Here is a 112169-nt window from a genome sequence, read left to right as displayed (position 1 = left end):
AACGGGTCCGAGGAGCCCATGGCTGTCGACGTGTCGGCCATTGGCGCGCGCTTCCCGGGAAGCGAGCCGCAGGTGTGGAACGTCTCCGCGCGGAACGCCGCGTTCACCGGGCGCAGCGCCGTACTGGAGACCCTGCGCGACCAACTCGTCGGCGGCAACGCCGCCGTGGTGCTTCCCCAGGCCCTGTACGGCCTCGGCGGTGTGGGCAAGACCCAGGTCGCCCTGGAGTACGCGCACCGGTTCAAGGCGGACTACGACCTCGTCTGGTGGGTGTCGACCGAGCAGACCGACTCGATCAACTCCGCGTTCGAAGAGCTGGCCCGGCAGCTCGGCATCCCCGTGGGGGACAACGTCGCCGAGGTCGTGACCGCCGTCCGTGAGGCGCTGCGGCGCGGCACGCCGTACGCTCGCTGGCTGCTGATCTTCGACAACGCAGGTGATCCGGAGGAGATGACCGGCTACTTCCCGGGCGGGACCGGCCATGTCCTGGTCACATCACGCAACCAGTCCTGGTCGAGGGTCGCCGCGCCCCTCGAAGTGGATGTCTTCAGCCAGGACGAGAGCCTGGAGCACCTGAGCCGGCGGGTGCCGGGGCTGGCCGAGTCCGACGCGCTCGAGATCGCCGAGGAGCTGGGTTACCTGCCGCTCGCGGTCGAACAGGCGGCAGCCTGGCTGGCCGAGACGGGCATGCCGGCCGTGACGTTCCTCGAACAGCTCAAGACGGAGACCGCGCGGGTGCTGTCGCTCGGCCAGCCCGCCGACTATCCGCACCCGGTGGCGGCGACCTGGAACCTGTCGCTGAACAAGCTGCGCGAGACCTCGCCCGCGTCGGTCCGGCTGCTCCAGCTCTGCGCGTTCTTCGCCCCCGAGCCGATCTCGATGCAGCTGCTCTACAGCGACGAGATGATGCGCTCGCTCCTGCCGTACGACGAGGCGCTTCAGGAGAAACTCGTGCTCGGGCGGGTCATCCGGGAGATCGGCCGGTTCGCGCTGGCAAAGGTGGACCAAGCCAACAACACCATCCAGGTGCACCGGCTCGTCCAGGCCGTGATCCGCGGCCAGATGACCCAGGATGAGCAGGACGAAGCGTGCCATGTGGTCCACCGCGTCCTGGAGAGGGCGCGGCCGAACCAGGGCGACGTGGACGACCCGGAGAACTGGATCCGATTCGACCGCATCTGGCAGCACCTGCAGCCGTCGCGGGCCACCGAGTGCCAGGAGGAACCGGTCCGGCGGCTACTCACCGACCGGGTGCGCTACCTGTGGAAGCGCGGCGACCTGGAGGCCGCGCTGAGCCTCGGCGACTACCTGGCCAACTACTGGGAGGAGACGTTCGGCAGGGACGAGCGGCAGCGCCTGCACCTGCTGTTCAACATCGCCAACGTCCAGCGTTCCCAGGGGCTCTACCAGGAGGCCAGGGATCTGGACGAGTGGACGCTCGAACGCCAGCGGGAGGTGGTGGGCGAGGAACACCCGCACACCCTGATGACCGCGGGCGGGCTCGCAGCCGACCTGCGCGCGCTCGGCGAGTACGAACGCTCGCTGGAGATGGACCTGGCGACCTACGAGATGTGGAAGCAGCTGTACGGCGAGGAGTACTACAAGACCCTTTCCGCGGCCCACAATCTCGCGCTGTCCTACAGGCTCGTCGGCGACGGGGTCAACGCGCGTGCCCGCGACGAGAAGACCCTGCACCTGCGCAGGGAGGTGCTCGGCCCGACACATCCGTACACACTGTTCTCTGCCACCCACCTCGCCCGTGACCTGCGGGAGATCGGCCGCTACCGAGAGTCGGCCGAGCTGCTGCGCACCACGCTGCAGCAGTACCGCGAGTCGCTGGGGGAGGGCTTCATGGACACGCTGCGCGCGGCCAAGAGCCTCGCGGTGTCGCTACGCCGGTCCGGCGCGCAACAGGAAGCGTGGCAGATGGCCCAGGAGACGGAGGAACGGTACCGGGAGCGTTATCCGGGAACCCCTGACGCGCTGGCGGCGACCCTCGAACTCGCCTGCTGCCTGTCGGCGCTCGGCGACAAGGCCGGGGCGCTGGAGATGGCGGGCGGCATCATGAACATCTACCGGGAGGACCTCGGCGAGTCGCATCCTGGCACGCTGATCGCGCTCAACAACGTGGCGATCTACCGGCGCGGCACGGGCGACGTGGCTGGGGCGACCGAGGCGGCCCGGCGAGCGTACGAGGGGCTGCGGCGGCTCGGCGACAGCCACCCGTTCGCGCTCTCCGCGGCCATCAACCTGGCCAACTGCCTCGGGGAGGCCGGTCTCACCGAGGAGGCCGAGGCGCTGGAGCGGACCACCCTGCAGAGCCTGCGCGCGAAGCTGGGGGAGGAGCACCCGGACACGCTGGCCTGCGAGGCGAACCTGTCGATCACCCTGAGGTCGGAGGGGCGCCTTGAGGAGGCGAACCTCGCCCAGAGGCGGATACTGGCGACCATGGCCCGGGTCCTCGGAGAGAACCATCCCTCAGTGGCGGATGTCAGGCAGGGGCGACGGCTCAACCGGGATCTGGAACCGCAGCCGTTCTGACGCCTCCCTCCGGCAGCCGGGATGTGGCCAGCCAGGTCAGGATGTCCGGCAGGGCGGGCAACGCGGCGAAATGGGCGGCACCCGACTCGATGACCACGGTCGCGCCCGGGATGCGCTCGCCTAGCCAGCGCGCGTGCCCCGCAGGGGAGAAGATGTCCTCATCGCCATGCCACAGCATGGTGGGCACGGCGATGGTCGCCGGGTCGAAGCCCCACGGGGCGTTGAAGGCCAGGTCGTCGTCCACCCAGCCGGCCTCGGAGTGTCTCAGCGCCTCGGCGAAGTTGCCGGCCAGCATTCGCCGGATCCCGTAGTCGGCGACGACGTGGCGGTCTGGCTCGGGTAGGTCGGTGGTGACCTCGGGGACCAGGCGGGTGGGGTCCTCCCGTACCTGGGCGACGGCCGACGACAGGAGCTCGGCGACCGCCTGGTGTCCGCGGGCCGCCGCGGCGAACTCGGTGATGTTGGACTGTGACATGCCCTTGAACCAGTCGAGCCCTTCGGCCGCGCGCGGCGCCAGCGGGACCAGGGCGGCCACCCTGGTCGTGCGCTCGGGCAGGAGCGCGGCACAGGCCAGCGCGTGCGGAGCGCCGCCTGAGCGCCCGGCGACGGCGAACTGGTCGATGCCGAGGGCGTCGGCGATCGCGGACACGTCCTCGGTCGCGTCGGCCACGGTCCGGCCGAACTTCCGGTCGGATCCGCCGTATCCGGGCCGGTCGTAGCTGATCAGCCGGATCCCGAGGCGGTAGAGGACGGAGGGGCGGGGCAACGGCCCGACCCTGCTGCCGGGCGTCCCGTGCATCAGGAAGACCGGGCTGCCGCCCGGCCGGCCCTTCTCGTCGACCGCGAGTTTCCTTCCGTCCGGCGTTCGTACCGTAGCCGTCAACGCGTACCTCCCGGTTGAGCGTTCGCCTCGGAAAGTGATTCCCCGTCAGGTCACGTTCTTCTCATAACGGGATGTTGCGGAAGTATCGCGCTTGTCCGCATGGTGGCCCGCTGCCGGTAGGCTCCCCTGACGTGCGCCGATTCACTGAGGGCTTCTACGGCTACGCGTTCGCCCTGATCGTTTGCCTGGCCGCCGGCTCGTTGATCCTCTTTTTCATGCCGAACGGCAAGAACGAGCACATCCCACGCATCGATTTCTCGATCGACAAGGTCAACGCCGCGCGCGCCGCGTCGTACACCGTCGAGACGCCCAAGGACGTACTTCCCGACTGGGTGCCGACCAGCTCCCAGATCACCCAGAAGTCCGACGTCGTCACGTGGCGGCTGGGTTTCGCCACCAAGAAGCGGATGCACGCCATGGTGGCGCAGAGCAACGAGCAGCCGTTCGCCGAGTTCGCCAACCGGATGGCCAACTCCGACAAGGCCACCGGCACCCGGCAGATCAACGGCACGGCCTGGGAGGAGCGGTTCCGCCAGGACAAGAACCAGCGGTCGCTGATCCGGGTGCTCCCGGATCACACGGTCGTGGTTACCGGATCGGCCGACTGGGACGAGCTGACCGCGCTCGCCGCGTCCCTGGTGGTGCAGCCCAAGCCCGCGAACTGACCCGGGACGGCCGCACGCCGTAACCGGCCACCGCGGCCCCGCCCCGCAACCGGCCGTGCGTCGCCTTGGAAAAGCGCCCCAAAGGCGTCGGAAAGGGGCCTGAAGCGCGTCCAGAAGGGCGTCAGGGGTGCGTCAGAAGGGTGTCTCCTCCTGGGGCTCCTGGCGCTGCGCCATGGCCGCCGCCAGCTTGACCCGGGCGCCCTGGAGCCACTCCTCGCAGATCGCGGCCAGCCGTTCGCCCCGCTCCCACAGCTCGATGGACTGCTCCAGCGTGAGCCCGCCGGTCTCCAGCCGCCGAACCACGTCGGTCAGCTCCTCGCGGGCTTTCTCGTAGGAGAGAGTCTGCTCCGCGTCGGGCGCCTGGTCGGAGGTCGTCTGCTCGGGGGATGCCTTCTCGTCTGCCACGTCCCCCACCCTAGAGTCCGCGTACGACAGGTCGGGGTAATCGGCGGCCACGACCCGGCGTTCCGGCGCCGGGGACACGGCAGGGCGATCCTGGACGCGCTCATGGCGTGGCGCCGGAGAACGGCGTGGCCCGCGTGGACACCCGCACGTCACATCGGACGGCATGGGCCTCCACGCGGGCCACGGCTTCGTTGAGCGCTAGGTCGTGTCTGACAAATCAAGCCCTGCTGCGCGCGGCCCAGACGGCGCCTCGCTGCGTTGACGCCCCACCCGCGGAAAGTCCTCGCAGGCTCGGACTTTCCGCGGGGCCCGGGATTGTCGGCCGTAGGCTCCGCTACGGCCTCCTCCTCCGCCTTGCGATGCATCCGTCTGGATCCGCGCTCGCTACGGGCAGCATTTGTCAGACACTCCCTAACTGGGTCTCACGTGGACGTCGCCGTCACCCCGACCCGGTCGTCGGGGAAACGGATCGTCAGCTCGTCGCCGGGCTTGACCTCGCCCGCGAGCCGTACGACCTCTCCGGAGGGGCGCTGCACGATCGCGTAGCCCCGCTCCATCGTCGCCGCCGGGGACAGCGCGACGAGGCGGGCACGCAGGTGTTCGAGCGAGTCGGCCGAGCGGTCCAGGGAGGAACCCAGGCAGCGCCGGGCCCGCTCGCGCAGCGCGTCCACCTGCTCCGCCCGGCGGTCGAGCTCGCGTACGGGGTCCGCCAGGGAGGGCCGGGACTGGACCGAGCGCAACCAGGAGATCTCCCGGTCGAGCCAGCCGCCCAGCACGCGCCGGCCGCGATCTCTGAGCTGGCGTACCAGCGCGAGCTGCTCGCCGACGTCCGGCACCACCTTCTTGGCGGCGTCCGTGGGGGTGGAGGCGCGTACGTCCGCCACGAGGTCGATCAGCGGGCTGTCCTGCTCGTGCCCGATCGCGCTCACGACGGGCGTACGGCAGGCCGCGACGGCACGCACCAGGGACTCGTCCGAGAACGGCAGCAGGTCCTCCAGGGAGCCGCCGCCGCGCGTGACGATGATCACGTCGACCTCGCGGTCCGCGTCCAGCTTGCGCAGCGCTTCGGTGACCTCGCCCACGGCGTACTGCCCCTGCACCGCCACCGGCTCCACCTTGAACCGCACGGCGGGCCAGCGGCGGCGGGCGTTCTCGATGACGTCGCGCTCGGCGGCCGAGTCCCGGCCGCAGACGAGCCCGATCGTCGAGGGGAGAAAGGGCAGCCGCCGCTTGCGGTCGGCGTTCGTGAGCCCCTCGGCGACGATGAGCCGGCGCAGCCGTTCCAGCCGGGCCAGCAGCTCGCCGACGCCGACCGGCCGGATCTCCATCGCGGTGAAGGCGAAAGACCCCTTGTTCACCCAGAAGTCCGGCTTGACGTGCACGACGACCCGCGCCCCGTCCACGGGCCGGGGGAGGCTCGCCTCGTACACGGCTCGCGTGCAGGTCACCCGGGCCGAGACGTTGGCCACCGGGTCACGGAGGGTGAGGAAGACGGTTCCTCCTCGGGCGGTCAGCTCGGTGATCTGCCCTTCGACCCAGACGGTGCCCAGCCGGTTGATCCACTGCGCCACCATCTGGAGCACCGAGCGGATCGGAAGCGGCTCCTCGGGAGAGGTCTTCGCGCTCACTCAGGACTCGGCTTCGATCTTGGCCAGGCGCGTCTCGTACATGCGGACCACGTCGTCGCGGTTGGTCGTCCCCTTCTCGTACGCGATCAGCTCGCGCATCTGGTCGGCGGACTTGCCGCGCATCCGGGCGCGCAGCGACGCGAGGGACAGCCCGGCGTACCCGGGGTACGGCTCGGCGCCGCCCTCGTGCGCCACGCCCTCCGCGGCTGCAGTGGCGGCCGCCTTCTTCTTCGCGCGCGGCTTGGGCGCCGCGGGCTCGGCCTCCGCCGCGGCCTCGGCGGCCTTCTTCGGGCGCGGCTTCGCGGGCGCGCGCTTCGCGGCGGGCTTGGCGGCCTCGGGCTTCGGCTTCTCCACGGGCTTGGCGGGCGCGGCGGCCTTGGGAGCCGCGGCGGGCTTCTCAGGGGCGGGCTCGGCCGCGGGAGCAGCGGCCGGCTTCTCGGCGGCGGGGGCCTCCGGGGTACGGGCCTTCTCCGGCGCGGGCTTCTCGGCCACCTTCTCGACAGGCTTCTCAGCGGGCTTCTCAGCGGGCTTCTCGACCGCCGGGGCCTCCCACTCCGCCTTCTCGGCGGGGGCCGGGGAAACGCGCTCCTCCGCGGGCGCGGAGCCGTCGGGCTCGGGCGCCCCCTTCGCGGACGGGCGCGGAGCGAAGATGACCGGCTCACGGCGGGCGGGGCGCTCCTCCTCCGCGGCGGGCTCCTCCGCCGTGGTCGCCGGGGCCTCCTCACCCTCGGACGTGGTGATCCGCTTTATCGTGGAACGGACCTGGTCCCCGATCAGAAGGGCCTGTCCCACCCCGCTGATGGTGGTCTGCAACGCGGTCGCGGGCAGGTCCTTGGCCTTGTCCTTCAGCTCGTCCTTGAGCTCATCACCCCTTCTGAAGAGGCTACGGAGAGGCTTGGTGAGTGCTCTGAAGAGGGACATCGCAGCTCCAGCGGAGTCGTTTTCGGATGATGCGGGAGAGGTCAAGAGGCGGCTGACGCTCCACATAGCATAGGAACATGGAGCCATATACCCCCGCCCGTCGTGTCCTGGTTGCCAAGCCGCGCGGCTATTGTGCGGGAGTGGACCGCGCTGTCGAGGCGGTGGAGAAGGCGCTTGACCAGTACGGAGCGCCCATCTACGTACGCAAGCAGATCGTCCACAACACTCACGTGGTCCGGACTCTGGAGGCGCGCGGCGCGATCTTCGTCGAAGAGACGGAGGAGGTGCCGGAGGGCGCGATCGTGGTGTTCTCAGCCCACGGCGTGGCCCCCAGCGTCCACGACGAGGCCGCCGCGCGGCAGCTCCGCACCGTCGACGCGACCTGCCCGCTCGTCACGAAGGTGCACAACGAGGCCAAGCGTTTCGCCGCCAAGGACTACGACATCCTGCTCATCGGCCACGAGGGCCACGAGGAGGTCGAGGGCACGGCGGGTGAGGCTCCCGAGCACATCCAGCTCGTCGACGGCCTCGACGGGGTGGACCAGGTCTCCGTACGCGACCCGAACCGCGTCGTCTGGCTGTCGCAGACCACCTTGTCCGTCGACGAGACCACCGAGACGGTCTCCCGGCTGCGCGAGCGCTTCCCGAACCTGATCGACCCGCCGAGCGACGACATCTGCTACGCCACCTCGAACCGGCAGGCGGCGGTCAAGCAGATCGCGGCGGAGTCGCAGCTCGTCATCGTCGTGGGCTCGGGCAACTCGTCCAACTCCAAGCGGCTGGTCGAGGTGGCCAAGGACTACGGCGCCGCCGCGTCCTACCTGGTGGACGACGCCTCCTTCATCCAGGACGAGTGGCTCGACGGCGTCGGCACGGTCGGCGTCACCAGCGGCGCCTCGGTTCCCGAGGAGCTGGTCGATGGCGTGCTGCGCAGGCTCGCCGAGCACGGTTTCACCGATGTCGAAGAGGTTGAGACGGTGAAGGAGAGCATGCGGTTCGCCCTTCCGCACGAGCTCCGGCGGGATCTGCGCGCTTCCTCGGCGTCGTAACTCCCGGCCGGGTCTCCTCTGCCCCGCCCACATGGGCGGGGCTTTCCTTTTGCGGCGGTCGGGTCGGCCGCCCGCGCTCGGCCCTTCACTTCAGGGCCGAGAAGCTGACGGGGCGACCGCGAACTCGGTGAACCGGCCGCACGTCGCGAATCCGAGGCGGCGGTAGACGGGCTCACCGTCCGAGGACGCCTGCAGGACCGCGGTGCGGCAGCCCTCGTCGTACGCGGTGTGCAGGGTGGCCAGGGTGACGGCGCCGCCGTAGCCGCGCCGGCGGTCGGTCGCGAGCGTCGCGATGTTGTAGATCCCGGCGACCCCCGCGTGCAGGAAGACCTCGGCCGAGCAGACCGGGCGGCCGCTCACGTAGCCGACCAGGTACCGGGCGGGGCAGCCGGGCGCGAGGGCCCACTCGGCGGCGTCGGCGAAGAACCGGCGCACCGTGGCGGCCGGAGGGTCCCAGTTCGCGGCCAGGACCGTCGCGTAGTCGGCGAGTTGCTTCGGAGTCGTCACCGGGCGGATGTCCAGGCCGTCGGCGTGCGGCGTCGGCAGGTCGGCGTGTAGGTCCCTCCACATGCCCGTCTCGGTCTCGGACGCCTCCAGACCGGCGCTCCTCAGGAGCGAGCCGAGGTCCGATGGTGTGGACGCGGGGCCGACCCACCAGGAGAAGCGGCGACCCGTCGCGGTCAGCGCGCGTACGGTCGCCTCCACGCGTGCGGGAGCGGCGTCCGGGGTGAAACGCGCCGCCGCGACGATGTTGAAAGTGTCGTCGTCAAGCCCGCTGTCGGCGATGAGGAGGTCGTCCGTCTCCGTGACGGTCGAGCCCTTCATGTGACGGTGCAGGTGACAGGCATGCTCGGCCAGATTCTGCTCTATCTTGACCAGCAGATCGGGATTGCTGGGAACGTGGTGTTTCGAGCCGTTCATGCAGGTCATCACATCATGTGGCCTTCTGGCGTGGGAGCCATTTCGGGAGGCCAGGCGTCACGGCGTATGGCTCGGAGCGGACGCGGGCACCTGCGGAGGAGTTTCCCGCACGGGCGCGCCGCAGCGGCGTTCCACAGGCGTGCGCTGCTCCTGGCTGCTGATCGTGGGCCGGGCGGCGGGCCGCCCGTCCGAGCACGCGAAGATGTTCGGCGTGGCCGGGCCCAGGAGGCTGTAGACCTCAAGCACCGACACCAGCGCCCACAGCAGCATGGCGGCCGACCGGCGTGCCCCCCGGCCGGTCCCCCTGGCTCCCGGCCGGGTCAGCATCGCGATCTCCTCGCGGGAGGCCGTTCGGTGACGGGCGGGGCGACCCGCGATCTACTGGTCGTCATCGGCCCGCGACGGCCCGCCCTCAGCGCTTGTACGGCCCGGCCCGGCGGCGGCCGTCGCCGTCGCCGTCGCCGGAGCCGCTTCGCGTGCCGCGACGGCGGGCGCCGGGGCCGCGTGCGGAGTCACGGGAGATGCCGCCGGGGTCAGGGCGCTCGCCGCGTCCGTGATCGTGACCTCGGCCCCGAGGGTGACGGTCTCGTTCTTGAAGATGCGCAGCGACCTGCCCAGCGCGCGGGCGGTCTCCGGCAGCTTCTTGGAGCCGAACAGCAGAATCAACACGAGTCCCAGGGCCAGCAGGTGTCCGGGCTCCAGACCGTTGCGCAGGAACATCGCACCCTCATCTCCCTTCTCCGCGCAGCGACACGCGATCTGGCGATCTGATCTCGCGCGCCAAGTTTGCTAGATTGCGCAACTATACAAGTGGGCGATCGCTCTGTGGTCGTCCTCCCCAGCAGGAGCACATTCATGAGGGCATCCACCACGACCGACCCGCGACGGCCCACTGAGCGCCCGCGCGGCGCCGGAGGGATGCTGCGCGGGCGTCGCATCCTGCTGGTCGCCGTCATCACGGCGGTGTCGCTGGTCGGCGCCCTCGCCCTGGGGGCCGGCTGGGTGTACTCGCGACTCGAGGGGAGCATCACCACCTTCGACGCGAAGGGGATCGACCGCCGCCGGCCGGCGCGGACCTTCGCCGGGCAGAACATTCTCGTCATCGGTTCGGACTCGCGTTCGGGAAAGAACAGCAGGTACGGCGGGGGCAAGGGAGACGTCGGACGCTCCGACACGGCGTTCCTGCTGCACGTCTACGCCGACAGGAAGCACGCGATCGCCGTGTCGATCCCGCGCGACACCCTCCTGGACGTCCCCCGGTGCCGGTTGCCCGACGGGACGTGGAGCCGGCCGCAGCACAATGTCATGTTCAACTCGGCGTTCACCGTGGGGCTCACCGCCGCGGGCAACCCCGCCTGCACCCAGAACACCATGGAGAAGCTCAGCGGCCTGCACGTGGACCACACCGTCGTCGTCGACTTCCAGGGCTTCGCCGCGATGACGAAGGCGGTCGGCGGCGTCCCCGTCTGCCTGCCCAAGGACGTCTACGAGGGCGACCTGAACCCCAACCTGGGCATGCGCGGCAAGCTGCTGTTCACCAAGGGACGGCAGGTGGTGTCCGGCCAGCGGGCCCTCGACTACGTGCGCGTCCGCCACGGCATCGGCGACAGCTCCGACATCGGCCGCATCCGGCGGCAGCAGGCCTTCATGTCCAGTCTGCTGAAGAAAGTGCGGGCCCAGGGCCTCAACCCGACCACCCTGCTCCCGCTCGTGGAGGCGGCCGCGCGGTCGATGACCTTCGACCCCGGCCTCGGGTCGGCCGACAAGCTGCTGTCGTTCGGGCTGTCGCTGCGGGACATCGACCTGCGGAACACCAGGTTCGTCACCCTGCCCTGGCGCTACCAGGGGGCGCGGGTCGCGATCGTCCAGGACGAGGCGGACGCCCTGTGGGCGGCGCTCAAGGCGGACCGGACGATCGACGGCGTGGACGCCGGCGGCCGGGCCCGGCGGTCCGGCTCACCGTCCCCGCGTCCGGCGGCGACGGTCTCGGGCGAGGGGATCAGCGTCTCCGTCTACAACGGCACCACGGTCTCCGGCCTCGCCGCCCGCGCGGCCGACCGGTTGACGGCGGCCGGGTTCACCGTCACCCGCGTCGCGACCGCGGACGCACAGACGCGCACGACCACCCTGATCAGGTACGGTCCCGGCTTGGCGATCCAGGCCCGGACGGTCGGCCGCATGTTCCACGGCGCGCGGTTCCAGCGGAGCTCCGAGCCCGGGATCACGGTCATCCTGGGCACCGAGTACGCGAACGCGCCCGATCCGAGCGCCTCCCTGCCCGCGCCCCTGCCGACGAGCGTGGCAACGGCCAGGTCCGCCGCCGACGACATCTGCTCCGACCTCTCGTACGGCTGAGCCGCGCCCCACCGAAACGGGGCAGGTCACGTACGGTCGCCGTGGCGGCGGTCGAACCACGCCTTGGCCGCCAGCAGGGCGGCGCCGTAGACGACCACGACGCCGACGAGCATCAGGTAGCAGGAGGCCGGGAGCGCCGTCATGCCCAGTGGGGCCGCGAGCGGCGAGAGCGGCAGCAGCACGCCCACGGCGACGAGGAAGCACGCGGCCACCATGAGCGGGACGGGGACCCGCCTGCGCCCGCGCAGCACCAGCATCGCCACGGCCTGCGTGAGGAGGTTCTCGACGAACCACCCGGCGTGGAAGGCGGCCTGGCCGCTCGCCTGGCCGGACAACGGGACCGCCGACACCAGCACGGCGAAGGTCGTCAGGTCGGCGAGCGCGTTGAGCGGGCCGAAGACGGCGATGAAGCGCAGCAGGCCGCGCGGCCGGAGCCGGGACGGACGCCGCATCGCACCTCGGCCCGGCCGGTCGAACGCGTACGCGAGCTGGGCGGCGTCGAAGCACAGGTTCTGGGTCAGGACCTGGATCGGCAGCATCGGCAGGAACGGCAGGAGCAGCCCGGCCGCGAGCATCGCGATGACGTTGCCGACGTTGGAGGACAGCACGACGCGCAGGTAGGTGACGATGTTGCCCGTGCTGCGGCGCCCGGCGGCGATCGCGTGGTCGATGGCGGTGAGGTCCTTGGCCGTCAGCACCACGTCGGCGGTCTGCCGGGTCACGTCGGCGGCGTCGCTCGGGCACATCCCGACGTCGGCGGCGCGCAGCGCGGGCAGGTCGTTGACGCCGTCGCCGAGGAATCCGGTCGTGTGCCCCGCCGCGCGCAGCGCCGCGACGACGCGCGCCTTGTGCTCGGGAGCGCAGCGCGCGAAGACGGTGGCGCGCGCGGCGAGCTCGGCCACGGCGGCGTCGTCGAGGCCGTCGAGCTGGTCGGCGGTCACGACGGCGCCCGCGCCGAGGCCGAGATCCGGGCCGAGATCGAGGCCGAGGTCCCGGCAGACACGGGCGGCCGTACCCGGGTGGTCGCCGGTCAGGATCTTGACCTCGACGCCGCGCCCGGCGAGTTCGGCGAGCGCGTCCCCGGCCTGCGGCGCGAGCGCGTCGCGCAGCCCGACGAAGCCGACGAAGGTCAGGTCGTGCTCGTCGCGCGGGCCGTACGGACCGGGGCGGGCGGGCCGGTCGGCGAGGGCGACGGCGAGCACGCGCAGCCCGTCGGCCGCCATCGTCCCGGCGGAGCGCAGCAGCCGCTCCCGGGCGTCGGCGTCGAGTTCGCCGTCCATCTCCCCGTCGGGACCGGCGGCGCGTACGAGCGTGCAGCGGTCGAGCACGTCCTCGACGGCGCCCTTGACCACCAGGGTGTGCACCCCGAGACGGCCCGGACGCTGGACGACGGCGCAGGAGCTGCGCCGGGCGGGGTCGAAGGGGAGCGCCGCGATGCCGTCGGACGCGGGCGGCCCCGGGTCGAGCCGCTCCGCCGCGTCCATGATCGCCTCGTCCAGGGCGTCCGGGCAGGGGAGGTCGGCGAGCTGGATCGTCCACAGGCTGTTGACGGCCGCCCAGCGCAGCACTTCCGGATCGGGCCGTCCGCCCGGATCGAGCGAGCGGTCGAGCACCGGCAGATCCCGGGTGAGGGTGCCGGTCTTGTCGATGCACAGGACGTCCACCGCGCCGAGGTCGTGCAGCGCGGGGAACCGCCGCACCATCACCCCGTGGTCGCGCGCGAGCACGGCGGAGCCGCGGGCCAGCGCCGTGGTGACGATCACGGGCAGCATCTCGGGCGTCAGCCCGACCGCCACCGCCACGGCGAACGGCAGCGCCTCCAGCCCGCGTCCGCGCAGCGCCGCGTCCGCCAGCAGCGCGGCGGGCGGGATCAGCAGCATGAACCGGATGAGCAACCAGGAGATGCCGTTCACCGAGCGGTCGAACGAGGACGGCCGGCGCCTGCTCGCGCTCACCTGATGCGCCCCGGCGAACATGGTCCCGGCGCCGGTCGCCACGACGACGCCCGTGCCGGTGCCGGCCACCACGCCGGTGCCCTGGAAGCACAGCTGCGGCCGTTCGAACAGCTCTGAGCCCGACGCCGGGCCAGTGAACGGGCCGCCCGGCGCGTCCACGGGATGCTTGGCGACGGGGCCGGACTCGCCGGTGAGGGCCGCCTGGTGCACGGTGAGCCCGTTCGAGCGCAGCAGCAGCACGTCGGCGGGCACGAGGTCGCCCGGGCCGAGCCGGATCACGTCGCCCGGCACCAGTTCGCCGACCGGGATCTCCCGGTACAGCGGCGCCGAGGTCGCGCCTGTCCGGCGCCGCACCGTCGCGGTGGTGGCGATCAGGTCGCGCAGCGCGGCGATGGACCGGTCGGCGCGGTACTCCCCGCTCGAGCGCAGCAGGCTGCTCACCACCACCAGCAGCACGGTCACGCACGCGGTCCCCCAGGAGGCGATCGCGGCGGACACCAGCCCGAGACCCAGCAGCACCATGGTGAACGGGTCGCGCAGGCTCCGGGCGATACGCCGCGGCCAGGTGGTGGGGGCCGGCTCGGGCAGCACGTTCTCGCCGCACCGCAGCAGCCGCTCCTCAGCCTGGGACTCCAGCAGGCCGCGCGGTCCGCTCCGCATCAGCCGCAGCGCCTCCAGCGGGGTGAGCCCGGCTACATCGGCGATGGAGACGTGTTCGGCGGGCCCGGCGTCCGTCTCCCGGACGTCGCGCGGGCCGGCGCCCGATACGGCCTCAGGCGCCCAGACCATGGACGCGCTCCGTCGCCCCCTCCTGGCCCGTCAGCCGTCCGACCAGCCAACGGACCAAGGTCACCACATTCTCGTCGCTGATCAGGTAGACGACCCGGCGCCCCTCGCGCCGCGAGCGCACCAGCCCGGCCAGCTTCAGCTTGGTCAGGTGCTGGCTGACCGCGGGCAGCGCGCCGCCCACGCTCTCGGCCAGCGCGGTCACGTCGCGCTCGCCCTGCGCCAGGACCCAGACGATCTGCAGACGCGCGGGCGAGGCCAGCAGGCCGAAGGTCGCGGCGGCCTCGGCCAGCACCTCGGCCGACGGTTCCGCCACGTCGCCGATCGTCGCCACTGTCGCCCTCCCGCTCACCGCCTGAAACCTTCAACGGCCCTCCTGCCGGCGATGCCGGGAAAGGGCGCACGTCGTTCGCTCACCGTAGCCGCACATCCGACCTTTCACGACGGCCCGTCCCGGTCGCCGCGTACGGACCGGGTCGCTCAGTCGCGGGCCTCGCCGTACACGCGGGGCTCGAAGTAGCCCTCGGGCTCGGGGTCGAAGGCGGGCTCCTCGCCCTGGCGGGGACGCGGCACCTCGGCTCGGGTGGCCAGATCCTGCCGGAGTTCGCGCACGTTCTGGGGGAGGCCGCGCCACCAGGCGATCGCGAGCACGATCGCCGACCCGGCGAACATCCACGGCGCCGCGGACGACAGCGAGGTGAACAGCCCGAGCCCGAGCGCCTGGAGCATCGAGGCAGCGCGCAGCGACCGGAAGAACTCGACGAACGCGGCCGTCGCGAAGAAGACCAGCGGTGGCGTGACCACGAGGGGGAGCAGGTCGCGCGGCTGGACCAGCAGCGCGGCCGCGACGCAACCCACGACGAAAACCGGTCCGGGGCTGAAGATCTGGCCGAGCAGCGTGAGCACGAGGAGCATGGCGACGGCGCCCCTGGCCGTCAGCCGCAGCCTCACCCGACCGGTCTGATCGGTGCCTCTCATCGTGTCCCCCTTTACGACGAGTCTCGCGCCAACTTACCGTTCTGGACCGGGCCAGGAGAGGCGCTTACGCGCTCTTCGTCCCCCAGTTCCGGAACGGCGGGCAGGCGGGGCGGCTCCTCGACGAGGGCCGGGCCGTCCAGTGACTTGTCCGTGATGCCGAGATCGTTCATCTTCCTCGCACTCACCAGCACCCGGCTCTCCAGCGAGCCGACCGTCCTGTTGTACGCGGTGACCGTCTTGGACAGGGCGCGCCCGAGGCCGTCGACGTGCCGGCTGAGGCCGCCGAGCCGGTCGTACAGCTCCTTGCCCAGGTCGAAGACCGCCCGCGCGTTCTCGCTGAGCGCGGCCTGCTGCCAGGCATAGTGGGCGGTGCGCAGCATCGTGATCAGGGTGGTCGGGGTGGCGATGTGGACCCGCCTGTGCATCGCGTACTCCAGCAGCCCGGGGTCGCGTTCGAGCGCCGGGGCGAGGAACGCCTCCCCGGGGATGAACAGGACCATGAACTCCGGCGCGGGGCTGAACGCCTGCCAGTACGCCTTGGCGGCCAGCCGGTCCACGTGCTCACGCAGGTGGCGGGCGTGGGCGTCCAGCCGCGCCGAGGTCAGGTCCGGTTCGCCCGCCTCCGCCGCCTCCAGGTACGCCGCGAGCGAGACCTTGGAGTCCACGATGATGTTCTTGCCGCCGCTGAGCCGTACGACCATGTCGGGGCGGACCGGCCCGTCCGGGGTGTCCGCGCTGACCTGCTCGTCGAAGTCGCAGAAACGGGCCATCCCGGCGATCTCCGCGACCCGGCGGAGCTGCAGCTCGCCCCAGCGGCCACGGGCCTCCGGCCGCTGCAGCGCGCGGACCAGCGCCGACGTCTGGCTCCTGAGCTGCTCGGAGCTCTGCCGTACGAACTCCATCTGCTTGCCGAGCTCGGCGCGGGCGGCGCGGGCGCCGAGCTCGCTCTCCCTGAGCTGGTTCTGGACCTTCGCGAGTGTCTCGTTGAGCGGGCCGATCAGGTTCTCCACGGCCTGCCTGCGCTGGTCGAGGTCCCCGGTCGCCTCGGCCCTCGTCGTGTTCAGCCGGTGCTCGGCGAGTTCGAGGAAACGCAGGTTGTTGACGTCGAGCGCGCGGGCGCTGAGGGCCTGGAACCGCTCCGCGAGCTGGCCTTCGACGTAGGCGACCTTGTCCTCCGCGGCCCGCCTTCGCGCCTCGGCCTCGGAGATTCTGGCCCGGGCCAGCAGGAACCCGATCAGGAGCCCCACGGCTACACCAACGGCGAGCTGGAGGACGAGCGCCACGACATCCACGGTTCGGGATGATCCCAGGCAATCCGGTTCCGGAGGGGGAGGCGCGCGGGCGCCCTTCCCACGACGACACGCGGGGGAGCGGGGGTCAGGCGGCGCACCCCCCCGCCCGGGCGTCCCGTTCGGCTTGTGCGAACGGCGAACATCACCCAAAGTCGTCATGTGACTACGTACGGCTTGCGCTCCCAGATGGCCGGGATAACGGCCGGGGTGGTGATCGTGCTTGCCATCGGGCTGGGCGTGGTCGTCGTGACGGGCCGGGAGGCGTCCCTCGGGACCGCCGGCGCGCCGCTGACGTGGACCGAGGGCGCGTGCGTGCTGCGGACCGGCACGCGGGTCGGGCTGGTGCTCTGCGAGCGGGCCACCGGTCGCGTCGTCGCGATCAACGACAGCCCGCCCCGCTGTCCTGCCGACACCGACGAGTTCGTCTCCCTGGGCTCCGGCCGTACGGCCTGCGTACGGAACGTGGGCGGACGCCATCCCGGAGACCCGGGGAACGGCGGCGGCGTGCTGCGGACCGGCGACTGCGTGGCCGTGCGCGGCGGGGAGCGGCCGTGCGCCGGCGGCGACTGGTACGGCCAGGTGATCGGCGTCGTCGAGTCGGCCCGCAGGTGCCCGTTGGGGACGGTCGAGGCGCTTCCCCTCAAAGGGGGCGACGTCGCCTGTCTGGGCAAGGGCGGCCGGGTGGTCGCGGCGGGGGACTGCGTCGAGCGGCCCGAGCTGCCCACCTCATCCCGCCTGCTGGTGAAGGTCCCGTGCGCGTCCGATCGGGTCTGGGCGAAGATCACCGGCAGGGTGGAAGCGCCGGGCCGGTGCGCCGAGGGATCCGACCACTATCTCCGGTCCCTGCGCGGGACCGAGGTGATCTGCCTGTCTGGTGTCGGAGCAACCCGCGACGGCCCGTAAACTCGGCCTACGTGAGCCTGAGCATCGGGATCGTCGGCCTGCCCAACGTCGGCAAGTCCACCCTCTTCAACGCGCTGACCAAGAGCGGCAACGCCCTGGCGGCGAACTACCCGTTCGCCACCATCGAGCCCAACGTGGGCATCGTCGGCGTGCCCGACCCGCGGCTGGCCAAGCTGGCCGAGATCTACGGCTCGGCGCGCATCCTGCCGGCGAAGGTCGAGTTCGTCGACATCGCCGGTCTGGTCAAGGGGGCGTCCGAGGGGCAGGGGCGGGGCAACCAGTTCCTCGCCAACATCCGCGAGACCGACGCGATCTGCCAGGTGATCCGGGTGTTCTCCGACCCCGACGTCACTCACGTCGACGGCGACGTCGCGCCCGAGCGTGACATCGAGACGATCAACACCGAGCTGATCCTCGCCGACCTGCAGACCCTCGAGAAGGCGCTGCCCCGCCTCCAGAAGGAGGCCAGGACCAACAAGGACCGCAAGGCCCAGCTCGACGCCGTCGAGGCCGCCGCCAGGCTGCTCGACTCCGGCACGACCCTGTACGCGGGGGCCAAGGCGGCGGGCATCGACATCGCCGACCTGCGCGAACTGCACCTCCTCACCGCCAAGCCGTTCCTGTACGTCTTCAACCTCGACGCCGACGAGCTGGTGGACGAGGGGCTGCGGGCCCGGCTGTCGGCGATCGTCGCCCCGGCCGAGGCCGTCTTCCTGGACGCCAAGATCGAGTCCGAGCTGGTCGAGCTGCCGGACGAGGAGGCGCTGGAGCTGCTGCAGTCCGTCGGCCAGGAGGAGTCCGGGCTGGCCCAGCTCGCCCGCGTCGGCTTCGAGACGCTCGGGCTGCAGACCTACCTGACCGCCGGGCCGAAGGAGACCCGCGCCTGGACGATCCGTAAGGGCGCCACCGCGCCCGAGGCCGCCGGTGTCATCCACACCGACTTCCAGCGCGGCTTCATCAAGGCCGAGGTCATCTCGTTCGCCGACCTGGTCGAGGCCGGGTCGATGGCCGCGGCGCGTGCCGCCGGCAAGGCCAGGATCGAGGGCAAGGACTACGTCATGCGCGACGGCGACGTGGTCGAGTTCCGCTTCAACGTCTGATCGCCGCCCGATCGCCGACCCGCCACGTCTCTGAGCTGCGAGGACAGCAATACGTGGCGGTTAGGTAATCGATGAAGCCGCTGGCCAGGCGTAACGTGCTTTTCCGGCGCAACGGATGGGCATGGGGCGCGGGCCCGCGCAGAGACCCGGTTTGCTCGGTCGCGGCGATGCTTGCACCATGGGCGTGGCTTTCCTGGAAGAATTGGCCCGACCGCTAGGGTGAAAACTTCAATGCGGATAACCGGATCGAGAGTAAGACGATACCGCGCCAGCCGGGGGGATCGGCGCGAGCGGAGGCGTGATGACTCGCAGGTCAACCGTCCAGCCGGATCCTCGGATCGCTGGCGACCCCGAGTCGTACCCTCCGCAGGGCCCTGAACGGGTGGTGGACACGCACGGGAAGGCCCGTGGGCGCGGGGGTTGGAGTGGCGGTGGGGGCCGCTGGCTCGTCTGGACCGGCCGCGCCGTCCTGTGGGCACTGATCATCGTCATCGTCGTCAACGGTGTGCGCGCGCCGTTCGAGCGGTTCACCCAGGGGGACACGGTGGCCGGGGCGACTCCCGAGCCCAGCGATTCGGGATTCCCCATGACACAAGCCGCGGCTTTTGCCAATCAGTTCGCGGCGGTCTATCTGAATTTCGACGCGTCTAATCCGCAACAAAGAGTGGATCGGCTGAAGCCATTTCTGCCCCAGGGAGCGCAGGAGCAATTCGGCTGGAATGGGTACGGCCGGATGTCCGCCGGAGCCTTCCAATTTACCGGGATAAATGTGCGCGACGCCAACAATGCCGTCGTCACCGTGACATATCAGGCAGGCAGCAGGCGCGGGCTTCTCTCGGTGCCGATCTACTACGACGGGTCGAAGTTCGTCGTGTCCGAGCGGCCGGGGCTGCTGCCGGACTCCGGCCCGGCGGGGCTCCCGGCGGTGGCCGACCCCGACCGCGACTCCGCGACCGAGACCGAGCTGCGTCCCCAGCTTGAGGGGTTCTTCAAGGCGTACGCCGCGGGCGACCAGGTGGACCTGCAGCGTTACGTCGCCAACGGTGTGACCGTCGAGGGCTTCGACGGGGCGCTCACGCTCGCCCAGCTCAAGGATGTCGTGGTCCCCGTGGGCGAGGGGAGCACCCGGGAGGTCACCGCCGTCGTCGTGTGGGCCGTGTCGTCGGGTTCGGGCACCGCCACCCCGCGTACGGACGATCCGGCGACGCAGCCGGCCGGGCTGGAGCAGGCCTACCGGCTGACCGTGGAGAAGCAGGGCGGCAAATGGTTCGTCGAAGCAGTCCAGGGCGCGAGCCGCCCCGTGGGGTAGCGCATGACGGAACACGAGGCCGCTGATCCATACCCCGGGAGGGCGTGAATGTTTCTGAAGACCATCGTGGAGATCGCGTTCGATCCATCGGCTCCACCCGCCACCGGGATCGACACCGAAGGCCTGGCGGACTTCCTGCGCAAGTTCTTCGCGCCGCTCTTCCTGGTCGTCGTCTCCGTCGTGGCGATCTTCTTCCTCTTCACTCGAGAGATCACCAGATTCATGCAGTTCATCATTCTGGCGATCGCGATCGGCGTGATCTTCTACGTGCCCAACATCATCGAGGTGACAGCGAAGGCGATCGCGGGGGCGCTCGGCATCAAGTGATCAGGCAGAGAGGAGGATCGGGTGGATCTGCCCACGTATACCAATATTTGGCGAATTGAGAAGCGGCTCTACAAGCTGTACGACCTGAAGCTGCCGACACCGCTTCCCATCGTCTGGATCGGTGTGTTCGTGGGCGTCCTCGTCCCCTGGTGGACGTTCCTTCTCCTCGTCGGGCTTCCCTTCGACGCGCCGTGGCACGTGGTCTACCTGGTTCCTCCCGGGATAGTCACCTGGCTCTCGACCCGGCCCGTCATCGAGGGGAAGCGGCTCACCGAGCTGCTCCAGTCGCAGGTGCGCTACCTCGCCGAACCGCGTACCTGGTGCCGGATGGCACCGGCCAGCGAGCCGGACGAGATCACCCTCACGGTGCGGGTCTGGCGCTCCGCCCCCGCGAACAAGGGCCGGGGCGCCGGACGACAGCGCCGAGCCGCCGCCCCCACCGTGCGGCCCGCCGTCGCCGCCGCGGCCAAGGGGGCGGTCGCGGTGCCCGCCGTCGCCGAGCCGCTGCCCCTGCCGGGTGCCGCCTCCGCGACTGCGTCGGCGAGGGCGACCTCCGCCCCCGCCCCCGTCGGGAAGGGGACGGCGGACGCCGGCGCCGGCGCCGGGAGCACCCTTATCAGGAACGACGGCACACCGGCCAGGAGCGAGCGGGCGCCCTCCCGAACCGACGCCGGGTACGGCGCGCCCGCGGTGCCGCGCATCGGCCCCGATGCGCTGCGCAAGCTCCGCAGGCTGGCCGCCTCCGCGCAGGACGGCTCGGGGGAGCGCCGGGTCGCGGCACGGGCCGTGGGCCTGCCCGGCCTGGCGGAGCCCGGAACGCCCGCGCGCGACGAGCGCGGCGCCGCGCCGGGAGGCGAGGAGGCGCTCCGCCTGCCGCGGAAGGTCTGGTCCTCGGCCGAGGCCCCGGAGCCGGATCCCGCGACAGCGGCCCACCGCGCCGATCCGGTCGGCGTCGCCCGTCCGGAGGTGGAAGTCGCCGAGGCGGAGCGAGCCGCCGAGGCGGCGGCCCTCGCGGCCGACAAGGCCGCCGAGGTGGAAAAGGCCGCCGAACCGGAAAAGGCCGCCGAACCGGAAAAGGCCGCCGAACCGGAAAAGGCCGCCGAGGCGGCCGTGGCCGCTGGAGCGGATGGGGCCGCTCCGGCGGAGGTCCCGCCCGCCGAACAGCTCGCACAAGACCGGCCCCGGCACGCCCGGCCCGATTCCCCGCAGGAGGAGGCGCGGGAGGTCGTGCCCGAGCCGCCGAGACACGCGCGGCCGGATTCGGCCCCGGAGGAGGCAGGTGAGTCCGCGGCCGAGCCGCTGCGGCCCGCCAAGGCGGAAGCGGCCGAGGAGCCGGGACGGATCGCCCCTGGCCACCCGGACGTCGCCGTCGCCGAGTCGTCGCACGCTGAGCCGTCGCACGTCCAGCCATCGCTTGCGGAGCAGCTCGTCCGAGGCGCCCACCCGGCCGACGGGGAGACCGGCGGGACTCCGCCGGTCCGCCCGCTTCGCGAGGTCGCGAGCGCCGCTGCGACCTCGACGGAGGAGCCGGCCCGCGAGGTCGTACGGCCGCTGCCGCGGGTCCCCCCGGAGGAGACGCGGCCGGGACGGCCAGCACACGAGCCGGTGGCGGAGACCCCGAGAGGGGGCGGAGCCGCAGAGCACGCCGGGGAAGCCGTCCCGCCGGTACGCGAGCCGGTCCACGAACCCACTGGGCAGCCAGCCCACGAATCCACCGGGCGGCCGGTCCAGCCCGCCGACCCGCCCGCGGTGCCCGTCTCGATCCGCGCCGCCGCGCAGGGCGACGAGCCGAAGGTGCGCCGGGTCGAGTCGGTCGTCGGCCGGGACGCCTCCGGAGGGTGGCGCAGGATCGCGCAGGTCGTCGTGGGTGGCGGCGGAGGCCGTACCGACGGCATGGAGATCGACGTGGCGCGGGCCCGCACCGTGCTCACCGGGAGCAGGCGGATCCTGGTCCTCGGCTGCACCGGCGGCGCGGGACAGACGACGACGACCGTCATGCTCGGTCACACCTTCGCCAAACACCGCGACGACCGGATCGTCGCGCTCGACGCGAGCACCGGCGAGCACACCCTCACCACCCGCATCGCGGCGGAGTCACCCGAGACGCTCAGCTCCCTGCTCGCCGGATCGGGAGGGGTGAGCGGCTACCTCGGGATGCGCGCGTACACGACCCGGTGCGACTCGGGGCTGGAGGTCGTCGGCGCGGACGCCGACGCCGGTGCCGTCCAGCGGCTGGAGAGCGGGTGGCCGCGGATGCTCGCCGCGCTGGACCGCCACTACCGGCTGATCGTCGTGGACCCGGCCGCGGCGCTGGCCGCGCGGCTCCTGCCGTACGCGGACCAGCTGGTGCTGGTGGCGCCGGCCAGCGAGGACGCGCCCGACGCGGTGGCCATGACGTACGAGTGGCTGGACGGGCACGGCTGCTCGGACCTGCGGCGCCGGGCCGTCATGGTGGTCAACGGCGTGAGCAGGCGCAGCGCCTCCGACGTGGAGCAGGCCGAGGCGGTGGCCAGGGGACGCTGCCGGGCGATCGTCCGCATCCCCTGGGAGGACGAGCTCTCCCGGCAGGGGCCGGTCGATCCGGCCCGGCTCCGGCCGGGGGGCCGCAGGGCGTACGTGGCCCTCGCGGGAGTGATCGCGAGCGGCCTGGCGGCGAACCAGCACAAGCAGGAGGTGGCCAGGTGAGCGGTCCGCGGAGTGAGCGGGAAGGGGGGAGCGACCGGTGACCAGGACGCGCAGCCGGCTCGCGGTGCGGTACTTCGACGATCGAGTCCTGCTCACCGACACCGCGGCATGGGCGTATTTCCGGCTTCCGACGGTGAGCTACGAGTTCGTCACCCCGGAGGAGCGCGAGGCGCTGGCCACGAACATCACCATCGCGCTCGCGGCGATCAGAATGCCTGACGCGGAGGTGCACCTGCGGATCGCGCACCGGACCTATCCGGCGGCGGAGTGGGCGATGGCCCTGAACGCCACCTCGGACGAGGGGCCGGGCTGGCGCGACTACCTGGAGGAGATGTACCGGCACGTCTGGGCGAAGGATTTCTGGAGCAAGGAGATCTATCTCGGTGTGCGGCTTGGCCGGCGAGGGGCCCAGCTCGGCACCGGGGTGCTGGCCCAGTTGTTCGGCTTCTACCAGCGCAGCGAGAAGGCGCTCGGCATCGAGGACGACCACGTGCCCGAGCGCGAGATCGAGCGGTGGACCGAGCAGGCCGAGCGGCTCGGGCGCGCGCTCGCCTCCAGTTCCCTTTACGCCAGGCACGCCAACTCGACGGAGGTCGCCTGGTTGTTCCAGCACGCGGTGTCGGGCGCGCTCGGCGACCCGCCGCCGTCCGCGGCGCCGCGCCGCAGGTGGGGCAAGGGCGAGATCGAGTCCCTGGTCGAGGGCCAGATCCACAACGGCCGCTCGCTGCTGCGGATCGAGCAGCCGACGGGCGACTCGTTCACCGCACACCTGTCGTTCGCGCGGTTCCCCGACCTGATGCCGTTCCCGGACGGCGAGCCGTGGATACACTTCGCCGACCAGTTGCCGTTCCCGGTGGAGATCTCCAGCAGGATGCGGCTGATCTCTCCGGTGATGGCGAGCAAGGACGTGGCCAGGAAGCTGGCCCACGCCCGCGACATGGACATCCACATCCGTGAGGCGGGCGCAGAGGCCCCGCTCGCGCTGGCCGAGCAGATCGACGCCGCCCGGATGCTCGAACACGGCATCACCAAGGAGCGGCTGCCCTTCGTGTACGGCTGGCACCGGCTGAGCGTGAGCGCCCCCACGGAGGAGATCTGCGTCCAGCGGGTCGAGGCGATCGTCGAGCACTACCGCGACCTCGGCATCGACGTGGTGAACTCCACCGGCGACCAGTTCTCGCTCTTCTGCGAGGCGCTGCCCGGCGAGAAGGTGCGGGTCAACGCGTACGCGCAGCGCCAGCCGCTGCGGACGATCGCGGGCGGCATGGCGACCGCGACGGTCGATCTCGGCGACCGGGTGGACGAGTCGGGAGCGGGCTGGCACGGGCCGTACATCGGGGAGACGCTGGGGCGGGCGCGCAGCATCGTCCAGTTCGACCCGCTGGTCGCGGCGACCCGGAACCGCCCGACGGCCATCGCGATCACCGGCGAGCCGGGCGGCGGCAAGACGACGCTGGCGCTGCTGCTGATGTACCAGATGGCGCTGCGCGGCGTCACGGTCGCGGTCATCGACCCGAAGGGCGACGCCGAGTCGCTGGTGCGCCTGTTGGAGGACCGCGGCCGCCAGGCGCGGATCATCCCCCTCGGGGCGGCGGCGCCCGGCCTGCTCGACCCGTTCTCCTTCGGCGACGACATCGCGGCGAAGAAGACGATGGCGACGGAGACGCTCCGGCTGCTGCTGCCGCGCATGTCCGAGGAGCGCGAGTCGGCGATGATCCAGGCGGTCGCGGCGATCTCGAACCAGCCGGATCCGTCGCTGGGCAAGGTCGTCGACCATCTGGAGCGCTCGGAGGACCCGGCCTCGAAGAACCTCGGGGCCGTGCTGCGGTCGATGTCCGAGATGCACCTGGCGCAGCTCTGCTTCGACCCCTCGGGCGGCGACCAGATCGACACCGAGGGCTGGACGACGGTCTTCACCCTGGACGGGCTGACCCTCCCCGACGTGGCGACGCCCCGCGACGACTACTCGTACGAGCAGCGGCTCTCGGTGGCCCTGCTGTACCTGGTCTCGCAGTTCGCCCGGCGGCTGATGAACGGCCTGGACCGGCGCACGCCGAAGGCCATCTTCCTGGACGAGGCGTGGGCGATCACCTCCACGCCCGAGGGAGCCAAGCTGGTGCCCGAGGTGTCGCGAATGGGCCGATCCCGCAACACGGCGCTCGTCCTGGTCTCGCAGAACGCCGGTGACCTGCTGAACGAGCAGGTCACCAACTGTCTCTCGTCGGTGTTCGCGTTCCGCTCCACGGAGCGGGTGGAGGTCGGGCACGTGATGGAACTTCTCGGGGTCGAGCCGTCGGAGGAGCACAAGGCGGTGCTGCGGTCCCTGGGCAACGGAGAGTGCGTCTTCCGGGATCTGGACGGGCGGGCGGGGCGGATAGGGGTGGACCTTATCTCCGATGAGCTGCTCCGCTGGCTGGATACGAATCCGACCCACGACAAACCGCACGAGAAAAGGCATGATCTTCTTGGCGGGGGCGCCGACAAACAGGGGGTCGCGCAGGAGGTGCGGTCTTGAGAACGCGGGTGAACGGTCGCGCTCGCTCTGGTCGTAGACGCAGGGTCGCCCTGCTCCTTGTGGTCGTCGCGGCGTTCCTGACGCTGCCCCTGGTGCTGTCCGGCACCGCCAGCGCGGCGGGCGTGTGCGACCTCTCGCCCGCCCTCGCCCCCGAGATCGTCGACGGCGGCGTGGACGGCCTGGTCAAGCCGCCGCCGCCGGACAGCGCCGCCACCGCGGCCGGCGGCGCGGCGACCGGCACCGGCGCGGGCGCCGCCCCCGCCGAGCAGGCCGCCCTCACCAACTACGGCCGGTACGGCATGGCCGGCCAGTTCTGGCACACGTACGACCTGGGCTGCTCCGACGTGACGGCCGTGCTGGGCAACTCCTGGGCGAACGCGATTTTCTCCTGGGCCAAGGCGATCGACCGGCTGACGATCAGCACCTACCAGGCGGCGGCCTCCGAGGGCCCGATCCAGCCCATCAAGAACGTGGTCGACGACATCGTCACCAACCTCGCCAACGCCATGTACTGGCCGTACCTGCGGCCGATCGTCATCCTCGGCGCGATCTGGCTCGCGTGGTACGGACTCATCCGCAAGCGGGCGACGACCACCACCGAGGGCGTCATCTGGATGGTCATCGCGGTGGTCGCGGCGGTGTGGTTCTTCAGCCGCCCCGGCGACTTCACCGGGCTCGGCAAGGTGGTGACCGACAAGACCGGTGAGATCGTCAACTCGGCCTTCTCCGGGTTGCCGGGGGCGGGGGGCGCGTCCTGCCTGCCCGCCAAGGAGGGCGGCGACGCCGAGACCGCGGCCGGCGGGTACGCCCAGCCGGGCACGCCGGGAGTGGACCAGAATGCCGACGCGCTCTGGTCCACACTTGTTTGCAAGCCCTGGCTGATGGGCGAGTTCGGCACCGCGGACCCGGACGCCCCGGTGGTGAAGACGTTCGGCGCCAAGCTGCTCAATATCCAGGCGATCGACCGCGCGGAGCAGGTGGCCCGGCAGATGCCCGGCACCGACGCCCACCAGAAGCGCTTCGAGGAGGAGGTCGCCAAGCCGCTGCAGACCACCTCGATGTACTTCCTCTTCCAGGGGAAGGACTGGACCAGCCGGCTCGGCATCGCGATCGGCGCGTTCGTCGCGGCGATGGTCGCGGGCCTGCTGATCTTCCTGGTGGCCGTATCCCTGCTGGCCCTCAAGATCGGCTTCCTGCTGCTGCTGATCCTCGGGCCGGTGTTCCTGTTGATCGGCGTCCATCCCGGCACGGGGCGGATCATCGCCATGCGCTGGGTGGAGATGGTCGTCGGCACGCTGCTCCGCCAGGCCGTGCTGGCGCTGGTGCTCGGCGTGCTCGTTTACGGCTACGCGCTGATCATCTCGACCAGCCTGCCGTGGGGCATGCAGATCCTGTTCATGGCCTTGATGACGATCGCGGTGTTCTTCTACCGGCGGCCGTTCCAGCACCTGTTCTCCTCGATGGACGGGCACACGTTCACCACGCGGATGCTCGGCGAGGCGGCCAGCGCGCCGACCCTCTCCCGCGCCGCGAACGCGTTGCCGCCGGTGGCGGCGAGCCGCGTCGGACGGTGGGGCCTGCGCAAGGCCGAGCCGATCATCGGCGCCGCCGCGATGGCGACCGGCGCGGGCACGGCGGCGGCGGTGGCCACCTCCTCGGTCGCGCAGGGCAAGGTACGCGGCGAGGAGGGTGCGCCCGGGACGATCCCGGCCGGCGTCCGGGCCGGGGCGCAGCCGGCGCCGCTGGAGACCGACGCGTCCGGCCCCGGGCGGCGCAAGACCACCACGATCCCGCGCCAGGGGTCGGCCCCACCGCTCAACCTCTCCGGCGTACGGCCCGCCACGCCCACGCGCGCGCCGTCCGGTTCGGGCTCGTCGGCCGGGTCGGGTTCCGGGCCGGGCTCGGGCGGCGGTTCCGGCGGCGGCTGGTTCAGCGGCCGCTCGGGCGGCTGGGCGTCGCGCCCGTCCCGTAGCGGTTCGGGGGGCCGCAGGTCGCTGTGGTCCGGCTCGTCGGGCGGCTCGTCCTCGCGCGGCGGCTCCGGCGGGTCGAGCCGATCGGGTGGATCGGGTGGATCGAGCCGGTCGAGCGGCTCGGCGCCCCGGTCCGGCTCCGGCGGACGGTCGTCGGGAGGGAGCATCTTCGGCGGCGGTTCGGGCTCCGGCGGCTCGCGTTCCTCCGACGCGCCCCCGCTGTGGCTGTCGAGCCGCGGCGAGAGTGGACGCAACCCCGGTGACGCGCCCGGTCCCTTCTGGGCGAGGCCCTCCGGCTCCGACAAGGAGTGACCATGAAGGGAAGGGACGGCCGGCGGGGGCTGGCCTTCGCCGGGGTCGTGGTCATCCTCGCCGTCGTCGGCGTCTATCTCACGTCGTCCGGGTCGTCGGGCGACGAGGCGTCCGAGCGGCCGCCGGGCACGTCCGAGCCGACCAGAACGCCGTTGCCCGGGGCCGCCCCGACCACGGTGCCGAGCCAGGTCGCCACCACGCCCGCGACCTTCGACATCTACTCCTACCTGCCGCTGTCGAAGGCCGAGCTGGGCGCGGCGGCCGATCTCGCCCGCCGGTTCACCGAGTCGTACGGGACGTTCCGGCACGACGAGGACCCGGCGGCGTTCGCGAAGCGGCTCGCGGGGTTCGCGACGGTCGAGTTCGGTGCGGACCTGACCCGCACGATGACCGCGCCCGCGCTGGTGAACCACAACCGGTCCGACGAGGTGGTGTCGCGCGGCACGGCGACCGTGCGCTCCATCCGCGACATGACGGCCAACATGGTCACGCTCGTGGTCGGCTCGGTCCAGCACGTCACCGCGAAGAGCGGCGAGAAGGAGCAGCGGGACGAGTTCGCGGTGACGGTCGTCAAGGTCGGCGCCGACTGGAGGGTGTACGACCTGCAGCCCGCGGACGCCGGTCAGGACGGGGACACGTCGCAGTGATACCGTCCAAGGCCCTTGCGGGGAGGTTCTCCTGGCGCGGGCTGGCCGTCGCCCTCGCGGTCCTCGTCCCGTTCACGCTCTTCGGGTCGATCATGCTGATGACGCCCTCGCCGTCCCTGCTCATCGGTGGGGGACTGGGCGGGGCGGACTGCGCCGAGGCCGCGACCGCCACCGACCTGTCCGAGTCGGCGCGCGAGGACATCCCCGCCGATTACCTGGAGCTGTACAAGAAGTTCGGCGCGCAGATCGGCGTGCAGTGGAACGTGCTCGCGGCGGTGGGCAAGCGGGAGACCGACCACGGCAGGTCCTCGCTTCCCGGCGTGAAGGACGGCACCAACTACGCCGGAGCCGCCGGCCCCATGCAGTTCCTGATCAGCACGTGGGGCGGCAAGCCCAGGATCAAGATGGGCACCGACTACAACGGGTACGCCTCGGACGGCGACGGCGACGGGTACGGCGACGTCTACGACCCCGCCGACGCGATCCTGGCCGCGGCCAAGATGCTCAAGCGCAACGGCGCCCCCGACGATCTCAGGCGGGCCATCTTCGTCTACAACCGCGCCGACTGGTACGTCGACCAGGTCCTGGCCATCGCCAAGCGGTACGCCGCCACGGGCGGGATCGACACGCCGAACCCCGCCTGCGACCTCGCCGAGGACGCCCCCGACGGCGTGGTGCAGAAGATCCTCGAGTACGCCCTGGCGCAGCGCGGCAAGCCGTACCGGTGGGGTGGGACCGGTCCGGACGCGTTCGACTGCTCCGGGATCATCTACATGGCCTACCGCAACGCGGGCCTGACGATCCCGCGCACGACCTTCGGCCAGTGGCCCTTCGGCCTACGGATCGAGCCGGGCAGTGAGCAGCCGGGCGACCTGGTGTTCTTCGACGCGGGACCGGGCACCGGGCCGGACCGGCCGGGACACGTCGGCATGATCGTCTCGCCCGGGAAGATGATCGAGGCCCGTTGCACCAGATGCGGCCCCATCAAAGTCACGACATATGCGGATCGCGGGAATGTGGTCGGGTTCACCCGTCCCCTCCAGAACGCGGATGTGCTGGAGCAATTGAAAAGCGCAGCTCTAACGTAAGGGGCATGGAGACCATCGTCGTCGGGGCAGCGATCATCGAGAACGGCCGACTCCTGGCCGCCCAGCGGGCCGACCCGCCCGAGCTGAAGGGCGGCTGGGAGTTCCCCGGAGGGAAGGTCGATCCCGGCGAGAGCGACCACGACGCGCTGGTCCGCGAATGCGCCGAGGAGCTCGGCGTCAAAATCGCGGTCGGGCGCCGGGTCGGCGGCGAATGGCCCCTGTCCAGCGGCTCGGTGCTGCGGGTCTGGGTCGCCACCATCGTGTCCGGCGTGCCCGAGCCCCTGGAGCATCTCGCGCTGCGGTGGCTGGGCCGGGAGGAGCTTTACGACGTTCCATGGCTTCCGGGCGACCTGCCGATTGTCCGGGCGGTTCAGAGATTGCTCAATGGTTCTTCGTGAGTTGTCTTTACTGTTCCTTTTGTCTGCGTAGAATTCCGCTTTAAGAAAGCGCGGGATGGCGACGGAGGCGGCAGTGAGCGGAAGCGCACGACTGAGGGCCGCCTTCTCTGCCCTGATCATCACGATTTCGGTGCTGGTCGCGGTCCCGGTCATCGCCGCCGCGGCGGACGACGACCGGGTCGAGCCGTGCGATGCCGGCCAGGTGTGCCCGCCCGAGGTCACGGTGACGATCACCGAGACGCCCGGCGGCGCCTCCCCGAGCGAGACGGGCAGCCCGGTGGTGACGCAGACGGTCACCGTGACGCCGACCCCGAGCACGACGCCCACCCACACGCCCACTCCGTCGCCGACACCGAACACGGTCGAGAGCACGACGGCCGAGCCGATCCCCGACGTCGTGGAAACGACGCAGGAGCCGCAGCAGGAGGAGCAGAAGCCGGAGGAGAATCCGCAGATCTCCCTGCCGGAGGCGTCGGACAGCCCCACCGGAGTGGTGGCGTCGCCGACCGACTTCGGCGACCCGGCCCCACAGGACGCGGCGTACGAGCTGCGCAACGCGACGCCGGAGTTCGACCAGGTCACGCTGAGCCACAAGCTGGCCATCCCGGCGGCGCTGCTCGTGCTGATCGCCCTGTTCGGCTGGCTCATCTTCGAGGGCAGGCTGCGGCGGATGGCGCACGCGGCGGCGGCGCGCAAGGGCGGCCCGGCGGCCGGGGCGGCGCCCGTGCCGGGAGCGGCGTACGCGCCGATGGTCGGCCTCGTGCCCGTCCCGGTGGCGTACCCGCCGGCCTACGGCTACCCCTACGCCGCCGAGCACCCGTACGGATATCCGCAGCAGGGCTACCCGCAGGGATACGCGCCCCAGCAGGCGTACGGCGCCCACCCGGCGTACGGGATGCCCCACGGGTACGGCGTGGCCCCGGGGTACGGCGTACCCGGGCAGCAGGCGGACGCCTGGAGCCTCGCCGTGAACGAGGCGGACCCGGCGGCGGCGCCCCGCCCGGACGCTTCGGGGAGCCCCGCTCCCGGCGCGCCCGAAGCCGGCGGAACCCCGGGCGCCAACCCGTAGGCCGGCTGACCGTTCCGTTCCGCCCATGAGGGCCCTCGGGGGTATAGGGCTCTGGCACGAATGCGGTGCTGGCGGAATGTGAGAGCTGGCGGGGTGATCTTGGTGTGTGTCGGAGATCTTGAAGACGCTGTTCCCGCCGATCAGTCTCTCCGTGCCACTCCGGCGGCAGGTCCGTCAGCAGCTGGGCCACTGAGCCTCCTGCGGGCTGTGGTCGAAGTCGATGCTGGATACGAGCCAGCGCATGGCCCTCCTCCTATGCGGTCCTGCGGGCGAAGTCGGGGGCGTGCTCGGGACGCGGGCCGTAGGCGATCAGTTTGGATGGGAACTTCTTGAAGGCGGGGAGGTGCCGTGCCAGGAAGACCAGCGGTCTGGGAGGGCGGGCACCTTTGCCGGCGAAGGCGGGGACGAACATGGTGCGGTGCAGCATGCGCTGGACGGTTTGGACGATGACGGTGGGCCTCCATCTGCCCGGCGCGGGCCAGCAGCAGGCCGAGCATCATGCCGGCGGGCCCGCCGCCTGCCACCACCACATCTGTCGTCATGAGGGCTCCATTCGCTCGGTGATATTCGATAGAGAGGTGACTTAACTGGAGTCATCAGCAGGTGGCGTCGCCGGTCAGCGAGGAGTGTCTGCTGATGGCAGCCCGATGGAGGCGGGACGAGGGTGACCGCGACGGCCAGGGGTCTAGGCCTCGCGATTCCCGATGGCTGCTTTCCAGGTGGTGCTTGCGTTGCGGTGCGCCTTCGCCGGATATGGCGGGCCGCCGGGACGAGCGCCTCAGGTGGTCCTGCGGGCGAAGCCGGGAGCGTGTTCCGGCCGGGGGCCGAAGCCCACGAAGCGGGCGGGGATCATCCGGAGCCGGGGGAAGGCGCGGGTGAGGAAGAGCAGGGCCGGGGGTGGCCCGGAGCGCTTGCCGGCGAACTGCTTCTCGAACATGACGCGCTGGAGCATCCGCTGGCCTGTCTGGACGATCACGGTGGGGCGGCACCTGCGTCGTTGCACGGCCGCCAGGTCAGTGACGGTGACGGAGTGCCGCCGCAGCGGATCGGCCAGGATGGTGGCGGCGGCCACGGCGTCCTGGATGGCGAGGTTGATGCCCACCCCGCCCGCGGGTGACATGGCGTGCGCGGCATCGCCGATGAGCAGCAGCCCGTCGAGGTGCCACCGCTTAAGCCGGTTGAGCTTCACGTCGAGGACGAAGACCTCGTCCATGCCGGTCAGGTGCTTCACCGCGTCGGCGAAGTCCGGGCGCAGGCGGGCGATGCGCTCGCGGAAGCGCTGGATGCCCTCGGCCCGCAGCCGCGTGTCGGAGCCTTTGGCGGTGAAGTACGCCACCTGGTAGTAGTCGTCGCGAGCGAGGGAGATCATGGCCTCGGGGCCCCGCGCGACCGGTGTCACGCTCGCGGGCACGTTCGTGTCATGGGTCGATCGGGGCAGGCGGAACCACCAGACGTCGAACGGTACCCGGAACTCCTTGGGCACCAGCCCCGCCTCACGGCGCAGGGTGGAGTGCCTGCCGTCGCAGCCCACCGTCAGTTCGGCGTGGATCTCCCCTTCACGGCCGTCCGAGGTGCGATACCTGGCTCCGACGATCTTGTCGCCGTCTCTGATCAGCGCGGTCGCTTCGGTGTTCATGCGCAGGGAGAAGCCGGGGTCCTGGCTGGCCGCCTCGGCCAGGAAGGAGAGCAGGTCCCATTGGGGCACCATCGCGATGTAGTTGTACGGCGCGGGCAGCGCTTCGAAATCACCCAGTGTCACCATGGTGCCGTCGGGAGCGGGGAGCGACAGGTTGCCCAGGCGGCTCTGCGGCAGGGCGCGGAAGCCTTCGCCCAGGCCGAGTTCGTCCATCAGGCGGACGGTGGCGGGGTGCACGGTGTCTCCCCGGAAGTCGCGCAGGAAGTCGGCGTGCTTCTCCAGCACGGTGACCTCGATTCCCGCCCGGGCCAGCAGCAGGCCCAGCATCATGCCGGCCGGGCCGCCGCCACAGACCAGGACGCCGGTGCTCTCGATGGTCATGTCAGCCTCTTCCGACGTAGTCCGTAGTGGGTGAACAGAGCGATGACCGCCATCCGCAGCGCCACGTTCGCCCAGATCGCGGCGTGGAGGCCGCGGGTGAAGGCGTAGGCTTCGACGGCGGCGGTGCAGCCGTGGAACACGATCAGGGTCTGGGCGGCCAGGCGTGTCCCCTCGGGGTGTCGGAGAGTCCTGCCGGCGAACGACAGGAACGCCACGGCCAGCTCGGCGGCGCCCAGCAGATAGCACACCAGGTAGGCGTCCGCGGGGATGCGGATGCCGACGGCGCTGGGAACCAGGCCGGGCGCGACGACGAGCACCACCCCCGCTGCCAAGGTGACCAAGCCGTGGAGGGTGAGCAGGATGCGGAGGTTCACCGCTCCGCCGCCCCTCGTAGGCGGCTCTGGGCGGACTGCCGGTCGTTGAGGCGCGGGTAGGGCTCGTCCGGTACGGGCACGCCGAGGAAGTCGCACAACGGCTCCCAGCCCTGCCCGGTCTCGTAAATCAGGATTCGGTCGGCGGGCAGGGCGCCGGTGACCTCGGCCGTGCGGCGCCGGAACACCTCCACGGCGTGGCGCTCCTCGGGCATCGGCTCGTCCAGCGTCGTGCCGAACGTCTCGCGCCACAGGTGCTCCAGCAGCGGCCGCATGCCGATGGCCACGGGATGGAATTCGGCTGGCACCGCGCTGGGGGCGTGCAGCAGGGCGAAGACGGTGTCGCGGAGGCTGGCGTACCAGGCGTGCGGGTCACGCGCGGTGAGGATGACCTTGGCATCGGGGTAGCTCTGCGCGAGGGAGCGCCAGAAGTGGGCGCTCGGCCAGTCCACCGCCGCCCGGTAGCCGTCCAGCACGCCGTTCCAGTCGACCGGCCCGTCCAGGGTCTGCCGCCAGCGTTGCGCCTGCTCGGGATGGGCGGCTATCTCCTGCATGTGGTGGCACGGGCCGAAGCCGAGCCGCTCCAGTGCCGCTTTCAGCGACGTGGTGCCGGTACGCGGCAGTCCCGCGCCGATCACGTTGATCATCTGCGCCTCCTTAATTCATCGCTGGATGAACTCGCAGTGGAGACGATACACACATGAGGTTCACATAGGAAGCGGTACCATGGGGCGTTGTGGACCGGGACCTGGTGGATGCCGCACTGGCGGCCGCCGAGAAGCACGGCAAAGACGTGGCCGATGTGCCGCTGAGCGCGATCGCGACCGCCGCGGGAATTTCCCGCAGCACCCTGATCAGAAGGCTCGGCGGATCGCGGGCCACGCTGGAGGAGGCGGTCCGGCAGGTCGGAATCGACCCGGGTGGGCGCCCACCGGTCCGGGAACGGGCCATCGAGGCCGCGGCCACGCTGATCGCCCGCGACGGGCTCGGCGCGGTCACGATGGAGGCCGTCGCCGCCGCCGCACACTGCTCGCCGACCAGCCTGCACGCCGTCTTCGGCAGCCGCGACGGCGTGCTCGCCACCATGTTCGACCGGTACGTCCCCGTGCCCGACCTGGAAGCGCTGGCCGCCGATCCCCCCAAGCGGATCGAGGAGATGGTCCATGCCGTCTACGCTGCGCTGGCCGAGGCCTTCGCCCGGGAGCCACGGGTGCTGCCGGCCATCTTCGGCGACCTGCTCACCCGCCCCGACGGCACCGCCGCCCGGATGCTGAAAGCCAACCTGCCGAGGATGTTCGCCAGTCTCAGCATCCTGCTGAGCATGCAGATCCAAGCCGGTCGGCTGCGGCCACTTCCCCTGCCGCTGCTCATACAGCTGATGATCGGCCCCATGGCGGGGCACATGCTGTTGCGCCCCGTGCTACAGGACGCGCTGGGCAACGTCCTGCCCCCGGTCGAAGACGTCGCGCGGACATTCGCCGAGGCGTTCATCCGCGCCACCGCCCCGTGAGCTCGCGCCATAAGGTGCCGACCGGATACGTTGCAAACGGCCCTGCGGGAGACCTGTGAAAAGGGAACGGCCGCCCGCGCCCGAGGCGCGGACGGCCGCACATGGCTCCGGAGAGCCCGTCAGCCCCTTCTCAGCTGGACCGCCGGAAGATCTTGTTACCCAGCCAGACCAGCGGGTCGTACTTCCGGTCGACCACGCGCTCCTTCATCGGGATCAGCGCGTTGTCGGTGATCTTGATGTGCTCGGGGCAGACCTCGGTGCAGCACTTGGTGATGTTGCAGTAACCGAGGCCGTGGTCCTGCTGCGCGGACTCCTTGCGGTCGGCCGTGTCGTACGGGTGCATGTCCAGCTCGGCGATCCGCATGAGGAAGCGCGGGCCGGCGAAGGCCGGCTTGTTCTCCTCGTGGTCGCGGATGACGTGGCAGACGTTGTTGCACATGAAGCACTCGATGCACTTGCGGAACTCCTGGGACCGCTCGACATCGATCTGCTGCATCCGGTACTCGCCGGGCTCGACGTCCTTCGGCGGGGTGAACGACGGGATCTCGCGCGCCTTCTGGTAGTTGAACGAGACGTCGGTCACCAGATCCTTGATGACGGGGAACGTCCGCATCGGGGTGACCGTGATGGTCTCGGTCTCCTCGAAGGTGGACATCCGGGTCATACAGCCGAGCCGTGGCCTGCCGTTGATCTCCATCGAGCAGGAGCCGCACTTGCCCGCCTTGCAGTTCCAGCGGACCGCGAGATCGGGAGCCTGCGTCGCCTGCAGCCGGTGGATGACGTCGAGGACGACCTCGCCCTCGTTCACCTCGACGGTGAAGTCCTCCAGGCGGCCCTCGCCGCCCTCGCCGCGCCAGACGCGGAACTTGGCCTTGTAACCCATCACGACTCCTTGACCGCGTCGTACTTCGCCAGCTCGTCCCCGGTGAGGTACTTGCTGAGCTCCTCCCGGTCGAACAGGACCAGCAGGTCAGCGCGCATCGACGGCTGGATCCGCTCCTCGACGTCCACGGTGGCGCCGTCCGGCGTCGCCGAGCAGACCAGGAGCTTGCGCCGCCACTCGGGCGACATCTTCGGGTAGTCGTCCCTGGTGTGCCCGCCCCGGCTCTCCTCGCGCAGGAGCGCGGCCCGCGCCACGCACTCGCTGACGAGCAGCATGTTGCGCAGGTCGAGGGCGAGGTGCCAGCCGGGGTTGTAGATCCGGCCGCCCGGGGACGCGGTGTGGTTCGACCGCTCCTTGAGCTTCTCGACGGCGTCCAGCGCCTCGGAGACCTCCTCGGCCTTGCGGATGATGCCGACGAGTTCGTTCATCGTCCGCTGCAGCTCGTGGTGGACCTCGTAGGGGTTCTCGCCACCCGACCGCTCCAGCGGCGCGAGCGCCTCGGCCCGCGCGTCCTGGACCGCTGTCTCGGACACGGCGGGCCGCCGCGCCAGGCCGTTCACGTACTCGGCCGCTCCGGCGCCGGCCCGGCGGCCGAACACCAGCAGGTCGGACAGCGAGTTGCCGCCGAGGCGGTTGGAACCGTGCATGCCGCCGGAGACCTCGCCCGCCGCGAACAGCCCCGGCACGGAGGCGGCGCCGGTGTCGGCGTCCACCTCGACCCCGCCCATGATGTAGTGGCACGTCGGGCCGACCTGCATGGGCTCCTTGGTGATGTCGACGTCCGCCAGCTCCTTGAACTGGTGGTGCATCGACGGCAGCCGCTTGGTGATCTCGTCGGCCGGCAGCCGGGTGGAGACGTCGAGGAAGACGCCGCCCTGCGGCGAGCCGCGGCCCGCCTTCACCTCGGCGTTGATGGCCCTGGCGACCTCGTCACGCGGCAGCAGCTCCGGAGGGCGGCGGTTGTTCGCCTGGTCGGTGTACCAGCGGTCGCCCTCTTCCTCCGTCGTGGCGTACTTGTCCTTGAACACGTCCGGCACGTAGTCGAACATGAAGCGCCGGCCCTCGGAGTTGCGCAGCACGCCGCCGTCTCCGCGTACGGACTCGGTGACGAGGATGCCGCGCACCGACGGAGGCCAGACCATCCCGGTCGGGTGGAACTGGATGAACTCCATGTTGATCAGCTTCGCGCCCGCGAGCAGGGCGAGCGCGTGGCCGTCGCCGGTGTACTCCCAGGAGTTGGACGTGACGACGTAGGACTTGCCGATGCCGCCGGTGGCCAGCACCACGGCCGGGGCGTCGAAGACGATGAACTTGCCCGTCTCGCGCCAGTAGCCGAAGGCTCCGGAGACGGCCTCGCCGTCCTTGAGCAGGCGGGTGACCGTGCACTCGGCGAAGACCTTGATGTACGCCTCGGGGTCGCCGTGCAGCTTCTCGTCCTCCTGCTGGAGCGCGACGACGCGCTGCTGCAGGGTGCGGATGAGTTCGAGGCCGGTGCGGTCGCCGACGTGGGCGAGACGCGGGTACTCGTGGCCGCCGAAGTTCCGCTGGCTGATCTTGCCGTCCTTGGTGCGGTCGAACAGCGCGCCCCACGCCTCCAACTCCCAGACGCGGTCCGGGGCCTCCTTGGCGTGCAGCTCGGCCATCCGCCAGTTGTTCAGGAACTTGCCGCCGCGCATGGTGTCGCGGAAGTGAACCATCCAGTTGTCGTCGGGGTTGACGTTACCCATCGCGGCCGCCGCGCCGCCCTCGGCCATGACGGTGTGCGCCTTGCCGAAGAGCGACTTGCAGACGATGGCGGTGCGCTTGCCCTGCTGCCGCGCCTCGATCGCCGCGCGGAGCCCGGCGCCTCCCGCGCCGATGACGACGACGTCGTATTCGTGACGCTCGATTTCCACTGTGATCCCTCGTTATGCGAACGGGAAGTTGATGATGCCCTTGGCGACCAGCCGGACGTAGAGGTCGGCGATCATGACCGAGAACATCGACGCCCAGGCCAATTGCTGGTGCTTGGCGTTGAGTTTCGACACGAAGGTCCACGCCTTGTACCTGATCGGGTGCTTGGAGAAGTGGTTCAGCCGGCCTGCCGTGATGTGCCGGCAGGAATGGCAGCCGAAGGTGTAGGCGAGAATCAGGATCGCGTTGATGAGAAGAATGATCGTTCCCAGCCCCACGTGTCCCCAGTTGCCGTCTTTATCCCGGAACGAGAGAACCGCGTCATAAGTCAGGATTAGACCGATGATGACGGCGAAGTAGAAGAAGTAGCGGTGGATGTTCTGGATGATCAGCGGCAGGCGGGTCTCGCCGGTGTACTTGCCGTGCGGCTCGGCCACGGAGCAGGCGGGCGGCGACAGCCAGAACGAGCGGTAGTAGGACTTGCGGTAGTAGTAGCAGGTGAGACGGAAGCCCGCGGGCAGTCCGAGGATCAGCAATCCCGGCGGCCAGGTGTACCAGTCGCCGATGGGCGCCAAGCCGAACAGCCGCGCCCCTTCGGGGCAGGACGTCGGCAGGCAGGGAGAGGCGAAGGGCGCGATGTACGGCTCCGCCAGGTAGCTCTGGTCGAAGATCGCCCAGAACCCGTAAACAAGGAATGTCATCAGTCCGGTGAATGTCAGCGCCGGCGCCAGCCACCATCGGTCGGTGCGCAGAGTGCGTACCTTGATCTGGGCGCGTTGCTTTCTGGCCGAGTTTTCGGCCGTTGTCTGGGTCATCAGAGACCTCTCCACCTTCCGCGGTCCCTTTCCTGTACGCCGAGGGCTCCGCGTCCATTCGTGTCGCGCCGGCCGATGCGCCACGAGGTGTAACAACGCCGTGTAACAACGCCGACGCCTGTTGGTGGGGCATACGTTACGACGCCGACAGGGCAAAATGTGAGAAGGGTCACCCCCTATTTCGGCAAGAGAGTGTGATTGTCGTCACGTCCCACTGAAGCGCAGGCACTATTCCCCCTCATGTCCGGTTTTTTCTGGTGTTCTGGAAGACTTGCCCTGGCGAATGGGGAGGTCGAGGCCAGAGTGAACAGGGTGAGATCCTTCGTGGCCGGCACCGAGCCCGGCCCCCGGCTCGCGCGGCTGACCGTCGCCGTGGTCTTCGCGGGTTTCGCCTCCGTGTACGTGCTGGCAGCCGACGGCGTGGCGGAGGCGCTGCTGCCGCTGGGCGTCCTCGTGCTCCAGCTGGGGCAGGTCTTCCCCCGGTGGCGCCGCCTGCGCGGCCCGGCCGCGCTCGCCGCGCAGGCCGTTCTCGCGACGGTGGCGGTGCTCGTCTGCGGCGTGTCCGTCGGTCTCTTCGGCTTTCTCGCCGGTTCGCTGCTGCTCGTCTCCGCGTGGCCCGCGGCGGTCCTCGTGGTGGCCGGGGCGGCGCTCGTCCAGGCCACGCGTTCGGCGGACGCGCTCGCGGTGATCGATTCCACGATCGCCCCGGCGCTCGCCGCTCTCGTGATCTACGGTCTGACCCGGATGGCGGAGCGGGTGGACGAGGTGGCCGCGGCCCGGGTGAGGCTGGCGCTCGCGGCCGTGGCGGAGGAGCGGCTCCGGATCGCCACCGAGCTGAACGAGGGCATCGGGCGGGGGCTCGACGCGATCGAACGCGGCGCGCGCCGCGCCATGGAGTCGCCGGTGGACGCGGGGGCGACCGGGCCGACGATCGGGGACGTCGCCGCCACGGCGCGGCGCTGCCTGGCGGACGCCCGCTCGGCGGCGGCGGACTACCGGGCGCTGTCGCTCGCCCCGGAGGTCGCCGCGGCGCGGGCGCTGCTGTCGGCGGCGGGGGTCGAGACGGAGGTGCGGATCGGTCACACCGAGCCGCTCGGCTCGGCCGGGGCGCTGCTCGCGACGGTGCTCCGCGACGCCGTCACCGACGTCGTACGGCAGGGAACCGCCCGGCACTGCCTGATCGAGACCGTGCACCGTGACGGCATGGTTCGGCTGCGCGTCACCAACGACGGTGTGCGAACTGCGGGCGCGGGCGTCGAGGGGTTGGACGACGTCATCGACCGGATGGCGGCGGTGTCGGGGGCCCTGCGCATCGGGCTCGATCCCGACGGCAGGTTCGGCGTCGAGGCCGCCATTCCGGCCACGCCGCCCGCTCCGCCGCCACCGGACACCGCCTACGGCCTGTCGATCGCCCTGCTCGGCACGGTGGTCGCCGGATTCTGCGTCAAGGCGTTGCTCCTCGTCCCGGGAGATCTGGTTCTGCCGGCGGCGGCGTGCCTGGTCGTGATCGCGTACCTGCAGCTCCGGTCCGTGCGCGGGCGTCATCCGTACGCGTTGGCGGCCATGGCCCTGCTCGCCTACGCGCCGCTGTTCGTGTTCGGCCAGGACTGGCTGGGCGTGGGCGGCTTCCTGGCGGGCCCGCTGCTGCTCATGTTCCGCTGGGCGGTGTCGTTGCCGCTCGTGGCGGTCGTCATGGCGAGCGTGGCGACGGCCGCGGCGGCGTTCGGGCTCCCGGCGGGAGCCGTCGTCAACTACACCGCCAGCACGCTGGTCACCGGGTTGGTGATCCACGGCCTGGTCGGGTTGGCCCGGGTGGTCAAGGAGCTCCAGGACTCGCGGGAGGAGCCGGCCCGCGCCGCGATCGTCCAGGAGCGGCTGCGCGCCGCGCGCGACCTGCACGACCTCCTCGGGCACAACCTGGCGGCGATCCTGCTCAAGTGCGAGCTGGCCCGGCGCCTGGCGGACGCCGCCCCGGAGCGGGCCCGCGCGGAGATCGCCGACGTCATCGTGATGGCCGGGCGGGCCAGGGCCGATCTGCGGGCCGCGTCGGGCGACCACCGTGAGATGTCGCTGGAGGAGGAAGCGGAGTCGGCCCGTTCCGTGCTGGCCGCGGCCGGGATGGAGGTCCGGCTCTCGCTCGGCCACGGGCCGCTGCCCGCTCCGGCCGAGACCGTGCTCGCGACCGTTCTGCGGGAGGCCGTGACCAACGTGCTCAGGCACAGCTCGGCGCGGAGCTGCCACATCGCGTCCGAGGTCTCCCAGGGCGTCGTACGGCTCAGCGTGCGGAACGACGGGGTGCGCCCGGACGCGGGACGCGGCCGGCCGGGCTCGGGCATCGGCAACCTCACCGCTCGGCTGGCCGCGCTCGGCGGCGAGCTGACCGCGCGGGTGGAGGACGACGGCTGGTTCCGGGTGCGGGCCGTTCTAGCGCCGTGACCGGCAAGGTTTGCCCGGACGGGCATTAGATCCAGCCGGCCTCCCGGGCGATGCGGGCGGCGTCCGTCCGGTTGCGGGCGCCGAGTTTGGTCACGATCGTGGTGAGGTAGTTGCGCACGGTCCCGGCGCTGAGGAACAGGTCGGCGGCGATCTCGGTCGCCTCGGCGCCGCCGGCGGCCAGCCGTAGCACGTCGGCCTCGCGCGGCGTGAGGGGGTTGTCGGCGAGGTCCCAGGCGGCGACCGCCAGCGAGGGGTCGAGGACGCGGCCTCCGGCGGCGATCGTGCGGATCGCCGCGACCAGGTCGTCCGGCGGCGCGGTTTTCAGCATGAACCCGTTGACCTGCGCGCTCAGCGCCCGGCGCAGGTGGCCCGGCCTGCCGTTCCCGGTGAGCATCAGCGTGCGGCAGGCGGGCAGCTTCACACGCAGTTCGGCCGCGGCGCCGAGGCCGTCCAGGCCGGGCATGTCGATGTCGAGCACGGCGATGTCCGGCCGGTGCCGGAGCGCGGCGGGCAACACGGCGTCACCCGAGCCGACGGCGTCCACCACCGTCAGGTCGTCCTCCAACTCCAGCAACGCGACGAGTGCTCCGCGTACCACGTGCTGATCTTCTGCCAGCAGAACCTTGATCACGGCAATATGTCTATCAGTGTCCGACTCATGACGTCGTCATGTCCGACTCGTGATCGGCTCTCTGGTCCGCGTTTCCCCGGTTCAGCAGGCTTGATTCCATGAACGACGCGGTACGGCTGGACGCCGTGAGCAAGGTGTATGGCAAGGGGCAGGGCGCGGTGGCCGCCTTGCGCGAGGTGACGATCGGCATCCCGCGCGGGGGCTTCACCGCCGTGATGGGGCCGTCCGGTTCGGGCAAGAGCACGTTCCTCCACTGCGCGGCGGGGCTGGACCGGCCGACCTCAGGTTCGGTACGGCTCGGCGGCACCGAGCTGGCGGGGATGGACGAGACTCGGCTGACCGAACTGCGCCGGGAGCGGGTCGGCTTCGTGTTCCAGGCGTTCAACCTGGTCTCGTCCCTGACGGTGTCGGAGAACATCACGCTCCCGCTGCGGCTGGCCGGGTCCGCTGTGGACCGGCCCTGGCTGGACGAGGTCGTCCGGCGGGTCAAGCTCGACGGCCGTACCGGCCACCGCCCCGCGCAGCTCTCCGGCGGGCAGCAGCAGCGGGTGGCGATCGCCAGGGCGCTGGTCACCCGGCCCGAGGTCGTGTTCGGCGACGAGCCGACCGGCGCGCTCGACACGGTGACGGCACGCGATGTGCTCACCCTGCTCAGGGAGGTGGTCGACGGCCTCGGCCAGACGGTGGTGATGGTGACCCACGACCCGGTGGCCGCGTCGTACGCCGACACGGTGCTGTTCCTCGCCGACGGCCGCATCGTCGACACGATGAGCGCCCCGACGGCCGACAGGGTCGCCGACCGCATGACCCGGTTGGGAGCGTGGGTGTGATGTTCGGGTTCGCCCTGCAGACAATGCGGAGCCGCAAGGCCGGCTTCGCCGGAGCGTTCTTCGCGCTCCTGTGTGCCGCCGCGCTCGTCTGCGCCTGCGGCGCCCTGCTGGAGACCGGGCTGCGCGGCCAGATTCGGCCCGAGCGGTACATGGGCGCTCCCCTGCTGGTCGCCGGGGACCAGAACGTCCGCGAGACGATCAAGAAGGAGAAGGGGGACGGCGAGGTCAAGACGAAGGTCAAGGCCAAGCCGCTGTCCGAGCGGGCCTGGGTGCCCGCCTCTCTCGCCGACCGGCTGGCGGGCGTCCCCGGCGTGCGCTCGGTGGTCGCCGAGGTGACCTTCCCCGTCCATTCCGGCGGTGCCACGTTCACCGGCCACGGCTGGGAATCCGCCGCGTTGACCCCCTTCACCCTGCGTGCGGGACGCGCGCCGGGAGCGGCCCGAGAGGTGGTCGCCGACGCCGCGTCGGGGCTGGCCGTCGGAGCGCGGCTCACCGTCGAGGCCGCGGGCGAGTACCGCGTGGTCGGCGTGACGGCGGAGGCGCTGGACAGCCAGGCCACCCTGTTCTTCGGCACGGCGGAGGCCCGCAGGCTGGCCGGGCTGCTGGGCGGGCGCGCGGCCGACTCCGTCAGCGCGATCGGTGTCTTCCCCGAGGGGGATGTCACGGCCGTTTCGGCGGGCGTGAACGCGGTGCTGAAAGGCACGAACACACTCGCCTACACCGGGGACGACCGTGGCACGGTCGAGTTCCTCGCCGCCGAGAACGCCAGGATCAAGCTGATCAGCCTCGGTGGCGCGCTGGGCGGTACCTCGCTGCTGGTCGCGATCCTCGTGGTCGTGGGCACGTTCGCGCTGTCGATCCAGCAGCGCCAGCGAGAGATCGCGCTGCTCCGCGCGGTCGCCGCCACGCCCCGGCAGATCAGGAAGATGCTCGGCGGCGAGGCCCTGCTCATCGGCCTGGTCGCGGGCGTCCCGGGCTCCGCGCTGGGGGTCGGGCTGGCGTTCTGGCTGCGGTCGCGGTTCGTGGACCTCGGCGCGATGCCGTCGAACCTCGACCTGGTGCTGAGCCCGTTCCCCGTTTTCGCCGCGCTCGGGGCGACCCTGCTGGCGGCGTGGGCCGCGGCCAGGATCTCCGCCCGCCGCACCGTCAGAATCCGGCCGGTCGAGGCGCTGGGCGAGGCCGCGCTGCGCCGGGCCGGGCTGCCCAAGGGCCGGTTGGCCGCCGGGCTGCTCTGCCTCGCTGCCGCCGTCACGCTCACGCTGGTGCTGTCCACGCTGTCGATCGAGGCCGCGTCCAGCCCGGTGACCATGCTGACCGCGCTGGTGTGGACGACCGCGATCGCCCTGCTCGGCCCCGTCATCGCCAAGGTCGCCGCCACCGTGCTCGGGGCGCCGATGCGCGCCTTCCGGGTGGGCGGGCACCTCGCCGCGGCCAATCTGCGGACGTCCACCGGCCGCCTCGCCGCCGTCGTCACCCCACTCAGCCTGATGGTGGCGATGACCTGCACGATCCTGTTCGTCCAGACGACCATGGGGCATGCGGCCCAGGAGCAGGCCCGCGCCGGGACCCGCGCCGATTACGTCCTCGGACCGCGCGTCTCCGAGGCGGCGGCCGACTCCGTACGTAAGGTGCCGGGCGTGGTGGCGGTGACCGAGGTCCTGCGCACCTCGGTCCGGGTCGGCCTGACGAGGTACGGCGCGCAGGCCGTGACACCCGAAGGTCTCGCGTCCACCATGGACCTCGACGTGCGGAAGGGCTCCGTGGACCGCATGGGCGCGGGCACGCTCGCGGTCAGCGAGACCGCGGCGGAGGGCCTGGGCGTGTCCGTCGGCGACCCGGTGGCGCTGACGCTCGGCGACGGCACCCCCGCCACGCTCACGGTCGCCGCCGTCTACTCCCGAGGTCTGGGCTTCGCCGACCTCACGCTGCCGCACGATCTGGTTGCGGCGCACGTGGACGACCCGCTGGCTCGGACCGTGCTCGTGGCCGCCCCATCGGTGGACCGGGCCGCGCTGGCCGCCACCCTGCGCGACCGTCCGGGCATGGGCGTGCTCGACCGGGTCGAGGCGACCGCCGCACCCGCCAACGCCGAGGTCAACTACGTGGCGATGGGCCTGATCATCGCCTTCACCGCGATCGCGGTCGTCAACACGCTCGCGATGGCGACCTCCGACCGGGCCCGCGAGTTCGCGCTGCTCCGCCTCGTCGGCACCACCCGGCGGCAGATCATGCGCATGCTGCGCTGGGAGACCTTCGTCGCGGTGCTGGTCTCGGCGGCACTCGGCACGGGCGTCGCCCTGGTGACGCTCACCGCGTTCAGCACGGGGATGACCGGATCGGCCACGCCGTACATGCCGCCGGTGACCTATCTGGCGGTGGTCGCGGCGGCGGCGGCGCTGGCCCTGGTCGCCACCGTCGTCCCCGCCCGGTTGGTCCTGCGTGACAGGCCGGCCGACGTCATCGGGGCGAGGGAGTGAACGCCGCTCGGAAGCGGTCCGAGATGGAGCGCGGCCTCATCACCGGCGGGGACCCGTCAGTCCGCGCAGATGAGCTCGATCCCCTGCGGCAGGCTGCCGTGGTGCGCCGCCTCGACGAGATAGAAGAGCAGGGTCGCGCGGAACGCCTGGGCCGCGCGGGTCGGCTCGACGTCCTTGCGGTGCGCCAGCGCGACGGTGCGGCGCAGCCCCGGAGGGGCGAGCGGGGTGCCCGCGAGGCCCGGCCGGCCGTCCAGCACCATGGACGGCACCACCGCGACGCCGAGCCCCGCCTCGACGAAGCGCAGCACCGCGTCCATCTCGCCGCCCTCGACCGCGAAGCGCGGCTCGAACCCCGCCTGCCGGCACGCGGCGAGCGTCGCCTCGCGCAGGTCGTAGCCGCGCCGGAACATCACCAGCGGCCGCCCGCGCAGGTCCTCGATCCGCATGTACGGCTTGTTGCGTCCCGGGGGAGAGGCGACGACGAGGTTCTCGCGGAGGATCTCCTCGGTCACGAGGGAGGGGTCGCTGCTCTGCAGCGGCAGGATGATGAGCGCGAGATCGAGCTGCCCCCTGGCCAGGTCGCGTACCAGGTCGCGGGAGCCGCTCTCCTCCACGAGCAGTTCGACGCCCGGGTAGTCCCGGTGGAAGCGGGCGAGGGCGTCGGCCAGCAGACCCGCGCACAGGGACGGCGTCGCGCCGAGCCGGACCCGGCCGCGGCGCAGCCCGGCCAGCTCGGCGACCTCGCGGCGCGCGGTCTCGGCGTCGGCCAGCATCCGGCGGGCGAGCGGCAGTAGCGCCTCACCGGCCGGGGTGAGTGTCACGTTGCCGCGCGCCCGGCTGAACAGGGGCGCGCCGAGCTCGGTCTCCAGAGTCCTGATCTGCTTGCTCAGCGAGGGCTGGGCAACCCGCATCCGCTCGGCGGCATGAGTGAAGTGCCGGGTTTCGGCCACCGCCACGAAGTACGCGAGTTGCTGGAGCTGCACGCCTCCCAAGCGTACGGCTGTGAGATTTGTCGCATCAGGGCGAGGCCTCCGGAACGGATAAGCCCCGACGGCCAGAGGTCATAGCCTGCGGCTATCGGAACGACGCCTGCGATGACTTGGACTCGTTTCGGAACCCGAACCTAGCGTGAACAGCTGTGACAGCCACGATAGACCGGGGAGCGGCCACCACGTCGGTCGCACCCCACGCAGCGCAGAAAAATCCCCCCACACGCCGGCGCCCGGGCTTCTTCGCCTCGTCGAACGGCAAGAAGGCCGTCATGGCCGTCACGGGTGCGGTCCTGGTGCTCTTCCTCCTCGGCCACATGGTCGGCAACCTCAAGGCGTTCTTCGGAGCGGACGCCTTCAACCACTATGCCGAATGGCTGCGGACCATGGGCTCGCCCGCCGTGCCCTACCGCGTCCTGCTGACCGTCGTCGAGATCGCTCTCGTGGTCGCGGTGGTCCTGCACATGTGGTCCGCCGTGTCCCTCGCCCGCCGCGCGGCCCAGGCCCGGCCGGTGAAGTACGCCGCGAAGCGCAAGTCCCAGGCCAACGGCTACGCCACCCACACCATGCGGTACGGCGGGGTCATCATCCTGCTGTTCGTCATCTGGCACCTGCTGGACATGACCTTCGGCGCGGTGAACCCCAAGGGCTTCGACGCGGATCCGTACGACCGGCTGGTTGCGGGCTTCGACCCCTCGCGCTGGTGGGTCACCCTCTTCTACGTCGTGGCGATGATCATGGTCGGTCTGCACCTGCGGCACGGCCTGTGGAGCGCCTTCCAGACGCTGGGCCTGGCCGGCGGACGCAGCTACGGGAAGTTGAAGGCGGGCGCGGCGCTGGTGTCGCTGGTTCTCGTGGTCGGCTTCCTGGCCGTGCCCGTCGGGGTGATGATCGGAGTGATCAAGTGAGCGACCAGACGCATCACTACAAGGTCGGCGAGCCGATCCGGGACACGAAGGCGCCCGAGGGCCCGATCGAGGACCGCTGGGACAAGCGCCGTTTCTCGGCGAAGCTGGTCAACCCGGCCAACAAGCGCAAGATCAACGTCATCGTGGTCGGCACCGGCCTCGCGGGCGGGTCGGCCGCGGCCACCCTCGGCGAGCTCGGGTACCAGGTCAAGTCGTTCTGCTACCAGGACACGCCCCGGCGCGCGCACTCCATCGCCGCACAGGGCGGGATCAACGCCGCGAAGAACTACCGCGGTGACGGCGACAGCGTCTACCGGCTCTTCTACGACACGGTCAAGGGCGGCGACTTCCGCGCCCGCGAGTCCAACGTGTACCGGCTGGCCCAGGTCAGCGTGAACATCATCGACCAGGCCGTGGCCCAGGGCGTTCCGTTCGCCCGCGAGTACGGCGGCCTGCTCGACACCCGCTCCTTCGGTGGCGCGCAGGTGTCCCGCACCTTCTACGCCCGCGGCCAGACGGGCCAGCAGCTCCTGCTGGGCGCGTACTCGGCCCTGGAGCGGCAGATCGCGGCCGGGACCGTCGAGATGCACACCCGGCACGAGATGCTCGACCTGGTGATCAGCGACGGCCGGGCCCGCGGCGTCATCGTGCGCGACATGGTGACCGGCGAGATCGAGACCCACCTGGCCGACGCGGTCGTGCTCGCGACCGGCGGCTACGGCAACGTGTTCTTCCTGTCCACGAACGCCAAGGGCTGCAACACGACGGCGATCTGGCGCGCGCACCAGCGCGGCGCGATGTTCGCCAACCCGTGCTACACGCAGATCCACCCGACCTGCATCCCGGTCAGCGGCGACTACCAGTCGAAGCTGACGCTCATGTCGGAGTCGCTGCGCAACGACGGCCGCGTGTGGGTGCCGCTCGCCAAGAGCGACGCGCGCAAGCCGGCCGACATCCCCGAGGACGAGCGCGACTACTACCTTGAGCGGATTTATCCCGCTTTTGGAAACCTGGTGCCGCGTGACATCGCCTCCCGGGCGGCCAAGAACGTCTGCGACGAGGGTCGCGGTGTCGGCCCCGGCGGTCTCGGCGTCTACCTCGACTTCGCCGACGCGATCGCCCGGCTCGGCCGGGACGCCGTCGAGAAGAAGTACGGCAACCTCTTCGAGATGTACGAGCGCATCACCGGGGAGAACCCGTACGAGACGCCGATGCGCATCTACCCCGCCGTCCACTACACGATGGGCGGCCTCTGGGTGGACTACGACCTGCAGTCCACGATCCCCGGTCTGTTCGTGGTCGGCGAGGCGAACTTCTCCGACCACGGCGCCAACCGCCTCGGCGCGTCCGCGCTGATGCAGGGCCTGGCCGACGGGTACTTCGTGCTCCCGACCACGGTCGGCGACTACCTCGCGAACGTGAAGTCGTTCGGCGACGTGGACCCGGCGGAGGTGGAGCAGGCGCGCGAGGCCGTCCAGCAGAAGATCGACAAGCTGCTGAGCGTGAACGGCACCCGCACCGCCGACTCCTACCACCGGGAGCTCGGCAAGATCATGTGGGACTACTGCGGCATGGAGCGCACCGAGGAGTCGCTGCGCAAGGCCCTGGAGCGGATCCCCGAGCTCCGTGAGGAGTTCTGGAACAACGTGAAGGTGCCGGGTGACCCCGAGGGGCTCAACCAGGCGCTGGAGCGGGCCGGGCGGGTCGCCGACTTCTTCGACCTCGCCGAGCTCATGTGCATCGACGCGCTGCACCGCACGGAGTCCTGCGGCGGCCACTTCCGCGCCGAGTCCCAGGACGCGGACGGCGAGGCACTGCGCGACGACGAGAACTTCGCCTACGTCGCGGCCTGGGAGTGGGGCCCCGACGGCCCGACCCTGCACAAGGAAGCGCTCGAGTACGAGTACGTCAAGATGACCCAGCGGAGCTACAAGTGAGCGAGCCCGACGCAATGAGCGGAGTGAAAAGCGCCGCGCAGCAAGCTTTTCGCGTAGCGAATGAGGAGCGGTGAGCGAACGATGAGCATGAATCTGACCCTGAAGGTCTGGCGTCAGAACGGTCCGTCCGACGAAGGACGGATGGTGACCTACAAGGTCGAGGACGTCTCGCCGGACATGTCCTTCCTGGAGATGCTGGACGTACTCAACGAGCGGCTGATCCTCGCGGGCGACGACCCGGTCGCCTTCGACCACGACTGCCGCGAGGGCATCTGCGGCATGTGCGGCATGGTGATCAACGGCGTGGCGCACGGCGAGCAGCGCGCCACCACCACCTGCCAGCTCCACATGCGGCACTTCAAGGACGGCGACGAGATCACCATCGAGCCGTGGCGCGCCGCGCCCTTCCCGGTGGTGAAGGACCTGGTCGTGGACCGGGCGGCGTTCGACCGGATCATCCAGGCCGGCGGCTTCATCAGCGTGCCCGCGGGCTCGGCGCCGGACGCGCACAGCGTCCCGGTGAAGAAGGAGGACGCGGACGCGGCCTTCGACGCGGCCACCTGCATCGGCTGCGGCGCCTGCGTGGCGGCCTGCCCGAACGGCTCGGCCTCGCTGTTCACCGCCGCGAAGATCACCCACCTGGGCCTGCTGCCGCAGGGCCAGCCGGAGCGCGACTCGCGGGCCAAGGCCATGGTCGAGCAGATGGACCTGGAGGGCTTCGGCGGCTGCACCAACACGGGTGAGTGCACCGCGGTCTGCCCGAAGGGCATCCCCCTCGACGCGATCGCCCGCATGAACGCCGACTACCTGAAGGCGTCCAAGTAAGAACCTGCCGGTGCGGCGGCCCGCCGCCGCACCGATCGCTTTCCCGAAGGCGTGAGACGTACATGATGTACGTCTCACGCCTTGTCCATCTCCTGGGAGAACCTTCTGCCGCGCTCATGATTCATGCATGAGCATGAGTGATGAGAAGCAGCCCATCACGATTTCCCTCCTGCGCCGGGGGAAGATCAGTCCGTGGCCTTGGGGTGGCCTGTGCCCGCATAGGTGATCCAGGCGGTGCGCCTGGCGTCGTCGAGCAGGTACCAGATGCGCCCGCCGCCGGTGACCTCGTACTGCCAGCGTTCCAGCTCTTGGCCTTTGAAGGTGCCGGTGCCTAGTTTGCCCTTGAGGCGGTGCTGACGGTCGGGGTCGTCTGCGGCGCGGGGAGTGACGCGGATCTTCTCGAAGGCGCGGCGCAGGTTGCCCGCTGCGTGGCGGCTCAGGTGTTCCCAGCCATCAGCGGCCTCCGTGTTGGCAAACCGGAGGTCGTACTCATCGCCAATCGGTGGCGGCGCGGCTCGGTCTCCGCGCTTCGGGCTCACTCCACCGCCTCGGGCATGGCGGCCGGTCCGAGATCGCCGTCCGGCTCGCGGGTGAGGACGGAATACAGGGCGGGGTCCGCGTAGATCTCGGCGCTGTGCCGCCACTGGGTGAGCAGAAGGGCGATCGGAGTGAGGTTGTCCAAGGCCACCGCGCCGCGTGCCGTGTCCACCAGCTCGGAGAGGAGGGTGTCGATGTCCTCGGCGGGCAGGAAGGTGCTCCACGGGAGGGCCTCGGGCAGTGCCTGGCGCAGCGCGGCGATGTTCTCGGTCCGTACCAGCCCGGCCAACAAGCGGGAGGTGAAGTCCACGACCGTGGTGTCGCGCTCCAGCTGGTCGACGCGCATCAGTGCGAGGTCCCCCGCGTCGCGTCGCCGCAGCCGCAGCGCGCGGACGGCGTCCAGGCGGCGCGTGGTCGCGCCAGGATGATGGAGTAGCTCGCTGAAGGGCACATCCTCATAAGGCGCGGTCATGACATCCACAGTAGCTCGGATGTCGATCCAGTGGTAGGGAGTGTCGCGTCGCCTGCGGCAATTGGTCTACAGGATCGTGACCGCCCACGCGCGTCGAATCCGCCGCACTTCCCGCGATCGCCCAGGTGGCGGTCGATCGTGAAATGCCGCTGTCGCCTATGCATCGCGTACAGGAGCGTCCGAGGGCAGGATGCGTTCGACGACGTCCGCGATCAGGTCGTCCACCTGCGCCTCGGGGAAGAGGTCGGGCAGGGTGAGCCGTTCGAGGATCAGCCAGTTCAGCGCCATGTAGAGCACCTTCACCGTGGTGGCGTCTCCTGGCATCTTCGCCTCCAGATGGAAGCCGACGTTGGCGTCCAGGTCGGCTTGGATCCTGCGGGTGAGCACGGAGCGCAGCTCGGGGCGGCGGGTGGCCTCCAGGCGCAGCTCCACCAACGCCAGATAGCTCGCCGGGAAGGACGTCAGACGGCCCACGATCTCGCGCATCACCGCGGTCACCTGGGCGCGGTCGTGCGGCCCCTCCAGGATGTCCGTGAAGAGGGAGGGGTCGGGCTGCCAGTGCTCGTAGACGCGGGCGCTCACCTGGGTGAGCAGGTCGTCGCGGTTGGCGAAGTAGTTGGACGCGGTGCCGTTCGGCACCTTCGCCTCGACGTCCACCGCGCGGAAGGTCAGGCCGCGTGCTCCTTCGCGGGCCAGCACCTCAATGGCGGCGTCGACGAGCGTCGCTCGCCGGGCCGGATTCTGCCGCATCGCAATCTCCATGGATCTCGGATTGACACCACTCTAAATGTAGTACTACGGTCTAACCACTCCAGGCAGAGTACTACAGACGAGACGCTTTGAAGGGATTCCGTATGCGAATTGAATTCACCGCCCTCTCCACCGTCGCGGGCGCGAAGGCCGTACCGGGCGGGGGCGGCGCACCCGTGCCGGGCGTCCGTCCGGACCGCCGCCAGACTCCGCGGCCGCGTTCCGTGCCCCGCCCGCGGCCGCTGCCCAAGCCCGGCGCGGCCCGCTGACCGGCGCACCGTCATCCGGCACCGGTCGTTCAGCACCGTCGTTCAGCACCACGAAGAGGGTTCAGATGCGAAAGCTCACGTACTACGTCGCCACCACGATCGACGGCTTCATCGCCGACCCCGACGGGGGATTCGGCTTCTTCCCCGAGGCTGAGGACATGGTGCGGGTCCTCAACTCGGAGCGGCCCGAGACCGTCCCGACCGCGTTCCGCGGCCCGGCCGGGCTCGACGGCGTCGCCAACAAGCGGTTCGACACCGTCCTGATGGGCCGCGGCACCTACCGGCCCGTGATGGAGGGCGGGGTGACCAGTCCGTACCGGCACCTCCGCCAGTACGTCGTCTCCACCACCATGGGCGAGATCGCCGAACCCGAGGTGGAACTGGTGTCCGGCGACCCGGTCGAGCTGGTGCGCCGGCTCAAGCGGGAGGACGGCCTCGGGATCTGGCTGTGCGGTGGAGGGAAGCTGGCCGGCTCCCTGCTGTCCGAGATCGACGAGCTGGTCATCAAGCGATACCCGGTGGTCATCGGCGCGGGCATCCCGATCTTCAGTGCGCCGTTCCGGCCCCAGCTGTTCGACCTGGTCGACACCCGCACGTTCAGCAACGGCGCGGTCGTCCTCACCTACACCAAGAAATAGCCGCTGCCGGTTCCCCGGACCCCCACTCGACGAAAGAAGCGCATGCGAAAGCTCACGTACTACATCGGCATGACCATCGACGGCTTCATCGCCGCTCCGGACGGCGCCGCCGACTTCTTCCCGGTGACGCAGGATGTCATCGACTGCATCCGCGACGACTATCCGGACACGCCGCCGTCTCATATCCGCCCCCAGCTCGGCCTCGACGACGGCAACCGCGATTTCGACACCGTGGTGCAGGGGCGCGTCACCTACGAGCCGGCGTTGGAAATCGGCGTGACCAGCCCGTACGCGCACATGCGCCAGTACGTGGTGTCCGGGAGCATCGCCGGCAGCCCCGACCCGGCCGTCGAGATCGTCACCGGCGATGTGCTCGCCAAGATCCGTGAACTCAAGGCCGAGGACGGCAAGGGCATCTACCTGGCCGGCGGCGCCCGCCTCGCCGGTGCCCTGCTCCCCGAGATCGACGAGTTGGTGATCAAGATCTATCCCGTCGTGGCCGGGTCCGGCATCCCGCTGTTCACCGCCGACTTCTCCCCGGCGTACTTCGAGCTCACCGGGACCCGCGCCCTCGACAGCGGGATGGTCGTCCTCACCTACGTCCGAAAGTGATCGGCGACGCCCGGCGGGGCGCGCCGTACGACAACCGGGACGGCCGTCAGGGGCGGAAAGTCTTGGGCAGGGCGCTCACGTCGAAACGAGACGGAACGGTCCGTCTTGACAGTGGTGGAGTTCCGGTGCACACTGGGGCTGTCTGCGAGACGAGACGAACCGTCTCGCTTGTGAGGTCTCACTGTTGAGAAGGAGATGATGCCCTGTGACGACCGGGAAAGTATGGTTCATCACCGGCGCTTCACGCGGTCTGGGCAGGGCGTTCACCGAGGCCGCCCTCGGTTCCGGAGATCGTGTCGTGGCCGCCGCCCGCGATGTCGAGCCGCTCGCCGACCTGGCTGCGGAGCATCCGGGCGCTCTCGTACGGCTTCCGCTGGACGTCTCCGACCGCCAGGCCGTACGCGCGGGTGTGGACCGGGCCGCGGCGGCGTTCGGCCGGCTCGACGTGGTCGTGAACAACGCCGGCGGCCTGTTGTACGGCATGGTCGAGGAGGCCACGGAGGAGCAGATCCGCGCGCATCTCGACGTCAACTTCTTCGGTGCGGTCTGGGTGGCGCAGGCCGTGGTCCCGCACCTGCGGGCGCAGGGCGGCGGGCGCATCCTGCAGGTCACCTCGATGGCCTCCGGCGGCGGGATGGCCACCGTCGGGTTCTACGCCGCCGGCAAGACGGCGCTCGACTCGATCAGCGAGGCGCTGGCGATGGAGGTCGAGCAGTTCGGCATCAAGGTCACCATCGTGCAGATGGGCGGCTACGACACAGGGCTGTTCACCACCGGCACCACGGCGACCGCGCCCCATCCGGCCTATGAGTCCCTGAGGACGAAGATGGCGGAGATGTGGGGCGACGACGCCGGCCCGGACCCGCGCACGGCCGCCCCCGTCATCATGGAGCTGGCCAAACTGCCGGAACCGCCCCGGCGGCTGATCCTCGGCAGCCGGTCCTACGACATCGTCCAGGACGCGGACCGTGCCCGAACCGAGCTCTACCACGCCTGGGAGCACCTCAGCCGGATGGCTTCGGGCTGATCGGACGGTTCGGACTTCTCATGTAGGGTGCGGGCATGGGTAGCGCTTTTTGTGCCTGCGCGTGCGCATGTTACTGCAGGACCCGCCGCGCCTAGCGGCGGGCTGATCTCACCTTTCCCAGTTCCGCCGCACCTCGGAGTCATCGCCGGTGCGGCATCGCGTGCTGCCCGGCTCCGACCGTCCAGCGCGGAGCGAACCCATGCATCACCCTTCACAGGGCGGCCGACACGAGCTCGGCCAGAACTTCCTCGTCGACCCCTCGGTCATCGCCACCATCGAACGGCTCATCGCGCGTACGCGCGGACCGATCGTGGAGATCGGTCCGGGAGACGGGGCCATGACCCTGCCGCTGAGCAGGCACGGTCGGTCCATCACAGCGGTGGAGATCGATCCCAGGCGCGCCCGGCGCCTGGAACGGCGCACCCCGCAGAACGTCGTCGTCGTGAACACGGACGTCATGCGCTTCCGGTTCCCCCGGCATCCTCACGTGATCGTGGGCAACCTTCCCTTCCACCTGACCACCGCGATCATGCGGCGTCTCCTCGTCGAGGATCGGTGGCGCGCGGCGGTGCTGCTCGTGCAGTGGGAGGTCGCCCGGCGCAGAGCGGGCGTGGGAGGCGCCACCCTGCTGACCGCGAGCTGGTGGCCCTGGTACGAGTTCGAGGTGCATTCGCGCGTGCCGGCCCGGTCCTTCCGTCCCGTGCCCTCGGTCGACGGCGGCCTGCTCACCATGGTTCGCCGAGAGACCTCGCTCGTCGCCGACAGCGGGCGGTACCAGGACTTCGTCAAGCAGGTCTTCACCGGCAGGGGGCACGGGCTGCGCGAGATCCTCGACCGGACCGGACGGCTCGACCGCACGGCGGTGCGCGAGTGGATGCGCGCCGAGCGCGTCGCACCGAACGCGCTGCCGAAGGAGCTGACCGCCGAGCAGTGGGCCTCGTTGTGGCACCTCGTCGCCGACGGCGCCGCCGATCGCCGGCCCGTACGGCGCCGCTGACGAGCGGGAGTGGTCGGCTGTCGCGAGTGCCCGCAGACTCCCGCGTCCAAAGCGGATGCGGGAAGAACGCGGGCACTCGCGACCGCCGGTGACCGGTCAGGAGGCGCGGGGCCGGCGAGCGCTCGGCGCGAGCAGTCGTTCCAGTTCGGTACGGAGGGCGGCGATGTCGATGCCCGATGAGCTGATCACCCGCGCGCCGAGCCCCTCGGCCTCCCGCAGCAGGCCGAGGAGGATGTGGCCGTCGCGGATCTCCTTGCACTTCAGGGCGATCGCCTCGCGCAGGGACAGTTCGAGGGCCTTCTTCGCTCCGCTGTCGAAGGGGATGCGGCGACCGCTGACGAGCAGACCGCGATGGTCGCGGCTCGGAGCCCGGTCGAGGGCGCCCGGCCCGAACGCCGCCTCCACGCGTTCCCGTACGGCCGCGAGATCGATGCCGATCGCCTCCAGCGCGTCGGCGTCCAGGTCGCCACCCCGAGGATCCGGACGCGACGCCCGGAGCACCTCCGCCTCCGCCCGTTCGGAGGTGAGTCCGTGTTCGTGCAGGATGCGCGCCGACATGGTGTCCGGCTGCTCCAGGAGGCCGAGCAGCAGGTGCTCGGTGCCGATTTTGGGGTGATTCAGGCGCCGGGCGTGTGCCTGCGCCTGGGTGACCGTCTGCCGGGCTTCCCTGGTGAACCGCTCGAACATCCCTACTTCTCCCGTCTCAGTAGCCCGCGCCCGCCCGCGTACTTCTTGTGAACCGCCTGCCGGGTGACGCCCAGCAGGACGGCGATCTCCTGCCAGGACCAGCCCTGGGCCCGCGCGTTCTCCACCTGTAGTGCTTCAAGCCGCTCGACCAGCACCCGCAGGGCGCGTACCGCCCTCAGTCCGATGCCGGGATCGCGGCTGCCGGCATCGCTCGCCAGCTGCGCCGTATCGTTCATGCTGTCAACTTAGGTTTACATCCGCCCGGTGTCAACCAAGGTTTACACAACGGCCTGGCGACCTCGCCGTTCGAGCTTCCGCCTCGCGCTCAGCCGGCCTGGGTCGTTCCGTCGCGGAGGCGAGCGCGGGCGGGGCCGGAAGGATCGCGATAACAGCCGGCGCTGCGCTGGGTCCGATCCACACTCCGCGGGTCCATGGCCGTGGACTTCGTGGATGCCGGGGCGTACCGGCCGCTATCCGACCGCCGCCCCGACGAGATGGCCGATGCCGTAGGTCACAGCGGCCGACGCGAGTCCGAAAAGCAGCTGTCGCGCACCCGAGTACCACCAGGTTCGGGTGGTGTATCGAGCGACGACCGCTCCTGCGACGAACAGTGCGACCAATGTCAGCGCGGCGGCGACGCCGAGCGCGTCGATGCCCAGGAGATAGGGCAGCAGCGGAATCGCAGCTCCCGCGACGAAGGAGAGGAACGATGAAATCGCCGCCGTCCACGGATTGGGCAGGTCGTGGAGATCGACGCCGAGTTCCTCGCGGACATGGACTTCCAGGGCTTGATCGGGATCGCGTAGGAGCTGGTACGAGACTGCCTGCGCCAGTTCCGGATCCACGCCTCGCTTCACATACATCTCAGCGAGCTCCCGCTGCTCGGCCAGCGGGTTATGGCGCAGCTCATGTCGCTCGGCCTCGATTTCGGCGAGCATCGACTCGTTCTGACTGCGCACAGACGTATATTCGCCCGTGCCCATCGAAAAGGCGCCGCCCACCAGGCCGGCAAGCCCGGCGAGGGCGACCGCCTTCGTTGATCCCTGCGCACCGGCGACGCCGGCGACCAGCGCCAGGTTGGAGCACAGCCCATCCATCATGCCGAAGACGGTCGGGCGCAACCATCCCCCGGCAACATCCCTGTGCGCGTGATGAATCTCGAATTCAAATGATTCCGTAGTTTTCGTCATGTCGAGGGAGGTTACCCGGTTGCGAATTTCCACAATTTCTCAGGCTCGCCTAACGTTGCTTTGCCTTCCCTAATAAGGCGCATTCTCCATTCGCCTCAAGGGCTGGTGGTGTAAGGCAGGCTTTCCGGTAAACGCCGAATTAGGGCAGGCTTGCCAAAATTGCGGCCCGCGGAGTGCGGCTGGTCAGCCGGCAGGCAGGGCCGCGCCGCTCATCGCGGACATCCGTGGTGTTTCATCACCGCGCGGACCGCAGCGGCCCGCGCGGCACCGATGACGGCGGCCGCGTGCTCATTTCTTGATCGGCGCCTGCGGACTCCAGCCGCGGCCCCGGCGGAGTTCCGGCGGGAGTGGCCACCGGCACGTCGTCGGGCGAGGTCGGCGACACGCCGTCCGGAAAATCGTTTGCCGGGCCGGTGACCGGCCTGTGAGCCTGGAGGACGCCATGTTCTCCTTGCCCGTCGCCGATCCCGGCGTTCCCGATTCCCGAAGTCCCATCCGCTATCTGTGGTGGGTCGCCCGTGCCCAGTCCGTTCCGCTGCTGATCGGCATCGGATTCGCCATCCTGTGGTGGCTGGGCCAGGCCCTCGTGCCCGCCGCCATCGGCGCCGCCGTCGACGCGCTGTCGGCAAAAGACACGGACGGCCTGGTGCGCTGGTCGTCGGTGCTGCTCGGGCTCGGCGTGGTGCAGGCCGTCGCCGGCGTGCTGCGGCACCGGTTCGCGGTGTTCACCTGGCTGGCCGCCGCGTACCGCACGGTCCAGGTCACCGCCCGCCAGGCCACCCGGCTCGGGGCGACGCTCCCGAAGCGGCTCTCGACCGGCGAGGTGGTGAGCGTCGGCAACTCCGACATCGCCCATATCGGCAACGCGATGGACATCCTGCTTCGCGGTACGGGAGCGATCGTCGCCATCGTCACGGTGACCGTCATCCTGCTCACGTCGTCGCTGCCGCTCGGGCTCCTGGTGCTGATCGGCGTGCCGCTGATGGCCGCCGCCGTCGGCCCGCTGCTGCGGCCGCTGCATCGCCGCCAGCACCTGCAGCGCGACCTTCAGGGTGAGCTGGCCACGCGAGCCTCCGACATCGTGGCGGGCCTGCGGGTGCTCCGCGGCATCGGCGGCGAGCAGGTGTTCGCGGCCCGATACCGCGAGGAGTCGCAGCGGGTCCGGCAGGCCGGTGTCCGGGTCGCGTCGATCGACTCGATGCTCGAAGGCGCCCAGATCCTGCTGCCCGGCCTGCTCATCGCCTGCGTGACCTGGATCGGCGCGCGGTTCGCCCTGGCCGGCGAGATCAGCCCGGGCCGGCTGCTCGCCTTCTACGGCTACGCGGTCTTCCTGATCTCGCCGCTCCGGACGCTCACCGAGGCAGCCGACAAGATCACGAAGGGCCATGTCGCGGCGGGCCGGGTCTGCCGGATCCTGTCGCTGACCCCGGAACGGACCGGAGGCGACGCGCCCATGCCGGCCGGCGGCGACCTGCACGACGAGGAGTCCGGGCTCACCCTGCCGCGGGGCCGGCTCACCGCACTGGCGGCCACGACGCCCGAGGACGCGATCGCCGTGGCGGAGCGGCTCGGCGGATACGCGCCGGGAACCGTGACGCTGGACGGCGGCCCGCTCGACGAGCTGCCGGTGGACCAGGTCCGGCGGCGCATCCTCGTCGCGGACAACGCGGCCAAGCTCTTCACCGGCCGGTTGCGCGACGAACTGGACATCGTCGGAACCGCCTCCGACGAGTCGGTACGGCGCGCCCTGGCGGCCGCGTGCGCGGAGGACATCGTGGAGGCGCTCCCCGACGGCCTCGACGAGCACGTGGCCGAGTCCGGCCGGGAGTTCTCCGGCGGGCAGCAGCAGCGGCTCCGGCTGGCCCGGGCGCTGGTCGCCGACCCCGAGATCCTGATCCTGATCGAGCCGACCAGCGCGGTCGACGCGCACACCGAGGCGCGGGTGGCCGAGCGGCTGAGCCCGGCCCGAGCCGGTCGCACGACCCTGGTCTGCACCACCAGCCCGCTCGTCCTCGACCACGCCGACACCGTCCTCTTCCTGGAGGACGGCAAGGTCCGAGCCGAGGGCTCCCACCGGGAACTGCTCGCGACGGAACCCGGATACCGGTCCACCGTCACGCGAGGGGAGGAATAGCCGATGGCCCGCGAGATCCTGCCGGTCGCCGACGAGGCGCAGGTACGTGCCTACGCGCGGCGGCTCACGCTGAAGTACCCTCGCGAGCTCGCGCTCGCCCTGGGGCTGCACGCGCTGGCCGCCCTGTCGGGTCTGGCCGCTCCACGGCTGCTCGGTGAGCTGGTCCAGGCCGTCGCCGACCGCGACTCCGGCATCAACGTGGACACGCTGGCCCTGGCCATCGCCGGGTTCGTGGTCGTGCAGGCCGTCCTGGTCAGATTCGCCGTCTACGCCTCGTCCCGGCTGGGCGAGAAGGTGCTCGCCGAGCTGCGTGAGGACTTCGTCGACAAGATCCTCGCCCTGCCGCTGTCCACCGTCGAGCGAGCCGGATCCGGCGACCTTCTCACCCGTACCTCCCGGGACGTGGACGCGCTGTCCCGCAGCGTGCGGCACGCGGTGCCCGAGACGCTGATCGCGATCGTCACCGGCTTCTTCGTGGTGGGCGCGGTCCTCGTGCTCGACCCCATCCTGGCGGTGCCCTCGCTGCTCGCCGTTCCGGTGCTGTGGGTCGCCACCCGGTGGTACCTCAAGCGGGCCAGAGACGGCTACCTCCGGGAGAACGCCGCGTACGCGGAGATGACCGAAGGGCTCGCCGAGACCGTGGACGGCGCGCGGACCGTGGAGGCGCTGGGCCTGCGCGAGCGCCGCCACCGCAGGACCGACGACGACATCGCCCGCTCCTGGAAGGCCGAGCGCTACACCCTCGGCCTCCGCACAGTGTGGTTCCCGGCGGTCGAGTTCGGCTACGTCATCCCGGTCGTGGCCACCCTGCTCATCGGCGGGCTGTTCGCCACCAAGGGATGGGTCTCGCTGGCTCATGTGACCGCGGCGACCCTCTACGTCCAGCAGCTCATCGACCCGCTGGACCGGCTGCTGTCCTGGGTGGACGAGCTCCAGGTCGGCGGCGCGTCGCTGGCGCGGCTGCTCGGCGTGGCGGCCGTCAAGGAGGATCGCGTGGTCGGCTCGGCGCGTCCCGGGGGAGAGGAGCTCCGGGCGTCCGACGTGCGCTACTCCTACCGCGACGGCCGCGACGTGCTGCACGGCATCGACCTGGAAGTCCGGCCGGGCGAACGGCTCGCCATGGTCGGCCCCTCCGGCGCGGGCAAGTCCACCCTGGGCCGGCTGCTCGCGGGCATTCACGGCCCGCGTACCGGCTCCGTCGCCGTGGGCGGCGTGCCGCTGGTGGAGCTGCCGTTGGACGACCTGCGCGGTCACGTGGCCCTGGTCACCCAGGAGCACCACGTCTTCCGGGGGACGCTGCGGGACAACGTGCTGATCGCGCGTCCCGACGCCTCGGACGACGACGTCCGGCGCGCCCTCGCGGCGGTGGACGCCTGGGAGTGGGTCGAGCAGCTCGACCAGGGGCTGGACACCGACGTCGGCTCCGGTCGCACCACGATCTCCCCGGCGCAGGCGCAGCAGCTCGCGCTCGCCCGTCTCGTGCTGGCCGATCCGCACACGCTGGTGCTCGACGAGGCCACCTCGCTGATCGACCCGCGCGCCGCCCGTGACCTGGAGCGTTCGCTCGCGGCCGTCCTGGAGGGGCGGACCGTGATCGCGATCGCGCACCGGCTCTACACGGCGCACGACGCCGATCGGGTCGCCGTCGTCGAGGACGGCCGGATCAGTGAGCTGGGCTCGCATGACGAGCTGGTCACGGCGGGCGGCGCCTACGCCGCGCTGTGGCAGAGCTGGAACGGCGGTCCCGGGCACGCGGACGGGCGACGGCCGGGCGAAGGCGGTCTGACTGAGGAGGCGCCGACCATGGAGCTTCTCGACCCAGAGGATCCGGATCCGGAGAGTCCCGACGCACAAGGCGTCCCGCTTGGGGCGTAACCGTCAGGTTGTCGCCGGGCGCGACGGCGCGCTGCGCCCGCTCTGGTCGGACATCGAGTGATATATCCGGGGGTGCCTCCCTGGGAAATCGGGGAGGCACCCCCGGATACGTCTAGCCGAGAGCCCGCTTGAGGAAGTCGAGCTGGAGGAGCAGCAGGTTCTCCGCGACGACCTCCTGCGGCGTCATGTGCGTCACCCCGGACAGCGGCAGCACGGTGTGCGGGCGCCCGGCGGCGAGCAGCGCCGAGGACAGCCGCAGCGTGTGCGCGGCCACGACGTTGTCATCCGCGAGGCCGTGGACGAGCAGCAGCGGCCGATCCAGCTTCTCCGCGTCGGCGAGCAGCGACGACCCGTCGTAGTGCCCCTCGTCCGGGTGGCCGAGGTACCGCTCGGTGTAGCACGTGTCGTACAGCCGCCACTCCGTCACCGGAGCGCCCGCGACCGCCGCGTGGAACACGTCGGGACGCCGGAGCACGGCCAGCGCGGCGAGATAGCCGCCGAACGACCAGCCGCGGATGGCCACCCGCGACAGGTCGAGGTCGTACTGCTGCGCCGCGCCCTGCAGCGCCTCGACCTGGTCGTCGAGCGTGAGGGTGAAGTCGTGCAGCAGCTCGCGCTCGAAGGCCGGGCCGCGGCCGGGGGTGCCCCTGCCGTCGGCGACGATCACCGCGAAGCCCTGCTCGGCCCACCACTGGGACTCCAGGAACATCCGGCCGGAGGCGAGCACCCGCTGCGCGCCGGGCCCGCCGTACGGGTCCATGAGGACGGGCAGCTTGCCGCGGCCCGGCTCGTACCAGGAGGGGAGCAGCACGGCCGTGGCCAGGTTGCGCTTGCCGGTCGGGACGAACGTGACCCGCAGGTCGAGCCCGGGCCGCGCGGCGTGGGAGTCGATGTGGCCGCGCAGCTGCCCGTCGCGGAAGACCCGGGTGACGGAGGTCTGGCTCTCCATCGTGGAGCCGATGATCAGCGTCGTCCCGCCGGCCGAAGTGCCGCTGTAGACGCCCGGCTCCTCGGGGCTCACCCGCGCGAGGACGCCGTCGGCGCAGGTCCAGACCTGCACCTCGGTGGGGTCGGCGCTCGCCTGGAACAGGACGGTGTCGCCGTCCACGGTCAGCACCGAGCGCACCTGCAGGGTCGGGGGCGTGACCGGCCGGTCGCCGACGATCAGGCGCCGCCCGCCCTCGGAGTCGGCCACCCACACCAGGGTGCCGTCGGAGAGCCGGTCAGGGACGCCGGCGATGACCTCCACCCAGGCCGGGTCCAGGTCCTCGCGCACCAGCGTGGGCGCGGACGCCGGGTCCGCCGTCGTGAAGAGCCGCATGGCCTTCTGGTCGCGCGGCATCGTGACGATCGCCAGGCCGTGGTCGTCCCACACCGCCGTGACCAGGTACTCGTCCTCGTACGGCACCGGGGTGCGCGAGCCGTCCAGGCCGAACACGTACAGCTCGGTGCGGGCGTTGGGCGTGCCCGCCGCCGGATAGGCCACGGTCACCGGGTCGGACGCCGGGTTGGCCGGGTCGGCGATGTGCCAGCGCGTCACCGGGGACTCGTCCACCCGCTCGACCAGCAGCGCGTCGCCGGAGGGCGACCACCAGTAGCCGCGCATCCGGTCCATCTCCTCGGACGCGATGAACTCGGCCAGGCCGTACGTGACGCCCTCCTCGGCGGCGACCGCGACGTCCTCGTCCGTCTCCAGGTCGCGCACCCGCAGCGCGCCCCCGGTCACGTACGCGACGCGGGTGCCCTGCGGGTTCAGCCGCGGGTCGATCACCGGCCCCGGCGTCTCCAGGCGGCGTACGTCGCCGGAGGCGAGATCGACCAGGTGAAGCGCGCCGGAGAGGGCGAAGACGGCCTTCTCGGCCGCGGAGTCGGTGGCGTAGGCCACCACGCCGCCCGCCGCCTCCCGGGCCCGCTCGCGGCGGGCGCGCTCCTCCGGCGGCAGGTCCTCGTCGGCGGCGCCGAGGCCGAGCGGGTCCACGACGAGCCGCTCCGCGCCGGACGCGACGTCGAACTCCCACAGGCACGTCACCGGATCGGTGCCGGACCTCGACCGGAGGAAGATCACCCGACCGCCGTCGGGAGAGATCGTGAAGCCGCGCGGGACGCCCAAGGTGAAGCGCCTGGTCCGGGCAAACAGCCGGGGAAAGCTCTCAGTCATAGCTCCCCATCCTGCCAGCTAGGCTCGAAGCATGACTGATCGGCGATTGCTGCTCGTACACGCCCATCCCGACGACGAGTCGATCGGCACGGGGGCCACCATGGCCAAGTACGCGGCCGAGGGCGCCCACGTCACGCTGGTGACCTGCACGCTGGGCGAGGAGGGCGAGGTCATCCCGTCGGATCTCGCGCACCTGGCCGCCGATCGGTCCGACACCCTCGGACAGCACCGCATCGGCGAGCTGGAGTCGGCCTGCCGGGCGCTCGGCGTCACCGATCACCGCTTCCTCGGCGGCCCCGGCCGCTGGCGCGACTCGGGCATGATGGGCGCCCCCACCAACGAGCGCCCCGACTGCTTCTGGCAGGCCGATCTCGACGAGGCCGCGGGCGCGCTGGTCGCCGTGATCCGCGAGGTCAGGCCGCAGGTGCTCGTCACCTACGATGAGAATGGCTTCTACGGCCATCCCGACCACATCCAGGCGCACCGTGTGGCCATGCGTGCGGTCGAGCTCGCCGCGGATCCGGGGCATCCCGGCGGCGAGCCGTGGCGGGTCGCCAAGTTCTACTACACCGCCATGCCCAAGTCGGTCATGAAGCGCGTCGCCGACGCGATGCGCGAGGCCGACGTGGAGTTCTTCGGGGAGGATGTGGACGCCCTGCCCTTCGGCTGCACGGACGAGGAAGTGACCACGGAGATCGACGCCCGCGCCCACGTCACCGCCAAGCTCGACGCGATGCGCGCGCACGCGACGCAGATCGCGGTCGACGCCCCGTGGTTCGCGCTGTCCAACAACGTCGGCCAGGCGGCGCTCGGCGTCGAGCACTTCATCCTCCACTCCGGCACTCCCGGCCGGCCCGGCGTCGGCGCGCCGTACGAGTCCGGGGGCATCGGCGAGCCGTACAACCGCGAGGACGATCTCTTTGCAGGCATCGACTAGTCACCCGGAGACCGGCAGGGAGCCGGTCGAGTCCCCGGTCATCACGGGCGCGGCCTACGGCATGCTCTTCGTGCTCGGGGCCGTCCTCGGCGTGGTCGGCGGCTTCGCGCACGCCTGGTACGTCGGAGACGTGCCGGTCGCCGCGATCGCGTGGCTGGCCGTCCTGTTCGCCGTGCCGTTCGCGATGGGGCGGCTCCTCGGCGGCAAGCTGGGGGCGGTGCTGCCCGCCGCCGGCTGGATGCTCGTCTCCTTCTTCCTGGCGGACAAGCAGGCCGCGGGAGACCTGGTCATCGCCGGGAACTCCGCCGGATACTGGTACCTCTACGGCGGCATGGCGGCCTTCGTGGCCGCGATCGTGATCGCGCCGTCCCGGGGGTCGTGGCTCCTCAGGCACTGACCGGCTCCTACGGGCGGCGGCTGGGACGGCGGTGAGCGGGACGGCATGAGATGGCATCGGGTCCGGCAGGTCGTCAACGTCGTCAACCTCTCCACCCCGGCCGGCCTGCTGATCGCGCGGATCGGCGGCGCCACCCCGCGCAAGGGGGAGCACGGCCTGATCTTCGCGCACGGCTACCGCATCCCGTTCCCCGTCGCCGGCGCGTTCACGGTCGGCAACGTGATTCTCACCAAGAACGCGGACGGCTACCTCGTCGGCGAGCTGCTCGACCACGAGTCCCGGCACGCCACGCAGTACGTGCTCTGCGCCGGGCTGCCGATGCTGCCGCTCTATCTGCTCGCGGCCGCGATGTCGCTGCTGATCTGTGGCGACCCGGCCTCGTACAACGTGTTCGAACGGCTGGCCGGCCTGGAGGACGGCGGCTACGCCCGGCGGCGCCCCCGGTGGCGGCGAGCCCGTGACACCGTCAGGCCAGGGCACGCTCCAACACGTCGAAGGAGCGATTGAGCAGGACGATGTGGTCGTCGCGGATGTCCTCCGGGCGATCACCGTCGAGCAGCCGCCGGAAGCTGGTCGCGTACGTCGAGCGGACGGCGGCGACGACGAGCGCCGCGGACACCCGTGACCAGGGGCCCTTGGCCTCGATCTCCTCGAACAGCTTCGCGAGCAGGTCCTCGACCTCGTCAACGAACTCTCTGACCCGTGCCCGCAGCGCGGGAGAGTTCACCACGACCCGCACGAAATGCTCGTACCCCTCGCCGATCCCGCCCAAGGGGTGGCCTTCGCGTACGAGACGCACGGCGGCTTGGCGCAGCGCGGTCAGCGGCTCCATGTCCGCCGGGCGCTCCCGGACCGTCCGGGTGATCAGGTCGGTGGCCTCCGGGATCCGGTCGAGGAAGAGGTCCTCCTTCCGCGGGAAGTAGTTGAAGACCGTCTTCGTGGACACGCTGGCGGCCTCGGCGATCTCGGCGACGGTGACCGTGTCGAACCCGCGCTGCATGAAGAGCCAGGACGCCATGTCCGAGATCTGCTGCCGGGTCTCCTGCTTCTTTCGCTCCCGCAAGCCACTCATGCGAGGAGTATAGTTGATAAAAACTTTTAGTAAATGTATGTTTCGTGTCGAGGCAAGAACCCAGCGAGGAGGAACGGCATGTCGTACAACGCGGACGTCGTGGTGGCCGGGGGCGGTCCGGTGGGGCTGATGCTGGCCTGCGAGCTGCGGCTCGCCGGGGTGTCGGTCACCGTGCTCGACCGGCTGACCGCGATCGACCCCACCGTCAAGGCCGGATCGCTCACGGTCCCCACGGTGGCGGCGTTCCACCGGCGCGGGCTGCTGCCGCAGCTGGAGGAAGCACAGCGGCAGAACCTGCGGGGGTTCGCGCCGAAGGCGAAGGCGGCGGCCGGGCCGAAGTTCATCGGGCACTTCGGCGGGATCATGCTCACCTCCGAGCATCTCGACCCGTCGAGTCACGCCGGTGAGCATGGACCGGCGGCCGGCATCACCCTCATCGCCCAGCAGCAGGTGGAGGCCATCCTCGCCGAACGGGCCGCGGAACTCGGGGTGGACGTACGCCGCGGTGTCGAGGTGACCGGCATCGCCCCCGACGACGACGGCGTCACGGTGACCACCGACCAGGGGCCGGTCCGCGGCCGGTGGCTGGTCGGCTGCGACGGAGGCAGGAGCATCGTCAGGAAGCTTTCCGGGTTCGACTTCCCGGGCACGGATCCGGAGATCACGGCCTACCAGGCCATGGCCGAGATGGAGGGCACCGAGGCATTGCCGACGGGCTGGCACGCCACCCCGACCGGCGTCTACGTGTACGGACCGCACCCGCGCCGCATCCTCGTCGTGGAGTTCGGTGGCACGCCCGCCGACCGTGACGCACCCGTGACCGCCGCGGAAATGGAAGCGTCGATCAGGCGCGTCACCGGAGTGGACGTCGCGGTCACCGCGATCAACAGCGTGACCCGGTTCACCGACAACACGCGGCAGGCGAGCACGTACCGGCTCGGGCGGGTGCTGCTGGCCGGGGACGCCGCCCACGTCCACCCGCCCTTCGGCGGGCAGGGGCTCAACCTGGGCGTGGGGGACGCGGTCAACCTGGGGTGGAAGCTCGCCGCGGTGATCCGGGGCCAGGCCCCGGACGGGCTGCTGGACACCTACACCGCCGAGCGGCACCCCGTCGGCGCCTGGGTGCTCGACTGGACCCGCGCCCAGATCGCCATCATGCGGCCCGACCCGCACGCCAGGGCGCTCCGGCAGGTCATGACCGACCTGGCCAATACGACCGACGGCACGACCTACCTCGCCGGCCGGCTCTCCGGAGTCTGGCAGCGCCACGACCTCCCGGGCGACCATCCGCTGGTGGGCACGAACGCGCCCGACCTCGAACTGGCCGACGGCTCCCGGCTCGCCGACCACATGCACGACGGCCGGGCCCTGCTGCTCGACCCGTCCGGCGAGCTGAGCGGCGCCGCCCAGGGATACGACGACCGGCTGAAGGTGGCCGACGGGCCGCTCGGCCTGCTCGTCCGGCCCGACGGGATCGTCGCCTGGGCGAGCGACGACGGCACCGAGCTGGACGGGCTGGACAAGGCCCTGTCGACCTGGCTCGGCGCCCCAGGCTCACCGGCCACCGCGTAGGCCCGCCCGGAGCCGTGCGGCGGGGTCAGACCTTCCCGATGTCCGAGGACAGGTCGAGCCCCAGGACGTGGTCGAGATGCAGGAACGTCTCGAAGCACGTCCCCGGCGCCACCGAGTCGTCGGTCTCCAGCTCGCGCACCAGCCGCAGCGCCCGCGGCGTGTCGAGGTCGTCGTCGAGTGCCTCACGGACCGCGGCGGCCCGGCCGGCGGCGATCGGCGCGCTCGGCGACTCCGCCCAGCGGGCGACCCGGCCCCGCCAGCGCCGTACCGTCCGGTCCGCCGAGCGCAGCAGGTCCCAGGTCAGGTTCACCGGCTCGCGGTAGTGGTGCTCCAGGAACGCGAGCCGTGCGGCCAGCGGGTCGATCCCGGCCGCCGCCACCTCGGCGAGCAGCGACTCCGCCGCCTCACCTCCCTCGAACCGCAGCGGCCCGCCCACCACCCGGTGCCGGCCGCCCGGTCCGCCGTCGCCGAACACCAGATCCACCGGCTCCCCGGCGTACGGCAGCGGTGAGAACGGGTGCACGTTCAGCGCGAGCGGCGCGGCGAGTTCGCGGGCGTCGCCGCGGGCGAGCACCCGCAGGCCCTGCCGCTCGGCCACCCGCCGCACCAGGTCGGGCAGCAGGTACGCCAAGGGGTCCGGCGACGCGGGGATGTGCATCCGCAGCGCCCGCGCCCCGGCCGGGACGACCTGTTCGACGCTGTTCCGCAGGGTGTCGTGGAGCCGCAACATGCTCCGAGCCTAGGCCGTGTCCGGCACGTCATGCCCTGCCGCGCGGTCCGGATGGCGCTTCGTCACGTTTTCGCCCACATGCGAATCAGCGGGCGATATGATCAGCCGATTCGCCGCGATTGTGCTAGATGTTTCCGGTGAAATTGCACAATGCGCTAAATGTCGTGATCACTGTCACGATAGTGGCGGCGACCACGGTGACCCCTGCCACGGCGTCCGCGTCAAGCCCGCCGGATCCCGTCGCCGCCGTGGCGAAGCAGCTCCGAGCAGGCCGTGGTGTGAAGATCGCCGAGACCGCCAAGATCACGCTTGGCGGTGAGATCATCGGGTACCGGATCAAGGGCACTTTCGCGTTCGGAGAGTCCGGAATCGCCGCGGCCGACCTCATCCGCGTCCCGATCGTGGGCGGCAAGACCGGGGACACATTCCACTTCCGAGTCGTCGACGGTGTGACCTACGCGTACGGCGGAGCCTGGGGCGACGAGTGGACCCAGGTGAAAAAGAAGTTCGAGCCGCGCGAGTTCTCCGAGCAGAACATCGACATTTTCGAGCGGCAGACCCTCAGGAAGCTCCTCACCACCACCGCCAGGCGCGCTCCTGGAGGGACCGTGGGCGGCGTGCGGACCACCGCGCACTCCGGCACCGTCGACTTCGGCACCATGCACGCCGTCTCGCCGGCTTTCCGGGACGAGTTCGGCAAGCTCAGCGCGAAAGCGAAGAAGACCAGGATCACCTGGCGGCTGTGGGTGGACGGGAAGGGGCTGCCGCGCCGCCTGACCACGTCGTGGAAGCGTGGCGCCGACGATCTCCCGATGGGCACCAGCTCCAACGTCACCACGAACTACGACGCCTGGGGCTCGAAGGTGACGGTCACCTCCCCACTGGGATGACCCGGGAACCGGGCCATTCGGCTCTGACTGTGGCCCGCCGGAGTGATTCGGGAGCCGGGGAGACCGGAGCCGGACCGTAATGGGCCTCAGGAGTCGAGGAAGCCGAGGATGTCCCGGTCGCCTCGCTCCCGCAGCCGGGCCACGATCTCGTCGCGGGCCGCGCCTTCCGGTAGGCCGATGCGCGCCCCGATGAGCCGCAGGCCCTCGGCCTCGGAGGCCACCGGAGCGGTGTAGCCGATCAGGTGCAGCGCCCGGTTGAGCGGGGCCAGGCCGGGCGCGGCGGTAGGAAGGAAGCGGGTCAGCAGCTCACCGCCGTCGGAGACGGTCATGAAGACGTGGTCGCCCTCCGACGCGTTGTATCCCGCGAGCACCGGCCGGATGGACCCCATCGTCGGCTGGTTGTGCCAGCTGATCACCACGTCCCCGGACGGGGTGGAGGCGGTGAGCTGGCCGCCGGGAGCCATCCCGAGGTGCGCGGCGAACCCGGTCGGCAACGGCGATCCCGAGCCGCGCAGGTGCTCCGGATTGATGTCCACCCGGTGCCACCAGCGGCCGTCCCTGCTGCGGAAGCAGCGGCGGGTCATCGACACGTCCCGGCGCGGCTGGTACGGCTCGGCCTGCTCCTGGCCCGCCACCCGGATCCAGCCGCGCTGCGTGCGCTCGAACCCCGGCCCCCCGGCGTACGCGCGGACGGAGCTCTCGCTCACCTCGTACCGGGAGGTGAGGTTGTTGACGATCGTGCTGACCGACGCCTCGCCGCCCGCCCGCTCGATCTCGCGCGTGATCATCTCGCGGATGCCGAGGTACTCCTCGCCGCCCCAGCGGCGCAGGCCGTACTTGTTGCGGTCGAGGCGCAGGAACCGGTCGTCCGCGGTGAGCTGGTTGCGGATGCCGACCAGGCTGTAGTCCTCGCCGATCCGCGCCTGGATCTCCTCCGGCGACAGCGCGGTGCCGGCGACGGCCAGCACGGCCTCGGCCTTGTCGTTGACGCTGCGCGGCCACGGGACCACGTGCTCCTCCAGCACGCGCAGGTGCGGCACGGCGGCGAGCCAGCGCTCGGCGACGTCCTCACGTATGCCGAGCTGGGCGGTGAGGGACACCGCCTCGGCGAGCGGGCGCGGGCCGTCGGCGAAGAGCTGCCGCGTCTTCTCCCGCAGCTCGTCGGCGCCTCCGGCGATCAGCCAGCCGTCCACCTGGTCGTAGCCGCTGAGCAGCGTGCGCAGGAACCGCCAGGCGGGGATCTCCAGCGTGGCCAGGTCGGCGCGGTGCCACGGCACCGCCGCCGCCAGGTCGTCGGCCGGTACGGCGGAGCCGAGACGGCCGCGGAGCCAGTTCAGGTGCGCGGTCAGCGGGGCGGCGTCGGGCGAGGCGAGCCACGACTCGACGTGCTCGCGCAGGTCGCGCTCGATCTGCCGGATGCGCTCGCGGGTCACCGAGAACCGCTGGGCCAGCTCGTCCAGCGTCACCCGCTGCTCGGCGTAGAGCCGGTCCCTGGCGATCGCGCGCTGCCGGTCGTCGAGCTTGGCGAAGACCTCGTCGATGATCTCGGGGATGGGGCGCTCAGGAAGCGCGGGCGCGACCGGGGCGCCGGGCTCGTCCTCCATCGGCTCGGTCTCCAGGAGCTTGCCGATGACGCCGGCGAACAGGTTCTGTACGGCGTCGCGCGAGCCGGGTGTCTGCAGGCTCTCCTGCGGGTTGGTGAACCTCAGCAACGGCAGGATGTCCCCGAGCGCCAGGTGCCCCCAGCACGCCGTGGCGAGATCGGCCAGCCGGGAGACGACCCGCTCGATCCCCACCGCCGCACACGCCCGATCGAGCGGAATCGCCTGCCACCACGCGTCTGGAAGACCGGGGTCGCTCGCGATCGGCTCGACCTGACTGGGGGCGGTCCAGCGCAGGGGAGGCACGATGTCGCTCAAGCTAAGGTTCATGCAGGTCCAACCGGCAAGGGGAATATATCCGCAGTTCAGACTATGGGATCAGGCGGGAAGGAAGGGACTTGCCCGTCCGGTGTGGGACACGTAGAGCATCTCGCTGGCCCGTGTGCATGCCACGTAAAGGAGCCCCCGTTCGCGTTGCAGATCGTGAGCCCGAGCCGTCGGATCCTCGGCGGCAGGGGTCAGTGCCTCGGGTGCCGGAACGATTCCGTCAGCCACGCCTATCACGGCCACCCGACGGAATTCCAGCCCCTTCATGCCGTGCAGCATCGTCACCTTGACGCTGATCCCGGCCTGCTGTAGCGCCGCGCGCGCGGCCCGCACCAGGTCGGTGCTGCGGGCCGCCACGGCGATCTCGCTCTCGGGCACGCCGTCGGCCAGCCACGACGAAAGGTGGGACACCAGCCCGGCGAGCTCCGCCTCCTGGGAGACGTATCCGAGAACCGTCGGACGCGGCCCGTGCTGCAGCGCGCGATAGCCGTGCAGCTCCGCGATGCCCTCGACGAGGCCGTCCGCGGGGCCGCCGCCGCGCAGCCGGATGCCGAACGACAGGATCTCGTGCGGCAGCCGGTAGGAGATCTTGAGGTGGAACCTCCGGACCGGGATGCCGAGCCCGGCCAGCGCCACGCGGGTGTCGAACATCCGCTGGTGCGGGTCCCCGACGATGAACATGTCGTTCGGGGCGAGCGGCACCGCCGCGCGCAGCAGCCGCCACTGCGCCGGGTGCAGGTCCTGCGCCTCGTCCACCACGATGTGCCGGTACGGCTCCCGCCCCGGAGCCTCGTCGCCCAGCATGTCGCCGGTGGACCGGCCCAGCAGTTCCGCCGCCTCGGAGGCGAGCTGGAGCAGCGTGCGGCGGCCGGACGCCCGCAGCCGCTCCTCGACGTGCTGCACGGCCCGCCAGACGGTGGTGCGGATCTCCGGGGACAGCTCGACGGTGCGGCCGGAGCGCGGGGCGGCGAGGTACTCGTCGAGGGTGCGCAGGTTCTGCGAGAGGATCACCTGCTCCCACTCGCGCAGCAGGAACGCGGCGCCGAACCGGCTGCCCGCCGCCTCCTTCCACAGCGCGGCCAGGTCGCCGGTGCCGACGAGGGTCGGCGGGCGGCCCTCCGCCTCGGACACGATCCGGTGCGCGAGGCGGTCCACGTTGCGTACCTCGATGCGCTCGCGCACCGTCTCGTCATCGATGATCAGGTCGAGCCGCGCGGCCAGCTCCGACGCCAGCGCCTGGGAGAAGGTGACCAGCAGGACGGAGCCGGCCCCGGCCCTGGCGAGATAGGCGGCCCGGTGCAGGACGATGACGGTCTTTCCGGTGCCCGCGCCTCCGGTCACCAGCGTGGACTGGTCGTAACGCTCCCAGTTGGAGTAGGTGTGCTGCGGCGGATAGAGGAACGTGGCCCAGTGAGGGGCGTTTAGTATCCGGTCCAGCTCCTGCTGACTGGTGGCGAAGGCCGCCCGCCCCGGGCTGCGCCGCAGCGCCGCCACCAGGTCGTCGGGGTCGATCTCGCCGGGCTCCATGCAGCGGCAGCCGTCCAGCTCCGACCAGGCGGCGGCCAGCGAGCCGCCCTTGACCAGCGCCATCAGCGGCGCGAGCTGGCTCTCCGGCAGGAACGGCTCGATCCCGGTGAGGTGCGCCTCCGACGTCATCAACCGCAGCAGCGGGAGCAGGGTCGGGTCGATGCCGATGTCGAGCAGGTCGTTGTCGCAGAACGTCTCGAACAGGCGGTCCTGGCTGCGCTGCGACGCCCGATGCAGCGCGGCCTCCGACTCGTCGATCGCCACGGCGTCCCACACCTCGACGACGCCGATGGCCGAGTTGACGCCGACGCGGTGCCGCTGCGCGTACGACCACGCCTCGTCGTCCGGCAGCACGGTCAGCAGCCAGTAGGTGTCCTCATGCCGTACGACGACGCCGCGGTGGCCGGCGGACAGGCGCAGGGTGGCCACGCGGGGGTCCCGGCCGTTGCGCACCCGCTCCGGATGCGGCGCGGCGAGGGAGTTGTTCAGGAACCGGCGCAGCGCGACGGCGGCGTCCCGCCGGGTCTGGCTGTCCAGCGCGGCGAGCTTCCGGACGAAGTCCGGTGAAATGACGAGGTTCGGCATCTCCGGCTAACCCAACAGGGAGAGGATGTCGCGGTCCCCTCGCTCTCGAAGGCGGGTGAGGAGTTCGGTCTCGTCCACGGGACCGGCCAGGCCGATCCTGGTGGCGATGACCCGGAACGCCTGCTCGCGAGTGCCCCCCGGCGCGGTGTAGCCCACCAACCGGAGCGCCCGCGCGGTCGCGTCCCCGCCGCTCGCCGCCGGCAGGTGCCGTACCCGCAGCATCCCCTCGTCCGAGAGCGTCAGGAAGATGTGGCTTCCCTCCTTGGCCGCCATCTCCGTGAGGATCGGCTGGAGCGATCCGAGGGCCGGATGGGCCTGCCACGAGAGCGTGACGTCCCCGGCGGCGCTTCGCACGGTACGGCTGCCGCCCGGCGAGATCCCGAGATAGGCGGCGAACCCACTGGGCAAGGAGATCTCCGCTCCTTCCAGATGCTGCGCGGTCACGTCGACCCGCAGCCACCAGCGCCCGTCGGGCTGGCGGAAGCAGCGCCGGGTGAGCGCGACGTCCTTCAACTGGCCTTGCTGCATCGCCGGCGCGGCCGGCGGGAAACCGGGCGCGCCGCCCGGCGCGAAGCCCGGAGCGTGCCCCGGGCCCGGTGCGGACGCGCCCTGCGGCGCCCCCGGAGGCGTGTGCGGGGCCGGCGCTCCCGGCGGCGGGCCGGATACCGGGGCTCCCGGCGCCGGGGCGGGAGCGGGCGTCGGCGGCTGCGCGGGCGCGGGGGCCGGACGGGACGTGTTGCCGCTCTGCATACGGAGCTGCGGCACGTGCTCCAGCCACTCCTTGGCGACCTCGGGGTGGATACCCAGCGAGGCGACCAGCTCCAGCGCGCGGGCGACGGTCGGCGGCCGCTCGGCGCCCAGGATGAGGGCGCGCGTCTTCTCGTGCAGCTCACTCAGCTCGCCGACCACGAGCCAGTTCCCGGAGACGCGGTGCTCGGGCAGCGTGGTCAGCACGAACTGCCACGCGGGTACGTCGAGCGAGGGCAGGTCGGCGCGATGCCAGGGGGCGGCGTCGATCAGCCGGGACTTCGGCGCGGCCACGCCCAGCGTCTCCACGACCCGCTTCACGTGCTCGCCGTACGGCGTCGCCTCGGGCCCGGCGAGCCACTCCGCCAGCCGCGCGCGCAGCGACTCCTCGATCTCGCCGATGGCCGCGACGGGGATGGCGAACAGCTTGGCCAGCTCCTCGGCCGCCGTGGGGATCTCGGCGAAGACCCGGTTCTGCGCGACCATCCACGACTGGTCGTCCAGGCCGGCGAACACGGAGTCGAGCAGGGCGGGGAAGTCGGGCTCCTCGGCGGGGCCGCTCTCGGCGGCGGCGACCGCGCCCCCGTCCGTCTCCGCGCCGTTGTCCGTCTCCGCGCCGCCGTCCGTCTCCGCGCCGCCGTCGGGGGCGCTTTCGGCGGAGCTTTCGGACACCGCGGCGGGGCCTTCCCCGCCGTCCGGGACTTCCACGTCCTCCGGGGCGGACTCTGCGCTGTCGGATCCGGCGCTGTCGGACTCTGCGCCGTCGAGTTCCTCCGGGCCGTCCGGGGCCGCCGTCGCGTTCGCGTCGGCGTCGGCGTCGGCGTCGGCGTCAACGTCGTCTTCGGTGGCTTCGGCGGCGGCGGACACCTCGGCGCCCTCCGCGGCATCGGACCCGGCCTCGGGCTGGGCGGGGGCGTCCCCGGGGCCAGCCTCGCGAGCGTCCGCGGAGTCGTCCGACGCCCCGCTGTCGACGGTGTCGGGGGTGGCATCGACCGTGGCCGGGCTCTCCTCCGGCGGGTCGGCCGGGCCCTCCGGCGAAGCGGCGATGTCCTCGGCCGGAGCGGTGATGTTCTCCGGCGAAGCGGCGTCCTCGCCGTCCTCGGCCGAAGCGGCAGCGTTCTCGGCGTTCTCGGTGGCGTCGGACTCGCCGGGAGCGGGCACGGCGGCGGACGCGGGCTCTTCCGCCGGGGCGGCGCCCTCCGGGTGAGCGGCCCCCTCGGACGCCTCTTCGGACGCCGTTTCGGTGGGATCGCCGGGGAGGGCCTCCGGGAGCTCCGGCAGAGCCGGAGCGGCGTCGGGGACGCTCTCCGCGAGGGCCGGAGCGACCTCGGACAGGTCCTCCGAAGCTTCGGACAGGCCGTCGGGAGCCGCCTCCGCGAGGCTCTCCGCGAGGGCCGGTGCGGCCTCCGGGACGTCCTCCGAAGCTTCCGCGAGGGCCGGTGCGGCCTGGACCGGGCTCTGGGCCGCGGCCTCGGCCGGGAGGCCCTGCCCGGCGGCGCGTACGACAGGCGGCCTCCGCGTCCCGGCGAGGCGGGCGAACACGGCGGTGAAAAGCGCGGTCAGGACGGGTCGGGCCTTGATGAACGCCTGGTCGCACAGTTCGCGGGCGGACAGCGAGAGCAGGCCCGGCCAGGACCCGGCACGATCCAGGGCGATGGCGACCTGCGGGTCGTCCGCGTCGTCCGGGTCGAGCACGTGCAGGGCGGGCAGCACGTCGCCGACGGCCGCCGCGGGCCACTGCTCCAGGGCGAGTTCCGTGACCAGTTCGCCCAGGGCCTCGGGGCCGAGCACGGCGAGCACGCGGGAGACGGGCAGGCTGCGCCACCACGCCTCCGGCAACGCACCCTCGGCGGCGCTCGGCTGGGCGCCCGGCGGCAGGTCGTCCACCGAACGGGAGGGCGCGGTCAGCGTTCCGATGCGGGCAGCGTCACTCCAGCGCAGCGGTGGCACAAGGTCACTCAGGCAGAAGTTCATCGCTTTCCCATCAGTCTGTACAGCCAGACCATAGTCTGACAAATCCCCTACGACATCGGGAGTTTCGTCAGCGAAGAACGGCGGCGAAACGGAGTCGCACGTAGTCGGCCACCCACCCGGACTCCCGCCTCAGTGCCGGGGCCGCGAGCTCGTTCACCCTGCGTAGGAGGGGCTCCACGAGCGCGGGCGGCACTCCGTCGAGCAGCGACCCGGCGAACATCCGCACCCAGTCGGCCGCGCCGCCGGGACACTCGTCCAGCGGGGTGGGGCGGTCGACGTACTCCAGGATCCGCACCGTGAAGCCGCCCTTCTCCAGCCGGACGGCGTATTCGGCCGGGGTGGGGAAATACCACGGCAGCCCCGGCTCGCGCAGCCCGTGCTCGCGCCAGGCGGTGCGCATCGCGGACGTCAGCGTGGCGCAGTTGCCCGCGCCGCCCAGCTCGGCGACGAACCTGCCGCCGGGCCGCAGGGCCATCCGCACGCACGAGATCACGGCGTCGGGGTCGCGGCTCATCCAGTGCAGCGCCGCGTTCGAGAACACCGCGTCGTACGGCTGGGCCACGGTGAAGTCGTCACCGTATCCGACGGTGAAGTCGAGGCCCGGGTACTGGGCGATCGCGGTCTCGATCATGGCAGTGGAGCCGTCGATGCCCAGGACCCGCGCGCCTCGCTTGGCGATCTCCGCGGTGAGCACGCCGGTGCCGCAGCCGAGATCGAGGACACGCTCATCCGGCTGCGGGTCGAGGAGCTCCACCAGCGGCACTCCCTGGGCCGATACGTAGCCGAAGGAACTGTCGTAGGCGCGAGCGTTCCACCGTGTGAGACTGGGGGTTTCGTATCGCAAGATCGGCTCGCATTCTCGTGTGGGCAACACTTTACGGCTTCGCCGAACTCGCGACCGCTATTAGCCGATTTGCCGGGACCAGTACTTCTGCAGGTAGGACTTCGCCTCGTCCTGCTGCGGAATCGTGAGGTACACCGGCGTCCCGACGGCCCTGGGCAGCTTGGCCGCCGTGGCCCGGTCGATCGTGCCGCGCATCTCCATGGCCTCCATCCGGACCGGACGGGCGTACCCGTTGAGGAATAGATTCTGGCCGTCGTCGGAGAGTAGGAATTCCTCCCACAGGCGGGCGGCGGCCGGATGTCGCGCCTTCTTGTTGATCGCCTGCACATAGTAGGAGGCGAGCACCTGGTCGCGGGGGATCGTCACCAGCCAGGTCGGCTTGCCGCCCTGCGTCGTGGCGGCGGAGCGCGCCATGTTGAGGTAGTCCCAGTCGACCACCGCCGTGGCCTGCTCGGGTGCCGTGAGCGCGCCCGCCTTCTTGAGCCCGGAGAAGAAGGCGAGTCCGCGGGCCACGTCCGTCTTCCCCCTCTTGAGTGAGGTCGCCATGACGCCGTTGAACGCGGAGGCGGTGCGCAGCGGATCGCCCGGCAGCGCCACCGTGACACCCTTCCTGTTCAGCGCCGCGTACGACGGCGGCGCGGGCATCTTGCGCGGGTCGTAGCCGATGGACATGTAGCCGCCGTAGGTGGCGTACCAGAGGCCCTTGCCGTCCTTGAGCTCGTCGGGGACGTCCGGCCAGCCGCTCACCTTGTACGGCGCGAACTTCTCGGCGTTGGCCACCGCCACGTCGAGGTTGAGGTCGAACACGTCGGGCGGGTTCTTGCCCGTCGCCGCGTCGATCTGCTGCTGGCTGCTCGCGTCGGGGCGCAGCTCGGTCACCTTGATGCCGTACTCCTCGGAGAACCGCTCGATGAGGTGGCCGTAGTTGACCCAGGTGTGCGGCAGGCCGATGACGGTGAGCTCGCCCTCTTTGCGGGCCGCGGCGACCAGGCCGTCCATGCCGCCGAAGCCGCTCAGGCCGTCGGCACGCACGTTCGCGGGCGGAAGCTGCTTGGGCTTCTCCTCTGCGGGGGCCGAGCAGGCGGCCGCGGCCGAAAGGAGGAGGATCACGGCGACACTGGTACGTTTGGTCACCCGCCGAATACTCTACGTGGCGCTCCCGGTGGTCGAGGAGGCACGCGCGGGATTTACCGAGCGATCACGGGCATTTACCTGACCGGCACCACGCGCGCCGCGACCAGGCTCTCCTCCGCGATCTCCACGAGCGTCCCGTCCCGCTTGCGCACGGCCAGCACGCCCTCGCTCCACGACTCCAACACGCCGACGGCGTCGCGGAAGCCGCCGGGCACCGTGCGTCGCGTGGTCACCCGTTTCCCCGCGTCGGCGGGGGTAATCGCGATGATGAGACGGGCTCCTTGACGAAGGGTCACGGCGATTGTCCCCCTCCCGTTTCGGCCTGTGGGCAGGCACCGCAATACTAGGTCTGAACAACCCGCGGTCGAATCGTGCCAACTCAGAAGGAGCCCGAAGGTGACGTACGTCATCGCGCAGCCTTGCGTGGACGTCCTGGACAAGGCGTGCATCGAGGAGTGCCCCGTCGATTGCATCTACGAGGGCAACCGGATGCTCTACATCCACCCCGACGAGTGCGTGGACTGCGGAGCCTGTGAGCCGGTCTGCCCCGTCGAGGCGATCTTCTACGAAGATGATCTTCCCGAGCAGTGGAAGGACTTCTACAAGGCCAACGTGGAGTTCTTCGAAGAGCTCGGCTCCCCGGGCGGTGCGTCCAAGGTCGGCAAGATCGAGAGGGACCACTCCGTCGTCGCCGCGCTCCCGCCGCAGGGCGAAGACCACTGACCAGCGGGAACTCCGCCCATTGAGCAGCCAGGCTCGATGGGCGGGTTCATGATGACTAGGGGGCCATTTTGATCTCGTTGCCGGACTTCCCGTGGGATCGGCTCACGGCCTACAAGGAGAGGGCGGGGACGCACCCTGACGGGATCGTCGACCTCTCAGTCGGCACTCCGGTCGATCCGGTCCCCCTGGTCGCGCAGAAGGCGCTCGCCGAGGCCGCCGACAGTCCCGGCTACCCGCTGACGTACGGCACCCCCCGGCTGCGCGAGGCGGCCGCGGGATGGTTGGCACGCAGGCACGGCGTCCGTGTCGACGCGGCGGACATCCTGCCCACGATCGGGACCAAGGAACTGGTGGCCTGGCTGCCCACCCTCCTCGGCGTACGGCCCGGCGAGCGCGTGCTCTTCCCCGAGCTGGCCTACCCCACGTACGACGTCGGGGCGCGGCTGGCCGGAGCCACGCCGTACGCCACGGACGGGCTGCTGGCGGTGGGGCCGGAGCGCGTCCCGCTCGTCTGGGTGAACTCCCCGTCGAACCCCACCGGCCGGGTGCTCCCGGCGGAGCACCTGCGCAAGGTCGTCTCCTGGGCGCGCGAGCGCGGGGCCGTGGTCGCCTCCGACGAGTGCTACCTGGAGCTCGGCTGGGAGGAGCGGCCGGTCTCGATCCTCCATCCCGACGTCTGCGGCGGCTCGCACGAGGGCCTGCTCGCGGTCCACTCGATGTCGAAGCGTTCCAACCTGGCCGGTTACCGCGCCGGTTTCGTGGCCGGTGACCCGGCGCTGGTGCGGCGACTGCTGGAGGTGCGCAAGCACGCCGGCATGATCATGCCCGCTCCCGTGCAGGCCGCCATGGCGGCCGTGCTCGACGACGACGCGCACGCCGACGAGCAGCGGGAGAGGTACGCCCGCCGCCGCGCCGTGCTCCGCCCCGCGCTCGAACGCGCCGGATGGCGGGTCGAGCACTCCACGGCCGGGCTCTATCTCTGGGCCACCAACGGCGCCGGCTGCTGGGAGCAGGTCGAGGCCCTGGCCGCGCGCGGCATCCTGGTCGCGCCCGGCGACTTCTACGGCGAGGCAGGCGCGCGCCATGTCCGTATCGCCGTGACCGCCACCGATGAGCGGGTAAATGCGGCTGTGCTCCGCCTCCAGTAGGATCGCCCGGCATGACGGCAGCGGTGGTGCTCTCCTTGAGCGTCGCGACGCTCGTCGTCGTCTTGGGCGCCGTCCTCGCCGCGGTGCGCTCCGGCCGCTCCCGGGCGCCGTCCGCGGAAGCCGCGAAGCAGGGGGCCGCGAAACAGGGCGCCGCGAAGCCGGATGCCGGGCCCGAGTACTTCGACCCCCGCACGATCAAGGTGGGCGACACGGTCCACTGCGCGGGTGTCCGCTTCCACACCGTCGGAGCGCTCCAGCTGGCCCGCCAGGGCGAGCGGCGCACCGAGTACCTCCTCGACGACGGCAACCGGCACTATCAGTGGCTGTCGGTCGAGGAACTCAGGGAACAGGGCGCCGGCGAAGCCGGCCATCTGGAGGTGCTGCTGTGGACCACCGTGCCGACCGAGGGCATGGTCCCGGCCAAGAGCACCCTCACGATGGACGGCGCCGAGTTCTCGCCCGTCAGGCGCGGCACGGTCGCGTTCCGCGCCGAGGGCACCACCGGGATGCCCGACCGCGGGCTGCTGGACTACGTCCTCTACCACGGGAACGACGGGCGGCTGCTCGCCTTCCGGCGTCCGCAGGGCGGCGGCTGGGCGGCCTCCTACGCGCATCCTCTGCCGCCGGGCTCGATCCGCGTGGAGCCGCGTTCGTGAGGTTCGCCACGTGACCGGGCGTGTCTCACGCACGGCGCTGGCCATCGTGGCCGTCGTCGTCGTCATCGGGGCGGGGATCTTCTTCGGGGCGTACTACCTGTTGGAGCGCGCCAAGCCGTTCGCGCTCGGCGAGCACTGCAAGATCAAGACGTCCGAGGGCAGCCTCGAGCTGGACATCGAGCAGTCGGAGATCGCGGCCACGATCGCCGCCGTCGCCACGCGCCGCGGGCTGCCCGAGCGCGCTTTGCAGATCGCGTACGTGACCGCGATCCAGGAGTCCAAGCTCACGAACCTGCCCTACGGCGACCGCGACTCGGTGGGCGTCTTCCAGCAGCGGCCCTCGCAGGGCTGGGGCACCTCCAAGCAGCTTCAGGACCCCGTGTACGCGACCAGGAAGTTCTTCGTCGCGTTGGAGAAGGTCAACGGCTACCGCAAGATGCCGTTGCACGAGGCCGCGCAGGAGGTGCAGCGGTCCGCGGACGGCTCGGCGTACGCGCAGCACGAGCCGCAGGCGCGGATCCTGGCCGGCGCGTTCTCCGGCCGCGTCCCGAAGGCGGTCCACTGCTGGTACCCGCCGCCGGAGAAGCCGGTCACGTTCCGCCCGCAGGTGGCCCGCAAGCAGTTGCTCCGCGAGCTGGGCGACGACTCGGCGGCCGGGCGGTCCTGGCAGATCGCCGCGTGGTACGTCGCCCACGCCCAGCGGTACGGCCTGCGCGAGGTCCGCTACGGCGACGTGGTGTGGACGGCGGAGGCCGGTCACGACGGCTGGGTGGCCTCGGAGGAGGCGCCCGTCACCGGAAAGGTGCGCGTGCTCTGAGGGATAGGCTCGCGACCATGCGGTTGGACCTGGATCTGAGCACAGACGTGGGCGCGCTGACGGCGAGACTGGTGGACATCGAGTCGGTCAGCGGTGACGAGAAGGCGATCGTCGACGCGATCGAGGAGGTGCTGCGCCCCCTGCGGCACCTGTCCGTGGACCGGGACGGCGAGGCCCTCGTCGTGCGTACGGCGCTCGGGCGCACCGAACGGGTGGTGATCGCCGGGCACGTGGACACGGTGCCGGTGGCGGACAACGTGCCCGCCCGGGTGGAGGGCGACCTGATCCACGGCTGCGGCACCTCGGACATGAAGAGCGCGATCGCGGTCATGCTCAAGCTGTGCCTCATCGAGGCGCCCAACCGCGACCTGACGTTCGTGTTCTACGACTGCGAGGAGATCGAGGCCGAGCGCAGCGGCCTGCTCCGGCTGACCCGCAACCACCCCGACTGGCTGGTCGGCGACTTCGCCGTCCTCATGGAGCCCACGCACGGGTTGATCGAGGGCGGCTGCCAGGGCACCCTCCGGGCCGAGATCGTGACCCGCGGCGTGCGCTCGCACAGTGCCCGGTCCTGGAAGGGGGTCAACGCCATTCACGCCGCCGCGCCGATCCTCGACCGGCTCAACGCGTACGAGCCGCGGCGGCCGGTCGTGGAGGGGCTGGAGTACCGCGAGGGCCTCAACGCGGTCGGGATCCACGGCGGCGTGGCGGGCAACGTGATCCCCGACGAGTGCGTGGTCACGGTCAACTACCGGTTCGCGCCCGACCTTTCCGTCGAGCAGGCGCAGGACCACGTCCGCGAGGTGTTCGACGGCTTCGAGGTGCGGTTCACCGACGCGGCGCCCGCGGCCCGCCCGGGGCTGACCCATCCGGTGGCCGCCCGCTTCGCCGAGGCCGTCGGGGGCGTCCCCAGGGCCAAGTACGGCTGGACCGACGTCGCCCGCTTCTCCGAGCTGGGCATCCCGGCCGTCAACTACGGCCCGGGCGACCCGAACCTGGCGCACCGGCGGGATGAGCACGCCGAGCTGTCCAAGATCTTCGAATGCGAACGACGGATGACCGCCTGGCTGACCTGATCCGGGGCCGAGGAACGATTTCCGCAGGCCCGGGAGGTGGTTCCCGATCTGGGTGGAAATGAAGAAAGTGGCTTTCCTCGCCGGCCATTTGGCGGGGAAAGCCACTTTCATCCCGAGCAGCACCCTCGCCTGTTAGACGTGGGGCGGTTGAATCCCGGTTCCGCGATTTTTCAAGATTGTTTTGACTCCTGCACTAGCGTGACCGGCATGACTACTATCCGCAGGGAACGCCGCCAAGGCCCCTCCGTCCTCCGCGGCAGCATGGTTCCCGAGTCCACTCATGACCAGCGGCTTCTCGATCGCAGAGGGCCGACCGACTGGCTCCACATGGACCCCTGGAGAGTGCTCCGCATCCAGTCGGAGTTCGTCGAAGGATTCGGCGCGCTCGCCGAGCTGCCGCCCGCCGTGACCGTCTTCGGCTCTTCCCGCACCGGCCGTGATTCCAAGGAGTACGAGCTGGGCATGCGGCTCGGGCGATCGCTCGCCGAGGCCGGTTTCGCCGTCATCACCGGGGGCGGTCCCGGCGTGATGGAGGCGGCCAACAAGGGCGCGCTGGAAAGCGGCGGGGTTTCGGTCGGCCTCGGCATCGAGCTTCCCCACGAGCAGCACATGAACGAGTACGTCGATCTCGGCGTGGAATTCCGGTACTTCTTCGTTCGCAAGACGATGTTCGTCAAGTACTCCTCGGGCTTCGTCACGCTGCCCGGCGGGTTCGGCACCCTCGACGAGCTCTTCGAGGCGTTGACCCTGGTCCAGACCCGCAAGGTCACCTCGTTCCCCGTGATCCTCATGGGCGTCGAGTTCTGGACGCCGCTGATCGACTGGATCCGCACCTCGCTCCTCACGTCGGGCAAGGTCTCCCCCCAGGATGTGGACCTGATCCAGCTCACCGACGACCCGGACGAGGCCGTGGAGATCATCGCGGCGGCCGACCGGCAGCAGGCGGGTACGGCACGCAGAGACGAGACCACCCGCCGCCACTCGGTCGCGGACGCCCAGTAACCGAGCTTCTAAGGTTGAGCGATGTTCATCTGCGTGTTCTGTTCCTCCAGCCTGAAGATCGATCCCAAATACATCGACCTCGCGACCGAGGTCGGCACCGAGATCGGCAAGCGCGGCCACGGCCTGGTCAGCGGGGGAGCGGTCGTCTCCTGCATGGGCGCCGTGGCGCGGGCGACGCGCCGCGCCGGCGGACACACCATCGGCGTGATCCCGCAGGTGCTCGTGGACATCGAGATCGCCGACACCGACTCGGACGAGCTGATCGTCACCGACGACATGCGCCAGCGCAAGGGCCTGATGGACGCCAGGTCGGACGCCTTCCTGGTCCTTCCTGGCGGCATCGGCACGCTTGAGGAACTCTTCGAGATCTGGACCTCCCGCGTACTCGGCATGCACGAGAAGCCGCTGGTCATCCTCGACCCCTGGGGCCTCTACGACCCGCTGCGCGACCTGGTGGCGGGCATGTACGACCAGGGGTTCACCCGGCCGGGGGTCTTCGACGCCATCTCCTGGACGGCCGACGTCCAGGAGGCGTTCGACCTCCTGGAGCGGCCGGGGCGCGAGCTGCGTCCCAGCCCGGAGGAGCTAGGCGAGGCCACGCCGAGTTAGGGCGGGGGGCCGCCGGCCGGCCAGGGACTCGGTCATCTCCACCGCGAGCCGTACGTCCCGGGCCGTCCCCGGGGCCGTGCGGAACACCCGAGCCCCGGCCCAGGCGAAAACGGCGGCCGCGGCGACCGCCTCCGTGGGTTCCTCCGGGAGCGTCACGACGACCGTACGGCCGGCCCGGACGAGGTCGGACACCTCCGTCATGGAGCCGGCCATGGCCCATCCCGGGTCGATAGCGTCATCGGGGCCGAGTACCACCGTCATGCATTGATGCTCCCACGGATGGGACTTGTGGCACGATTCGTATGTGCTGGTCGTACTCGCCCTCGCCGCGATCGCCGTCGTGGCCGTCACGGTGAAGGTCTCCCAAGGGCATGGCGGAGAGATGGCCGTGTTCCCACCGGACACACCGCCGCTCGTCATCCCCCGGGGACGCCTCTACGCGGCGGACCTGGCCCGGCTGCAACTCCCGATCGGCCTCGTGGGCTACCAGACGGACGCCGTGGACGCGACGCTGCAGCGGGTCGCGGCCTCGCTCGGCGAGCGGGACCTCCACATCGCCGCCCTGGAGCAGCGCCTGGCCGAGCTGGTGACGGCCCGTCTGTACGGCCGCCCCAGCGACGCGGAGGAGCCCCGGAGCGGCGTGGACGCCGACGACGCACCCCTGCGGACCGACGCGGCGGCCCTGTGGGCGGACGCGGCGGACGACGACCCGATGGACGGCGCGACAGCGGCCGAGGATGAGTCCGCCGAGGACGAGCCCGCCGAGGACGAGCCCGCCGCGGGCGACGCCTCCGGTGACGGCGCGAGCGCCGACGAGGACCGGGACGCCCCCGACGCCACCTCGACGCCGGGCACCGAGAGCGCTGACGACGCCCCCCAGACCGAGCAGCCGGAACAGCCGGAGCACGAGCGGGTGGGCGAGCCGGCGCAGGCCGAGCGCCTGGGGAAGCCGAAGCCGGCCGAGTCCGAACAGGCGGAGAGCCGGGACCGGGCGGCGGAGCAGCCGGGGGAGGGCGCCGAGCCCCGCCGGGCCGCCACAGCCACGGCCACAGCCACCATCATGAGCACGGGTACGCGGGAGGAGGGCGCGTGATGATCAGGTGTGCGTGGGCCACCTCCGCCCCCGACTACATCGCCTACCACGACGAGGAGTGGGGACGGCCGGTCCGCGGCGACGACCACGTCTTCGAACGCGTCACGCTGGAGGCGTTCCAGTCCGGCCTGTCCTGGCTGACCATCCTGCGCAAGCGGGAGAACTTCCGGGCCGCCTTCGCCGGGTTCTCCATCGAGAAGGTCGCCGCGTTCGACGAGTCGGACGTGGAGCGGCTGATGGGCGACGCCGGCATCGTCCGCAACCGCGCCAAGGTCGAGGCGGCCCTCGCCAACGCGAGGGCCGCGCTGGAGCTTCCCGGCGGCCTGTCGGACCTGGTGTGGAAATACGCCGACCTCACGACGCCGGCGCCGCCCACCCCCGCCGAAATCCCGGCGCAGACTCCGGCTTCCAAGGCGCTGGCCAAGGAGCTCAAGCGGAACGGCTTCCGGTTCGTCGGCCCGACCACGGCCTACGCCCTGATGCAGGCCATCGGCCTGGTCAACGACCACGTGGCCGACTGCTGGGTGCGCGAGGAGATCAACGGCCGTCGAACCGCGGCCGCTCCTTGTTGAGGAACGCCTTGGTCGCGGCCGCGTGATCGGCTGTGGCCGCGCACTCGTCCTGCAGCTCCGCCTCCAGGTCGAGCGCTTCCGACAGCGAGTGCGTGGCGGCGTAGTCCAGCGCCCGCCTGGTCGCCGCGTACGCGCGCGTCGGGCCCTGCGCCAGCCGTACCGCAAGCTCGCGGGCGACGGTGAGCACCTCGCCGGCGGGGACGACCCGGGTCACCAGGCCCAGCTCCAGGGCCCGCCCGGCGTCCACGGCGTCGCCGAGCAGGAGCAGCTCGCGGGCCCGGGCCGGCCCCACCAGGCGCTGCAGCGTCCACGACGCTCCCGAGTCGGGGGCGAGGCCGATGCCGGTGAACGCCATGGCGAACTTCGCCTTGACGGACGCCACCCGGAAGTCACAGGCGAAGGCGAGCGCCGCGCCCGCGCCCGCCGCCACGCCGTTCACCGCGGCGACGACCGGCTTGTCCATCGTCGTGAGCGTCCGCACGATCGGGTTGTAATGCCGCCGGACCGTGTCGTCGAGGCCGCGGCCGCTCTCCAGGTGCTCGGCGTGCTCACGCAGGTCCTGACCGGCACAGAAGCCCCGGCCCTGGCCGGTCAGCAGCACGGCGCGTACGGACGCGTCGTCCCTGGCCCGTTCCACCGCCGCCAGCAGCGCGGACTTCATGGAGGTGGTCAGCGAGTTCATCGCGTCCGGACGGTTCAGGGTGATCGTGGCGACACCCTCGCCGATCTCGTAGCGGACCTCGTCGTCGGCGACGTCGTTGGCGGTCATCGGATCTCCTCAGCGGTGGCCCCGCGGGCGGCTGCTCCGGGGGAAACGAGGGGGGCGTGCGGAGCGACGTCGAACGCCCCATCCATGTTCCGTTCGACGAACGCGGTGGCGGCCGGCAGCAGCCGGGCGGCCTCCTGCTCGAAGTAGAGGCGGGCCTTCTCTCCCGGCCATCCGGGGGGCAGCAGCTCGGCCGGCAGCCCCGGGTCGCGGAACAGGAAGTTGCGCCACCCGTTCAGCAGCCTGCTGCGCACCGCGAAGACCTGGTCGACGTGGGCGTCGTCGGGCAGCGAGCCGACGAGGACCTCGGCGTCGGCCAGCCACTGCTCGTACGCCTGGGCGATCGCGCACAGATCCCAGGCCTGGGCCACCAGCTCGCGCGGGTCCCCGGCAAGGGTCGCGTCGAACACGTACGCGCTGATCCGCAGCGCGTCGAGCTCAGGGGAAGGGTGCGGACCGATCCAGGTGGTCTCGGAGAGCGGCGCGTAGCCGAGGTATGCGAGGCCTGCCCGGAGCCGCTCCCGGCGCTGCCGGTCGCGGACCGGTTCGAGGACGAGCATGTGCCACCGGCCCGACCAGTTCACCGGGCCCGCCCGGTAGATGCGCGCCGCCGCCTTGTCCAGGCGGCTCACGCCTTTCGGCGTCAGCATGTAGCCGGGGCCCTGCGGCAGTCGTACGTGGTCGAGCCAGCCCTGGCGGACCATCCGCGAGATCGCGGTGCGCACCGCCGGAGCGGCGATGCCGAGCGGCGCGAGCAGCCGGACGAGAGCGGCCACGGACGCGCGCCCGCCCCGGCTACGGAGATGGTCTCCGTAAAGATCGAAAAGCGCGGCGCGGGCGTTCACCCCACCCAGTGTGCTGTGCAGATGCGCCGCCGACAATGCATATCCGACGTCCTTTGATCGACTGTACGGGGCATGGTCGTTACCTTTTTAAGCTCAGAGGCGGGATAATAGGCCATCACATCAAGACGTGAATATGTCGGCCGCCCCCCGGGGAAGCCGGCGCCGTGGGAAGGGATGCACGCATGGCGGCGATGAAGCCGCGGACCGGCGACGGTCCGCTGGAAGTCACCAAGGAAGGCCGGGGCATTGTCATGCGGGTCCCCCTCGAGGGTGGCGGCCGGCTCGTCGTCGAGCTCTCGGCTGATGAGGCCGGCGCCCTTGGAGACGCACTGAAGAAGGTGGTCGGCTGACCCCCAGCCGACCTGTTCGATTTTCGGCCCTGGCGGCGGGGATGATCCCGGTGCCGGGGCCGCCTTGTTGGAGGTGCTTGTGCCGATAGAGACCACGCCGACCTTCGTTGCCGAGCCTGCGGCCGATGCGCAGTTCGTCGCCGTGCCGTTCGGACGGGATCTCGCTCCACCCACAAATCTGCCATTGCCAGTCGACGCGCTGCTGGCCCACTACGAGGCCAAGGGGGAGCCGGGAGAGGTCGTCGAGGTCCCGGTCGCGCTCGGCTCGGGCATCCGCCGCGTCCTCCTGTACGGCATCGGCGGGGGCTCGGCGGCCGACCTGCGGAAGGCGGGCGCCTCCGTGGCAAGGAAGGTCAAGGGCGGCGCGCGGGTCTGGATCCGGGTGCCGGAGACCGGCGACGCCGCCGCGCTGGCCGAGGGCGCGCTGCTCGCGTCGTACACCTTCAGGATCGGCGCCGTACGCACGCCTCCCGGCATCGTCTTCGTCGGTGGGGACGAGGAGGCGCTGCGGCGGGGCGAGACGGTCGCCCGCGCGACGGCGCTGGCCCGCGACCTCGTCAACACCCCGGCGTCGATCAAGTCCCCGGCCTGGCTGGCGGATCAGGCGCGGGAGGTCGCCGCGAGCGCCGGCCTGGGCTTCCGCGAGGACAGCGCGCTCGACGGGTTCGGCGGCATCCGGGCGGTCGGGCAGGGATCGGCCCAGCCGCCCAGGCTCGTCGAGCTCACCTACGCGCCCGAGGGGGCCACCCGGCACGTGGTCCTCGTCGGCAAGGGCATCACGTTCGACACCGGCGGCCTGTCGCTCAAGCCCGAAGAGGGCATGAAGACGATGAAGACCGACATGGCGGGCGGCGCGGCCGTCATCGCCGTGATGGGCGCGCTGGCGACCGCCGGCGTCCCGGTGCGGGTGACCGGGCTCGTGGCCTGCGCGGAGAACGCGTTCTCCGGGTCCGCGCAGCGGCCCGGCGACGTCATCACCCAGTACGGCGGGCGCACCGTCGAGGTGCTGAACACCGACGCCGAGGGGCGGCTGGTGCTGGCGGACGCGCTCGCCTACGCCGACGCCGAGCTCGCTCCCGACATCCTGATCGACATCGCCACGCTCACCGGCGCGGCCAAGATCGCGCTCGGGCTGCGGCTCGGCGCGCTCTACGCGACCGACGATCCGCTGGCGGCGGAGCTGGTGGCAGCGGGGGAGGCGACCGGCGAGCGGCTGTGGCGGATGCCGCTGATCGACGACTACCGCGCCGACCTCGACTCCGACATCGCCGACCTGGCCAACGTGGACCGGAGGATGTCCGGCTCGGCCGGCTCGGTGGCCGCGGCACTCTTCCTCAGAGAGTTCGCCGGCGGACGGCCGTGGGCGCATCTCGACGTCGCGGGCCCGGCGCGGGCGACCGCGGACGACGGCGAGATCACCAAGGGCGGCACCGGGTTCGGCGTCCGGCTGCTCCTCAGCTATCTCGCGTCACTGGGCTAGTTTGACCGCGGCGAGGAGGCCGTCGCCGAGGGGCAGCATCAGCGGGCGGAGCCGGTCGTCGGCGCGGACCAGCTTGCCCAGCTCCCGGACGGCGACGGTGTCCGGGTCGCGCTGTGTGGGATCGGCCACCCGGTCGTCGCAGAAGGCGTCGCCGAACACGACGATCCCGCCGACGCGCAGCAGCCGTACCGACTCGGCCAGATAGTCGCCGTACTCCTGTTTGGCGGCGTCGCAGAAGACGAGGTCGTACCCCCCGTCGGCCAGGCGGGGGAGCACGTCGAGGGCGCGGCCGCCGATCAGCCGGATCTTGCTGCCGGAGAAGCCGGCCTCCGCGAACGTCTTGCGGGCCAGCCGCTGGTGCTCCGGCTCGGCGTCGACGCTGGTCAGCGTGCCGTCCGGACGCATGCCGCGCAGGAGCCAGAGCCCCGAAACGCCGCAGCCCGTGCCGACCTCGACCACCGACCGGGCGTTGATCGCCGTGGCGAGGAAGCAGAGCGCCGCCCCGCACCCGGGCAGGATCGGGGGCGCTCCCACCTCGATGCCCCGCCGGCGCGCGGATCGCAGGATCTCGTCCTCGGGGACGAACTCCTCCGCGTAGGCCAGGTTGGCCGGGGTCGTCGCCATCGGCCTCTCCTTCCCTCCTGCATTCTGTCGCAGCCTAGGGGAGTCAGGGTCGAACGGGAACTCACGCCACAACGGGGACGTTGCACGCTTTGAACGGTCTTTGTAGAGACCGATCGAACGCGGTGCGCAGGAAGGGGCGAAACCAGGCACTATGGCTGTAGCGACGATCCTGCAGAGAGGACTCCCGGTGGACCACCACGACCACCAGGCGGACGCCCCCGTGTCCGACTGGACGCCTCCCACCTGGGAGGAGGTCGTCAGAACGCATTCCGCCCGGGTCTACCGGCTCGCGTACCGCCTCACCGGCAACGTGCACGACGCCGAGGACCTGACGCAGGAGGTCTTCGTCCGGGTCTTCCGCTCGCTCTCCAGCTATACGCCCGGCACCTTCGAGGGCTGGCTGCACCGCATCACCACGAACCTCTTCCTCGACATGGCGCGCCGCAGGCAGCGCATCAGGTTCGAGGGGCTGGCCGACGACGCCGCCGAGCGGCTGCACGGCCGGGAGCCGTCCCCGGCGCAGGCGTACGACGACACTCACCTGGAGCACGACATCCAGGCGGCGCTCGACGCGCTGGCGCCCGAGTTCCGGGCGGCCGTGGTGCTGTGCGACATCGAGGGGCTGTCCTACGAGGAGATCGCGGCGACGCTCGGCGTGAAGCTGGGTACCGTGCGCAGCAGGATCCACCGGGGACGTGCCCAGTTGCGTGAGGCGTTGGACCACCGCGCCCCGGGGGCGAACAGGAACGGTGACCAATTCCCCCCTTCGTTCAGCAAGGAGGGTGCATGAGTCATCTTGGCGAGCGCGTTTCCGCGCTCATCGACGGCGAGCTCGGTCACAGGGATCGTGAGCGGGCGCTCGCGCACCTGACCTTCTGCGCGGACTGCCGTGCCGAGGTCGACGCCATGCGCGCGCTGAAGAGCCGGCTGCGCTCCATCGAGCCGCCCACCATGCCGGCCGACCTCACCATGTCGCTGCTGCGCATGTCGGAGCCGGGCGGACCGATTCCGCCGCGCATGCGGCCGTTCCCCGACCATCCGGCCTTCGCCGCCACCCGGCTGCCGTCGATGGGCATCTCCCCGACGGACAACCGGCCCCGGCTGGCGGGCGGCCACTCCGGGCCGGGACGGTCAAGCCGCACCCGCCGGGCGGGCTATGTGGCGGTGGGATTCGCGTCCGCGGCCGTGGCGCTCGGTACGATGTTCATCGTCGGCGGCACCGGGGGTCAGCAGACGCCCAACCCTCCGGTGCAGTTCGTCAATCCGCAGCAGAGAATCGCTCCACCGCAGACGAGCCCGACGCCCAGCCCGTCGTCGAGCTTGCGCAACCACCTCGCTCGATGACGTTCGAACGCAGGAGGGACCGCGCGCATGACCGACGACACGGGCGGGTTCGATTCCGGGGCGTTCGGCCGGCAGGGGCGGCCTGACTTCCTTCCCGCCCCAGAGCGGGCGGCCGGGCTGGGGCCCGGATGGGGTCCTCCGCCGCCGTTCCCGCCGCCGTTCCCTCCGCCGTTCCCGCCCCCTCCCGTCCGTACGGCTCCGCCGGCGCGGTTCTCCCTCGCCCTCGCCCTGGTCGTCGCCCTCGTCGCGGGCGCCGCGGGGAGCGCCGGCACCTACCTGCTGACGCGGCCGCCGTCCGGCACCGACCCGTCGTACCGGCTGAGCGCGGTGCCCTCCGGCGCCACCACACGACCGCCCGACTCCGTCGCCGGGGTCGCGGCCCGGGTGCTGCCGAGCGTGGTCTCGCTGGAGGTCAAGGGCAACCAGGAGGCCGGGACGGGCTCCGGCTTCGTCATCAAGGGCGGCTACATCGTGACGAACAACCACGTCGTCGCGGTGGCCGCGCAGACCGGAGAGATCCGGATCCGGTTCAACAACCGCAAGTCGACCACCGCGAAGATCGTCGGCCGCGACCCGAACTCCGACATCGCCGTGGTCAAGCCGGAGCACACCTTCGGGGCGCCGGAGATCACCCTGGGCAACTCCGACAGCGTGGTCGTGGGCGACCCGGTGATCGCCATCGGCTCGCCGCTCGGCCTCAGCGGAACCGTCACCACCGGCATCGTCAGCTCGCTCAACCGCCCTGTGGAGGCGGGAGGGGAGACCGGTTCCGACTTCGCGCTGATCAACGCGATCCAGACCGACGCCGCGATCAATCCCGGCAACTCCGGCGGGCCGCTCGTCAACGCGTCCGGGCAGGTGATCGGGGTGAACTCGGCCATCGCCACGCTGGGCAGCGGCGCGGCCCTCGGCCAGCAGACCGGCAGCATCGGCCTGGGCTTCGCGATCCCGATCAACCACGTCCGGCGGGTCGCGCAGGAGCTCATCACCACGGGCAGCGCGCGCACCTCGCGGATCGGCATCACCGTCGACACGCAATACCAGGGCCCGGGCGTACGGATCGCCGCCGGGACGAGCGGCGGCGAGCCCGCGGTCACGCCCGGCGGGCCGGCGGACAAGGCGGGCCTCAAGCCGGGCGACATCATCCTGGAGATCGACGGGCAGCCGGTCGACGACAGCCGCGAGCTCATCGTGATGATCCGCAACAAGGCCCCCGGCGACCAGGTGAAGCTCAAGTTCCGGCACGACGGCGACGAGAAGACGGCGAAGGTCACCGTCACCGCCGCTCCGGCCCCCACGGCGCACCCGTCGTAATAGCAGTCAGGTGCTATTAGTCTGAAACCAGCTGTTCCTGGAAGAGGAGATCACCTGTGTTCGGACTGGGTTGGCCAGAGCTCCTGGCACTCGTGGTGATCGGACTGCTGGTGTTCGGCCCGGAGAAGCTGCCGCAGGCGGCCCAGCAGGCCGGCCGTACGCTCCGGCAGCTCCGCCATATGGCCAACAACGCCAAGGCGGATTTGGAGGCCAACCTCGGCCCGGAGTTCAAGAACTTCGATCCCGCGGACCTCAATCCCAAGGCGTTCGTCCGCAAGCACCTGCTGGACGACGTCGAGAACGACTGGAACGCGTCGTCCGCCGCGGAGTCGGTTCCGGCGGTGGCCGCGGCCGCGCCGCCCGGCGGCGAGCTCGGCTTCGGCGAGATCCCGCCGTACGACACGGAAGCGACCTGAGCCTCCGACTGGTTTCGCGGGCCGGATACGCGTGAGCCCGCTCACGGCGTGAGCGGGCTCAGGGACGGAGAGGTCAGCGACCGCTGGGCGAGATGTCCAGCTTGAGGCCCTTGAGGCTGGTGGACTTCTTGCTCAGCCCTGCCGCGATCCGGCGCAGCTCGGCGGCGGCCGGAGCGTCCGGGTCGGTCAGCACCAGCGGCTTGCCCTCGTCGCCGCCCTCACGCAGCCGCATGTCGAGCGGGACCTGGCCGAGCAGCGGCACCCGCGAGCCCAGGATCCGGGTCAGCCCGTCGGCCACGGTCTGGCCGCCGCCCTCGCCGAACACCGGGATGCGCTCGTCGCAGTGCGGGCAGGGCAGCCATGCCATGTTCTCGATGACACCGGCGATCTGCTGGTGGGTCTGCGCGGCGATGGAACCGGCGCGCTCGGCCACCTCGGCCGCGGCCTGCTGCGGGGTCGTCACGACGAGGATCTCGGCGGACGGCATCCGCTGCGCCACGGAGATGGCGATGTCGCCGGTGCCCGGGGGCAGGTCCATGAGCAGGACGTCGAGGTCGCCCCAGAAGACGTCGGCGAGGAACTGGTGCAGCGCGCGGTCGAGCATGGGGCCGCGCCACACGACCGGCGTGTTGCCCTCGGGCTTGAACATGCCGACCGAGATGACCTTGATGTCATGCGCCACCGGCGGCATGATCATGTCTTCGACCTTGGTGGGCCGCTGGTCCACGCCGAGCATGCGCGGCACGGAGTGGCCGTAGATGTCGGCGTCCACGACGCCGACCTTGAGCCCGGAGTTGGCCATGGCGGCGGCGAGGTTCACGGTCACGGACGACTTGCCCACGCCGCCCTTGCCGCTCGCGACGGCGAACACGCGCGTCAGCGACCCCGGCTTGGCGAACGGGATCTCCTTCTCCGGGGCCCGGTCGCCTCGCAGCTTGGTCTGCAGGGCCTTGCGCTGCTCGGCGCTCATGACGTCCATGTCCACGTGGACGCGCGTCACGCCGTCGATCGTGGAGACGGCGTTGGTGATGTCCCGCGTGATGGTGTCCTTCAGGGGGCAGCCGGCGACGGTGAGGAACACGCCGACGCGCACCACCCCGTCGGGGGAGATATCGATGCTCTTGACCATGTCGAGCTCGGTGATCGGCCGGCGGATCTCCGGGTCGTTGACCGTCGCCAGTGCGGCCGTCACCAATTCTGGGGTCGGTGCCATGGATCCATGCTATGGAGTCGGGCCCGGTCCTCCGAACGCAGGGAGCGCTCATGGGACCTGCGGCCGTGCCGTACGTGCCGGGAGGGGGCGGTGGTGTGGCTGGTGTCACTGACCCCCACCGCTCAGCTCCTCCTGGACGCGCTGGAGCTCCGAGCGGATGTAGTCCCTGGTCGCCATCTCGCCGATGGCGATCCGCAGCGCGGCGATCTCCCGTGTGAGGTACTCGATCTCGGCCTGGGTGCGGTCGGCCGCCAGCCGGTCCTGCTCGTACTGCACGCGGTCGCGGTCGCTCTGCCGGTTCTGCGCGAGCAGGATCAGCGGGGCCGCGTACGACGCCTGGAGGGAGAGCATGAGCGTCAGGAAGATGTACGGGTAGGGGTCGAACTTGAACGGCGCCAGGACGTTCCACACCACCCAGACGCCGACGAACACCGTCATGTAGACGAGGAAGCGGGCGGTTCCGAGAAAGCGGGCGATCTGTTCGGAGAGCCGCCCGAACGCCTCCGGGTCGTAGTGCGGACGCAACCGCATGGTCACGTCCCGCGGCTGGTCGAGCCGCTCAGTCATGTCTCTCCCGCCAGTCGTCCGGCAGCATGTGGTCCAGGACGTCGTCCACCGTCACCGCTCCGAGCAGCCGCCCGTGCTCGTCCACCACGGGGGTCGCGACGAGGTTGTACGTCGCCAGGTAGGACGCCACGCCCGGAAGGGGGAGGTCGGGCCTGATCGGGTCGACGGTGTTGTCTATCACGCCGGCGAGCATGGTGGACGGAGGCTCTCGCAGGAGCCGTTGGAAATGGGCCACGCCGAGGAACCGGCCGGTCGGTGTCTCGGTCGGCGGGCGGGCGACGTAGACCTGGGCGGCGACCGCCGGGGTCTGCTCTTGCTGGCGGATGTGCGCGAGTGCCTCGGCCACCGTGGCGTTGGGCGGGAGGATCACCGCCTCGGTCGTCATCATGCCGCCGGCGGTGTCCTCGTCGTAGGTCAGCAGCCGCCGTACGGGCGCGGCCTCCTCGGGGATCATCAGGCCCAGCAGGGCCTCGGCCTCGTCCGCGGGCAGCTCCTGGAGCAGGTCGGCCGCGTCGTCCGGGCTCATCGCCTCCAGCACGTCGGCGGCGCGCTCGGCGTTGAGCTGGCTCAGTACGGCGACCTGGTCGCGTTCGGGCAGCTCTTCGAGCACGTCGGCGAGCCGGTCGTCGTCGAGGGCGGCGGCCACCTCGGCCATCCGCTTGCGCGGCAGCTCGTGGAGCACGTTGGCGAGGTCGGCCGAGCGCATCGCGTCGAAGGCGGCGAGCAGATTGGCCGCGCCCTGGTCCTTCTGGACCACGTCGAAGCCGGTGACCTCGTTCCAGCCCACGATCAGGGTCTCGCCCCTGCGTTTGGTGCCGCGCCGTACGGCGACCTTGCTGAGCACCCACTCGGCCGGACGGGCCCGCTCGATCGCGAGGTCGAGTACGGTGACCTCCTCGCCCTGGTGACGCACCTTCAGGTCGAGCATCTCGCCGATGACCAGCGTCTCGGAGTCGCGCTGCTCGAACCGGCGCATGTTGATCTTGCCGGTGAAGACGACGGCGCGCGGCTCGACGCTGGTGACGCGGGTGGTCGGCAGGAAGACGCGGCGGCGCGGCTGGATCTCGACGACGAAGCCGTGGACGCGCGGCGGGAGCGGGCCGCGCATCGCGACCACGACATCCCGGATTCGGCCGATCTGGTCGCCGGCCGGGTCGAACACCGCGAGCCCGGCCAACCGGGCCACGAAGATGCGGTCCACCTGGTCAGATTACGCCGGGATGCGCGGGACAGCCTGGTATGACAGGATCAAAAGGGGCTAATGGTAGTTACATGAGGTGGTGGCCATGAGGGCGGCGAGCCTGGCGATCGCGGTGGCGTCCGCGTGCTGTTTCGGATTCTCCGGGCCCATGGCGCGGTTCCTGGGCGCCGCCGGGATGTCCCCGCTCGAAGCGGTCTGGGTGCGCATGGGCGGGGCCGGGCTGCTGTTGATCGCCGCTCTCGCGATCGTACGGCCGCGGGCCCTGCGCATCCCGCGTGACCGGCTGCTGTTCGTCGGCGCGTACGCGCTGGTCGCGGTGGCCGCCGTCCAGGGCCTGTTCTTCTTCGTGATCACCCGGCTGCCGGTCGGGATCGCCCTGCTCCTCGAGTATCTCTCGCCGGTGCTGGTCGTGGTCTGGGCGCGGTTCGTCCGCCGGCTGCGGCTCGGCCGGTCGGCCTACGTGGGTGCCGTGATCGCGGTGGCCGGGCTGGCCGTGGTGGTGGAGGTGTGGGACGGCATCCGGCTGGACACGCTCGGGCTGGCGGTGGGGCTCGTGGCCGCCGCCTGCTCCGCCGGATACTTCCTGATGAACGATGCCTTTTCGGATGATGACCTGGACCCGCTCGGGCTGATCGCCTGGGGCATGGCCGGCGCGGCCGTGGTGCTCCTGCCGCTCGCCCGCCCCTGGAACATCGACTGGACCGCGTTCGGCCGCACCGCGACCGTGGACGGCCACACCCTGCCCGTGCTGGGCGCCGCCCTCTGGCTGGTGCTGGTGGCCACGATCGTCGCGTACGTGACGGGCGTGATCGCGGTGCGCCGGCTCTCGGCCGCGATCGGCGCCACCGTGGCCACCCTGGAGGTCATCGCGGGCGCCGTCATCGCCTGGTTCCTGCTCGGCGAGCGGCTCGGCGGAGCCCAGATCATCGGCGGCGGCGTCGTCCTCGCGGGCGCTCTGCTCGCCCAGTCGGCCGCCGCCCGCCCCGAGCCCGGCCCCGCCGTACAGCTCACGCCCGAGGCGTCAGTCGCAGGATGACCGACCCGGCGGCCCACCGGGCCGGGAGCGTCGCCGCGTCGGCGGCGTTCAGCCGCTCCTTGGCGAGGACGGCCACCACGTCGGGGGAGGCCGCCTGGTCCACCGTCTCGACCGAGGCCGTGAACCGGACCAGCTCGGCGCCGTTGTCCTTGCTGCGGAGGGTCACCTCCACCTCGGACGCCTCCGCCAGGCCGGGCAGCTCCTGCTCGCCGCCGCCGGTCACGACGTAGATCGCCCCGGACTGCCACACGTGCCAGGCCAGGCGCGGTCCGGCGGGCAGGGTCACCCACAGCACGCCGGACTTCTTCGCGCCCTCCTCGATCAGAGGGGCGCTCATCGGCCGGAGCGCCGGGTGAGGCGCCAGGTGGCGGGCAGCAGACCGGCCGCGACGGCGATCTTCAGGGCGTCGCCGACCAGGAACGGCACCACGCCGGCGGCGAGCGCCGCGCCCAGGCCCATGCCGGTGACCGTCATCAGCACCGGCACTCCGAAGGCGTAGATCACGAGGTTGCCGAAAAGCATCGTGCCGGCCGTACGCGCCGGGGTGCGGTCGCCGCCGCGCTCGGCCAGCCTGCCGACGAGGGCCGCGGCGACGATGAACCCGATCAGGTAGCCGAAGGTCGCCCCACCCGGGCCGCTGGCGCCGCCGGTGAACCACGGCACGCCCGCGATGCCGGCCAGGACGTACAGGAGCATGCTGAGCGCCGCCCGGTTGAAGCCGAGCGCGGCGCCGACGAGCACGACGGCGAAGGTCTGGCCGGTGACCGGGACGGGCGAGCCCGGGACGGGGAACGCGAGCTGGGCGGCGAGCCCGGTCAACGCGGCGCCGCCGGCGACGAGGGCGGCGTCGCGGACCCGGGCGCCGGGGATGAGATCGGACAGGACGGCGGGGCGCACCCCGGGGGCAATTTCGGACACTTCGTACTCCCTCAACGCTCGTGGATGGCGCCATTCTTCGCGAAAGACATGCCCATGGACGTACATTGCCCGCGCCAAGAACGCGGCACCTCCTTTGTAGCGATCGGACAGGGTCCCGCTAGCGTTTGGGCCATGCGTGCTCGACGATCGTGCCTGGCCGTGCCCGGCAGCAATCCCCGTTTCATCGAGAAGGCCCAGGGGCTGGCCGCCGACGAGGTCTTCCTCGACCTGGAGGACGCGGTGGCTCCGGCGGCCAAGGAGCAGGCGCGCGAAAACGTCGTCGCCGCGCTCCGCGACGGCGACTGGTCCGGGAAGACGATCGTCGTCCGGATCAACGACGTGACCACGCAGTGGGCCTACCGCGACGTGGTCGACGTCGTCGAAGGCGCGGGCGACCGCCTCGACTGCCTCCTGCTGCCCAAGGTCGAGGACGCCTCGCACGTCGTGTGGCTCGACATGCTGCTCACCCAGATCGAGAAGGCGCTCGGGCTGACCCGGAGGATCGGCATCGAGGCGCAGATCGAGAGCGCGCGCGGCCTCGTCAACGTGGACGCCATCGCCGCCTCGTCCGACCGCCTGGAGACCCTGGTGTTCGGGCCCGCTGATTTCATGGCGTCCATCGGGATGAAGACGCTGGTCGTCGGCGAGCAGCCGCCCGGGTACGGCGAGGGCGACGCCTACCACTACATCCTGATGCGGATCCTGATGGCGGCCAGGGCCAACGACCTGCAGGCCATCGACGGGCCGTACCTGCAGATCAAGGACGTGGACGGCTTCCGCCGTGTGGCCCGCAGGGCGGCGGCGCTCGGCTTCGACGGCAAGTGGGTGCTGCACCCCTCGCAGGTGGAGGCGGGAAACGAGGTGTTCTCGCCGTCCCAGGAGGACTACGAGCACGCCGAGCTGATCCTCGACGCGTACGAGTACTACACGACGGTGGAGCGCCGCGGCGCGGCCATGCTCGGCAACGAGATGATCGACGAGGCGTCGCGCAAGATGGCGCTCGTGGTGGCCGCCAAGGGCCGCGCGGCGGGGCTGGCGAGGGAACGGAGCTTCGAGCGGCCGACAATGGGGTGATGACCGAGCCGCAGTGGAACCCGGCCGCAGGGGACGACCCGCCCGGAGGCCCGCACGGGACCCCGCCCCCGCCCTGGAACCCGGCCGGGGGAGGAAACCTGCCTGGAGGCCCGTCCGGCGAGGGGTACCCGCCGCACGGCACCTCGCCGGGTGGGGAGGGGCGTCCGCCGCACGGCACCCCGCCGCAGCCGTGGAACCAGCCCGGGCCCCCTCCTGAAGGCCGGCAGTGGCCCCCTCCCGGGGGGCCGGGGTGGCCGCCTCCGGGCGGGCCGTACCAGTGGCAGCCTCCGCCCGCCCCGCAACCGTGGACCGCGCCCCCGCCTTCGGGCACCCGGTATGACCGGCTGGCCCGTACGGCGCTGCACCGCTGGTGGCGGCCGGTCGTCGGCACGCTCGCCATCGTCGCCGGATATCTCGTGGTGTCGCTCGCGTTCGGGCTGGTCGCGGTGCTGGTCTCGCTCCTCTCCGGCGTGCCGATGGTGATGAGCGGCACCCAGATCTTCGCCGATCCGCTGATGACGCTCGGGTTCAACCTCGCGCTGCTCGCCCTGGCGATCCCGCTGGTGTTCGGGGCGGCCTGGCTGGTGCAGCGGCGGCGTCCGGGCACGGTCTCCTCGGTCGCCGGGCGGCTGCGCTGGCGGTGGCTGCTCCTGTGCGTACCGATCGCGCTGGTCGCGGTGATCCTCGGCGAGGTCGCGCAGCAGCTCACGTTCCTGGCGACGGGCGTGTCCACCGGGTTCACCTGGGTGGGCTGGGACCGCTTCCTCGCCCCGCTGATCGTCATCGTGGTGCTCGTGCCGTTCCAGGCGGCGGCCGAGGAGTACGTGTTCCGCGGGTGGATCCTCCAGGCGTTCGGGGCGTACCTGCGCAATCCGCTGCCGGGCATCGTCGTCGGCGCGGCCGCTTTCGCGTCGCTGCACGGCTACACCGACTGGGGCATCGCGTACGTCTTCGGGTTCGGCCTGCTCATGGGATGGGTCGCCGTCCGCACCGGCGGTCTGGAGGCGCCGATCGCGCTGCACGCGGTCAACAACGTGTTCGCGTTCGGGATGACCGCGGCCGCCGGCGGGCTGCGGAACGCGCTGGAACAGGGGGCCGTGCCCTGGCAGACCATCATCGGGACGATCGTCCAGTTCGCTGTTTTCACCGTTGCGGTGCTGATAATTGCCCAAAGGCGGGCAATTCAGACTCTCTCTCGATAAATCTCACTAGAGAGGTATTCTCAGCGCGGCCTTGGCGTGTTGGTCTTTAGAGGTGATCGCCAGCCGGAGACCGGGTATCAACATGCTCGCGTCCGCTTCGCCGTTCTAGTGGAGGCACGGAGCGTGGACTCGGACCCCCCTTCACGCGATGAGGAACACCCGGCGCCGCCCCCGGCGATCCCGCCTGCCCAGGAAGGCCCGGCAGGGGATCCCTCCCGGGGCCCGTCGCCGTGGCAGCTTCCTCCTTTCGCCGCCCCCGTGCCCGATGAGCCGCCTCCCCAGCGCCGCGCCGGCCGTCGCCCGTACTCCGACGAGCCCGCGCCTCCGGGCCCCCGGCGGCTGGTCGATCGCCCGGACAAGCTCGTCGCCTCCGGGCGCTCCGCCCGCCCCCAGCCGGCCGAGCCGGTACGCGACCGGCCCGCCCAGCCCGCGCAACCTGACCGGCCCGCGCAGCCGGTGCACCATGACCAGCAGGAGCGGGCGGAGCAGCGTGACCGGCCCATGCAACCTGACCGGCCGGACCAACCGGGGCACTCTGAGCCCGCGCCTCCGGGCCGTCGGCGGCTGGTCGATCGCCCGGACAAGCTCGTCGCCTCCGGGCGCCCTGCCCGCCCCCAGGCGACCGAGCCGGTACGCGACCGGCCCGCGCAGCCGCAACCGGAGCAGACGGAGCAGCCTGCACGGCCCATGCAGCCGGAGCCGCCCGATCAACCGGAGCAGCCCGATCAGCCGGAGCGCCTTCACCAGCCTGAGCAGCCCGGGATCGAGGCGCCGGAGCCGCTGCGCCGGATCGGCACCCCGCCGGGAGGGCGTCCGGCCCGCCCCGACGCGCCCGCGGCGTCGGGCGGCCCGCCCCGGCCGGGCGGCGGCCGTCACCACCATCACCGGAGGCGCAGCGAGCCCAAACGCCCCTTCCGCCTCCGCAGATACCTCGCCCCGGCGCTGGCGCTCGCCGTGCTGCTCGCGGCCGCGTTCGGGGTCGCCCGCTGGGTGTCGGGCCCTCCCACGTCCGGGCTGCTCCTCGCGTCGGGGGACGGCCGGTCGGGTGACGACGCGTTCCCCGCGCCCGGGGTGCCGGGCAACGGCTCCAGCCAGGTGCTCAACGCGGTCACGTCGGCGGGTTCGACGGTGGTGGCCGTGGGCAGCGACATCAGCGGTTCGGTGCCGAAACCGCTGTTCCTCGTCTCCACGGACGGCGGGGAGAAGTGGGAGCTGGGCCGGGTCGCCGGGCTGTCCGGCTACGGCACCGTCGGCGGAGCCGTAGGGCGGGTCGTGGGCGGCGGCGGACGCTGGCTGGCCGCGGGCACCGACGCGCCCGGGGCCGCCGGACCGGGGGCACGCGGCATGTGGGTCTCCTCCGACGGCGTGACCTGGACGGCGGTGGACCCCACCTGGCTGACCGCCTTCTGGAGCCAGGACAGGATCACCGACCTGGCCAGGACCGCGAGCGGGTTCGTGGCCGTGGGCACCGCCACCCTCCGGGACGGCACCGCCGGGCCGGTCGTCTGGGTGTCGCCCGACGGGCAGGGGTGGACCCGGGTGGACAGCGGCCAGATCGGCGCCCCCGACAAGGTGCGGGGCATGCGCGCCGTGGCCGCGCGGGGCGACCACGTCGTCGCCCTGGCCGATCCGGGGCAGGGCTTCTCGTCGGTCGTCCTACGCTCGTCCGACGGCGGCAGGTCCTGGCTCCGTACGGCCGTCGCCCTGGCGGACGTACGGCCGGAGCCGGGCGCGCTGGCCGCGACGGACAAGGGGTTCGTGCTGGTCCCGACGCGGCAGCGTTCCGCGGCCGGCGAGGTGCCGGTCTTCTGCTCCCCGGACGGCGCCAAATGGGATCGCTGCGGCACCATCGGGAAACTCGGCCCCGAGGGAGCGGGCGTACGCGGCCTCGCCTCCTCCGCGGCGGGGATCGCGGCGGTGACCGAGCAGGCCTGGGAGCGGTACGCCCTCTACACGAGCGCGGACGGGCGCGCGTGGACCAAGAGCGCCGACCTCGGCGAGATCCCCGGAACGCTGCGCGGGCTCGCCATCACCGACGCGGGCGTGCTCGTCGCGGGCGGCGACAAGCGCGGCCCCGGCGACGTGGAGAACCTGCCCGTGCTGATGACGGCGCGCGAGGGCAAGAAGGCGAAGGCTGTTCCCCCCGAGCGGATCGCCGGGCTGACCAGGCAGGCCAGAGAGACGACCGGCCTGGCCGGGGCGGGCGGCCTGTTCGTCGCGGTGGGCTCGGGAGGCGGCGACGCCGGCATCTGGACCAGCGGCGACGGCGGCGCGGACTGGAAGAGCGTCGGCGATCCCGGCGTGCTCGGCGGCCCGGGGCGCCAGGCGCTGAGCGCGGTCGCCCACGGGCGGAAGGGGTGGCTGGCGGTCGGCACCACGACCTCCGACCCGGCGGTCACCCGGCCCCTCCTGGTCACCTCGGCCGACGGCAGGACGTGGAAGCCCGGCCCGGACGTCGAGGTGCCCTCCGGGCACTTCCTCCTGGCGCCGAACGCGGTCGCCGCCGGGCCGAAGGGCTACGTGGTCACGGGCGAGGACCGGGGCGCGACGGGCGTGTTGCCCGCGCTGTGGTTCAGTCCCGATCTCAAGCGGTTCACCCGCGCGCCGCAGGGCGCCATGCCGACCGGGGGCGCGGGGGCGCGCATCGCCGACGTCACCGCCACACGGTCCGGGTTCATGGCCGTGGGTGGCTCGGGGACCGCCGACAGGGAGACCGGCGTCGTGTGGGTGTCCTCGGACGGCATCAATTGGACCGCCAAGGGCCGGGTGCTCCCCGACGAGAGCCACTCAGCGGGCCTGCGCCACGTGGTGGCGCGCGGCGACGAGGTGATCGCGGTCGGCCTCGCGGACGGCGGCCGCCCCTTCGCCGCGGTGTCGTCCGACGACGGCGCCCACTGGGAGTACGCGTGGTTGCCCGCGGAGGAGCCGGCCGCGGTGCTCGACCTCGCCGCGGCGAAGCAGGGCGTGGTCGCGGTCGGCGCGCACGGCCGGGCGGGCGAGGAGGACAGCACGGTCTGGACCTCCGGCGACGGCCTCGACTGGACCCGTCACACGCTCTCCGAGGGCGGACTCGGCGGCGACGGCGCGCAGTGGCTCGGTTCGGTCGCGGTCTCCGGGGACGCCGTCGTGGCCGCCGGCCGCTCGGTCACCTACTCCCAGGATCACCTCACGGTCTGGCGGAGCAGGCTCACGCCGGCGGATCGATGACCTTCCACGCGACGAGGGCGTCCACCAGGCCGTCGGTCAGCGGCAGCCGTACCAGCTCCGCCGGGGTGCACCACCGGGCGTCGGCGGCGTCGTCACCCGGGGTGAGGCGGCCGTCGGCGGCGGTCACCAGGTAGTCGTGGATCTCGTAGGTCACGCCCGCCGGCCCCGCGCGCAGCACGGTCCCGGCCAGCACGCCCACCGCGCCGTCGAGGCCGGTCTCCTCGCGCAGCTCACGTCGTACGGCCTCGGCGTCGCTCTCGCCGGGCTCGACCCGGCCGCCGGGAAGCGACCACAGTCCCTCGCCGGGCGGATGCCCACGCCGGACCAGCAACAGGCGTCCGACCGGATCACGGACGATGGCACCCACGCACCTCACCACATACAGAACATTACGACCGGATAACCAGGAGGTTCTTGACGCCCGTGGTTCGCCGGAAGCAGCGTGGGTAACTGTGAGAACCGCGCCTTCCTGTCCGCGGTGTTTCGGGCCGCTGCACCCGCCGAGCGTCTGGAACAGCTCCTGGCGCTGCGACGCGCACGGGGATGTCCTCCCCTACCAGCCGCCGCACCGCCCCTCCCAGGCGGTCCTCGACGCCCTGAGGCAGGCGGCCGTGGTCCCCGTCTGGCTGCCGTGGCCGCTGCCCGCCGGCTGGCTGGTGACCGGCTTCGCCGAGGTGGGCGACGAGCGCACCGGAGCCCGAGCCACCGTCGTCGCCGTCTCCGGACCGTCGCTCACGCACGGTCCGGCGGACCTGCTGATCATCACCGAGGAGCTCGGCGTCGGCCTCGGCGCCGCGTACGCCGGTCTGGACGGCCCCGACCCGGGATCGGAGTTCGACGCCGGCCCCGTGAACGCCAAGATCGAGATACATGGGCATCCGGGCGCGCTCTGGTGTCTCAAGGGCGTCCCCCCGGATCGCGCCGTCTACGTCGGAGAGGCGCTCGGCAACTGGCTGTGGCTGATCGCCTGGCCGGCCGAGGCCGGCTGCCTGATCCCACTCACCCAGCTCTCCCTGCGCGACCTCCGGGACACCGACCAGGATCTCGACCTCCCCTTCGGCGCGTTCTCCCCACGCCTCGAGGACGAGCCACGCGAGGCCTGAACTAGTAGGGTCAGAGATGTGACAGCGCGTATCGAACGAGTGGTGACCTCCGGCGTGGTCGAGATCGACGACGTCGAGCACAAGGTTGAGAACAACACGTGGATCGTGGGTGACGACGAGGAGGTCATCGTCGTCGACCCGGCGCGCGACGCCGACAAGATCCTGGAGAAGGTGGGCGACCGCGAGGTGCTCGCCGTCATCTGCACCCACGGGCTGCCCGACCACGTGGGCGGCGCCATCGAGGTGGCCGCCAGGGACGAGGCCGTCGTCGCCCTGCACCCCAAGGACAAGCGCCTGTGGCGCCAGACCTGGGAGGAGACCTGGCCCGACATCGACATGGAGGACGAGGGGCTGTTCTCCGTCGGCGGCGTCGAGCTGGAGGTCCTTTCCACGCCCGGCATCACCCAGGGCGGCGTCTCGCTGTACTGCGAGTCGCTCGGCGCGGTGTTCACCGGCAAGTCGCTCCAGGCCGACGGCCCGGGCCGGCTCGGCGGGGAGTACCCCGCGCTGGCCGACCAGCTCACCGCCATCGGCGAGCGGCTGTTCACGCTCCCGCACGCGACCCGCGTGCTGCCCGCCCACGGCGAGGAGTCGCGGATCGGCGACCTGGAGCCGCAGTTCGACAGCTGGCTGTCCGGCTCCCTCACCGGAGGCGACGAGAAGCATGAGTCGCCCCTCGTGGACGGCACCGGCGCCGCGGGCATCAGGCTGACGCTCGACGACGAGTAGGCGACTCCGCATGGAGCAGCTCGGATTCGAGGGCATGCCGCGCCGGCTGTACGCGTGCACGCCCTCACGGCTGAACTCGTGGCTCGACTGCCGCCGCCGCTATCGCTTCACCTACCTTGACCGGCCGGCGCCGCAGAAGGGGCCGCCCTGGGCGCACAACAGCGTCGGGGCCTCGGTCCACAACGCGCTGGCCGGGTGGTGGCGGCAGCCGTACGAGCGGCGGACGCCGATGACGGCGGCCACCCTGCTCACCAGCGGCTGGATCGGCGAGGGGTTCCGCGACCAGGAGCAGTCCCTGGCCTGGCGTGACCGGGCCCGCGAGATGGTGTCCGGATATGTCGCGGCGCTGGATCCGGCGGACGAGCCGGTCGGCGTCGAGCGCACCGTGGCCACCCGGACCTCCGTGATCGCGGTCTCCGGGCGCATCGACCGGCTCGACCGGCGCGGCGACGAGCTCGTGGTCGTCGACTACAAGACGGGCCGCCGGGCGCCGGGAACCGACGACGCGCGTTCCTCGCTGGCCCTGGCCGTGTACGCCGCCGCCGCGTCGCGGGTGATGCACCGCACCTGCCGCAAGGTGGAGCTGCACCACCTGCCCACCGGATCGGTGGCCGAGTGGGAGCACGACGACGAGTCCCTCCAGCGGCATCTGCGCCGGGCCGAGGAGATCGCGCTGGAGGCGTCCGAGGCCGATGAGGCCTACCGCGCCTGGGCCGCGTCCCGGCCGGGTGGATCGCGGCCGGCCGCTTCACGGCCGGGTGGGCGGTCCGCCGCACCGGGACCGGGGACGTCCGGGCCGGACGTGGACGGCGCGCCCTCCATGCCTCCGGAGATCGACGCGCTGTTCCCGCCCAACCCGGGGCCGATCTGCTCGTGGTGTGACTTCCGCCGGCACTGTCCACAGGGGCAGCAGATCGCACCGGATCGGAACTCCTGGGACGGCCTGGCCTAGGTCGTGTCTGACCGCACATGCTCACCGCGGTCGGGGGAGCGGAGCGGAAGGGAGCGAAGGCCCGGCGCCCTGTCCTGGATGACTTTCTCCAGGACAGGGGTTCGGCGCGTCGGCCGGCTCAGGAGTGGTGCAGGATCTGGCTCTCCGCCGCGTTCCAGAAGCGGGTGAGCGCCGCCGCCGTGGTCTCCGGGGCCTCGACGGCGGGGGAGTGGGCGGCGCCGGGCACGACCACGCACTCCGCGTCGAGCCGATCGGCCATCTCCGCCTGCAGCGACGGCGGCCACCCGTCATCGTGCTCGCCGTACAGGACGAGGATGGCGAGGCCGGTCTGGGCGAGCTCGTCCACACGGTCGGGGGCGTCCAGGACCTCCCGGGCCATGGCCATCAGCCCGGCGGGCGAGTGCGAGAGCAGGCGCTTGCGCAGGAAGGCCACGATCTCGTCGGGGACGCCCGACTTCATCGCGTCGGGCTCCATGCGGTTGGTCCAGAGATATTCGACGCCGTATTCGGGCAGCTCGGCCAGCATGATCCGGCCGACCCTCTCCCGCGGCCCGATGATGCCCGCGGGTCCCGAACTCATCAGCGTGTACGACGCGAGCTTGGCCGTGCCGTCCAGGGTGGTCTCGCGGGTGATCAGGCCGCCGAAGGAGTGACCGAGCAGGTGGACCGGCTCACCCCGCCCGACGGCGTGGGCGACCAGGTCGATGTCGGCGCCCAGGGCCGCGCACGTGTACGCGGCCGGATCCTCGGGGCCCGGCGTCTCGTACTGGCCCCGGACGTCCACGGCGACGACCCTGCGCCCCGCCTGGGCGAGGGTCTGCAGGACGGAGATGAAGTCCTCCTTGCTGCCGGTGAATCCCGGTACGAGGAGGGCGGGCCAGCGCTCGGGGACGCCGCTGACGGGCTCCGCCGAGAGGACCGCGAACGTGCCCGCCGGCGTCTCGATCTGCTCGGTGGTGACACCTGGGGGAAGCGTCAGGAATCGCGGCGTACTCACGTGGCACCACGATACCCAGCGAGGCTGTTGGCGACACCGCCAACAACACTTTGCCGGTTGTGACCCATAACTTCATGCCTCCTACAGAGGGTCTACCCACTGCCGGATGGCGGTCTCCCGTCCCCGGCCGGCGGGCCGGGGACCGGAGTTTCTCCCGTGCTATCCGCCTCGCCGCGATCGCGATGGGCGGCGGCGCTGGGCCGCGCGCTCCGTCGCCGCGGAAGGCGCGAGAATGTCGTCCTCGGTCGCGAGATCCGGAGAACGGAACACCACGACGAAGGGGTTCGGTGGGATGATCCGCTCCGGCTCGGACTTGGGCCGGGGCGCCGGCGCCGGTTCTGGCGCCAGAACGTCCACGGGAACGTCCGCGGGAACGTCCGCGGGAACGGCGCGGGGCTCCTCGACGGCAACCGTGTTCACGGCGACCGTCTCGTCACGCTCGCGGACCTTCTCGCTGTCCCGGACCTTCTCGCTGTCCCGGACCTTCACGACCTCGGGAGTCTCCTGCGGCTCGAGGGCCTCGGCGGATGCCGTGGCCTCGACCGTGCGTCCGCCGCGGGTGCGGCGGCGCTCCCTCGGCGTACGTGCCGGGCGTTCGCGGCGCTCGTCCCGGCCGGACCGGTCGGAACGGTCGGAACGATCGGAACGGTCGCCCTTGGTGCGCGAGCGCACCCGCCCGGTCTCGCCGAGGTCCTCGATCTCCTCGGCGTTCAGGCCCGCCCGGGAGCGGTTCGCGCGCGGCAGCACGCCCTTGGTGCCCTCGGGGATGTCGAGGTCGGTGTAGACGTGCGGCGAGCTGGAGTAGGTCTCAACCGGCTCGGCGAAGTCGAGGCTGAGCGCGTTGTTGATCACCTTCCAGCGGGTGAGCTCGGTCCACTCCACGAACGTCACGGCGACGCCGGTGCGCCCGGCGCGGCCGGTCCGGCCGATGCGGTGGACGTAGGTCTTCTCGTCCTGCGGACAGTCGTAGTTGACCACGTGGGTGACGTCGTCGATGTCGATGCCGCGGGCCGCCACGTCGGTGGCGACCAGGACGTTGATCTTGCCGTTGCGGAACGCCCGCAGCGCCTGCTCACGCTGGCCCTGGCCGAGGTCGCCATGGACGGCGGCGACGGCGAAGCCCTTGTCGTGGAGCTGCTCGGCCACCATGTCGCAGGCGCGCTTGGTCTCACAGAAGACCATGGTGAGACCGCTCGTGGTGCTCTGCAGCAGCCGCGCCACGATCTCGATCTTGTCCATGCGGTGCGTGCGGTACACGAACTGCGTGGTCTGCGGGGTCGCCTCGGCCTCGGCGTCGTTGTGCTCGGCGCGGACGTGGATCGGGCGGTTGAGATATCGCCGTGACAGCGCCACGATCTCGCCCGGCATCGTCGCGGAGAACAGCATGGTCTGCCGCTTCTCGGGGACCAGCTTGATGATCCGCTCGATGTCGGGGAGGAAGCCCAGGTCGAGCATCCGGTCGGCCTCGTCCATCACCAGCATGGTGATCTGGCTGAGGTCGAGGTGCTTCTGCTTGACCAGGTCGAGGAGTCGGCCGGGGGTGCCCACGATGACATCGACGCCACTCTTGAGGGCCTCGATCTGCGGCTCGTAGGCGCGGCCGCCGTACACGGTGAGGATGCGTGAGCCGAGCTTGCCGGCGGCGAGGACGAGGTCCTCGCTGACCTGCAGAGCGAGCTCTCGGGTGGGGACGAGGACCAGGCCGCGCGGCTTCTTGCGGTTCTTCCGCGGCTTGCCCACGAGCTGCAGCATCGCGACGCCGAACGCGTAGGTCTTGCCGGTGCCGGTGCGTGCCTGGCCGATGACGTCCTGGCCGGCGATAGCCAGCGGGAGCGCCATTTCTTGAATCGGGAACGGTGAAGTGATGCCCTCTGTCTCCAGGGCATCAGCGATCTCTGGGATGACTCCCAGGTCTCGGAACGTCGTCAGTGTGACCTGCCTCAGTCGTCGGCGAAGGCGACCCTCCGGAACCTGCGCGGCCGTAAGGTCTTCCCAGGCCGTGTCCTCACGGATATGGCGCCTTCGGCGTCATCAGCGACCGCGGCATCCAATTACTGGGGGTCTGGGGCCGGACGGCCCAAAACAAACAGTGCGGTCGCACCTTCGCGAACCAGTCTACTCGATACCACAACACGGAACCGTTTTCTCCGTGTTCCCGAAGTTTGGTCAAGCTTTCTGTGCGATGAAACCGGTCACGCGAGGCGGGAACGGGACGGAAGAGTCAGCGGCAGGCAGGACGAATCTACCCGCGTACGCTGCACCCATGAACGAAACTCCTCCTGGTGTCGTGGATCTGCTCGGTGTGCTGGCGTACGCGGAGCTGACGGCGTTCCTGCGCCTGGCTGAGGACGCGGCGCTGCTCGCGCCCTCGCTGACCGATCGGGCCGCCCTCGGCGACATCGCCGCGGCCGAGTACGGGCACTTCCGGCTGCTGCGCGACCGGCTCGCCTCGCTCGGCGTGGATCCGGAGAGCGCGATGGAGCCCTTCGTGACCGCCATCGACGCGTGGCATGAGCAGACCAAGCCGCGCGATTGGTGCGAGGCTCTTGTCAAGGCGTACGTGGGCACGGGGATCGCGGGGGACTTCTACCGGGAGGCCGCGCGGCACGCCGACCCCTCCATCACCGAGCTGGTGGACGAGGTGCTGACGGACGAGGCGCGCTCGGAGTTCACGGTGGAACGGGTGCGTGCGGCGATCGAGGAGGATCCGCGGCTGAGCAGCCGGCTGGCGCTGTGGGCGCGCCGGATGGTGGGCGAGGCGCTGAGCCAGGGGCAGCGGCTGGCGGCGATCCGCCCGGATCTGGCCGCCCTGCTGGTGGAGCCGGGCAGCGAGGACCTCGCCGAGATCGGGCGCCTCTTCGCCCGGCTGACCGAGGCACACGGGAAGCGCATGTCGGCCCTGGGCCTCACCCCGGGACCCTGAACCCACCGGAGGCCGTGCGCGGACGCGCGTGAAGGGCGGGACGGCGGCCGCGAGCGAGACACGCGTCCGCCGCCATCCCGGATCCGCCACGCCGACCAGAGCGGGCACACCCGACCCTGTCCTGTCAGCCGCGCCGGCTCCGCCCTCCGCGCCGTGACCGGAGGCGGTCGTGCGCGGTCCTGCGCGGCCCTACAGCGTGCCGCCGAACCCGACCGTGCGCTGCTCGTCCTCGCCGACCTCGACGAAACCGAGCGCGGACACGGGGACGACCACCCGCCGGCCGCTCTTGTCCGTGATCGAGAAGACGCCCTTGTCCGCGGCGAGGGCCTGGCGGAGCTCCTCCTCGATCTGCTCGGCCGACATGTCGGTCTCCACGATGAGCTCGCGGTGCACCGACCGAACAGCGATCTTGACTTCCATCGGGCTCCCCTTTCCGGAGGGCTGCGTCAGACAGCGCCTAACCCTCATCGTCGCCGCCGGCCGCCCCGGTGCGCCCTTTGATCGCGTCAAGCGAACAGGAAATGCGGCGCGCGGTCAGCCGGTGCGCGGGAAGCCGCTGATGCCCCGCCAGGCGAGGCGCGCCATGAGCTGGGTGGCGGCCTCCTTGGGGATGGAACCGTGGCTGGTGAGCCAGTACCGCGCGCTCACCTCGGCCATGCCGACCAGGCCGACGCCGAGCAGGTGCGCCTCGTCGCTCGAACAGCCGGTGTCCTCCTGGATGACCTGGCTGATCGCCTCGGCGCTCTCGCGGAGGGATCGCTCCATCCGCTGGCGTACGGGGGCCACGTTGCGCAGGTCGGATTCGAAGACCAGCCGGAAAGCCTCGCCCTGGCTGGACACGAAGTCGAAGAACGCCCCGATCGCCGCCTGCACCCGCTGCTTGTTGTCGGTGGTGGAGGCGAGGGCCTCGTGGCACCTCGTGACCATGTCGTCCACGTGCAGGTCGAGGAGGGCGAGGTAGAGCTCGAGCTTGCCGGGGAAGTGCTGGTAGAGCACCGGCTTGCTGACGCCGGCCCGCTCCGCGATCTCGTCCATGGCCGCAGCGTGGTAGCCGTTCTCCACGAACACTTCCTGCGCCGCGCTCAGGAGCTGGCGGCGGCGGGCCACACGGGGCAGGCGGGTGCCACGCGGCTTGGCGTCCGGGGTAGCGGTCACGGCACTCTCGTCTCCTTGTTGCGGGATCTCGCCCATCCTACGCGTGGGTAACCAGGTCAGCGGTAGTCCTCTTCGTCGTCCTCGACCACGCGCTCCTGCTCGGTGGCGTCGGCGGGGTCGGCCTCCATCGGAACCTGGTCGGGCCAGCGGTTCTGGTCAGACGGCCTCACCCGCTGATGCTGCTCGACCGCGTCCGCCTCCGGTGTCTCGATCGAGAGCTCCTCGGCCGTCTCGCCGAGGGAGTCCATCTCGGACATCTGCCGTCCCTCCGTTCCCGGCCCTGAGTTATGCGGGACAGAACCAACACTACGGCCACGGGCCGTACCGATTACGCGGTGGAGGCCCGGAACAGGTCTCCATGCTTCCCGACCCGTTCCAGCACGTCCTGTGCCGTGAAGACGAACTGCTCCGGATCCCTCCAGGCATCCACCTCTTCCCACGAGAGCGGGGTCGACACGGTGGGCAGCTCGGCGGCTCGCAGCGAGTACGGCGCGACCGTGGTCTTGGCCGGGTTGTTCTGGCTCCAGTCGATGAACACCTTGCCGGGCCGTTCGCGCTTGGCCATCACGCTGGTGATGAACGCGTGTTCGCGCTCCAGCCGCCGGGCGAGGGCCCGCGCGTACGCGGAGGTGTCCTCGTCGCCGTCCCACGGCACGTAGACCTGCATCCCCTTCTTTCCGCTGGTCTTGGGCACCCCCTCGTGCCCGTCACCCGCGAGGGCTTCGCGGAGCAGGAGGGCCACCTCGCAGCACTCCACGATCGTGGCGGGGGCGCCGGGGTCGAGGTCGAAGACCAGGGTGTCCGGCGGCAGCGGCTCCCCGCGTTCCGAGACCCGCCACATGGGCACGTGGATCTCCAACGCGGCGAGATTGGCGTAGTAGACGAGCGTCGCGAGGTCGTCCATCACGGCGAAGTCGATCGTCTCGCGGCCCTTGGTGCTGCCGGGCGCGGGCAGGGTGACCGTGCGGACCCAGCCGGGGGTGTGGCCGGGCACGTTCTTCTCGAAGAAGAACTGGGCGTCCACGCCGTCGGGGTAGCGCTTGACGGTCAGCGGGCGTCCGCGCAGGTGGGGAAGGAGGACCGGGGCGATGCGGGTGTAGTAGTCGATGACCTCGGCCTTGGTGAACGAGGACGCGGGATACATCAGCTTGTCCAGATTGGTGAGCGTCAGGTGCCTGCCCTCGACCTCGACCCGTACCTTCCTGGTCACACCGCACCTCCGGGGCGGGAGCCGATACGGCACCGCCAGAGTGGGTACCTGCCCAACTGGCAAGTCCTTTGAATCCCTTGATGGTGTAGTTCGAACAAAGAGACGAGTATGTGGCTATGCGCAGCATCTGGAAGGGCGCCATATCGTTCGGGCTGGTCACCATCCCTGTGAAGCTCTATTCCGCCACGGAGCAGAAGGACGTTTCCTTCCACCAGGTGCACCGGGAGGACGGCGGGCGGATCAAGTACAAGCGGGTGTGCACGCTCGACGGCCAGGAGGTGTCGTACTCCGACATCGCCAAGGGCTACGAACTGCCGAGCGGCGACATGGTCGTGCTGACCGACGAGGACTTCGCCGACCTGCCGCTGACCACCTCCCGCCGGATCGACGTGCTGCAGTTCTCCCCGTCCGATCAGATCGACCCGATCTACTTCGCCAAGTCGTACTACCTGGAGCCGGAGGCCCAGGGGGCGAAGCCGTACGTGCTGCTGAGGGACGCGTTGGAGCGCTCGGGGCAGGTGGCGATCGTGAAGGTGGCGCTGCGCCAGCGCGAGTCGCTGGCGACCCTGCGTGTACGGGACGGCATCTTCGTGCTGGAGACGATGCTGTGGCCGGACGAGGTGCGCGAGGCGGACTTCCCCTTCCTGGACGAGGACATCGACGTGCGTCCCCAGGAGCTCAAAATGGCCGAGTCCCTGATCGAGACGATGGTCGCGGACTTCGATCCGGAGGGATACACGGACGCCTACCGCGAGGCGGTGCAGGCCGTCATCGAGGCCAAGGTCGCGGGCAAGGAGGTGGTCGCCCCCGAGGCGCCCGCCGAGGAGAAGCCCGCCGTCGATCTCATGGCCGCGTTGCGCGCCAGCGTGGAGGCCGCCAAGCGGGAGCGCGAGGGGCGCGAGCCGGCGAGGAAGGAGGCCGCCGCGTCGGGCGCGAAGAG

Annotated in this window: 110 protein-coding genes and 1 pseudogene (2 of these 111 cut by a window edge); 58 read left to right on the top strand and 53 right to left on the bottom strand. The window is 71.3% G+C overall.

The features are described 5' to 3' along the window. On the top strand, positions 1-2541 hold the 3' portion of the coding sequence (fxsT, locus tag ACQP1V_RS39915; protein WP_433416321.1) for an FxSxx-COOH system tetratricopeptide repeat protein. Its footprint begins 1347 nt before the window's first position; the window shows 2541 of its 3888 coding nt (coding positions 1348-3888); its start codon lies off the left edge, out of view; its stop codon occupies positions 2539-2541. On the opposite strand, the gene ACQP1V_RS39910 is transcribed toward fxsT, so the two are convergent. Further along, entirely contained in the window at positions 2510-3424 is a 915-nt protein-coding gene (locus ACQP1V_RS39910; RefSeq protein WP_433416318.1) for an alpha/beta fold hydrolase, read from the bottom strand. The genes fxsT and ACQP1V_RS39910 overlap by 32 nt on opposite strands. 131 nt (positions 3425-3555) lie before the next feature. Between ACQP1V_RS39910 and ACQP1V_RS39905 the strand changes: the two genes are divergently transcribed. Next, complete coding sequence (locus ACQP1V_RS39905) at positions 3556-4089, top strand: DUF4245 domain-containing protein (protein WP_433416315.1); 534 nt, start codon at positions 3556-3558, stop codon at positions 4087-4089. Positions 4090-4221: 132 nt separating this feature from the next. Here the strand turns inward: ACQP1V_RS39905 and ACQP1V_RS39900 are convergent, their stop codons facing one another. From ACQP1V_RS39900 to ACQP1V_RS39890, 3 genes are all read right to left on the bottom strand, one after another. Beyond that, complete coding sequence (locus ACQP1V_RS39900) at positions 4222-4494, bottom strand: exodeoxyribonuclease VII small subunit (RefSeq protein WP_387409203.1); 273 nt, start codon at positions 4492-4494, stop codon at positions 4222-4224. 422 nt (positions 4495-4916) lie between these two features. Further along, positions 4917-6122, bottom strand: a complete 1206-nt coding sequence (xseA, locus tag ACQP1V_RS39895; RefSeq protein ID WP_387409204.1) for an exodeoxyribonuclease VII large subunit — start codon at positions 6120-6122, stop codon at positions 4917-4919. Further along, positions 6123-7043, bottom strand: coding sequence for a hypothetical protein (locus tag ACQP1V_RS39890; RefSeq protein WP_433416310.1), 921 nt, complete (start codon positions 7041-7043; stop codon positions 6123-6125). Positions 7044-7120: 77 nt separating this feature from the next. Between ACQP1V_RS39890 and ACQP1V_RS39885 the strand changes: the two genes are divergently transcribed. Next, positions 7121-8092: a 4-hydroxy-3-methylbut-2-enyl diphosphate reductase gene (locus ACQP1V_RS39885; protein WP_067135477.1), complete on the top strand. Its 972-nt coding sequence runs from the start codon at positions 7121-7123 to the stop codon at positions 8090-8092. Between the two features lie 90 nt (positions 8093-8182). Here the strand turns inward: ACQP1V_RS39885 and ACQP1V_RS39880 are convergent, their stop codons facing one another. The 3 genes from ACQP1V_RS39880 to ACQP1V_RS39870 are packed head-to-tail and all read right to left on the bottom strand — an operon-like array spanning position 8183 to position 9733. After that, positions 8183-9013 carry a GNAT family N-acetyltransferase gene (locus ACQP1V_RS39880; protein WP_433416307.1) on the bottom strand — a complete coding sequence of 277 codons (831 nt, stop codon included), beginning with the start codon at positions 9011-9013 and terminating at the stop codon, positions 8183-8185. 57 nt (positions 9014-9070) lie between these two features. Beyond that, positions 9071-9340, bottom strand: a complete 270-nt coding sequence (locus tag ACQP1V_RS39875; RefSeq protein WP_433416304.1) for a hypothetical protein — start codon at positions 9338-9340, stop codon at positions 9071-9073. A 51-nt stretch (positions 9341-9391) separates the two neighbouring features. Then, complete coding sequence (locus ACQP1V_RS39870; RefSeq protein WP_433416301.1) at positions 9392-9733, bottom strand: twin-arginine translocase TatA/TatE family subunit; 342 nt, start codon at positions 9731-9733, stop codon at positions 9392-9394. A 135-nt stretch (positions 9734-9868) separates the two neighbouring features. On the opposite strand from ACQP1V_RS39870, the gene ACQP1V_RS39865 reads away from it, so the two are divergent. Further along, complete coding sequence (locus ACQP1V_RS39865; RefSeq protein WP_433416298.1) at positions 9869-11368, top strand: LCP family protein; 1500 nt, start codon at positions 9869-9871, stop codon at positions 11366-11368. Positions 11369-11394: 26 nt separating this feature from the next. Here ACQP1V_RS39865 and mgtA read toward each other — a convergent pair whose 3' ends face one another. The 4 genes from mgtA to ACQP1V_RS39845 form a co-directional block, all read right to left on the bottom strand. Beyond that, positions 11395-14112, bottom strand: a complete 2718-nt coding sequence (gene mgtA, locus ACQP1V_RS39860) for a magnesium-translocating P-type ATPase (RefSeq protein WP_433416295.1) — start codon at positions 14110-14112, stop codon at positions 11395-11397. Next, entirely contained in the window at positions 14096-14425 is a 330-nt protein-coding gene (locus tag ACQP1V_RS39855) for an ArsR/SmtB family transcription factor (protein ID WP_387409211.1), read from the bottom strand. The genes mgtA and ACQP1V_RS39855 overlap by 17 nt, the downstream gene beginning before the upstream one ends. A gap of 164 nt (positions 14426-14589) precedes the next feature. Then, complete coding sequence (locus ACQP1V_RS39850) at positions 14590-15087, bottom strand: DUF6542 domain-containing protein (RefSeq protein ID WP_433416292.1); 498 nt, start codon at positions 15085-15087, stop codon at positions 14590-14592. Between the two features lie 11 nt (positions 15088-15098). Then, positions 15099-16379, bottom strand: a complete 1281-nt coding sequence (locus ACQP1V_RS39845; RefSeq protein WP_433416289.1) for a DNA recombination protein RmuC — start codon at positions 16377-16379, stop codon at positions 15099-15101. A gap of 159 nt (positions 16380-16538) precedes the next feature. Here ACQP1V_RS39845 and ACQP1V_RS39840 point away from each other — a divergent pair, with 159 nt between their 5' ends. The 11 genes from ACQP1V_RS39840 (at position 16539) to ACQP1V_RS39790 (ending at position 30702) form a co-directional block, all read left to right on the top strand. Further along, positions 16539-17282 (top strand): hypothetical protein, encoded by a 744-nt coding sequence (locus ACQP1V_RS39840; protein WP_433416284.1) that lies wholly within the window; start codon positions 16539-16541, stop codon positions 17280-17282. Positions 17283-17293: 11 nt separating this feature from the next. Beyond that, the gene (gene ychF, locus ACQP1V_RS39835; protein ID WP_433416279.1) at positions 17294-18382 is read left to right on the top strand and encodes a redox-regulated ATPase YchF; all 1089 of its coding nucleotides are present in this window, start codon (positions 17294-17296) and stop codon (positions 18380-18382) included. 301 nt (positions 18383-18683) lie between these two features. Then, positions 18684-19691 (top strand): conjugal transfer protein, encoded by a 1008-nt coding sequence (locus tag ACQP1V_RS39830; protein ID WP_433416276.1) that lies wholly within the window; start codon positions 18684-18686, stop codon positions 19689-19691. Positions 19692-19739: 48 nt separating this feature from the next. Further along, positions 19740-20018, top strand: a complete 279-nt coding sequence (locus tag ACQP1V_RS39825; protein ID WP_067135495.1) for a hypothetical protein — start codon at positions 19740-19742, stop codon at positions 20016-20018. A 21-nt stretch (positions 20019-20039) separates the two neighbouring features. Further along, positions 20040-22703, top strand: a complete 2664-nt coding sequence (locus ACQP1V_RS39820) for a TcpE family conjugal transfer membrane protein (protein WP_433416273.1) — start codon at positions 20040-20042, stop codon at positions 22701-22703. 37 nt (positions 22704-22740) lie between these two features. Then, positions 22741-25218 carry an ATP-binding protein gene (locus ACQP1V_RS39815; RefSeq protein ID WP_433416270.1) on the top strand — a complete coding sequence of 826 codons (2478 nt, stop codon included), beginning with the start codon at positions 22741-22743 and terminating at the stop codon, positions 25216-25218. Beyond that, positions 25215-27500, top strand: coding sequence for a type IV secretion system protein (locus ACQP1V_RS39810; protein WP_433416267.1), 2286 nt, complete (start codon positions 25215-25217; stop codon positions 27498-27500). Before ACQP1V_RS39815 ends, ACQP1V_RS39810 begins: the two co-directional genes overlap by 4 nt. A gap of 2 nt (positions 27501-27502) precedes the next feature. Further along, positions 27503-28147, top strand: a complete 645-nt coding sequence (locus tag ACQP1V_RS39805; RefSeq protein WP_387409219.1) for a hypothetical protein — start codon at positions 27503-27505, stop codon at positions 28145-28147. Then, a complete protein-coding gene (locus ACQP1V_RS39800) occupies positions 28144-29235 on the top strand; it encodes an NlpC/P60 family protein (protein ID WP_387409220.1) in 1092 nt (363 codons plus the stop codon). The genes ACQP1V_RS39805 and ACQP1V_RS39800 overlap by 4 nt, the downstream gene beginning before the upstream one ends. A 5-nt stretch (positions 29236-29240) precedes the next feature. Continuing rightward, complete coding sequence (locus tag ACQP1V_RS39795) at positions 29241-29633, top strand: (deoxy)nucleoside triphosphate pyrophosphohydrolase (protein WP_433416264.1); 393 nt, start codon at positions 29241-29243, stop codon at positions 29631-29633. Positions 29634-29706: 73 nt separating this feature from the next. After that, positions 29707-30702 carry a hypothetical protein gene (locus ACQP1V_RS39790; protein WP_433416261.1) on the top strand — a complete coding sequence of 332 codons (996 nt, stop codon included), beginning with the start codon at positions 29707-29709 and terminating at the stop codon, positions 30700-30702. A gap of 253 nt (positions 30703-30955) precedes the next feature. Here the strand turns inward: ACQP1V_RS39790 and ACQP1V_RS39785 are convergent, their stop codons facing one another. From ACQP1V_RS39785 to ACQP1V_RS39765, 5 genes and pseudogenes are all read right to left on the bottom strand, one after another. After that, on the bottom strand, positions 30956-31129 hold the full coding sequence (locus ACQP1V_RS39785) for a hypothetical protein (RefSeq protein WP_433426151.1): 174 nt from the start codon (positions 31127-31129) through the stop codon (positions 30956-30958). 46 nt (positions 31130-31175) lie between these two features. Next, positions 31176-31244 (bottom strand): annotated as a pseudogene (locus ACQP1V_RS39780) (FAD-dependent monooxygenase); the annotation flags it as partial. A gap of 236 nt (positions 31245-31480) precedes the next feature. Further along, positions 31481-32719 carry an FAD-dependent oxidoreductase gene (locus tag ACQP1V_RS39775; RefSeq protein ID WP_433416259.1) on the bottom strand — a complete coding sequence of 413 codons (1239 nt, stop codon included), beginning with the start codon at positions 32717-32719 and terminating at the stop codon, positions 31481-31483. Next, complete coding sequence (locus ACQP1V_RS39770) at positions 32716-33093, bottom strand: hypothetical protein (RefSeq protein ID WP_433416256.1); 378 nt, start codon at positions 33091-33093, stop codon at positions 32716-32718. The genes ACQP1V_RS39775 and ACQP1V_RS39770 overlap by 4 nt, the downstream gene beginning before the upstream one ends. Then, positions 33090-33737 (bottom strand): sulfotransferase family protein, encoded by a 648-nt coding sequence (locus ACQP1V_RS39765; RefSeq protein ID WP_433416254.1) that lies wholly within the window; start codon positions 33735-33737, stop codon positions 33090-33092. The genes ACQP1V_RS39770 and ACQP1V_RS39765 overlap by 4 nt, the downstream gene beginning before the upstream one ends. Positions 33738-33826: 89 nt before the next feature. Between ACQP1V_RS39765 and ACQP1V_RS39760 the strand changes: the two genes are divergently transcribed. Next, positions 33827-34600: a TetR/AcrR family transcriptional regulator gene (locus ACQP1V_RS39760; RefSeq protein WP_433416251.1), complete on the top strand. Its 774-nt coding sequence runs from the start codon at positions 33827-33829 to the stop codon at positions 34598-34600. A gap of 130 nt (positions 34601-34730) precedes the next feature. Here the strand turns inward: ACQP1V_RS39760 and ACQP1V_RS39755 are convergent, their stop codons facing one another. From ACQP1V_RS39755 to ACQP1V_RS39745, 3 genes are read right to left on the bottom strand one after another with little or no spacing between them, the layout of a single operon-like run. Beyond that, entirely contained in the window at positions 34731-35483 is a 753-nt protein-coding gene (locus ACQP1V_RS39755) for a succinate dehydrogenase/fumarate reductase iron-sulfur subunit (RefSeq protein WP_387409223.1), read from the bottom strand. Next, the gene (locus ACQP1V_RS39750; protein ID WP_387409224.1) at positions 35483-37378 is read right to left on the bottom strand and encodes a fumarate reductase/succinate dehydrogenase flavoprotein subunit; all 1896 of its coding nucleotides are present in this window, start codon (positions 37376-37378) and stop codon (positions 35483-35485) included. The genes ACQP1V_RS39755 and ACQP1V_RS39750 overlap by 1 nt, the downstream gene beginning before the upstream one ends. A 12-nt stretch (positions 37379-37390) precedes the next feature. Beyond that, positions 37391-38191, bottom strand: coding sequence for a hypothetical protein (locus ACQP1V_RS39745; protein ID WP_433416248.1), 801 nt, complete (start codon positions 38189-38191; stop codon positions 37391-37393). Between the two features lie 312 nt (positions 38192-38503). On the opposite strand from ACQP1V_RS39745, the gene ACQP1V_RS39740 reads away from it, so the two are divergent. Next, entirely contained in the window at positions 38504-40627 is a 2124-nt protein-coding gene (locus ACQP1V_RS39740) for a sensor histidine kinase (protein WP_433416245.1), read from the top strand. A 25-nt stretch (positions 40628-40652) separates the two neighbouring features. Here ACQP1V_RS39740 and ACQP1V_RS39735 read toward each other — a convergent pair whose 3' ends face one another. Then, the gene (locus tag ACQP1V_RS39735) at positions 40653-41258 is read right to left on the bottom strand and encodes a response regulator transcription factor (protein WP_387409227.1); all 606 of its coding nucleotides are present in this window, start codon (positions 41256-41258) and stop codon (positions 40653-40655) included. Between the two features lie 98 nt (positions 41259-41356). Between ACQP1V_RS39735 and ACQP1V_RS39730 the strand changes: the two genes are divergently transcribed. Together ACQP1V_RS39730 and ACQP1V_RS39725 are read left to right on the top strand one after the other, a co-directional pair. Continuing rightward, positions 41357-42088: an ABC transporter ATP-binding protein gene (locus ACQP1V_RS39730; RefSeq protein WP_067135518.1), complete on the top strand. Its 732-nt coding sequence runs from the start codon at positions 41357-41359 to the stop codon at positions 42086-42088. After that, positions 42088-44565: an FtsX-like permease family protein gene (locus ACQP1V_RS39725; RefSeq protein WP_433426110.1), complete on the top strand. Its 2478-nt coding sequence runs from the start codon at positions 42088-42090 to the stop codon at positions 44563-44565. The genes ACQP1V_RS39730 and ACQP1V_RS39725 overlap by 1 nt, the downstream gene beginning before the upstream one ends. Positions 44566-44621: 56 nt before the next feature. On the opposite strand, the gene ACQP1V_RS39720 is transcribed toward ACQP1V_RS39725, so the two are convergent. After that, on the bottom strand, positions 44622-45548 hold the full coding sequence (locus ACQP1V_RS39720; RefSeq protein WP_067135522.1) for a LysR family transcriptional regulator: 927 nt from the start codon (positions 45546-45548) through the stop codon (positions 44622-44624). Between the two features lie 155 nt (positions 45549-45703). On the opposite strand from ACQP1V_RS39720, the gene ACQP1V_RS39715 reads away from it, so the two are divergent. The 3 genes from ACQP1V_RS39715 to ACQP1V_RS39705 all read left to right on the top strand — a co-directional run bounded on the left by ACQP1V_RS39715 (position 45704) and on the right by ACQP1V_RS39705 (position 49224). Next, positions 45704-46462: a succinate dehydrogenase cytochrome b subunit gene (locus ACQP1V_RS39715; protein ID WP_084259092.1), complete on the top strand. Its 759-nt coding sequence runs from the start codon at positions 45704-45706 to the stop codon at positions 46460-46462. After that, positions 46459-48399 carry a fumarate reductase/succinate dehydrogenase flavoprotein subunit gene (locus ACQP1V_RS39710; protein ID WP_433416240.1) on the top strand — a complete coding sequence of 647 codons (1941 nt, stop codon included), beginning with the start codon at positions 46459-46461 and terminating at the stop codon, positions 48397-48399. Before ACQP1V_RS39715 ends, ACQP1V_RS39710 begins: the two co-directional genes overlap by 4 nt. A gap of 87 nt (positions 48400-48486) precedes the next feature. Then, on the top strand, positions 48487-49224 hold the full coding sequence (locus tag ACQP1V_RS39705; RefSeq protein ID WP_387409230.1) for a succinate dehydrogenase/fumarate reductase iron-sulfur subunit: 738 nt from the start codon (positions 48487-48489) through the stop codon (positions 49222-49224). A gap of 185 nt (positions 49225-49409) precedes the next feature. On the opposite strand, the gene ACQP1V_RS39700 is transcribed toward ACQP1V_RS39705, so the two are convergent. The 3 genes from ACQP1V_RS39700 to ACQP1V_RS39690 form a co-directional block, all read right to left on the bottom strand. Continuing rightward, complete coding sequence (locus tag ACQP1V_RS39700; protein ID WP_433416237.1) at positions 49410-49763, bottom strand: hypothetical protein; 354 nt, start codon at positions 49761-49763, stop codon at positions 49410-49412. Then, complete coding sequence (locus ACQP1V_RS39695) at positions 49760-50233, bottom strand: hypothetical protein (protein ID WP_433416234.1); 474 nt, start codon at positions 50231-50233, stop codon at positions 49760-49762. The genes ACQP1V_RS39700 and ACQP1V_RS39695 overlap by 4 nt, the downstream gene beginning before the upstream one ends. Before the next feature lie 156 nt (positions 50234-50389). Continuing rightward, the gene (locus ACQP1V_RS39690; RefSeq protein ID WP_433416231.1) at positions 50390-50983 is read right to left on the bottom strand and encodes a TetR/AcrR family transcriptional regulator; all 594 of its coding nucleotides are present in this window, start codon (positions 50981-50983) and stop codon (positions 50390-50392) included. A 104-nt stretch (positions 50984-51087) separates the two neighbouring features. On the opposite strand from ACQP1V_RS39690, the gene ACQP1V_RS39685 reads away from it, so the two are divergent. The 5 genes from ACQP1V_RS39685 (at position 51088) to erm (ending at position 54526) form a co-directional block, all read left to right on the top strand. Further along, positions 51088-51252 carry a hypothetical protein gene (locus ACQP1V_RS39685; protein WP_432868151.1) on the top strand — a complete coding sequence of 55 codons (165 nt, stop codon included), beginning with the start codon at positions 51088-51090 and terminating at the stop codon, positions 51250-51252. A 65-nt stretch (positions 51253-51317) separates the two neighbouring features. After that, positions 51318-51890 carry a dihydrofolate reductase family protein gene (locus ACQP1V_RS39680; protein WP_433416228.1) on the top strand — a complete coding sequence of 191 codons (573 nt, stop codon included), beginning with the start codon at positions 51318-51320 and terminating at the stop codon, positions 51888-51890. Between the two features lie 42 nt (positions 51891-51932). Further along, positions 51933-52502 (top strand): dihydrofolate reductase family protein, encoded by a 570-nt coding sequence (locus ACQP1V_RS39675; protein WP_433416225.1) that lies wholly within the window; start codon positions 51933-51935, stop codon positions 52500-52502. A 205-nt stretch (positions 52503-52707) separates the two neighbouring features. Then, on the top strand, positions 52708-53529 hold the full coding sequence (locus ACQP1V_RS39670; RefSeq protein WP_433416222.1) for an SDR family NAD(P)-dependent oxidoreductase: 822 nt from the start codon (positions 52708-52710) through the stop codon (positions 53527-53529). A gap of 199 nt (positions 53530-53728) precedes the next feature. Next, complete coding sequence (gene erm / locus ACQP1V_RS39665; protein ID WP_433416219.1) at positions 53729-54526, top strand: 23S ribosomal RNA methyltransferase Erm; 798 nt, start codon at positions 53729-53731, stop codon at positions 54524-54526. A 96-nt stretch (positions 54527-54622) separates the two neighbouring features. Here the strand turns inward: erm and ACQP1V_RS39660 are convergent, their stop codons facing one another. The 3 genes from ACQP1V_RS39660 to ACQP1V_RS39650 form a co-directional block, all read right to left on the bottom strand. Then, positions 54623-55213, bottom strand: a complete 591-nt coding sequence (locus tag ACQP1V_RS39660; RefSeq protein ID WP_387409239.1) for a Clp protease N-terminal domain-containing protein — start codon at positions 55211-55213, stop codon at positions 54623-54625. Positions 55214-55215: 2 nt separating this feature from the next. Continuing rightward, the gene (locus tag ACQP1V_RS39655; RefSeq protein ID WP_067135547.1) at positions 55216-55449 is read right to left on the bottom strand and encodes an RNA polymerase subunit sigma-70; all 234 of its coding nucleotides are present in this window, start codon (positions 55447-55449) and stop codon (positions 55216-55218) included. A 234-nt stretch (positions 55450-55683) separates the two neighbouring features. Then, positions 55684-56403, bottom strand: a complete 720-nt coding sequence (locus ACQP1V_RS39650; RefSeq protein ID WP_433416216.1) for a VIT1/CCC1 transporter family protein — start codon at positions 56401-56403, stop codon at positions 55684-55686. Positions 56404-56845: 442 nt separating this feature from the next. Here ACQP1V_RS39650 and ACQP1V_RS39645 point away from each other — a divergent pair, with 442 nt between their 5' ends. Both ACQP1V_RS39645 and ACQP1V_RS39640 read left to right on the top strand, forming a co-directional pair. Next, positions 56846-58537 (top strand): ABC transporter ATP-binding protein, encoded by a 1692-nt coding sequence (locus ACQP1V_RS39645; RefSeq protein WP_433416212.1) that lies wholly within the window; start codon positions 56846-56848, stop codon positions 58535-58537. A gap of 3 nt (positions 58538-58540) precedes the next feature. After that, on the top strand, positions 58541-60412 hold the full coding sequence (locus ACQP1V_RS39640) for an ABC transporter ATP-binding protein (RefSeq protein ID WP_433416209.1): 1872 nt from the start codon (positions 58541-58543) through the stop codon (positions 60410-60412). A gap of 112 nt (positions 60413-60524) precedes the next feature. On the opposite strand, the gene ACQP1V_RS39635 is transcribed toward ACQP1V_RS39640, so the two are convergent. Beyond that, positions 60525-62570 carry a prolyl oligopeptidase family serine peptidase gene (locus tag ACQP1V_RS39635; RefSeq protein ID WP_433416206.1) on the bottom strand — a complete coding sequence of 682 codons (2046 nt, stop codon included), beginning with the start codon at positions 62568-62570 and terminating at the stop codon, positions 60525-60527. Between the two features lie 31 nt (positions 62571-62601). Here ACQP1V_RS39635 and mshB point away from each other — a divergent pair, with 31 nt between their 5' ends. Genes mshB through ACQP1V_RS39620 form a run of 3 tightly spaced genes read left to right on the top strand, consistent with a single transcriptional unit; the run spans position 62602 to position 64411 of the window. Further along, entirely contained in the window at positions 62602-63507 is a 906-nt protein-coding gene (gene mshB, locus ACQP1V_RS39630; protein WP_387409244.1) for an N-acetyl-1-D-myo-inositol-2-amino-2-deoxy-alpha-D-glucopyranoside deacetylase, read from the top strand. Next, positions 63491-63904: a DUF6113 family protein gene (locus ACQP1V_RS39625; RefSeq protein WP_433416203.1), complete on the top strand. Its 414-nt coding sequence runs from the start codon at positions 63491-63493 to the stop codon at positions 63902-63904. Before mshB ends, ACQP1V_RS39625 begins: the two co-directional genes overlap by 17 nt. Positions 63905-63949: 45 nt before the next feature. Then, entirely contained in the window at positions 63950-64411 is a 462-nt protein-coding gene (locus tag ACQP1V_RS39620; protein ID WP_433416200.1) for a hypothetical protein, read from the top strand. Here ACQP1V_RS39620 and ACQP1V_RS39615 read toward each other — a convergent pair. Next, complete coding sequence (locus ACQP1V_RS39615; RefSeq protein WP_387409247.1) at positions 64371-64976, bottom strand: TetR/AcrR family transcriptional regulator; 606 nt, start codon at positions 64974-64976, stop codon at positions 64371-64373. The genes ACQP1V_RS39620 and ACQP1V_RS39615 overlap by 41 nt on opposite strands. A 78-nt stretch (positions 64977-65054) precedes the next feature. On the opposite strand from ACQP1V_RS39615, the gene ACQP1V_RS39610 reads away from it, so the two are divergent. Then, the gene (locus ACQP1V_RS39610) at positions 65055-66548 is read left to right on the top strand and encodes an FAD-dependent monooxygenase (protein ID WP_433416198.1); all 1494 of its coding nucleotides are present in this window, start codon (positions 65055-65057) and stop codon (positions 66546-66548) included. 25 nt (positions 66549-66573) lie between these two features. Here the strand turns inward: ACQP1V_RS39610 and ACQP1V_RS39605 are convergent, their stop codons facing one another. Continuing rightward, positions 66574-67278, bottom strand: coding sequence for a hypothetical protein (locus ACQP1V_RS39605; protein ID WP_433416195.1), 705 nt, complete (start codon positions 67276-67278; stop codon positions 66574-66576). A gap of 164 nt (positions 67279-67442) precedes the next feature. Between ACQP1V_RS39605 and ACQP1V_RS39600 the strand changes: the two genes are divergently transcribed. Further along, a complete protein-coding gene (locus ACQP1V_RS39600) occupies positions 67443-68168 on the top strand; it encodes a hypothetical protein (protein ID WP_433416192.1) in 726 nt (241 codons plus the stop codon). Between the two features lie 86 nt (positions 68169-68254). On the opposite strand, the gene ACQP1V_RS39595 is transcribed toward ACQP1V_RS39600, so the two are convergent. The 6 genes from ACQP1V_RS39595 to ACQP1V_RS39570 form a co-directional block, all read right to left on the bottom strand. Next, complete coding sequence (locus tag ACQP1V_RS39595; RefSeq protein WP_433416189.1) at positions 68255-70087, bottom strand: sigma factor-like helix-turn-helix DNA-binding protein; 1833 nt, start codon at positions 70085-70087, stop codon at positions 68255-68257. 60 nt (positions 70088-70147) lie between these two features. Further along, positions 70148-72208, bottom strand: a complete 2061-nt coding sequence (locus ACQP1V_RS39590; RefSeq protein WP_433416186.1) for a UvrD-helicase domain-containing protein — start codon at positions 72206-72208, stop codon at positions 70148-70150. A 6-nt stretch (positions 72209-72214) separates the two neighbouring features. Continuing rightward, entirely contained in the window at positions 72215-74929 is a 2715-nt protein-coding gene (locus tag ACQP1V_RS39585) for a hypothetical protein (RefSeq protein ID WP_433416183.1), read from the bottom strand. Between the two features lie 67 nt (positions 74930-74996). Continuing rightward, complete coding sequence (locus ACQP1V_RS39580; protein ID WP_433416180.1) at positions 74997-75683, bottom strand: class I SAM-dependent methyltransferase; 687 nt, start codon at positions 75681-75683, stop codon at positions 74997-74999. Positions 75684-75833: 150 nt separating this feature from the next. Next, entirely contained in the window at positions 75834-76907 is a 1074-nt protein-coding gene (locus ACQP1V_RS39575; RefSeq protein ID WP_433416177.1) for an ABC transporter substrate-binding protein, read from the bottom strand. Positions 76908-76981: 74 nt separating this feature from the next. After that, positions 76982-77140 carry a hypothetical protein gene (locus tag ACQP1V_RS39570; protein ID WP_369407234.1) on the bottom strand — a complete coding sequence of 53 codons (159 nt, stop codon included), beginning with the start codon at positions 77138-77140 and terminating at the stop codon, positions 76982-76984. A 163-nt stretch (positions 77141-77303) separates the two neighbouring features. Here ACQP1V_RS39570 and fdxA point away from each other — a divergent pair, with 163 nt between their 5' ends. The 7 genes from fdxA to ACQP1V_RS39535 all read left to right on the top strand — a co-directional run bounded on the left by fdxA (position 77304) and on the right by ACQP1V_RS39535 (position 82938). Next, entirely contained in the window at positions 77304-77630 is a 327-nt protein-coding gene (fdxA, locus tag ACQP1V_RS39565; protein WP_067142189.1) for a ferredoxin, read from the top strand. 68 nt (positions 77631-77698) lie between these two features. Further along, positions 77699-78778 carry a succinyldiaminopimelate transaminase gene (gene dapC / locus ACQP1V_RS39560; RefSeq protein WP_387409255.1) on the top strand — a complete coding sequence of 360 codons (1080 nt, stop codon included), beginning with the start codon at positions 77699-77701 and terminating at the stop codon, positions 78776-78778. 11 nt (positions 78779-78789) lie between these two features. Beyond that, on the top strand, positions 78790-79434 hold the full coding sequence (locus tag ACQP1V_RS39555; RefSeq protein WP_433416172.1) for a DUF4178 domain-containing protein: 645 nt from the start codon (positions 78790-78792) through the stop codon (positions 79432-79434). 10 nt (positions 79435-79444) lie between these two features. Beyond that, a complete protein-coding gene (locus tag ACQP1V_RS39550) occupies positions 79445-80251 on the top strand; it encodes a hypothetical protein (RefSeq protein ID WP_433416169.1) in 807 nt (268 codons plus the stop codon). A 17-nt stretch (positions 80252-80268) separates the two neighbouring features. Beyond that, on the top strand, positions 80269-81327 hold the full coding sequence (dapE, locus tag ACQP1V_RS39545; protein ID WP_067142179.1) for a succinyl-diaminopimelate desuccinylase: 1059 nt from the start codon (positions 80269-80271) through the stop codon (positions 81325-81327). A 207-nt stretch (positions 81328-81534) separates the two neighbouring features. After that, the gene (locus ACQP1V_RS39540) at positions 81535-82329 is read left to right on the top strand and encodes a TIGR00730 family Rossman fold protein (RefSeq protein WP_387409258.1); all 795 of its coding nucleotides are present in this window, start codon (positions 81535-81537) and stop codon (positions 82327-82329) included. A 21-nt stretch (positions 82330-82350) separates the two neighbouring features. Beyond that, positions 82351-82938 carry a TIGR00730 family Rossman fold protein gene (locus ACQP1V_RS39535; protein ID WP_067142176.1) on the top strand — a complete coding sequence of 196 codons (588 nt, stop codon included), beginning with the start codon at positions 82351-82353 and terminating at the stop codon, positions 82936-82938. Here ACQP1V_RS39535 and ACQP1V_RS39530 read toward each other — a convergent pair. Continuing rightward, the gene (locus ACQP1V_RS39530) at positions 82915-83199 is read right to left on the bottom strand and encodes a hypothetical protein (protein WP_067142173.1); all 285 of its coding nucleotides are present in this window, start codon (positions 83197-83199) and stop codon (positions 82915-82917) included. The two genes, ACQP1V_RS39535 and ACQP1V_RS39530, sit on opposite strands and share 24 nt — an antisense overlap. Positions 83200-83242: 43 nt before the next feature. On the opposite strand from ACQP1V_RS39530, the gene ACQP1V_RS39525 reads away from it, so the two are divergent. Together ACQP1V_RS39525 and ACQP1V_RS39520 are read left to right on the top strand one after the other, a co-directional pair. Beyond that, entirely contained in the window at positions 83243-84031 is a 789-nt protein-coding gene (locus tag ACQP1V_RS39525; protein ID WP_433416164.1) for a hypothetical protein, read from the top strand. Next, entirely contained in the window at positions 84031-84603 is a 573-nt protein-coding gene (locus tag ACQP1V_RS39520; protein WP_433416161.1) for a DNA-3-methyladenine glycosylase I, read from the top strand. Before ACQP1V_RS39525 ends, ACQP1V_RS39520 begins: the two co-directional genes overlap by 1 nt. On the opposite strand, the gene ACQP1V_RS39515 is transcribed toward ACQP1V_RS39520, so the two are convergent. After that, complete coding sequence (locus tag ACQP1V_RS39515; protein WP_433416158.1) at positions 84569-85372, bottom strand: enoyl-CoA hydratase-related protein; 804 nt, start codon at positions 85370-85372, stop codon at positions 84569-84571. The genes ACQP1V_RS39520 and ACQP1V_RS39515 overlap by 35 nt on opposite strands. Beyond that, a complete protein-coding gene (locus tag ACQP1V_RS39510) occupies positions 85369-86214 on the bottom strand; it encodes a PaaX family transcriptional regulator (protein WP_433416156.1) in 846 nt (281 codons plus the stop codon). Before ACQP1V_RS39510 ends, ACQP1V_RS39515 begins: the two co-directional genes overlap by 4 nt. A gap of 182 nt (positions 86215-86396) precedes the next feature. Between ACQP1V_RS39510 and ACQP1V_RS39505 the strand changes: the two genes are divergently transcribed. Both ACQP1V_RS39505 and ACQP1V_RS39500 read left to right on the top strand, forming a co-directional pair. Next, complete coding sequence (locus ACQP1V_RS39505) at positions 86397-86564, top strand: DUF3117 domain-containing protein (protein ID WP_082777371.1); 168 nt, start codon at positions 86397-86399, stop codon at positions 86562-86564. Positions 86565-86643: 79 nt separating this feature from the next. Further along, positions 86644-88044 carry a leucyl aminopeptidase gene (locus ACQP1V_RS39500; RefSeq protein WP_433416153.1) on the top strand — a complete coding sequence of 467 codons (1401 nt, stop codon included), beginning with the start codon at positions 86644-86646 and terminating at the stop codon, positions 88042-88044. Here the strand turns inward: ACQP1V_RS39500 and ACQP1V_RS39495 are convergent. Next, positions 88033-88668 carry an O-methyltransferase gene (locus ACQP1V_RS39495; protein WP_433416150.1) on the bottom strand — a complete coding sequence of 212 codons (636 nt, stop codon included), beginning with the start codon at positions 88666-88668 and terminating at the stop codon, positions 88033-88035. The genes ACQP1V_RS39500 and ACQP1V_RS39495 overlap by 12 nt on opposite strands. Positions 88669-88819: 151 nt before the next feature. Between ACQP1V_RS39495 and sigE the strand changes: the two genes are divergently transcribed. Genes sigE through ACQP1V_RS39475 form a run of 4 tightly spaced genes read left to right on the top strand, consistent with a single transcriptional unit; the run spans position 88820 to position 91742 of the window. Then, positions 88820-89458, top strand: coding sequence for an RNA polymerase sigma factor SigE (gene sigE / locus ACQP1V_RS39490; protein ID WP_067142154.1), 639 nt, complete (start codon positions 88820-88822; stop codon positions 89456-89458). Further along, a complete protein-coding gene (locus ACQP1V_RS39485) occupies positions 89455-90012 on the top strand; it encodes an anti-sigma factor family protein (protein WP_433416147.1) in 558 nt (185 codons plus the stop codon). Before sigE ends, ACQP1V_RS39485 begins: the two co-directional genes overlap by 4 nt. Before the next feature lie 27 nt (positions 90013-90039). After that, the gene (locus ACQP1V_RS39480; protein WP_433416144.1) at positions 90040-91326 is read left to right on the top strand and encodes a S1C family serine protease; all 1287 of its coding nucleotides are present in this window, start codon (positions 90040-90042) and stop codon (positions 91324-91326) included. Positions 91327-91382: 56 nt separating this feature from the next. After that, positions 91383-91742, top strand: a complete 360-nt coding sequence (locus ACQP1V_RS39475) for a sec-independent translocase (protein WP_067142143.1) — start codon at positions 91383-91385, stop codon at positions 91740-91742. A 73-nt stretch (positions 91743-91815) separates the two neighbouring features. On the opposite strand, the gene ACQP1V_RS39470 is transcribed toward ACQP1V_RS39475, so the two are convergent. From ACQP1V_RS39470 to ACQP1V_RS39460, 3 genes are all read right to left on the bottom strand, one after another. After that, positions 91816-92955 (bottom strand): Mrp/NBP35 family ATP-binding protein, encoded by a 1140-nt coding sequence (locus ACQP1V_RS39470; protein WP_067142140.1) that lies wholly within the window; start codon positions 92953-92955, stop codon positions 91816-91818. 105 nt (positions 92956-93060) lie between these two features. After that, on the bottom strand, positions 93061-93522 hold the full coding sequence (locus tag ACQP1V_RS39465) for a DUF1003 domain-containing protein (protein WP_387409267.1): 462 nt from the start codon (positions 93520-93522) through the stop codon (positions 93061-93063). After that, complete coding sequence (locus ACQP1V_RS39460) at positions 93515-94723, bottom strand: magnesium transporter MgtE N-terminal domain-containing protein (RefSeq protein ID WP_387409268.1); 1209 nt, start codon at positions 94721-94723, stop codon at positions 93515-93517. The genes ACQP1V_RS39465 and ACQP1V_RS39460 overlap by 8 nt, the downstream gene beginning before the upstream one ends. Positions 94724-94808: 85 nt before the next feature. Between ACQP1V_RS39460 and ACQP1V_RS39455 the strand changes: the two genes are divergently transcribed. Continuing rightward, complete coding sequence (locus ACQP1V_RS39455; protein WP_433416139.1) at positions 94809-95759, top strand: EamA family transporter; 951 nt, start codon at positions 94809-94811, stop codon at positions 95757-95759. Here the strand turns inward: ACQP1V_RS39455 and ACQP1V_RS39450 are convergent. Further along, entirely contained in the window at positions 95731-96096 is a 366-nt protein-coding gene (locus ACQP1V_RS39450) for a hypothetical protein (protein WP_067142128.1), read from the bottom strand. The genes ACQP1V_RS39455 and ACQP1V_RS39450 overlap by 29 nt on opposite strands. Continuing rightward, positions 96093-96677: a biotin transporter BioY gene (locus ACQP1V_RS39445; RefSeq protein WP_433416136.1), complete on the bottom strand. Its 585-nt coding sequence runs from the start codon at positions 96675-96677 to the stop codon at positions 96093-96095. Before ACQP1V_RS39445 ends, ACQP1V_RS39450 begins: the two co-directional genes overlap by 4 nt. Before the next feature lie 132 nt (positions 96678-96809). On the opposite strand from ACQP1V_RS39445, the gene ACQP1V_RS39440 reads away from it, so the two are divergent. After that, positions 96810-97751, top strand: coding sequence for an HpcH/HpaI aldolase/citrate lyase family protein (locus tag ACQP1V_RS39440; protein ID WP_433416134.1), 942 nt, complete (start codon positions 96810-96812; stop codon positions 97749-97751). Next, on the top strand, positions 97751-98953 hold the full coding sequence (locus ACQP1V_RS39435) for a CPBP family glutamic-type intramembrane protease (protein ID WP_433416132.1): 1203 nt from the start codon (positions 97751-97753) through the stop codon (positions 98951-98953). Before ACQP1V_RS39440 ends, ACQP1V_RS39435 begins: the two co-directional genes overlap by 1 nt. A 141-nt stretch (positions 98954-99094) precedes the next feature. Here the strand turns inward: ACQP1V_RS39435 and ACQP1V_RS39430 are convergent, their stop codons facing one another. Next, positions 99095-99697 (bottom strand): hypothetical protein, encoded by a 603-nt coding sequence (locus tag ACQP1V_RS39430; protein ID WP_433416129.1) that lies wholly within the window; start codon positions 99695-99697, stop codon positions 99095-99097. Between ACQP1V_RS39430 and ACQP1V_RS39425 the strand changes: the two genes are divergently transcribed. After that, positions 99641-102160 (top strand): hypothetical protein, encoded by a 2520-nt coding sequence (locus ACQP1V_RS39425; protein WP_433416127.1) that lies wholly within the window; start codon positions 99641-99643, stop codon positions 102158-102160. The genes ACQP1V_RS39430 and ACQP1V_RS39425 overlap by 57 nt on opposite strands. On the opposite strand, the gene ACQP1V_RS39420 is transcribed toward ACQP1V_RS39425, so the two are convergent. Next, complete coding sequence (locus ACQP1V_RS39420) at positions 102141-102527, bottom strand: NUDIX hydrolase (protein WP_433416124.1); 387 nt, start codon at positions 102525-102527, stop codon at positions 102141-102143. The genes ACQP1V_RS39425 and ACQP1V_RS39420 overlap by 20 nt on opposite strands. An 85-nt stretch (positions 102528-102612) precedes the next feature. On the opposite strand from ACQP1V_RS39420, the gene ACQP1V_RS39415 reads away from it, so the two are divergent. From ACQP1V_RS39415 to ACQP1V_RS39405, 3 genes are read left to right on the top strand one after another with little or no spacing between them, the layout of a single operon-like run. Then, complete coding sequence (locus tag ACQP1V_RS39415) at positions 102613-103263, top strand: DUF6758 family protein (protein ID WP_433416121.1); 651 nt, start codon at positions 102613-102615, stop codon at positions 103261-103263. A gap of 18 nt (positions 103264-103281) precedes the next feature. Next, positions 103282-103992 carry an MBL fold metallo-hydrolase gene (locus ACQP1V_RS39410; protein ID WP_067142107.1) on the top strand — a complete coding sequence of 237 codons (711 nt, stop codon included), beginning with the start codon at positions 103282-103284 and terminating at the stop codon, positions 103990-103992. A gap of 10 nt (positions 103993-104002) precedes the next feature. After that, positions 104003-104944, top strand: coding sequence for a RecB family exonuclease (locus ACQP1V_RS39405; protein WP_433416118.1), 942 nt, complete (start codon positions 104003-104005; stop codon positions 104942-104944). Between the two features lie 118 nt (positions 104945-105062). Here the strand turns inward: ACQP1V_RS39405 and ACQP1V_RS39400 are convergent, their stop codons facing one another. Both ACQP1V_RS39400 and ACQP1V_RS39395 read right to left on the bottom strand, forming a co-directional pair. Further along, on the bottom strand, positions 105063-105941 hold the full coding sequence (locus tag ACQP1V_RS39400; RefSeq protein WP_067142101.1) for an alpha/beta fold hydrolase: 879 nt from the start codon (positions 105939-105941) through the stop codon (positions 105063-105065). Between the two features lie 159 nt (positions 105942-106100). After that, complete coding sequence (locus ACQP1V_RS39395) at positions 106101-107780, bottom strand: DEAD/DEAH box helicase (protein WP_433416115.1); 1680 nt, start codon at positions 107778-107780, stop codon at positions 106101-106103. 424 nt (positions 107781-108204) lie between these two features. Between ACQP1V_RS39395 and ACQP1V_RS39390 the strand changes: the two genes are divergently transcribed. Then, positions 108205-108864: a ferritin-like fold-containing protein gene (locus ACQP1V_RS39390; protein WP_433416112.1), complete on the top strand. Its 660-nt coding sequence runs from the start codon at positions 108205-108207 to the stop codon at positions 108862-108864. Between the two features lie 189 nt (positions 108865-109053). On the opposite strand, the gene ACQP1V_RS39385 is transcribed toward ACQP1V_RS39390, so the two are convergent. The 4 genes from ACQP1V_RS39385 to ligD all read right to left on the bottom strand — a co-directional run bounded on the left by ACQP1V_RS39385 (position 109054) and on the right by ligD (position 111229). Continuing rightward, a complete protein-coding gene (locus ACQP1V_RS39385) occupies positions 109054-109284 on the bottom strand; it encodes a DUF3107 domain-containing protein (protein ID WP_387409281.1) in 231 nt (76 codons plus the stop codon). A gap of 114 nt (positions 109285-109398) precedes the next feature. Next, positions 109399-110019: a TetR/AcrR family transcriptional regulator gene (locus ACQP1V_RS39380; protein ID WP_084259649.1), complete on the bottom strand. Its 621-nt coding sequence runs from the start codon at positions 110017-110019 to the stop codon at positions 109399-109401. Between the two features lie 56 nt (positions 110020-110075). Beyond that, entirely contained in the window at positions 110076-110276 is a 201-nt protein-coding gene (locus tag ACQP1V_RS39375) for a hypothetical protein (RefSeq protein ID WP_387409282.1), read from the bottom strand. Positions 110277-110347: 71 nt separating this feature from the next. Further along, positions 110348-111229 (bottom strand): non-homologous end-joining DNA ligase, encoded by an 882-nt coding sequence (gene ligD / locus ACQP1V_RS39370; protein ID WP_433416107.1) that lies wholly within the window; start codon positions 111227-111229, stop codon positions 110348-110350. A gap of 116 nt (positions 111230-111345) precedes the next feature. On the opposite strand from ligD, the gene ACQP1V_RS39365 reads away from it, so the two are divergent. Next, on the top strand, positions 111346-112169 hold the 5' portion of the coding sequence (locus ACQP1V_RS39365) for a Ku protein (protein ID WP_433416105.1). It continues 124 nt past the right edge of the window; the window shows 824 of its 948 coding nt (coding positions 1-824); its start codon is at positions 111346-111348; the stop codon falls past the right edge of the window.

The sequence above is a fragment of the Microtetraspora malaysiensis genome, from assembly GCF_050947145.1.
Lineage (GTDB): Bacteria > Actinomycetota > Actinomycetes > Streptosporangiales > Streptosporangiaceae > Microtetraspora_A > Microtetraspora_A malaysiensis.
Note: the sequence above shows the minus strand (reverse complement) of the source record. Positions and strands in the feature narration are given on the sequence as shown.

Bases quoted from the DNA above. Each gene is read 5' to 3' on its own strand.
- ACQP1V_RS39830 (WP_433416276.1), top strand. From the start codon at position 18,684: ATGACTCGCAGGTCAACCGTCCAGCCGGATCCTCGGATCGCTGGCGAC.
- ACQP1V_RS39455 (WP_433416139.1), top strand. From the start codon at position 94,809: ATGAGGGCGGCGAGCCTGGCGATCGCGGTGGCGTCCGCGTGCTGTTTC.
- ACQP1V_RS39465 (WP_387409267.1), bottom strand. From the start codon at position 93,522: ATGACTGAGCGGCTCGACCAGCCGCGGGACGTGACCATGCGGTTGCGT.
- ACQP1V_RS39515 (WP_433416158.1), bottom strand. From the start codon at position 85,372: ATGACCGCCAACGACGTCGCCGACGACGAGGTCCGCTACGAGATCGGC.
- ACQP1V_RS39755 (WP_387409223.1), bottom strand. From the start codon at position 35,483: ATGGGTTACAAGGCCAAGTTCCGCGTCTGGCGCGGCGAGGGCGGCGAG.
- dapE (WP_067142179.1), top strand. From the start codon at position 80,269: ATGCGGTTGGACCTGGATCTGAGCACAGACGTGGGCGCGCTGACGGCG.
- ACQP1V_RS39745 (WP_433416248.1), bottom strand. From the start codon at position 38,191: ATGACCCAGACAACGGCCGAAAACTCGGCCAGAAAGCAACGCGCCCAG.
- ACQP1V_RS39730 (WP_067135518.1), top strand. From the start codon at position 41,357: ATGAACGACGCGGTACGGCTGGACGCCGTGAGCAAGGTGTATGGCAAG.
- ACQP1V_RS39470 (WP_067142140.1), bottom strand. From the start codon at position 92,955: ATGGCACCGACCCCAGAATTGGTGACGGCCGCACTGGCGACGGTCAAC.
- ACQP1V_RS39705 (WP_387409230.1), top strand. From the start codon at position 48,487: ATGAATCTGACCCTGAAGGTCTGGCGTCAGAACGGTCCGTCCGACGAA.
- ACQP1V_RS39825 (WP_067135495.1), top strand. From the start codon at position 19,740: ATGTTTCTGAAGACCATCGTGGAGATCGCGTTCGATCCATCGGCTCCA.
- ACQP1V_RS39880 (WP_433416307.1), bottom strand. From the start codon at position 9,013: ATGAACGGCTCGAAACACCACGTTCCCAGCAATCCCGATCTGCTGGTC.
- ACQP1V_RS39865 (WP_433416298.1), top strand. From the start codon at position 9,869: ATGAGGGCATCCACCACGACCGACCCGCGACGGCCCACTGAGCGCCCG.
- ACQP1V_RS39875 (WP_433416304.1), bottom strand. From the start codon at position 9,340: ATGCTGACCCGGCCGGGAGCCAGGGGGACCGGCCGGGGGGCACGCCGG.
- mgtA (WP_433416295.1), bottom strand. From the start codon at position 14,112: ATGGTCTGGGCGCCTGAGGCCGTATCGGGCGCCGGCCCGCGCGACGTC.
- erm (WP_433416219.1), top strand. From the start codon at position 53,729: ATGCATCACCCTTCACAGGGCGGCCGACACGAGCTCGGCCAGAACTTC.
- ACQP1V_RS39495 (WP_433416150.1), bottom strand. From the start codon at position 88,668: ATGGCGACGACCCCGGCCAACCTGGCCTACGCGGAGGAGTTCGTCCCC.
- ACQP1V_RS39435 (WP_433416132.1), top strand. From the start codon at position 97,751: ATGACCGAGCCGCAGTGGAACCCGGCCGCAGGGGACGACCCGCCCGGA.
- mshB (WP_387409244.1), top strand. From the start codon at position 62,602: ATGACTGATCGGCGATTGCTGCTCGTACACGCCCATCCCGACGACGAG.
- ACQP1V_RS39405 (WP_433416118.1), top strand. From the start codon at position 104,003: ATGGAGCAGCTCGGATTCGAGGGCATGCCGCGCCGGCTGTACGCGTGC.
- ACQP1V_RS39850 (WP_433416292.1), bottom strand. From the start codon at position 15,087: ATGAGAGGCACCGATCAGACCGGTCGGGTGAGGCTGCGGCTGACGGCC.
- ACQP1V_RS39605 (WP_433416195.1), bottom strand. From the start codon at position 67,278: ATGTTGCGGCTCCACGACACCCTGCGGAACAGCGTCGAACAGGTCGTC.
- ACQP1V_RS39890 (WP_433416310.1), bottom strand. From the start codon at position 7,043: ATGTCCCTCTTCAGAGCACTCACCAAGCCTCTCCGTAGCCTCTTCAGA.
- ACQP1V_RS39655 (WP_067135547.1), bottom strand. From the start codon at position 55,449: ATGAACGATACGGCGCAGCTGGCGAGCGATGCCGGCAGCCGCGATCCC.
- ACQP1V_RS39440 (WP_433416134.1), top strand. From the start codon at position 96,810: ATGCGTGCTCGACGATCGTGCCTGGCCGTGCCCGGCAGCAATCCCCGT.
- ACQP1V_RS39390 (WP_433416112.1), top strand. From the start codon at position 108,205: ATGAACGAAACTCCTCCTGGTGTCGTGGATCTGCTCGGTGTGCTGGCG.
- ACQP1V_RS39610 (WP_433416198.1), top strand. From the start codon at position 65,055: ATGTCGTACAACGCGGACGTCGTGGTGGCCGGGGGCGGTCCGGTGGGG.
- ACQP1V_RS39535 (WP_067142176.1), top strand. From the start codon at position 82,351: ATGTTCATCTGCGTGTTCTGTTCCTCCAGCCTGAAGATCGATCCCAAA.
- ACQP1V_RS39805 (WP_387409219.1), top strand. From the start codon at position 27,503: ATGAAGGGAAGGGACGGCCGGCGGGGGCTGGCCTTCGCCGGGGTCGTG.
- ACQP1V_RS39530 (WP_067142173.1), bottom strand. From the start codon at position 83,199: ATGACGGTGGTACTCGGCCCCGATGACGCTATCGACCCGGGATGGGCC.
- ACQP1V_RS39635 (WP_433416206.1), bottom strand. From the start codon at position 62,570: ATGACTGAGAGCTTTCCCCGGCTGTTTGCCCGGACCAGGCGCTTCACC.
- ACQP1V_RS39520 (WP_433416161.1), top strand. From the start codon at position 84,031: ATGATCAGGTGTGCGTGGGCCACCTCCGCCCCCGACTACATCGCCTAC.
- ACQP1V_RS39650 (WP_433416216.1), bottom strand. From the start codon at position 56,403: ATGACGAAAACTACGGAATCATTTGAATTCGAGATTCATCACGCGCAC.
- ACQP1V_RS39695 (WP_433416234.1), bottom strand. From the start codon at position 50,233: ATGACCGCGCCTTATGAGGATGTGCCCTTCAGCGAGCTACTCCATCAT.
- sigE (WP_067142154.1), top strand. From the start codon at position 88,820: ATGGCTGTAGCGACGATCCTGCAGAGAGGACTCCCGGTGGACCACCAC.
- ACQP1V_RS39615 (WP_387409247.1), bottom strand. From the start codon at position 64,976: ATGAGTGGCTTGCGGGAGCGAAAGAAGCAGGAGACCCGGCAGCAGATC.
- ACQP1V_RS39785 (WP_433426151.1), bottom strand. From the start codon at position 31,129: ATGCTGCACCGCACCATGTTCGTCCCCGCCTTCGCCGGCAAAGGTGCC.
- ACQP1V_RS39685 (WP_432868151.1), top strand. From the start codon at position 51,088: ATGCGAATTGAATTCACCGCCCTCTCCACCGTCGCGGGCGCGAAGGCC.
- ACQP1V_RS39765 (WP_433416254.1), bottom strand. From the start codon at position 33,737: ATGATCAACGTGATCGGCGCGGGACTGCCGCGTACCGGCACCACGTCG.
- ACQP1V_RS39555 (WP_433416172.1), top strand. From the start codon at position 78,790: ATGACGGCAGCGGTGGTGCTCTCCTTGAGCGTCGCGACGCTCGTCGTC.
- ACQP1V_RS39375 (WP_387409282.1), bottom strand. From the start codon at position 110,276: ATGTCCGAGATGGACTCCCTCGGCGAGACGGCCGAGGAGCTCTCGATC.
- ACQP1V_RS39505 (WP_082777371.1), top strand. From the start codon at position 86,397: ATGGCGGCGATGAAGCCGCGGACCGGCGACGGTCCGCTGGAAGTCACC.
- ACQP1V_RS39640 (WP_433416209.1), top strand. From the start codon at position 58,541: ATGGCCCGCGAGATCCTGCCGGTCGCCGACGAGGCGCAGGTACGTGCC.
- ACQP1V_RS39870 (WP_433416301.1), bottom strand. From the start codon at position 9,733: ATGTTCCTGCGCAACGGTCTGGAGCCCGGACACCTGCTGGCCCTGGGA.
- ACQP1V_RS39795 (WP_433416264.1), top strand. From the start codon at position 29,241: ATGGAGACCATCGTCGTCGGGGCAGCGATCATCGAGAACGGCCGACTC.
- ACQP1V_RS39885 (WP_067135477.1), top strand. From the start codon at position 7,121: ATGGAGCCATATACCCCCGCCCGTCGTGTCCTGGTTGCCAAGCCGCGC.
- ACQP1V_RS39590 (WP_433416186.1), bottom strand. From the start codon at position 72,208: ATGCCGAACCTCGTCATTTCACCGGACTTCGTCCGGAAGCTCGCCGCG.
- ACQP1V_RS39660 (WP_387409239.1), bottom strand. From the start codon at position 55,213: ATGTTCGAGCGGTTCACCAGGGAAGCCCGGCAGACGGTCACCCAGGCG.
- ACQP1V_RS39395 (WP_433416115.1), bottom strand. From the start codon at position 107,780: ATGGCGCTCCCGCTGGCTATCGCCGGCCAGGACGTCATCGGCCAGGCA.
- ACQP1V_RS39680 (WP_433416228.1), top strand. From the start codon at position 51,318: ATGCGAAAGCTCACGTACTACGTCGCCACCACGATCGACGGCTTCATC.
- ACQP1V_RS39775 (WP_433416259.1), bottom strand. From the start codon at position 32,719: ATGACCATCGAGAGCACCGGCGTCCTGGTCTGTGGCGGCGGCCCGGCC.
- ACQP1V_RS39425 (WP_433416127.1), top strand. From the start codon at position 99,641: ATGCAGCCGGAGCCGCCCGATCAACCGGAGCAGCCCGATCAGCCGGAG.
- ACQP1V_RS39725 (WP_433426110.1), top strand. From the start codon at position 42,088: ATGTTCGGGTTCGCCCTGCAGACAATGCGGAGCCGCAAGGCCGGCTTC.
- ACQP1V_RS39485 (WP_433416147.1), top strand. From the start codon at position 89,455: ATGAGTCATCTTGGCGAGCGCGTTTCCGCGCTCATCGACGGCGAGCTC.
- ACQP1V_RS39480 (WP_433416144.1), top strand. From the start codon at position 90,040: ATGACCGACGACACGGGCGGGTTCGATTCCGGGGCGTTCGGCCGGCAG.
- ACQP1V_RS39585 (WP_433416183.1), bottom strand. From the start codon at position 74,929: ATGAACTTCTGCCTGAGTGACCTTGTGCCACCGCTGCGCTGGAGTGAC.
- ACQP1V_RS39385 (WP_387409281.1), bottom strand. From the start codon at position 109,284: ATGGAAGTCAAGATCGCTGTTCGGTCGGTGCACCGCGAGCTCATCGTG.
- ACQP1V_RS39540 (WP_387409258.1), top strand. From the start codon at position 81,535: ATGACTACTATCCGCAGGGAACGCCGCCAAGGCCCCTCCGTCCTCCGC.
- ACQP1V_RS39645 (WP_433416212.1), top strand. From the start codon at position 56,846: ATGTTCTCCTTGCCCGTCGCCGATCCCGGCGTTCCCGATTCCCGAAGT.
- ACQP1V_RS39675 (WP_433416225.1), top strand. From the start codon at position 51,933: ATGCGAAAGCTCACGTACTACATCGGCATGACCATCGACGGCTTCATC.
- ACQP1V_RS39620 (WP_433416200.1), top strand. From the start codon at position 63,950: ATGAGATGGCATCGGGTCCGGCAGGTCGTCAACGTCGTCAACCTCTCC.
- ACQP1V_RS39450 (WP_067142128.1), bottom strand. From the start codon at position 96,096: ATGAGCGCCCCTCTGATCGAGGAGGGCGCGAAGAAGTCCGGCGTGCTG.
- ACQP1V_RS39690 (WP_433416231.1), bottom strand. From the start codon at position 50,983: ATGCGGCAGAATCCGGCCCGGCGAGCGACGCTCGTCGACGCCGCCATT.